General features: G+C 58.0%; 100 protein-coding genes, 1 tRNA gene, 4 pseudogenes and 1 riboswitch (2 of these 106 cut by a window edge). Of the genes and pseudogenes, 63 read left to right on the top strand and 42 right to left on the bottom strand.

The window, feature by feature from the left end; genetic code table 11:
* The 4 genes from AC4ANE_RS07270 to rpoE form a co-directional block, all read right to left on the bottom strand.
* Positions 1-1,128 carry the 5' portion of a DegQ family serine endoprotease gene (locus AC4ANE_RS07270; RefSeq protein WP_223216152.1) on the bottom strand. Its footprint begins 297 nt before the window's first position, so 1,128 of the gene's 1,425 nt are visible here — the first part of the coding sequence; it begins with the start codon at positions 1,126-1,128; its stop codon lies beyond the left edge, outside the window.
* Positions 1,129-1,426: 298 nt separating this feature from the next.
* Positions 1,427-2,386 carry a MucB/RseB C-terminal domain-containing protein gene (locus tag AC4ANE_RS07265; RefSeq protein ID WP_031594845.1) on the bottom strand — a complete coding sequence of 320 codons (960 nt, stop codon included), beginning with the start codon at positions 2,384-2,386 and terminating at the stop codon, positions 1,427-1,429.
* An 8-nt stretch (positions 2,387-2,394) separates the two neighbouring features.
* On the bottom strand, positions 2,395-2,985 hold the full coding sequence (locus AC4ANE_RS07260) for an anti sigma-E factor RseA C-terminal domain-containing protein (protein ID WP_002554911.1): 591 nt from the start codon (positions 2,983-2,985) through the stop codon (positions 2,395-2,397).
* A 33-nt stretch (positions 2,986-3,018) separates the two neighbouring features.
* A complete protein-coding gene (gene rpoE / locus AC4ANE_RS07255; RefSeq protein WP_002554912.1) occupies positions 3,019-3,600 on the bottom strand; it encodes an RNA polymerase sigma factor RpoE/AlgU in 582 nt (193 codons plus the stop codon).
* 497 nt (positions 3,601-4,097) lie between these two features.
* Here rpoE and nadB point away from each other — a divergent pair, with 497 nt between their 5' ends.
* Entirely contained in the window at positions 4,098-5,714 is a 1,617-nt protein-coding gene (gene nadB / locus AC4ANE_RS07250) for an L-aspartate oxidase (RefSeq protein ID WP_002554913.1), read from the top strand.
* Here nadB and AC4ANE_RS07245 read toward each other — a convergent pair.
* Together AC4ANE_RS07245 and AC4ANE_RS07240 are read right to left on the bottom strand one after the other, a co-directional pair.
* Positions 5,683-6,147: a protein YgfX gene (locus AC4ANE_RS07245; RefSeq protein WP_002554914.1), complete on the bottom strand. Its 465-nt coding sequence runs from the start codon at positions 6,145-6,147 to the stop codon at positions 5,683-5,685. The genes nadB and AC4ANE_RS07245 overlap by 32 nt on opposite strands.
* Positions 6,131-6,385 carry an FAD assembly factor SdhE gene (locus AC4ANE_RS07240; protein WP_003378499.1) on the bottom strand — a complete coding sequence of 85 codons (255 nt, stop codon included), beginning with the start codon at positions 6,383-6,385 and terminating at the stop codon, positions 6,131-6,133. The genes AC4ANE_RS07245 and AC4ANE_RS07240 overlap by 17 nt, the downstream gene beginning before the upstream one ends.
* Before the next feature lie 154 nt (positions 6,386-6,539).
* Between AC4ANE_RS07240 and ygfZ the strand changes: the two genes are divergently transcribed.
* Positions 6,540-7,481, top strand: coding sequence for a CAF17-like 4Fe-4S cluster assembly/insertion protein YgfZ (gene ygfZ, locus AC4ANE_RS07235; RefSeq protein ID WP_044320961.1), 942 nt, complete (start codon positions 6,540-6,542; stop codon positions 7,479-7,481).
* Between the two features lie 114 nt (positions 7,482-7,595).
* Positions 7,596-8,417, top strand: a complete 822-nt coding sequence (locus AC4ANE_RS07230) for an HDOD domain-containing protein (RefSeq protein ID WP_002554917.1) — start codon at positions 7,596-7,598, stop codon at positions 8,415-8,417.
* A 2-nt stretch (positions 8,418-8,419) separates the two neighbouring features.
* Here AC4ANE_RS07230 and AC4ANE_RS07225 read toward each other — a convergent pair whose 3' ends face one another.
* Both AC4ANE_RS07225 and AC4ANE_RS07220 read right to left on the bottom strand, forming a co-directional pair.
* A complete protein-coding gene (locus AC4ANE_RS07225; RefSeq protein ID WP_044320954.1) occupies positions 8,420-9,802 on the bottom strand; it encodes a sensor histidine kinase in 1,383 nt (460 codons plus the stop codon).
* The gene (locus tag AC4ANE_RS07220; RefSeq protein ID WP_002554918.1) at positions 9,795-10,466 is read right to left on the bottom strand and encodes a response regulator; all 672 of its coding nucleotides are present in this window, start codon (positions 10,464-10,466) and stop codon (positions 9,795-9,797) included. Before AC4ANE_RS07220 ends, AC4ANE_RS07225 begins: the two co-directional genes overlap by 8 nt.
* A 480-nt stretch (positions 10,467-10,946) precedes the next feature.
* On the opposite strand from AC4ANE_RS07220, the gene AC4ANE_RS07215 reads away from it, so the two are divergent.
* The 4 genes from AC4ANE_RS07215 (at position 10,947) to AC4ANE_RS07200 (ending at position 14,991) form a co-directional block, all read left to right on the top strand.
* Positions 10,947-11,927, top strand: coding sequence for a Bug family tripartite tricarboxylate transporter substrate binding protein (locus AC4ANE_RS07215; protein ID WP_002554919.1), 981 nt, complete (start codon positions 10,947-10,949; stop codon positions 11,925-11,927).
* Between the two features lie 62 nt (positions 11,928-11,989).
* Positions 11,990-12,448: a tripartite tricarboxylate transporter TctB family protein gene (locus AC4ANE_RS07210; protein ID WP_002554920.1), complete on the top strand. Its 459-nt coding sequence runs from the start codon at positions 11,990-11,992 to the stop codon at positions 12,446-12,448.
* 1 nt (position 12,449) lies between these two features.
* Positions 12,450-13,964, top strand: a complete 1,515-nt coding sequence (locus AC4ANE_RS07205) for a tripartite tricarboxylate transporter permease (protein ID WP_002554921.1) — start codon at positions 12,450-12,452, stop codon at positions 13,962-13,964.
* Positions 13,957-14,991, top strand: a complete 1,035-nt coding sequence (locus tag AC4ANE_RS07200) for an AbrB family transcriptional regulator (RefSeq protein ID WP_002554922.1) — start codon at positions 13,957-13,959, stop codon at positions 14,989-14,991. The genes AC4ANE_RS07205 and AC4ANE_RS07200 overlap by 8 nt, the downstream gene beginning before the upstream one ends.
* 21 nt (positions 14,992-15,012) lie before the next feature.
* Here AC4ANE_RS07200 and ung read toward each other — a convergent pair whose 3' ends face one another.
* The gene (ung, locus tag AC4ANE_RS07195) at positions 15,013-15,705 is read right to left on the bottom strand and encodes a uracil-DNA glycosylase (protein WP_002554923.1); all 693 of its coding nucleotides are present in this window, start codon (positions 15,703-15,705) and stop codon (positions 15,013-15,015) included.
* Between the two features lie 192 nt (positions 15,706-15,897).
* The gene (locus AC4ANE_RS07190) at positions 15,898-16,389 is read right to left on the bottom strand and encodes a hypothetical protein (protein ID WP_002554925.1); all 492 of its coding nucleotides are present in this window, start codon (positions 16,387-16,389) and stop codon (positions 15,898-15,900) included.
* A 396-nt stretch (positions 16,390-16,785) separates the two neighbouring features.
* Positions 16,786-16,888: riboswitch (guanidine-I (ykkC/yxkD leader) on the top strand.
* A 63-nt stretch (positions 16,889-16,951) separates the two neighbouring features.
* Here AC4ANE_RS07190 and AC4ANE_RS07185 point away from each other — a divergent pair.
* The 16 genes from AC4ANE_RS07185 to AC4ANE_RS07110 all read left to right on the top strand — a co-directional run bounded on the left by AC4ANE_RS07185 (position 16,952) and on the right by AC4ANE_RS07110 (position 36,249).
* Positions 16,952-18,019, top strand: coding sequence for a putative urea ABC transporter substrate-binding protein (locus AC4ANE_RS07185; RefSeq protein WP_460408765.1), 1,068 nt, complete (start codon positions 16,952-16,954; stop codon positions 18,017-18,019).
* A gap of 27 nt (positions 18,020-18,046) precedes the next feature.
* Positions 18,047-18,862 (top strand): ABC transporter permease, encoded by an 816-nt coding sequence (locus tag AC4ANE_RS07180; protein ID WP_031594840.1) that lies wholly within the window; start codon positions 18,047-18,049, stop codon positions 18,860-18,862.
* Positions 18,859-19,641, top strand: coding sequence for an ABC transporter ATP-binding protein (locus tag AC4ANE_RS07175; protein WP_002554926.1), 783 nt, complete (start codon positions 18,859-18,861; stop codon positions 19,639-19,641). The genes AC4ANE_RS07180 and AC4ANE_RS07175 overlap by 4 nt, the downstream gene beginning before the upstream one ends.
* Entirely contained in the window at positions 19,638-20,363 is a 726-nt protein-coding gene (locus AC4ANE_RS07170) for an urea amidolyase associated protein UAAP1 (RefSeq protein WP_002554927.1), read from the top strand. The genes AC4ANE_RS07175 and AC4ANE_RS07170 overlap by 4 nt, the downstream gene beginning before the upstream one ends.
* 11 nt (positions 20,364-20,374) lie before the next feature.
* On the top strand, positions 20,375-20,992 hold the full coding sequence (locus AC4ANE_RS07165) for an urea amidolyase associated protein UAAP2 (RefSeq protein ID WP_002554928.1): 618 nt from the start codon (positions 20,375-20,377) through the stop codon (positions 20,990-20,992).
* A gap of 109 nt (positions 20,993-21,101) precedes the next feature.
* Positions 21,102-24,884 (top strand): urea carboxylase, encoded by a 3,783-nt coding sequence (locus AC4ANE_RS07160; RefSeq protein ID WP_460408764.1) that lies wholly within the window; start codon positions 21,102-21,104, stop codon positions 24,882-24,884.
* 35 nt (positions 24,885-24,919) lie between these two features.
* Positions 24,920-26,734, top strand: coding sequence for an allophanate hydrolase (gene atzF / locus AC4ANE_RS07155; RefSeq protein ID WP_031594837.1), 1,815 nt, complete (start codon positions 24,920-24,922; stop codon positions 26,732-26,734).
* A gap of 142 nt (positions 26,735-26,876) precedes the next feature.
* Positions 26,877-30,182, top strand: coding sequence for a dermonecrotic toxin domain-containing protein (locus tag AC4ANE_RS07150; RefSeq protein WP_031594836.1), 3,306 nt, complete (start codon positions 26,877-26,879; stop codon positions 30,180-30,182).
* A gap of 56 nt (positions 30,183-30,238) precedes the next feature.
* A complete protein-coding gene (locus AC4ANE_RS07145; RefSeq protein ID WP_002554931.1) occupies positions 30,239-30,463 on the top strand; it encodes a cysteine-rich CWC family protein in 225 nt (74 codons plus the stop codon).
* Between the two features lie 35 nt (positions 30,464-30,498).
* On the top strand, positions 30,499-31,191 hold the full coding sequence (locus AC4ANE_RS07140; RefSeq protein WP_002554932.1) for a pseudouridine synthase: 693 nt from the start codon (positions 30,499-30,501) through the stop codon (positions 31,189-31,191).
* 297 nt (positions 31,192-31,488) lie between these two features.
* Positions 31,489-32,370 carry an alpha/beta fold hydrolase gene (locus tag AC4ANE_RS07135; protein WP_002554933.1) on the top strand — a complete coding sequence of 294 codons (882 nt, stop codon included), beginning with the start codon at positions 31,489-31,491 and terminating at the stop codon, positions 32,368-32,370.
* 147 nt (positions 32,371-32,517) lie between these two features.
* Positions 32,518-32,591, top strand: a tRNA-Gly gene (locus tag AC4ANE_RS07130).
* A 518-nt stretch (positions 32,592-33,109) separates the two neighbouring features.
* Positions 33,110-33,403, top strand: coding sequence for a metal-sensing transcriptional repressor (locus tag AC4ANE_RS07125; protein ID WP_005745585.1), 294 nt, complete (start codon positions 33,110-33,112; stop codon positions 33,401-33,403).
* An 8-nt stretch (positions 33,404-33,411) separates the two neighbouring features.
* Entirely contained in the window at positions 33,412-34,296 is an 885-nt protein-coding gene (locus AC4ANE_RS07120; protein WP_002554935.1) for a nickel/cobalt efflux protein RcnA, read from the top strand.
* Between the two features lie 9 nt (positions 34,297-34,305).
* Positions 34,306-34,746, top strand: a complete 441-nt coding sequence (locus AC4ANE_RS07115; protein ID WP_002554936.1) for a YqaA family protein — start codon at positions 34,306-34,308, stop codon at positions 34,744-34,746.
* A 150-nt stretch (positions 34,747-34,896) separates the two neighbouring features.
* Complete coding sequence (locus AC4ANE_RS07110) at positions 34,897-36,249, top strand: Fic family protein (protein ID WP_002554937.1); 1,353 nt, start codon at positions 34,897-34,899, stop codon at positions 36,247-36,249.
* On the opposite strand, the gene AC4ANE_RS07105 is transcribed toward AC4ANE_RS07110, so the two are convergent.
* From AC4ANE_RS07105 to AC4ANE_RS07090, 4 genes are all read right to left on the bottom strand, one after another.
* Complete coding sequence (locus tag AC4ANE_RS07105) at positions 36,241-37,488, bottom strand: polysaccharide lyase family 1 protein (RefSeq protein ID WP_002554938.1); 1,248 nt, start codon at positions 37,486-37,488, stop codon at positions 36,241-36,243. The genes AC4ANE_RS07110 and AC4ANE_RS07105 overlap by 9 nt on opposite strands.
* A 123-nt stretch (positions 37,489-37,611) precedes the next feature.
* Positions 37,612-38,058, bottom strand: a complete 447-nt coding sequence (locus tag AC4ANE_RS07100; RefSeq protein WP_002554939.1) for a GNAT family N-acetyltransferase — start codon at positions 38,056-38,058, stop codon at positions 37,612-37,614.
* Between the two features lie 24 nt (positions 38,059-38,082).
* Positions 38,083-39,231: an L-threonine dehydrogenase gene (gene yiaY / locus AC4ANE_RS07095; RefSeq protein ID WP_002554940.1), complete on the bottom strand. Its 1,149-nt coding sequence runs from the start codon at positions 39,229-39,231 to the stop codon at positions 38,083-38,085.
* Positions 39,232-39,381: 150 nt separating this feature from the next.
* Positions 39,382-40,602, bottom strand: a complete 1,221-nt coding sequence (locus AC4ANE_RS07090; protein WP_031594834.1) for a class I SAM-dependent methyltransferase — start codon at positions 40,600-40,602, stop codon at positions 39,382-39,384.
* 296 nt (positions 40,603-40,898) lie between these two features.
* Between AC4ANE_RS07090 and AC4ANE_RS07085 the strand changes: the two genes are divergently transcribed.
* Positions 40,899-42,119 (top strand): alpha-xenorhabdolysin family binary toxin subunit A, encoded by a 1,221-nt coding sequence (locus tag AC4ANE_RS07085; protein WP_002554942.1) that lies wholly within the window; start codon positions 40,899-40,901, stop codon positions 42,117-42,119.
* Positions 42,116-43,132 carry an alpha-xenorhabdolysin family binary toxin subunit B gene (locus tag AC4ANE_RS07080; protein WP_002554943.1) on the top strand — a complete coding sequence of 339 codons (1,017 nt, stop codon included), beginning with the start codon at positions 42,116-42,118 and terminating at the stop codon, positions 43,130-43,132. The genes AC4ANE_RS07085 and AC4ANE_RS07080 overlap by 4 nt, the downstream gene beginning before the upstream one ends.
* A gap of 57 nt (positions 43,133-43,189) precedes the next feature.
* On the opposite strand, the gene AC4ANE_RS07075 is transcribed toward AC4ANE_RS07080, so the two are convergent.
* Entirely contained in the window at positions 43,190-43,807 is a 618-nt protein-coding gene (locus tag AC4ANE_RS07075; protein ID WP_002554944.1) for a TPM domain-containing protein, read from the bottom strand.
* Between the two features lie 26 nt (positions 43,808-43,833).
* Positions 43,834-44,526: a TPM domain-containing protein gene (locus AC4ANE_RS07070; RefSeq protein ID WP_031594831.1), complete on the bottom strand. Its 693-nt coding sequence runs from the start codon at positions 44,524-44,526 to the stop codon at positions 43,834-43,836.
* Between the two features lie 321 nt (positions 44,527-44,847).
* Here AC4ANE_RS07070 and bglX point away from each other — a divergent pair, with 321 nt between their 5' ends.
* The 9 genes from bglX (at position 44,848) to AC4ANE_RS07025 (ending at position 59,395) form a co-directional block, all read left to right on the top strand.
* Entirely contained in the window at positions 44,848-47,145 is a 2,298-nt protein-coding gene (bglX, locus tag AC4ANE_RS07065; protein ID WP_002554946.1) for a beta-glucosidase BglX, read from the top strand.
* A gap of 69 nt (positions 47,146-47,214) precedes the next feature.
* Positions 47,215-48,972, top strand: a complete 1,758-nt coding sequence (locus AC4ANE_RS07060; RefSeq protein ID WP_002554947.1) for an ATP-binding protein — start codon at positions 47,215-47,217, stop codon at positions 48,970-48,972.
* Between the two features lie 7 nt (positions 48,973-48,979).
* Complete coding sequence (locus AC4ANE_RS07055; protein WP_044423595.1) at positions 48,980-50,314, top strand: sigma-54-dependent transcriptional regulator; 1,335 nt, start codon at positions 48,980-48,982, stop codon at positions 50,312-50,314.
* Positions 50,315-50,538: 224 nt separating this feature from the next.
* Positions 50,539-52,914 carry a PAS domain-containing protein gene (locus tag AC4ANE_RS07050; protein WP_460408762.1) on the top strand — a complete coding sequence of 792 codons (2,376 nt, stop codon included), beginning with the start codon at positions 50,539-50,541 and terminating at the stop codon, positions 52,912-52,914.
* Between the two features lie 131 nt (positions 52,915-53,045).
* The gene (locus AC4ANE_RS07045) at positions 53,046-54,740 is read left to right on the top strand and encodes a molecular chaperone HscC (RefSeq protein ID WP_005733487.1); all 1,695 of its coding nucleotides are present in this window, start codon (positions 53,046-53,048) and stop codon (positions 54,738-54,740) included.
* Positions 54,741-54,745: 5 nt separating this feature from the next.
* Positions 54,746-56,380 carry a J domain-containing protein gene (locus AC4ANE_RS07040; RefSeq protein WP_031594828.1) on the top strand — a complete coding sequence of 545 codons (1,635 nt, stop codon included), beginning with the start codon at positions 54,746-54,748 and terminating at the stop codon, positions 56,378-56,380.
* 183 nt (positions 56,381-56,563) lie between these two features.
* The gene (locus AC4ANE_RS07035) at positions 56,564-57,889 is read left to right on the top strand and encodes an MFS transporter (RefSeq protein WP_002554952.1); all 1,326 of its coding nucleotides are present in this window, start codon (positions 56,564-56,566) and stop codon (positions 57,887-57,889) included.
* 425 nt (positions 57,890-58,314) lie between these two features.
* A complete protein-coding gene (locus AC4ANE_RS07030; RefSeq protein ID WP_002554953.1) occupies positions 58,315-58,632 on the top strand; it encodes a hypothetical protein in 318 nt (105 codons plus the stop codon).
* A gap of 139 nt (positions 58,633-58,771) precedes the next feature.
* Complete coding sequence (locus AC4ANE_RS07025) at positions 58,772-59,395, top strand: flavin reductase family protein (protein WP_002554954.1); 624 nt, start codon at positions 58,772-58,774, stop codon at positions 59,393-59,395.
* Here AC4ANE_RS07025 and AC4ANE_RS07020 read toward each other — a convergent pair whose 3' ends face one another.
* Positions 59,396-59,635, bottom strand: coding sequence for a hypothetical protein (locus tag AC4ANE_RS07020; RefSeq protein ID WP_002554955.1), 240 nt, complete (start codon positions 59,633-59,635; stop codon positions 59,396-59,398).
* Between the two features lie 165 nt (positions 59,636-59,800).
* Here AC4ANE_RS07020 and AC4ANE_RS07015 point away from each other — a divergent pair, with 165 nt between their 5' ends.
* Both AC4ANE_RS07015 and AC4ANE_RS07010 read left to right on the top strand, forming a co-directional pair.
* Entirely contained in the window at positions 59,801-59,971 is a 171-nt protein-coding gene (locus AC4ANE_RS07015; protein ID WP_004664028.1) for a hypothetical protein, read from the top strand.
* Between the two features lie 127 nt (positions 59,972-60,098).
* Positions 60,099-61,595: an MDR family MFS transporter gene (locus tag AC4ANE_RS07010; RefSeq protein ID WP_002554956.1), complete on the top strand. Its 1,497-nt coding sequence runs from the start codon at positions 60,099-60,101 to the stop codon at positions 61,593-61,595.
* Between the two features lie 14 nt (positions 61,596-61,609).
* Here the strand turns inward: AC4ANE_RS07010 and AC4ANE_RS07005 are convergent, their stop codons facing one another.
* Positions 61,610-62,743 (bottom strand): DUF3396 domain-containing protein, encoded by a 1,134-nt coding sequence (locus AC4ANE_RS07005; RefSeq protein WP_002554957.1) that lies wholly within the window; start codon positions 62,741-62,743, stop codon positions 61,610-61,612.
* 480 nt (positions 62,744-63,223) lie between these two features.
* Complete coding sequence (gene pmeR / locus AC4ANE_RS07000) at positions 63,224-63,868, bottom strand: auxin-lysine conjugate-binding transcriptional regulator PmeR (RefSeq protein ID WP_002554958.1); 645 nt, start codon at positions 63,866-63,868, stop codon at positions 63,224-63,226.
* A 255-nt stretch (positions 63,869-64,123) separates the two neighbouring features.
* On the opposite strand from pmeR, the gene AC4ANE_RS06995 reads away from it, so the two are divergent.
* The 3 genes from AC4ANE_RS06995 to AC4ANE_RS06985 are packed head-to-tail and all read left to right on the top strand — an operon-like array spanning position 64,124 to position 69,879.
* Positions 64,124-65,284 carry an efflux RND transporter periplasmic adaptor subunit gene (locus AC4ANE_RS06995; protein ID WP_002554959.1) on the top strand — a complete coding sequence of 387 codons (1,161 nt, stop codon included), beginning with the start codon at positions 64,124-64,126 and terminating at the stop codon, positions 65,282-65,284.
* Between the two features lie 3 nt (positions 65,285-65,287).
* Positions 65,288-68,422, top strand: coding sequence for an efflux RND transporter permease subunit (locus tag AC4ANE_RS06990; RefSeq protein ID WP_002554960.1), 3,135 nt, complete (start codon positions 65,288-65,290; stop codon positions 68,420-68,422).
* Positions 68,419-69,879, top strand: coding sequence for an AdeC/AdeK/OprM family multidrug efflux complex outer membrane factor (locus AC4ANE_RS06985; protein WP_002554961.1), 1,461 nt, complete (start codon positions 68,419-68,421; stop codon positions 69,877-69,879). Before AC4ANE_RS06990 ends, AC4ANE_RS06985 begins: the two co-directional genes overlap by 4 nt.
* Before the next feature lie 66 nt (positions 69,880-69,945).
* On the opposite strand, the gene AC4ANE_RS06980 is transcribed toward AC4ANE_RS06985, so the two are convergent.
* The 5 genes from AC4ANE_RS06980 to pcaR form a co-directional block, all read right to left on the bottom strand.
* Complete coding sequence (locus AC4ANE_RS06980; protein WP_002554962.1) at positions 69,946-71,247, bottom strand: MFS family transporter; 1,302 nt, start codon at positions 71,245-71,247, stop codon at positions 69,946-69,948.
* A gap of 212 nt (positions 71,248-71,459) precedes the next feature.
* On the bottom strand, positions 71,460-72,662 hold the full coding sequence (pcaF, locus tag AC4ANE_RS06975; RefSeq protein ID WP_170947366.1) for a 3-oxoadipyl-CoA thiolase: 1,203 nt from the start codon (positions 72,660-72,662) through the stop codon (positions 71,460-71,462).
* Complete coding sequence (locus tag AC4ANE_RS06970; protein WP_170947368.1) at positions 72,659-73,441, bottom strand: CoA-transferase subunit beta; 783 nt, start codon at positions 73,439-73,441, stop codon at positions 72,659-72,661. The genes pcaF and AC4ANE_RS06970 overlap by 4 nt, the downstream gene beginning before the upstream one ends.
* Positions 73,438-74,295, bottom strand: a complete 858-nt coding sequence (locus AC4ANE_RS06965; RefSeq protein WP_002554965.1) for a CoA transferase subunit A — start codon at positions 74,293-74,295, stop codon at positions 73,438-73,440. The genes AC4ANE_RS06970 and AC4ANE_RS06965 overlap by 4 nt, the downstream gene beginning before the upstream one ends.
* A 200-nt stretch (positions 74,296-74,495) precedes the next feature.
* The gene (gene pcaR, locus AC4ANE_RS06960) at positions 74,496-75,338 is read right to left on the bottom strand and encodes a pca regulon transcriptional regulator PcaR (RefSeq protein ID WP_002554966.1); all 843 of its coding nucleotides are present in this window, start codon (positions 75,336-75,338) and stop codon (positions 74,496-74,498) included.
* A gap of 836 nt (positions 75,339-76,174) precedes the next feature.
* On the opposite strand from pcaR, the gene AC4ANE_RS06955 reads away from it, so the two are divergent.
* Both AC4ANE_RS06955 and AC4ANE_RS06950 read left to right on the top strand, forming a co-directional pair.
* Complete coding sequence (locus AC4ANE_RS06955; protein WP_002554967.1) at positions 76,175-76,372, top strand: hypothetical protein; 198 nt, start codon at positions 76,175-76,177, stop codon at positions 76,370-76,372.
* Between the two features lie 205 nt (positions 76,373-76,577).
* Positions 76,578-78,050 carry an inorganic phosphate transporter gene (locus AC4ANE_RS06950; protein ID WP_002554968.1) on the top strand — a complete coding sequence of 491 codons (1,473 nt, stop codon included), beginning with the start codon at positions 76,578-76,580 and terminating at the stop codon, positions 78,048-78,050.
* 49 nt (positions 78,051-78,099) lie between these two features.
* Here AC4ANE_RS06950 and AC4ANE_RS06945 read toward each other — a convergent pair whose 3' ends face one another.
* Complete coding sequence (locus AC4ANE_RS06945) at positions 78,100-78,300, bottom strand: hypothetical protein (RefSeq protein ID WP_002554969.1); 201 nt, start codon at positions 78,298-78,300, stop codon at positions 78,100-78,102.
* Between the two features lie 78 nt (positions 78,301-78,378).
* Complete coding sequence (gene purU / locus AC4ANE_RS06940) at positions 78,379-79,230, bottom strand: formyltetrahydrofolate deformylase (RefSeq protein WP_002554970.1); 852 nt, start codon at positions 79,228-79,230, stop codon at positions 78,379-78,381.
* Positions 79,231-79,587: 357 nt separating this feature from the next.
* Between purU and mvaT the strand changes: the two genes are divergently transcribed.
* On the top strand, positions 79,588-79,968 hold the full coding sequence (mvaT, locus tag AC4ANE_RS06935) for a histone-like nucleoid-structuring protein MvaT (protein WP_002554971.1): 381 nt from the start codon (positions 79,588-79,590) through the stop codon (positions 79,966-79,968).
* Positions 79,969-80,038: 70 nt separating this feature from the next.
* On the opposite strand, the gene sbcB is transcribed toward mvaT, so the two are convergent.
* Complete coding sequence (sbcB, locus tag AC4ANE_RS06930; RefSeq protein WP_031597607.1) at positions 80,039-81,469, bottom strand: exodeoxyribonuclease I; 1,431 nt, start codon at positions 81,467-81,469, stop codon at positions 80,039-80,041.
* A gap of 177 nt (positions 81,470-81,646) precedes the next feature.
* Here sbcB and AC4ANE_RS06925 point away from each other — a divergent pair, with 177 nt between their 5' ends.
* The 4 genes and pseudogenes from AC4ANE_RS06925 to AC4ANE_RS06910 all read left to right on the top strand — a co-directional run bounded on the left by AC4ANE_RS06925 (position 81,647) and on the right by AC4ANE_RS06910 (position 86,138).
* Entirely contained in the window at positions 81,647-82,372 is a 726-nt protein-coding gene (locus tag AC4ANE_RS06925; RefSeq protein WP_002554974.1) for an RDD family protein, read from the top strand.
* Positions 82,369-83,349, top strand: a complete 981-nt coding sequence (locus tag AC4ANE_RS06920) for a stage II sporulation protein M (RefSeq protein ID WP_031597608.1) — start codon at positions 82,369-82,371, stop codon at positions 83,347-83,349. The genes AC4ANE_RS06925 and AC4ANE_RS06920 overlap by 4 nt, the downstream gene beginning before the upstream one ends.
* Positions 83,336-84,924 (top strand): annotated as a pseudogene (locus AC4ANE_RS06915) (DUF4129 domain-containing protein). Before AC4ANE_RS06920 ends, AC4ANE_RS06915 begins: the two are co-directional and overlap by 14 nt.
* Positions 84,921-86,138: a DUF4350 domain-containing protein gene (locus tag AC4ANE_RS06910; protein WP_002554978.1), complete on the top strand. Its 1,218-nt coding sequence runs from the start codon at positions 84,921-84,923 to the stop codon at positions 86,136-86,138. The pseudogene AC4ANE_RS06915 and the gene AC4ANE_RS06910 overlap by 4 nt, the downstream one beginning before the upstream one ends.
* 120 nt (positions 86,139-86,258) lie before the next feature.
* Here AC4ANE_RS06910 and AC4ANE_RS06905 read toward each other — a convergent pair whose 3' ends face one another.
* From AC4ANE_RS06905 to AC4ANE_RS06895, 3 genes and pseudogenes are all read right to left on the bottom strand, one after another.
* A complete protein-coding gene (locus AC4ANE_RS06905) occupies positions 86,259-87,644 on the bottom strand; it encodes a GntP family permease (protein WP_002554979.1) in 1,386 nt (461 codons plus the stop codon).
* A gap of 531 nt (positions 87,645-88,175) precedes the next feature.
* A pseudogene (locus AC4ANE_RS06900) lies at positions 88,176-88,310 on the bottom strand (D-amino-acid oxidase); the annotation flags it as partial.
* A pseudogene (locus AC4ANE_RS06895) lies at positions 88,298-88,570 on the bottom strand (HAD family hydrolase); the annotation flags it as partial. The pseudogenes AC4ANE_RS06900 and AC4ANE_RS06895, both read right to left, overlap by 13 nt.
* Positions 88,571-88,863: 293 nt before the next feature.
* On the opposite strand from AC4ANE_RS06895, the gene AC4ANE_RS06890 reads away from it, so the two are divergent.
* A complete protein-coding gene (locus AC4ANE_RS06890; protein WP_044324659.1) occupies positions 88,864-89,967 on the top strand; it encodes an AAA family ATPase in 1,104 nt (367 codons plus the stop codon).
* Complete coding sequence (locus AC4ANE_RS06885) at positions 89,964-91,307, top strand: DUF58 domain-containing protein (protein ID WP_002554982.1); 1,344 nt, start codon at positions 89,964-89,966, stop codon at positions 91,305-91,307. Before AC4ANE_RS06890 ends, AC4ANE_RS06885 begins: the two co-directional genes overlap by 4 nt.
* Positions 91,308-91,335: 28 nt before the next feature.
* Here AC4ANE_RS06885 and AC4ANE_RS06880 read toward each other — a convergent pair whose 3' ends face one another.
* Complete coding sequence (locus tag AC4ANE_RS06880; protein ID WP_002554983.1) at positions 91,336-91,695, bottom strand: PilZ domain-containing protein; 360 nt, start codon at positions 91,693-91,695, stop codon at positions 91,336-91,338.
* 193 nt (positions 91,696-91,888) lie between these two features.
* Entirely contained in the window at positions 91,889-92,284 is a 396-nt protein-coding gene (locus AC4ANE_RS06875; RefSeq protein ID WP_002554984.1) for a tetratricopeptide repeat protein, read from the bottom strand.
* Between the two features lie 176 nt (positions 92,285-92,460).
* Here AC4ANE_RS06875 and pyk point away from each other — a divergent pair, with 176 nt between their 5' ends.
* A complete protein-coding gene (gene pyk, locus AC4ANE_RS06870; protein WP_002554985.1) occupies positions 92,461-93,912 on the top strand; it encodes a pyruvate kinase in 1,452 nt (483 codons plus the stop codon).
* Positions 93,913-94,032: 120 nt separating this feature from the next.
* Here the strand turns inward: pyk and AC4ANE_RS06865 are convergent, their stop codons facing one another.
* On the bottom strand, positions 94,033-94,971 hold the full coding sequence (locus tag AC4ANE_RS06865; RefSeq protein WP_002554986.1) for an iron-sulfur-binding ferredoxin reductase: 939 nt from the start codon (positions 94,969-94,971) through the stop codon (positions 94,033-94,035).
* 179 nt (positions 94,972-95,150) lie between these two features.
* Here AC4ANE_RS06865 and AC4ANE_RS06860 point away from each other — a divergent pair, with 179 nt between their 5' ends.
* The 6 genes from AC4ANE_RS06860 (at position 95,151) to AC4ANE_RS06835 (ending at position 99,793) form a co-directional block, all read left to right on the top strand.
* Positions 95,151-96,674: a fumarate hydratase gene (locus tag AC4ANE_RS06860; RefSeq protein ID WP_002554987.1), complete on the top strand. Its 1,524-nt coding sequence runs from the start codon at positions 95,151-95,153 to the stop codon at positions 96,672-96,674.
* A 359-nt stretch (positions 96,675-97,033) separates the two neighbouring features.
* Positions 97,034-97,522, top strand: coding sequence for an Hcp family type VI secretion system effector (locus AC4ANE_RS06855; RefSeq protein WP_002554988.1), 489 nt, complete (start codon positions 97,034-97,036; stop codon positions 97,520-97,522).
* 51 nt (positions 97,523-97,573) lie between these two features.
* Positions 97,574-98,074, top strand: coding sequence for a type VI secretion system amidase effector protein Tae4 (locus AC4ANE_RS06850; RefSeq protein WP_044423591.1), 501 nt, complete (start codon positions 97,574-97,576; stop codon positions 98,072-98,074).
* Positions 98,074-98,520 (top strand): type VI secretion system amidase immunity protein Tai4, encoded by a 447-nt coding sequence (locus AC4ANE_RS06845; RefSeq protein ID WP_122267632.1) that lies wholly within the window; start codon positions 98,074-98,076, stop codon positions 98,518-98,520. Before AC4ANE_RS06850 ends, AC4ANE_RS06845 begins: the two co-directional genes overlap by 1 nt.
* 28 nt (positions 98,521-98,548) lie before the next feature.
* Positions 98,549-98,989: a type VI secretion system amidase immunity protein Tai4 gene (locus AC4ANE_RS06840; protein WP_002554990.1), complete on the top strand. Its 441-nt coding sequence runs from the start codon at positions 98,549-98,551 to the stop codon at positions 98,987-98,989.
* Positions 98,990-99,559: 570 nt separating this feature from the next.
* Complete coding sequence (locus tag AC4ANE_RS06835) at positions 99,560-99,793, top strand: DUF6124 family protein (protein ID WP_002554991.1); 234 nt, start codon at positions 99,560-99,562, stop codon at positions 99,791-99,793.
* A 41-nt stretch (positions 99,794-99,834) separates the two neighbouring features.
* Here AC4ANE_RS06835 and AC4ANE_RS06830 read toward each other — a convergent pair whose 3' ends face one another.
* The 4 genes from AC4ANE_RS06830 to AC4ANE_RS06815 form a co-directional block, all read right to left on the bottom strand.
* Positions 99,835-100,992, bottom strand: a complete 1,158-nt coding sequence (locus AC4ANE_RS06830; RefSeq protein ID WP_002554992.1) for a phospholipase D-like domain-containing protein — start codon at positions 100,990-100,992, stop codon at positions 99,835-99,837.
* A gap of 1 nt (position 100,993) precedes the next feature.
* Complete coding sequence (locus tag AC4ANE_RS06825; RefSeq protein WP_002554993.1) at positions 100,994-101,575, bottom strand: YceI family protein; 582 nt, start codon at positions 101,573-101,575, stop codon at positions 100,994-100,996.
* 81 nt (positions 101,576-101,656) lie between these two features.
* Positions 101,657-101,995 carry a hypothetical protein gene (locus tag AC4ANE_RS06820; protein ID WP_002554994.1) on the bottom strand — a complete coding sequence of 113 codons (339 nt, stop codon included), beginning with the start codon at positions 101,993-101,995 and terminating at the stop codon, positions 101,657-101,659.
* Entirely contained in the window at positions 101,992-103,098 is a 1,107-nt protein-coding gene (locus tag AC4ANE_RS06815; RefSeq protein ID WP_002554995.1) for a serine hydrolase domain-containing protein, read from the bottom strand. The genes AC4ANE_RS06820 and AC4ANE_RS06815 overlap by 4 nt, the downstream gene beginning before the upstream one ends.
* Positions 103,099-103,411: 313 nt before the next feature.
* On the opposite strand from AC4ANE_RS06815, the gene olsB reads away from it, so the two are divergent.
* Entirely contained in the window at positions 103,412-104,167 is a 756-nt protein-coding gene (gene olsB, locus AC4ANE_RS06810; protein WP_002554996.1) for an L-ornithine N(alpha)-acyltransferase, read from the top strand.
* Positions 104,167-105,003 (top strand): lysophospholipid acyltransferase family protein, encoded by an 837-nt coding sequence (locus AC4ANE_RS06805; protein WP_002554997.1) that lies wholly within the window; start codon positions 104,167-104,169, stop codon positions 105,001-105,003. The genes olsB and AC4ANE_RS06805 overlap by 1 nt, the downstream gene beginning before the upstream one ends.
* Here the strand turns inward: AC4ANE_RS06805 and AC4ANE_RS06800 are convergent.
* Entirely contained in the window at positions 104,961-105,560 is a 600-nt protein-coding gene (locus tag AC4ANE_RS06800; RefSeq protein ID WP_002554998.1) for an acyl carrier protein phosphodiesterase, read from the bottom strand. The two genes, AC4ANE_RS06805 and AC4ANE_RS06800, sit on opposite strands and share 43 nt — an antisense overlap.
* Before the next feature lie 164 nt (positions 105,561-105,724).
* On the opposite strand from AC4ANE_RS06800, the gene AC4ANE_RS06795 reads away from it, so the two are divergent.
* From AC4ANE_RS06795 to AC4ANE_RS06785, 3 genes are read left to right on the top strand one after another with little or no spacing between them, the layout of a single operon-like run.
* Positions 105,725-106,039, top strand: a complete 315-nt coding sequence (locus AC4ANE_RS06795; RefSeq protein ID WP_002554999.1) for an ArsR/SmtB family transcription factor — start codon at positions 105,725-105,727, stop codon at positions 106,037-106,039.
* Between the two features lie 28 nt (positions 106,040-106,067).
* On the top strand, positions 106,068-107,234 hold the full coding sequence (locus AC4ANE_RS06790; RefSeq protein ID WP_002555000.1) for an MFS transporter: 1,167 nt from the start codon (positions 106,068-106,070) through the stop codon (positions 107,232-107,234).
* 21 nt (positions 107,235-107,255) lie between these two features.
* The gene (locus AC4ANE_RS06785) at positions 107,256-108,224 is read left to right on the top strand and encodes an alkene reductase (protein WP_031597538.1); all 969 of its coding nucleotides are present in this window, start codon (positions 107,256-107,258) and stop codon (positions 108,222-108,224) included.
* A gap of 71 nt (positions 108,225-108,295) precedes the next feature.
* Here AC4ANE_RS06785 and AC4ANE_RS06780 read toward each other — a convergent pair whose 3' ends face one another.
* The 4 genes from AC4ANE_RS06780 to AC4ANE_RS06765 form a co-directional block, all read right to left on the bottom strand.
* Positions 108,296-109,039, bottom strand: a complete 744-nt coding sequence (locus AC4ANE_RS06780; RefSeq protein WP_010205627.1) for a hypothetical protein — start codon at positions 109,037-109,039, stop codon at positions 108,296-108,298.
* Between the two features lie 166 nt (positions 109,040-109,205).
* Positions 109,206-110,057, bottom strand: coding sequence for a hypothetical protein (locus AC4ANE_RS06775; RefSeq protein WP_002555003.1), 852 nt, complete (start codon positions 110,055-110,057; stop codon positions 109,206-109,208).
* Between the two features lie 84 nt (positions 110,058-110,141).
* On the bottom strand, positions 110,142-111,134 hold the full coding sequence (locus AC4ANE_RS06770; protein WP_002555004.1) for an NAD-dependent epimerase/dehydratase family protein: 993 nt from the start codon (positions 111,132-111,134) through the stop codon (positions 110,142-110,144).
* Between the two features lie 74 nt (positions 111,135-111,208).
* On the bottom strand, positions 111,209-112,108 hold the full coding sequence (locus tag AC4ANE_RS06765) for a LysR family transcriptional regulator ArgP (protein ID WP_002555005.1): 900 nt from the start codon (positions 112,106-112,108) through the stop codon (positions 111,209-111,211).
* A 94-nt stretch (positions 112,109-112,202) separates the two neighbouring features.
* On the opposite strand from AC4ANE_RS06765, the gene AC4ANE_RS06760 reads away from it, so the two are divergent.
* The 3 genes and pseudogenes from AC4ANE_RS06760 to AC4ANE_RS06750 all read left to right on the top strand — a co-directional run.
* On the top strand, positions 112,203-112,805 hold the full coding sequence (locus AC4ANE_RS06760) for a LysE/ArgO family amino acid transporter (protein WP_031597534.1): 603 nt from the start codon (positions 112,203-112,205) through the stop codon (positions 112,803-112,805).
* A 192-nt stretch (positions 112,806-112,997) separates the two neighbouring features.
* A complete protein-coding gene (gene sodB, locus AC4ANE_RS06755) occupies positions 112,998-113,579 on the top strand; it encodes a superoxide dismutase [Fe] (protein ID WP_002555007.1) in 582 nt (193 codons plus the stop codon).
* 387 nt (positions 113,580-113,966) lie between these two features.
* Positions 113,967-114,755, top strand: a pseudogene (locus AC4ANE_RS06750) (putative bifunctional diguanylate cyclase/phosphodiesterase); it runs 1,264 nt beyond the window's last position.

Below are 114,755 nucleotides of genomic sequence, written 5' to 3'. Positions count from 1 at the left end.
GCCAGCAACATCGCCCATTTCCTGACCTTCGTCAGGCAGCGCGCCAACAGTGACCGTCAGCTTCTGACGCTTGCCGTCGCGAATCACTTCTAGTTCGGCTTTGCTACCGTCTTTGAGGTTGCCTATCAAGTGCGGCAGGTCAGCCGACATGATGATTGGCTGGCCGTTGGCACTCAGAATCACGTCACCGACCTGCAGGCCACCCTTGGCAGCCGGGCCATCTTCAAGCACCTGAGCAACCAGCGCACCGGCAGGCTTGTCCAGACCAAACGATTCGGCAAGGTCCTTGTTCACTTCCTGAATAACCACACCCAGCCAGCCACGGCTGACTTTGCCGCTGGCCTTGAGCTGGTTGGCCACATCCATGGCGACGTCAATCGGAATCGCGAACGACAACCCCATGAAACCACCGGAGCGGGTAAATATCTGCGAGTTGATCCCGACTACCTCACCCGCCATGTTGAACAGCGGGCCACCCGAATTACCCGGGTTGATGGCAACGTCCGTCTGAATGAACGGCACATATGTGTCGTTTGGCAGACTACGACCCTTGGCGCTGACAATGCCTTTGGTCACGGAGTGATCGAAGCCGAATGGCGAGCCGATCGCCAGCACCCACTCACCCACCTTGAGCGTGTTGGAGTTGCCCAGTTTCGCTGTAGGGAGGTCCTTGCCGTCAATTTTCAGAACCGCAACGTCGGTGCGCGAGTCGGTACCGATCAGCTTGGCTTTCAACTCGCTGCGATCAGAAAGGCGCACAAGAATCTCGTCGGCACCGTCGATCACATGATTATTGGTCAGAATGTAACCATCGGGGGAAATGATAAAGCCCGAGCCCAGTGACTGGGCTTCGCGCTGACGATCACCCTTGCCGGCTCCCGGCGGACGCGACCCTGGCGGCATGCTGCGCTCGAGAAATTCGCGCAGCATGGGCGGCAAGCCTTCCAGGTCAGGCATCTGCTGATTGGCTATGGCGCGATCAGGCAGTTTCTGGCGCGTACTGATATTCACCACTGCTGGCGAGGCCTGCTCGACCAGCCCGGTAAAATCCGGCAGGTTCTCGGCTTGAGCCGTAGCAACCTGGCCGAGCATGAGCACAGCGGCAATCAGTGAAAAGTAGGACTTCATGCGTGGTATCGACATATAGCTCCCGTTGGTAACGAGCAAAAAATTAAGCAGTACAAGCAACTGACTCAAAGACCTCAAGCAGCGATGCTCATCTCTGGATCAGCGACATGGCCTCTGGAAACGACAAAAGGCCAAAGCTGCGAGGCTTTGACCTATAGAAAAAAACCAGAGTTTTTGCAACGTGCAAACCTCACCAAACATTTCAGTACCTGCGCCCAGGCCAGGTTGAATGCGCCCTGGCGACTCTTGAAACCCAGGATGAAAATTTTTACATCCTGGAATTCGTGACTTCAAATGTTTATTTTTTGGCTGGAGATTCGTCGTTACGCATCGACAAGGCTATACGCTCGGCGGTGCCCATCGGTATTTCTCCGACGACCGTCACCATCATGTCGCCCTGCGGTGTTGTGAGACGACGCGAGACCGCCACTGTCGGGCCTAGCTGTGTGCGAATATCCGAAGATGCGCCGCCTTTCACTGCCTCGATGAACACTGAAAAACGCGCCAGACCGTCGCCATACATCAGATGGGTAACGGAGGATTGCGTGGAGGAGTCCTTGCGCACACCACTGCTGCTGACTTCGAAACCAGGCGGCAGCCAATCAGAATGCCATGCCACAGAACTTATGGACGGCTCAGGCTTGGCTTTCAACACAGACACGGGCTTGCAGTCGACGCTAGTGTTGAGCATTTGCTCGGACAGAACGCCGGCGGTATCGAGATCGGTAAACTGGAAACGTTCGAGCAGTTGCCCCTTCTCGCTCAACAGAAGCGACTTGAGCACAAGACCGGTTTCGTTATCCAGGTGAAGTTCAAGGCCGTATCGATGCTGGTCCTTGGGGGACAGCGCAACGATAGTTGCCTGACGACCGGCCACTCTGGATTTTCCGACAATTTTTATGTCGTACCAGGCGGAAAGTCTTTTGACATCGAATGCGCGGGCAGATGAGTCGGCCGGATTGGCCACACCCGCTTCAAGCGTGCCGCTGACGCACTGTGTAAGCCCGTCAACACGCAGAACTTCCTGAGCAGAGCCATCAAGCTGCAACAAACGCTCCTGAACATGCCCATCCGCTATGCGGTGCCAGATTCGATGGGTAGAAAAACTACCATTGCGTTCGTATACAAAGGTGCCTTGATAGCTCTGCTGCTGATCAACCTTGGCAAGACGATTGATTGCGTCTTGCGCATCATCAGCCTGTACCGGGAGGGCAAGCCATCCACCAAGCAGTAATGGCAGTAGAGGGACGGCTCGCATGATCCTCCTTAACGGTTTTCCAGACTCGCAGCACGTGCGTAAGGCAGCGCGCTTTCAGTACCTTTCAACGCTGCTTCCTGGGCGTGCTGACGCAGGTAGCCAGGCAGACGTTGATCACCTTGACCAGCACCCTGCAACACGCCGTTGGCCATAGGGCCAGGCGCCTGCTCGGTACTTTCAGTGTAGCCAGCCAGTACGGCAGGGCCTTTCACTTGTGGAACAGTCAGGTTGGCAGGCTGTTGGGTCTGCTGTGCCAGTTGTGCACCGGCGATATCGTCCTGGTTGTACAGGCGGACACCGGCCAGAACGGCTACGGTAACCGACGCTGCAACAGCCAGACGACCCAGCGTGCGCCAAGGTCCACGTGCTGCTTTGAGCGGGCTGACTTCATCGGCGATCGCGGCAGATACAGCAGCCGAAATATCCAGATGCGGGATCAGCAGCTCTTCGTGCATAGCTGCACGAGCAACTTGGTAACGCGACCAGGTAGCGCGAGTATCGGCATCGTCAATGGCATTCAATACCCGACGTAATTCCAGTTCGTCCGCTTCGTTATCCAGTACCGCGGACAGCGATTCCTGCAGGGCTTCACGACTCATGGCGGGTTCCTCTCTTGGGCTATCGCCGCTGTCTCAGGATTCCTGCAACAACGGCTGCAGGGCTTTATCGATGGCTTCCCGAGCGCGGAAGATCCGAGAGCGCACGGTACCAACAGGACACTGCATGACGCTCGCAATGTCTTCATAACTCAGACCATCGAATTCACGTAAAGTTAGCGCCGTACGTAAATCTTCCGGGAGAAGCTGGATGGTCCGATGGACGGTGCCCTCGATCTCATCTCTCAACAATGCACGTTCCGGCGACTCGATGTCCTTGAGGCCATGATCGCCGTCGTAGAACTCCGCGTCTTCAGACCTTACATCGCTATCCGGTGGACGCCGACCTCGCGACACCAAATAGTTTTTCGCCGTGTTAATGGCGATGCGATACAGCCAGGTATAAAAAGCACTGTCACCGCGAAAGTTTCCGAGAGCACGGTAAGCCTTGATAAAGGCTTCCTGTGCAACGTCCTGAGCCTCATGGGTGTCGTGCACGAATCGCACGATCAACCCTAGAATTTTGTGCTGATACTTCAGCACCAACAGATCAAATGCTCGCGTATCGCCACGCTGTACGCGCTCGACAAGCTGCTGATCCTCTTCCTGGGTTAGCATGAACACTCCTCGTTAAGCATGAAGGAGTGCTGCAACTGACATTGTTCAGGCTCGCAAACATAGACTCGGGCTTTTCGCAAAAGTTCTCCCCCTTCAAGCAAGTTTCCTGCGGGCCATCGTAAAGCCTGCACGAAAAACGCAGCGCGACACGGTCGGCTGCGTGAATAGTCTTGTCGCCGGTTTCGCAGCTGATGATCACTTATCTAACCCTGCGAAAACGACGCTGTTCCTGTGTAGGCAACCTGCTATTGAGCATGGATCCTGGCAAAAAGTTCCATTGGCACAATCACAGGCGTGAGCCGCAGACTGCACAAAGCTCTTTGAAATCAGTGCACTGGAGCATTTCCAGTAACAGATAACAGGGAAAACAATATGCATGACATCCGGGACTGGAGCACAATCCATACCCGCTGTGGTCTCACATTGCCATGTAGGCGTGGCTATTGTGCCGTTACCCCAATACTTATACTAGTGGTCGCCAAGGGCAGAATTCGTAGATGAGTCAACATTTTCAGCATGACGTACTGGTAATTGGCAGTGGCGCTGCCGGATTGAGCCTGGCACTGACGCTTCCCGGACACCTGAGCATCGCAGTGCTGAGCAAAGGCGATCTGGCCAATGGCTCGACATTCTGGGCCCAGGGCGGTGTGGCAGCAGTACTGGATGACACCGATACCGTGCAGTCTCATGTTGAAGACACGCTGAATGCCGGCGGCGGCCTTTGCAACGAAGAAGCAGTGCGTTTCACCGTCGAGCACAGCCGCGAGGCCATTCAGTGGCTGATCGATCAGGGCGTGCCTTTCACTCGGGGCGATGACGCAGATACCGACGAAAGCGGCTTTGAATTCCACCTGACACGCGAAGGCGGTCACAGCCACAGGCGGATCATCCACGCCGCCGATGCCACAGGCGCAGCGATCTTTCGTACCCTGCTTGAACAAGCCCGTAAACGGCCGAATATCGAACTGCTCGAACAGCGCGCCGCCATCGACCTGATCACCGAACGCCGTCTCGGGCTGGAAGGCCAGCGCTGCCTGGGCGCTTATGTACTCAATCGCAACAGCGGTGAAGTGGACACCTACGGCGCGCGCTTTACCATCCTCGCGTCAGGTGGCGCTGCCAAGGTTTATCTGTACACCAGCAACCCCGACGGTGCCTGCGGCGATGGCATCGCCATGGCCTGGCGTTCCGGTTGCCGGGTGGCGAATCTGGAATTCAACCAGTTTCACCCCACCTGCCTGTATCACCCCCAGGCCAAGAGTTTTCTGATCACCGAAGCACTTCGCGGTGAAGGCGCTTACCTCAAGTTGCCCAGCGGCGAACGTTTTATGCCACGGTTCGACGAACGGGCAGAACTGGCCCCTCGCGATATTGTTGCCCGTGCGATAGACCACGAAATGAAGCGACTGGGTATCGACTGCGTTTATCTGGACATCAGCCACAAACCGGAAGCCTTCATCAAGACCCACTTTCCAACCGTCTACGAGCGCTGCCTGGAATTCTCCATCGACATCACTCGTCAGCCGATTCCGGTGGTCCCGGCGGCGCATTACACCTGTGGTGGTGTCATGGTAGACAGCAAGGGCCACACCGACGTGCCTGGCCTGTACGCCATCGGCGAGACCAGCTTCACCGGCCTGCACGGTGCCAACCGCATGGCCAGCAACTCACTGCTGGAGTGCTTCGTGTATGCACGCTCGGCAGCGGCAGACATCGAGCAGCAACTGGCCGACGTACAGATGCCCACCGACCTTCCGGCGTGGGACGCCAGCCAGGTCACTGATTCGGACGAAGACGTGATCATCGCGCACAACTGGGATGAACTGAGACGATTCATGTGGGACTACGTCGGCATTGTGCGTACCAACAAGCGCCTGCAACGCGCTCAGCACCGTGTGCGTTTGTTGCTGGATGAGATCGACGAGTTCTACAGCAACTACAAGGTCAGCCGTGACCTGATCGAGTTACGCAACCTGGCGCAGGTGGCGGAACTGATGATCTGTTCGGCCATGCAGCGCAAGGAAAGCCGTGGCCTGCATTACACGCTGGACTATCCCGACATGTTGCCGGAGGCGCTGGACACTATTCTGGTACCGCCCACTTACGTCGGCTGAACTTCAGGCGCACACGCAGACGCCGGTGCGTGTCCGGCGTGAGCGCATCAAGCGGGATGCAGCAGCTTTTTATCGAGCGGCCCGGCCGGCCTGCGACAATCGGGCGAAAACGCAGAATCACGACCAACGGTAACGCGAGGCTGTCCGGACATAACTGCACGGGCTGCCAGCCGTCGCGTTGATTCCACAATCGCCAGCCTTGATGATCGCGCTTCAGCGCAGTGAAGGCTGCCGGATGACTGAGCAGGATCGAGCGCGGCAACGTCCAGGCAGCATGCATCAGACAGAACAGCACACCCAGTGCCAACGCCAACGAAGCGATGTTCAGCCAGGACAACGCGATCAGCGCCAGCAGCTGAACGGCGAGATACGCCGTCAATAGCAGGCGCGAGGCCTGCCAGTGACATTCAAATCGATCACTTGGGCTGGACACGATCCAGAATCATGCGAACCATACGTTGCAATTCAGCATCCTCGGACTCGGCGCGCTGCATGAACCAGCCGAACATGTCCTGATCTTCACAAGTGAGCAAACGGCGATACAGATCGCGGTCCACGTCATTCAAATGCGGATAGACCTCCCGGACAAACGGCACCAGCAGCACGTCCAGTTCAAGCATGCCACGGCGGCTGTGCCAGTAAAGGCGGTTGAGTTCGACGTCTTCGACCATGGAGCGCTCCTCAAAGTAGGCGGCAAGTATACAGCCGTGAGCCGGGCACGCGAATCTTGCAATGGTCGCAGCAGTTTTCACGTACCCCGGTATGCATAACCTCGACTCGGCACTATGATGTGCCCCCGGACTTTTTTCCCAATCTGCGATGACCATGACCCAAAAAGCTTTTTTCTGCACGCTATCCCATGAGGGCGTTCTCGCCGTTCGCGGCGTGGATGCCAGCAAGTTTCTTCAGGGTCAGCTGACGTGCAACCTCAATTATCTGAATGAAGACAAGTCCAGCCTCGGTGCCCGCTGCACGCAGAAGGGCCGGATGCAGTCGAGTTTTCGCATCGTTTTCGAAGGCGACGGTTGCCTGCTGGCGATGGCCAGCGAGCTGATCGAGCCGCAACTGCTGGACTTGCGTAAATACGCAGTGTTCTCCAAATCGAAACTGACTGACGAAAGCGCAGAATGGGTGCGCTTCGGCCTGCAGGATGGCGACAGTGCCCTGGTCGGCCTGGGCCTGGACCTGGCGCAGGAAACCGATGCGGTGGTACGAGCCAATGAGCTCATCGCAATCCGCGCCTCCCCGGGCCGCGCCGAACTCTGGGTACGCGCCGGGCAGGCAGACAGCGTCAAATCGCAGCTGGCTTCGCAGTTGAGCGAAGGTCCGCTCAATGACTGGTTGCTGGGTCAGATACGGGCCGGCATCGGCCAGGTATTCGGTAGCACCCGCGAGGAGTTCATCCCGCAGATGATCAACCTGCAGGCGGTCGGCGGCGTCAGCTTCAAGAAGGGCTGCTACACCGGCCAGGAAATCGTTGCGCGCATGCAATACCTGGGCAAACTCAAACGCAGGCTCTACCGCCTGACGCTGAGCAGCGAAGAAATCCCCGAGCCGGGTACGGCACTGTTTTCGCCGGTACACGCCAGCGCGGTGGGCAACGTGGTCATCGCCGCACAGTCCGGCCAAAATGTTGAACTGCTCGCCGTATTGCAGGGCGATGCGGCAGAAAATGGCCATATAAATCTTGGCTCGCCAGAAGGCGCAGCGCTGCAAATGAGTGATCTGCCCTACATACTGGACAGCAAACTCGAAACTCAGCGCTAAGCCAGACGAACACATTCAGGTTCCTAGTGTCTTTAGAGCGTTCCAGTGCACATGCTGGCGCTCTGCGGAGCGCGCGGAAAACTCTGGACACCCCCAACGGCTGCGAGATGCAACATGAGCAAGATGGCTGACGAGGTGCAGAGAAACTTGATCAAGGCCATCGACAGAGATGCCTTGTTTCTGCCTACCCTGCCGGAAGTAGCACTGAGAATTCGCCTTGCCGCCGAAGACACCGAAATCAGCATTTCGGCCCTGAGCAAGGTCATCGGTAGCGATACAGCCCTTTCCGCACGCCTGATAAAGGTCGCGAACAGCCCTCTGCTGCGCCCGAATTTTGAAGTCAGCGACGTCACCACCGCGGTTCGGCGCCTGGGCGTCAATTACACCTGTAACTTGGCTATCGGCCTGGTGGTCGAGCAGATGTTCCACGCGAAGTCTCCCGTCATCGAGCAGAAGATGCGCGATATCTGGAAGCAGAGCCTGCAGGTTGCCGGCATCAGTTACACACTGTGTCAGAACTACACGAATCTCAAACCCGACCAGGCCACACTCGCCGGGCTGATCCACTTGATCGGGATTCTGCCGATCCTGACGTATGCCGAAGACCATTACGAGCTGCTGGCCGATCCGATCAGCCTCAACCACGTGATCGACAGCATTCACCCGGTCATTGGCGAACGCCTGCTGCGCTCATGGGACTTTCCCGAGCCGCTGGCCTGCGTGCCGATTCAGTTCCAGAACTTCGCGCGCGTATCGAAAAGTCCGGACTACACAGATCTGGTGCAGATCGCCACAGTGCATATCCACAGGAACACCGACCACCCCTTCAGCCTCATCGAGATGGTCGACCTGCCTGCGTTCAGCCAACTGAGGCTTGCCAGGGCTGAAGGCATGCTGAGCGCCCAGATGGACGAAGCGAAGAGCATGCTTTACTAGGATCAGGGCGCACTGAAACTGACCCGAACCTTCAAACCCCGCTCGGCACCATCGTGCAAGGTGATTCTGGCCAGATGCGCACGGCATATCTCTCCCACAATAGCCAGACCGAGCCCGGCACCGCTGCCCTGCTGACTGCGACGGTAGAAACGCTCGAAAACCCGCTCCCGCTCATCTGCCGGAATGCCAGGGCCATCATCCTCGACCTCCAGAACACCCGGCGCATACACCCGCAACACCACGTTACCGCCCGGTGAAGTGTGAGCCAGCGCATTGTCGATCAGGTTGCTCAACAGTTCGTTCAGCAACGTCGGCTCGCCACGCAGCCAGACCGGCTCGTCAGCCTCCAGCGCCAGCGCGACGCCGCGTGAATGAGCCAACGGCGCCATGGCCATGCCCAGCTCTCTTGCCAGCTGGCTGAGGTCCAGTTGTTGCGCGACACCTTCGGCAATGGCCCGCGCGCCGTTTTCAATCCGCGCCAGTGACAGCAACTGATTGGCCAGATGCGTGAGCCGATCCGTGCCAAGTGCGGCTGATTCCAGCGTACTGCGCCAATGTTGCGGGTCGCGCTCACGCAGGCCCAGCTCAACCCGCGCCTTGAGCGCGGCCAGCGGCGTGCGCAGTTCATGGGCAGCATCGGCGATGAACTGCGCCTGGCGCTCGAACTGCAGGCGCAGCCGCTCGGTAAAGTGGTTCAGCGCCCCTACCAGCGGACGTAGTTCATGCTGCACCTCAACCATTGGCAATGAGCGCAGATCATCCGGCTGACGCTCTTCTACTGCGGTGCGCAAGCGCTCCAGCGGTCGCAGTGCCGCACTGACCGTGAACCAGACCAGCAGCAGTGCGCCCCCACCGAGCATGCCCAGACGCAGCAACGTGTCGGCCATCAGGCTGCGCGCCATGCCCTTGCGCGCCTCCTGGGTTTCGGCAACACGAATTTCAGCCGTGCCGTTCATGCCTGGATCAGTCACCGGCTTGAGCAGGCTGACCACACGCACATCCTGCCCTTGATAAATCCCGTTATAAAACTTCGCCAGCGCAGGGTAATCGTCGGTACGCAAAGTGCCCGGTGGCGGCGAAGGCAGATTTTCATAACCGGAAATCAGCTTCTGATGGATGTCATTGACCTGATAATAGATTCGTCCTTCGCTGTCGTAGGCAAAGGTATCCAGCGCCACATAGGGAATATCGGCGCTCAGCGTGCCATCACGCTGGGTCAGGCCGGCAGCGATGGTTCTTGCTGACGCCAGCAACGTGCGGTCGTAGGCGGTATCGGCCACTTCGCGGCCATTCCAGTAAGCGCTCATGCCGCTGGCCAGCATCAACACCACCAGCAGCAACGCCAGGTTCCACAATAACCGCCAGCGCAGGCTGTCGTTAATCATCGCGGCTTTCAAGCAGATACCCCAGACCCCGAAAGGTCACGATAGCCACAGAATGCCCGTCGAGCTTCTTGCGCAGGCGATGGACGTAGATTTCGATGGCGTCAGGGCTGGCCTCCTCGTCGAGGCCGAAAACCTGCGCGGCCAGTTGCTCCTTGCTCATCACCCGACCTGGCCGGGCGATAAGCGCTTCCAGCACCGCCTGTTCGCGAGACGTCAGGGCCAGCAGCTCCTCGCCGAGCGTGAAACGCCGGGTGTCCAGATCATAGGCCAGTACGCCGCAGCGCTGTTGCCGCTCGCCACCCAGCACGCTGCGACGCAGCAATGCCTTGACCCTGGCCTCCAGCTCGGACAGCTCGAAAGGCTTGGCCAGGTAGTCGTCGGCCCCCAGGTTCAGGCCATGAACGCGATCCTTGACGTCGCTGCGCGCGGTCAGCATCAACACCGGAAGGTTTTTGCTGCGCGCCCGCAGACGCGCCAGCACTTCAAAGCCGTCCATACGCGGCAAGCCGACGTCGAGAATGGCGACGGCGTATTCCTCGCTGCTCAACGCCAGGTCGGCGGCAACGCCATCATGCAGTACATCAACGGTCAAACCTGCGCTTTTGAGCGCCTGCGCGACACTTTCAGCCAATTGCAGATGATCTTCCACAAGAAGAACACGCATCGCCGTCTCCTGATTGTCACTGTTGTTATCGATCTGGGCATCGAGGCTTGTGGCGGTGGAGTTTACAGGCAGGCCGCCGCCTGTGAAGGACAGAAACGATTCGCGGCCCTTCAATTGCGACATGAAAGGTAGCTGAAAGGTTTGCGAAAGGTTCGTCATTTAGGATCGCCAGACGACCCGGCAAAAGGGTACGTACAAAACAGGCGCCCGGATGCGTCTGGACAATAAAAACAATAAATCGCTAAACGGAGTCACGTCATGTCTATGCCAGCCCAGGCTTGCCAGTCCATTGAGCACAGCCCGTCGCGGTTTTCCCCGCACCCGTCGCGCCCCTGCTCCACCTTCCTGCAAAACATCAGCGCCCACCGCTGTACCGATGGCACTTGCGTGTCAGCCAACAGGTCTCGTGGTGCGCGAGACAAAAGCATCTGCTGAACAGCTTCTCTCTTCCAAAAACAAAAATATCTCTGGAGACTGAACATGAAATCCCCTCTGCGTCAGATAGCCGCCACCGCCGCCTGCATGCTGGTTGCCAGCCAGTTGTTTGCTGCCGAGCCAAAGCGTCCGGAATGCATTGCACCCGCCTCACCAGGTGGCGGATTCGACTTGACCTGCAAGCTGGTGCAAAGCGCGCTGATCAACGAAAAGATTCTGACCTCGCCCATGCGCGTGACCTACATGCCTGGGGGCGTCGGCGCAGTGGCCTACAACGCAGTTGTAGCTCAGCGCCCCGCAGATGCTGGCACGCTGGTCGCGTGGTCCAGCGGCTCGCTGCTCAATCTGGCGCAGGGCAAATTCGGCCGTTTCGATGAAAACGCAGTACGCTGGCTCGCCGCCGTGGGCACAAGCTATGGCGCCATTGCAGTGAAGAGCGACTCGCCATACAAGAACCTCGACGATCTGGTCAAAGCGCTCAAGGCCGACCCGAGCAAGGTAGTCATCGGCTCAGGCGGCACCGTAGGCAGCCAGGACTGGATGCAGACCGCATTGATCGCCAAGGCTGCAGACATCAACCCGCGCGCCTTGCGTTATGTCGCGCTGGAGGGCGGTGGGGAAATCGCTACTGCCCTGCTTGGCGGCCACATTCAGGTGGGCAGTACCGACATCTCCGACTCCATGCCGCACATTTTGAGTGGCGACATGCGCCTGCTCGCCGTATTCGCCGAGAAGCGCATCGACGAACCCGAAATGAAAGACATCCCCACCGCCAAGGAGCAGGGCTACGACATCGTCTGGCCTGTGGTGCGTGGCTTCTACCTCGGGCCGAAGGTCAGCGACGAAGACTACAACTGGTGGAAAGCCTCGTTCGACAAGATCCTGGCCTCTGAAGACTTCGCCAAGCTGCGTGATCAGCGCGAGCTGTTCCCCTTCGCCATGACCGGCTCGGAGCTGGACACCTACGTAAAGAAGCAGGTTGCCGACTACAAACTGCTGGCCAAGGAGTTCGGCCTGATTCAGTAATTGAACTCAATTGACTGACGTTAAGTTGCGCCCGCACAGCGGGCGCGACTCAGGAGCTTCTCATGGTCATACAACGCATTTTTGCTGCCGTAATGCTACTGGCATGCGCAGGTCTGGCCCTTATGGCCTGGCCTTATCAAGCGCCGTTCTCCTATGAACCAGTCGGACCACGCGCTTTCCCGCTGCTGATGCTCGGGTTGATGGGTGCCGCCCTGCTGTACCTGCTGATTCGGCCCACACCCATTGTCCACACCGAGGAAGAACCGGCACTGGACCGTGAAACCCTGATCAAGATTGGCGCATGCATCATTCTGCTGCTGATATTCGCCGGGCTGTTCGAACCCCTGGGCTTCATCCTCAGCAGCATCCTGATCGGCATTCCCATGGCACGCCTGTATGGCGGACGCTGGCTGCCGAGCGTGGTGGTGGTGATTCTGATGAGCGTCGGCCTTTACCTGTTATTCGACAAGGCCATGGACGTTCCCTTGCCTTTAGGCCTGCTCAGCGTTCTGGAGAACTGATATGGATACTTTCAGCTACCTGGGCCAGGGGTTCGGCGTCGCCCTCACCCCTTACAACCTGATCACCGCACTGTCCGGCACATTGATTGGTACCGTCGTCGGCCTGCTGCCGGGGCTTGGGCCTATCAACGGGGTGGCGCTGCTGATCCCCATTGCCTTTGCGCTGGGCCTGCCGCCTGAATCGGCACTGATTCTGTTAGCGGCCGTGTACCTGGGCTGTGAATACGGCGGACGTATCAGTTCGATCCTGCTGAACATTCCGGGCGAAGCGTCCACCGTCATGACCACGCTGGACGGCTATCCAATGGCACGCCAGGGGCTGGCCGGCGTCGCTCTGTCGCTGTCAGCATGGAGTTCGTTCATCGGTGCATTCATCGCCACTTGCGGCATGGTGCTGTTCGCGCCGTTGCTCGCCAAGTGGGCGATTGCCTTCGGTCCGGCGGAATATTTCGTACTGATGGTGTTCGCCATCGTCTGCCTGGGCGGCATGGCCGGTGACAGGCCATTGAAGACATTCATTGCCGCGCTGATCGGGCTTTTCCTGTCTGCGGTAGGCATTGATGCCAACAGCGGGGTGTACCGTTTTACGGGCGACAACATTCATCTGACCGACGGCATTCAGTTCGTGGTGCTGGTCCTGGGTCTGTTTTCAATCAGTGAAATCCTGTTGCTGCTGGAAAAGACTCATCGCGGCCAAGAGGCGGTCAAGGCCACTGGGCGCATGATGTTCAACGTCAAGGAAGCCGCTGCCGTGTTCGTGGTGAACATTCGCTGTGGTCTGCTGGGCTTCATTCTTGGCGTACTGCCGGGTGCCGGTGCGACACTGGCCAGCGCAGTCGCTTACATGACGGAAAAACGTATCGCCGGCCCTGGCGGCAAGTTTGGCCAGGGCGACATGCGCGGTCTGGCAGCTCCCGAGACCGCCATCGGGGCAACCGCTTGCGGCGCATTGGTGCCGATGCTGACGCTGGGTGTTCCGGGCTCGGGCACCACGGCGGTGATGATCGGCGCGTTGTCGCTGTACAACATCACGCCCGGTCCGATGCTGTTCCAACAGCAACCGGACATCGTATGGGGCCTGATCGCTTCGTTGTTCATCGCCAACATCATGCTGGTGATCCTCAACATCCCGATGATCCGTATCTTCACGCGCATCCTCGCCGTGCCGAACTGGGCGCTGGTCCCGGTGATTGCGATCATCACCGGGATCGGCGTGTATGCAGTGCACGCTACCACCTTCGACCTGTTCCTGATGGTCGGCATCGGCATCTTCGGTTACATCCTGCGCAAGCTGGATTTCCCGCTGTCGCCGATTCTGCTCGGTTTCATCCTCGGTGGTCTGATGGAGCAGAACCTGCGACGCGCCCTGTCGATCTCCAACGGCGAACTGGGGATTCTCTGGGCCAGCCCGATCACCCTCGGGGTCTGGGTGGTGACCGTGTTCATGCTGCTGTTTCCGCTGATCCGTATCTGGCGCAAGCGCGCAAAACAGCAGGCTGCCGCAACGCATGGCTGATTCGTCACTGCGTCAATGGTGGGCAACGCCGCTGGTCGGCCTGCTCGGCAGCTACCTCGCCAGCCAGGTTGGCTGGCCGCTGCCGTGGATGGTTGGCTCGTTGCTGGCAATCATCCTGGTGCGCTGCCTGACACCCTGGCAACTGGCGCAGATTCCGGGTGGCCGTAAATGCGGGCAACTGATCATCGGTATCGGCATCGGTTTGCATTTCACGCCAGTGGTTATCGAGCAGGTGCTCGCGCATTTCGGGCTGATTTTCATCGGCGCGCTGGTCACCAGTCTGTCGTGTCTGGTTGGCGTCTGGCTGATGCTGCGCACCGGAGAAGATCGCCCTACGGCGTTCTTTTCGAGCATGCCGGGCGGTTCCGGGGAGATGGTCAACCTTGGCGCACGTAACGGTGCAACGCTAAGCAGCGTCGCAGCCGCGCAAAGTCTTCGGGTGCTGGCAGTAGTATTGTGCGTGCCGGCGATCTTCAAATACCTGCTGGGTGACGGTACGCCTTCACTGCATGCCACGGCGGTCGATTGGCGCTGGCTGGCATTCCTGCTGCCGGTCGGCGCAGCTCTGGCCTGGCTGTGGCAACGTCTCAAGCAACCCAACCCGTGGCTGTTCGGCCCTCTGTTGCTCAGTGCCGTAGTGAGCGTGGTCTGGGACCTGAAAATCGGCTTGCCCAACGGTGCCAGCCAGCTGGGTCAGCTACTGATCGGCAGCGGGCTGGGTTGTCATTTCAATCGGGCATTCTTTCGGCGTGCGCCATCGTTCCTCGCGCGCACGCTGTTGGGCACCGCGCTGACCATGTTGATTGCCGCACTGGCTGCGCTGGGGCTGAGCGCCCTCACCCACCTGGATCTGCGCTCACTGACGCTGGGCATGATGCCCGGTGGCATTGCCGAAATGAGCCTGACAGCAGAAGTGCTGCAACTGTCGGTCCCCCTGGTGACGGCCATGCAGGTCATGCGCCTGCTGTTCGTGCTGTTTCTTGCTGAGCCGCTGTACCGGCGCTGGGACAAGCGGTTCGCTGACTGAGCCCAATCAGAAGCACTTTGATCAGAGAACGGGCAAGCGCCAGTCGATTGGCTCGATGCCGTTTTGCTCAAGGTACTTGTTGGCACGCCCGAAATGCCCGTTACCCAGGAAGCCTTTGTAGGCTGACAACGGCGAAGGATGGACGGAGGTCAGCACCAGGTGCTTGGTCGCATCGACCAGTTTCTGCTTACTCTGCGCATGAGCGCCCCACAGCAGGAACACCAGATGCGGCTGATGCTCGCTGACCACTTGAATGATCCGGTCCGTGAAGTGCTGCCAGCCTTTTCCCGCATGCGAAGCTGCGTTGGCGCGCTCGACGGTAAGAGTCGTGTTAAGCAACAGCACGCCCTGATCAGCCCATGATTGCAGGCAGCCGTGATTGGGAATGTCGATATTCAGGTCGCGTTTGAGTTCTTTATAGATATTGACCAGTGACGGCGGCGTCGGCACGCCTGGCTGCACCGAGAAACACAGACCGTGAGCCTGATTCGGACCGTGATACGGGTCCTGACCGAGGATCACCACTTTCACATTGTTGAGCGGCGTCGAATTCAGCGCATTGAAAATCAGCGGCCCAGGCGGATAGATCTCTTTACCCGCGGCATGCTCCTGGCGCAGAAACTCGCGCAACTGCGCCATATAGGGCTGCTCGAATTCATCGCGCAGCGCTTCCTTCCAGCTGGGCTCAAGCTTGATGCGGTCGTCGCTAGTCATGGTTACATCCGGTAAAAACAATGCGCGGACACTAGGAAAGCCCGGCAGCAAAGTCAATGCCGGTTTCTACATGCGCCTTTACGATCGGACGCAGAGCGTCCAGAAAGAAGTGCCGACGCGGAGCGTCGGCACGATAGTCAGTTCGCAGCAGCCAGCTCACCGCTCTGGCATGGCAGTGAGCGCAGGTTTCAGCTACCGATGCCCGCCCCGACCATCACCGCGCCCGCCTCGTCCATGATCACGGCCATCGCGTCCGCCTCGACCGCCATGGTCCTCCCAGCCGCGGTTGCCTCGGTCGCCGCGGAAGCCGTCATTGCGTCCGAAACCACCATTGCCTCGAAAGCCGTCATTACGCCCAAAACCGCCATTGCCGCGAAAGCCGTCGTTTCTCCAGCCATAACCCGGTGGGCGTCCCGGCTGGTAGTAGCGTGGCACTGGCGGCGGCGCGTAATAACGCGGTGCCGGGGCGTAGTAGCGTGGTTGGGTGTAATAGCGTGGCTGAGGCGCTACATAGATGCGCTGCTCCTGATAGTAGGTGGAGCGGTAGCCATTGTCGTACGCGTAAGCGCCACCGACGACGGTTGTCGGCTGCGTGTACACATCGGATTCGTAGTAACCAGGGCCTGCGTAGCAACCGGCAAGGAAAAGGGTCAGCAACGTGATAAGCAAGGGTCTTCGATACATGGCGGCCTCCTGGACCGCGATTGGGCACGAATCAGCGACGCTGATCGGCGTCCGCCAAAGCAGTTGACGGACAGAAGTTCAGACACCGAAAAGGGAATCTAGTGCGTTGGCGCAGCGTGTAAACCCTAGTAAAGATGATGGCCATCCTTCACTCAAGGGCTCTAAAGCCGGGGCATGCAGGCATGTTTCGACTTCCTGCAAAGATGCTACAAAACATTTCAAAGCACCCATGCATCAACACAGTGCGGTTACGCACCAGCACAAGGCAGTTTCCCTCGGGGCTGACCTGCGATGGTCCGGGCAGGCCTTGAAAAACAAAGGCCTTGGCGAGTTGGCACAAGTCTCGCTTGATGAATGGCGTGCAGGAGTCAACACAGGTTCGCGGCACCACAATTTGCAATAGCCGACTAGGGTTCCGGCTTGCCGACAGGCAAGTGGCTGGTCCGAGAGTTGGCGACCTCCAGTAGAGGTTACACGGCGGGACAAAAGCCCGGGAGACAGGGACACCAGTGGTGTCACGTTGCTCCTGGCCGCCTTTTTTCACTACTGGAGATTTCTCAACATGCAAAAGTCTCGTCTCTTCGGTCTGCTCACGGCAGGCCTGCTTGCTGCGTTGAGCCTCTCGGCGAATGCCGCCCAAAAAGATCACTTCAATGTCTGCTGGACCATCTACGCAGGCTGGATGCCGTGGGAATACGCAGGTAGCCAGGGCATCGTCGACAAGTGGGCGAAAAAATACGGCATCAAGATCGATGTCACCCAGCTCAATGACTACGTCGAATCCATCAACCAGTACACCGCTGGCCAGTTCGATGGCTGCACCATGACCAACATGGACGCACTGACCATTCCGGCTGCGGGCGGTGTGGAAAGCACGGCACTGATCGTCAGCGATTTATCCAATGGCAACGACGGCATCGTGCTCAAGGGCGAGGGCAAAAAAGTCGCCGACCTGAAAGGCATGGACGTCAACCTGGTCGAACTGTCGGTGTCTCACTACCTGCTGGCCCGGGCGCTGGACAGCGTCAAGCTCAGCGAAAAAGACCTGAAGGTCGTCAACACCTCGGATGCCGATATCTCGGCTGCCTTCAATACCGATGATGTGCAGGCCGTTACCACCTGGAACCCGATGCTGTCGGACATTAAAGCCAAACCCGGCGTGACCGAAGTGTTCAACTCCAGCCAGATTCCTGGCGAGATCATGGACATGATGGTCGTCAACACTCAGACCCTGAAGGACAACCCGGCGCTGGGCAAAGCCCTGACCGGTGCCTGGTTTGAAGTGGTCGCGCTGATGAACGCCAAAAACGCCCAGAGCAAGGCAGCGCTGGAACACATGGCCAAGGCATCGGGCACCGATCTGGCCGGCTTCCAGGCGCAACTGGACACCACCAAGCTGTTTGCCACACCCAAGGAAGCGCTTGAGTTCGCGACCAGCAAACAGCTGCCGGACACCCAGCGCAAGGTGGCTGACTTCTCGTTCGCCCATGGTTTGCTCGGTGAAGGCGCACGCGATGCCAACGCGGTCGGCATGTCGTTCGCCAATGGCGTGATGCTCGGCGACAAGGGCAATCTCAAGCTGCACTTTGACCCCAGCTACGTGCAGATGGCCGTCGACGGCAAGCTGTAAATCACGTTCAGTAGAAAGGTCATTGCCATGCGTTTGATAAACCGCCATCCGGACCGTGCCGGTCGCCTGATTCTGGTGATCCTGCCGTTCGCCCTGTTGCTGTTCGCCTACTTCATGGGCTCGGCCACCCGGCTTGCGGAAAACCCCACCGACAAACTGCTGCCCAGCGCCGTACAGATGGCCGATGCGGTCAAACGCATGGCGTTCACCGCCGATACCCGCAGCGGCGACTACCTGCTGTGGCAGGACACGGCATCGAGTCTGCACCGTCTGGCCATCGGCCTTGGGATCAGCGCGCTGTTGGGACTGTGCCTGGGCATTGCGGCGGGCATCCTGCCGCTGTTCGGTGCGCCGCTGTCGCCCTTGCTGACGGTAATGTCGATGGTGCCGCCGCTGGCGATCCTGCCGATTCTGTTCATCGTCTTTGGTCTGGGCGAGCTGTCGAAAGTGATGCTGATCGTGATCGGCATCACGCCGATTCTGGCCCGGGATCTGGAACAGCGTGCCCGGGAAATTCCGGTCGAGCTGCTGATCAAGGCGCAGACCCTCGGCGCCTCGACCTGGACACTGATCCTGCGGGTGATCCTGCCGCAATTGCTGCCACGCCTGTTGATCGCCCTGCGCCTGGTGCTGGGTTCGGCATGGCTGTTCCTGATCGCCGCCGAGGCGATTGCCTCGACTGACGGTCTGGGCTACCGGATCTTCCTGGTGCGGCGCTATCTGGCGATGGACGTGATTCTGCCGTATGTGGTGTGGATCACCCTGCTTGCCTGGCTGATGGACTGGGGCCTCAAAGCCCTGACCCGACGCGCCTTTCCCTTGTACGAAGGGGCGCGGGCATGAGCTTTATCTGTGTGCGCAATGTCTGGCAACAATACGATGATCAGGTGGTGCTTGAAGGCCTGAATCTGGACGTGGCCGAAGGTGAGTTCTGCACGCTGGTCGGCGCATCGGGCTGCGGCAAGTCGACTTTTCTGCGCCTGCTGCTGGGTCAGGAAACTCCGAGCCGTGGACTGATCACGCTGGACGGCAAGGCCCTGCGCAATGAGCCAGACGCCTGCCGTGGCGTGGTGTTTCAGCGCTATTCAGTGTTCCCGCACCTGTCGGTGCTGGACAACGTGGCGCTGGGTCTGGAACTGCCCCGCTCGGCGTGGCTGGGCCGACTGTTCGGCCAGGCAAAAAGCGAGGCACGCGAGCACGCCGCGCAACTGCTTGGCAAGGTTGGCCTGGGGCATGCGCTGGATAAGTACCCCACGCAATTGTCCGGCGGCATGCAGCAGCGTCTGGCCATTGCTCAGGCGCTGATCATGAAACCCCGCGTGCTGCTGCTGGACGAGCCCTTCGGCGCGCTCGACCCCGGCATTCGCAAAGACATGCACCACTTGCTGCTGGACCTGTGGCGCGAAACGAAGCTGACCGTGTTCATGGTCACTCACGACCTGTCCGAAGGTTTCAACCTCGGCACCCGCCTGCTGGTGTTCGACAAGGTCCGCCACGACCCGCACGAACCCGGCGCGTATGGCGCGCGCATCACTTACGACATTCCCCTCAACAGCGAACGCCGCGCCGAACGCGCAGCCATCGATTCGCTGCTCAACGTTTCAGAGGAGCCCGTTCAATGACTGACTCAATCACGCTGTACCCGGTTTTCGCCGAAGAGATGCTGCCCGGTGGCGGCCATCGTTCGTTCATCCTCAAGCGCGGCGAACTGCTGCGCCTGACCGACCTGCACGGCAACGCCAACGTCAGCCTGACCCTGCTCAACGCTCACGAAAAAACCGAGCGGCTGAACCTGCCCGACAGCCTCAAATGCCAGCACACCGCCAGGTTAAGCAACGGCCATTGCCTGTATTCGGACATGGGCCGAGTGCTGGCGGCCATCGTCACTGACACCTGCGGCTGGAGCGACAGCATCGGCGGCGTGCTCAATGCGCAGGAAGTCGCTGAAAAATACGGCCAGGGCCGTTATCAGGAATTGCGCAACGGCTTCTTCCGCAATGGCGTCGACAACCTGCTGGTCGAGCTGGGCAAATGGGGGCTGGGGCTGTCCGACCTGTTGATGACCCTCAACCTGTTCAGCCGTGTCGATGTCGACGAGACAGGAACCCTGCACTTCGCGCCGAACAACTCCAAGGCCGGTGACTACATCGAACTCTACGCACCAATGGACACGCTGGTGGTACTGACCGCGCTGCAACACCCGATGGACCCCAACCCGGAATATGCCCCGCAACCGCTCAGACTCAGCTGGATGAAGGCCGACGCCAGCGTTGCCGAGCACTGCCGTACATCGCGCCCGGAAAACGAGCGCGGCTTCATCAACACCGACCGCCTGTTCGCCTGAGGAGCCCTGTCATGAATTCACACACTCACCTTTGCTGCGACGCAACCATACCGGCAGGCGAGCCGTTCCTGGCCGAAGTCAAGGCCGGGCAGACCGTGCGCATCCTCGATCTGCAAGGCAACCAGGCCGTCGACACGCTGTTTTTCAGCCTGAGCAACCCGCGTGAGCGCTACGATGTGCAGCGCACCCTGCGCCGCCAGAACAGCGTGTACCTGACCACCGGCAGCGTGCTGTTTTCCAACCTCGGCCAGCCGATGCTGACCATTGTCGATGACACCTGCGGTCGCCACGACACACTCGGTGGCGCGTGCGCGCAAGAGAGCAACACCGTGCGCTACGCCCTGGAAAAGCGCTACATGCACAGCTGCCGCGACAACTACCTGCGCGCCTGTGTGCATGACGGCCGCCTGAGCAAGGCCGACATCGGCCCCAACATCAATTTCTTCATGAACGTACCGGTGACAGCCGAAGGCGGCCTGACCTTCGAAGACGGTATTTCCGCGCCCGGCAAATACGTCGAGCTGCGCGCTGAAATGGACGTGATCGTGCTGATTTCCAACTGTCCGCAGCTCAACAACCCCTGCAATGGCTACAACCCTACGCCTGCGCAGCTGTTGATTCGCGACTGACCCGGCACCTGCCCTCAGCAACGGACGACCGTTGCGTAGATTGATCAATAGCGGGACGGCCCGCTTCCCATCACGAAACCGAGCGCGACTGGGTTTCCGGGGTTATGCCATGTTCGACAAACTGCTGATCGCCAACCGTGGCGCCATTGCCTGCCGCATCCTGCGGACCCTGCGTACCTTGCAGGTCAAGGGCGTGGCGGTGTATTCCGAAGCCGACGCTGCCAGCCTGCACCTGATGCAGGCCGACGAAGCCCACAGCCTGGGCGAAGGTGGCGCAGCCGGAACCTATCTGGCGGTGGACAAGATCCTCGCCATTGCCAAAGCCAGCGGCGCCAAAGCCATTCATCCCGGCTACGGGTTCCTCTCCGAAAACGCCGCGTTCGCTCAAGCCTGCGAAGACGCCGGTATCGCCTTCGTCGGGCCAACGCCCGAGCAACTGCGCGTATTCGGCCTCAAGCACACTGCTCGCGCACTGGCCGGACAGCATGGCGTGCCCATGCTCGAAGGCACCGAACTGCTCGACAGCCTGGAATCAGCCATCGCAGCGGCGCGTGATATCGGCTATCCGGTCATGCTCAAGAGCACTGCAGGCGGTGGCGGCATTGGCATGCGAGTGTGCCGCAGCGCTGAAGAGCTGGCACATTCGTTCGAGGCGGTAAAGCGCCTCGGCCAGAACAATTTCAGCGACGCGGGTGTGTTCATCGAGAAATACATTCAGCGTGCCCGCCATCTGGAAGTGCAGGTGTTTGGTGATGGTCAGGGCGAGGTGCTTGCGCTCGGCGTACGTGACTGCTCGGTGCAACGCCGCAACCAGAAAGTGCTGGAAGAAACCCCGGCCCCCAACCTGCCCGACGGCATGGCCGAGGAACTTTGCGCGGCAGCCATCAAACTCGCCAGAGCGGTCAATTACCGCAGCGCAGGCACCGTCGAATTCGTCTTCGACAGTGAGGATCAGCGCTTCTATTTTCTGGAAGTAAATACTCGTCTGCAGGTCGAACACGGCGTCACCGAGCAGGTGTGGGGGGTAGATCTGGTCAGCTGGATGGTACAACTGGCTGCCGGAGACCTGCCGCCACTGGAGCAATTGCAGGCCGGCCTGAAACCGTCCGGCCATGCCATTCAGGCACGGCTGTATGCTGAAGATCCGGGCCGTGACTTCCAGCCCTGCCCCGGCCTGCTGACGGCGGTGAATTTTCCGCCTGCCGATGGCCATGCAATGCGCATCGACACCTGGGTTGAAGCGGGCTGCGAGATACCGCCGTACTTTGACCCGATGATTGCCAAGCTGATCAGTTGGGCGCAGACCCGCGAGCAGGCCAGCACCGGGCTGATCGATGCGCTGAACGAAACGCGCCTGTACGGGGTCGAGACCAATCGCGACTACCTGCGCCAGATCATTGCCGACACGCCGTTCGCCAGCGGCCAGCCGTGGACCCGCTGCCTGGAAGGTCTGGTGTATCACGCTGACACCTTCGAAGTGTTGAGCGGCGGCACGCAGACCAGCGTTCAGGATTATCCGGGGCGGCTGGGTTACTGGGCGGTCGGTGTACCGCCATCCGGGCCGATGGACAGCCGCGCGTTGCGCCAGGGCAATGGCCTGCTGGGCAATGCCGAAGGATGCGCTGCGCTGGAAATCACCATGAGCGGGCCGTTGCTGCGCTTTAATACCGATGCCGTGATTGCCGTGACCGGTGCGCAGATCCCGATCACGCTCGATGGCGCCCCCCGCGCCATGAACGCCGCGCTGCTGGTGTGCGCAGGCTCGACCCTTGCGCTGGGCACCATTGCAGGTGCCGGCGTACGCAGCTACCTGTGCGTACGTGGCGGGCTGGACGTGCCGGATTATCTGGGCAGCAAAAGCACCTTTACCCTCGGCCAGTTCGGCGGGCATGGCGGGCGGGCGTTGCGGGCCGGTGATGTGTTGCACATTGCGCCATTGGTGGATCGTAGCGCGGGCCAGCGGATTGCCGATGACGCACTTGAGGCGCTGCCTGACATTCGCCGTATAAGGATCATTTACGGCCCCCATGCTGCGCCGGAATACTTTACCGAAGCGTACATAGAGACGTTTTTTGCAACCGACTGGGAAGTGCATTTCAACTCCAGCCGTACCGGCGTGCGCCTGATCGGCCCGAAACCCGAATGGGTGCGCGCTGACGGTGGCGAGGCAGGTCTGCACCCGTCCAATATTCACGATAACCCCTATGCGATCGGCGCGGTGGATTTCACCGGCGATATGCCCGTGATCCTAGGTCCGGACGGACCGAGCCTGGGTGGGTTCGTATGCCCGGTGACTATTATCGAAGCGGACTTGTGGCAGCTGGGGCAGTTGAAGGCTGGCGACAGGGTCCGATTCACTCCGGTAAGCGTCGAGGCGTGTCATGCAGAACGGTGTAGGAGCGAACTTGTTCGCGAAGGCTATATTCCAGACGCAGAAAATACATCGACTGTACCGCCCTCTTCGCGGACAAGTCCGCTCCCACAAGGCATCGCAAACTCCCGTGGGAGCGAGCTTGCTCGCGAAGGCTATATTCCAGACGCAGAAAATCCATCGACTGTACCGCCCTCTTCGCGGACAAGTCCGCTCCCACAAGGCATCGCAAACTCCCGTGGGAGCGAAGCTGTGCGCATAGAGGATTTGCCCTCCCCGGTCATTCTCGACATAGGTCAGGACGATAAACGCTTGGTCGCACGCCTGTCCGGCGATACCCACCTGCTGCTGGAAATCGGTGCGCCAGAGCTGGATCTGGTGCTGCGTCTGCGCGGCCATGCCTTGATGCTGGCGCTGGAGGCCAAGCAACTGGGGGGCGTGATTGACCTGACGCCAGGTATTCGCTCGCTGCAAGTCCATTACCGCCCCGAACAACTGCCCCTCCGACAACTGCTCGACATCGTCGCTGGAGAGTGGGACGCAGTGTGCGCAGCGAAAGACCTGCAAGTGGCGTCGCGCATCGTTCATCTGCCGTTGTCCTGGGATGATCCGGCCTGTCAGCTGGCCATCGAGAAGTACATGACCACCGTGCGCAAGGACGCACCGTGGTGCCCGAGCAATCTGGAATTTATCCGGCGCATCAACGACCTGCCCAATCTTGACGAGGTGCAGCGTACGGTGTACGACGCCAGTTATCTGGTCATGGGGCTGGGCGATGTGTACCTCGGCGCACCGGTCGCCACGCCTCTGGACCCGCGTCATCGATTAGTGACCACCAAGTACAACCCGGCGCGCACCTGGACCGCCGAGAATTCGGTCGGCATCGGCGGTGCCTACATGTGCGTGTACGGCATGGAAGGCCCCGGCGGCTATCAATTCGTCGGCCGCACGCTGCAGATGTGGAATCGCTACCGCAACGTTGCCGCCTTCGAAGGCAAGCCATGGCTGCTGCGCTTTTTCGACCAGATCCGCTTCTACCCGGTCAGCGCCAACGAATTGCTACGCATCCGTCGCGATTTCCCGCTGGGCCGCTTCGATCTGAACATCGAACACAGCACCTTGAACATGGCTGACTACCAGGCCTTCCTGACCCGCGAAGCCGAAGGCATCACGGCATTCCGTGCTCAGCAACAGTCCGCGTTCAACGCCGAACGCGAACGCTGGATCGCCAACGGCCAGGCCAACTTTCAGAGCGATGAAGGCGTCGCGCCAAACACCGAAGAGTTGCCACTGCAAACGGGCCAACAAGGCGTCGACAGCCACATCGCTGGCAATCTCTGGCAGGTCCAGGTGCAACCCGGCGAGCGTGTCGAAGCGGGTGATGTGCTGGTGATTCTGGAGTCCATGAAAATGGAAATCCCCCTGCTCGCGCCAGTCGCAGGTGTGGTGCAGGAAGTCAGGGTGCAACCCGGCTCGGCAGTACGCGCAGGGCAGCGGGTGGTGGTGCTGGCAGCAGACTGAACCGATCAACTTTTCACTTTCAATGGAATTGCGTCATGAACGACTCAGCACTGCCCAACGACCTGCGCCTGGATACCGTACGCACTGCTTACCTATCCGGCCAGATTTCCCCACGCCAGCTGATTCTGGCGCTACGGGAAAAAGCCGCAACGCTCAATGCGGATTACCACCTGTTCATTCACCTGCTCAGCCCGGCTGAACTGGAGCCCTATCTGGCCGCACTGGAAAATCGCGATATTCAAAGCCTGCCACTCTATGGCGTGCCCTTCGCGATCAAGGACAACATTGATCTGGCCGCCATTGCGACCACCGCTGCCTGCCCGGCGTACGCCTACACGCCAGCGCGCTCGGCGACCATCGTCGAGCAATTGATCGCGCTGGGGGCGGTGCCCATGGGCAAGACCAATCTGGACCAGTTCGCCACCGGCCTGAATGGCAGCCGCTCGCCCTATGGCGCCTGCCCCAACAGTGTCTTGAAAGAGTACCCGTCCGGCGGCTCAAGCTCAGGTTCGTCACTGGCCGTAGCGCTGGAGGTCAGTAGCTTCTCGCTGGGCACTGACACGGCGGGTTCGGGCCGTGTGCCCGCAGCGTTGAACAATCTGGTGGGGCTGAAAGCCAGCAAGGGGCTGATTTCCACCGCTGGTGTCGTACCCGCTTGCCGCACGCAGGATTGCGTGTCGATCTTTACTGCCACAGCAAGGGAAGCCAGCCAGTTGCTGGGGCTGGTTGCCACGCTTGATCCGCACGATGAATACAGCCGACGCAACCCGCAGTGGAATGACCTTTCGGCATTCGGCGCACCTCGACCGTTTCGCTTCGGCGTACCACGCGCTGAAGACCTGGAATTCTTTGGCTGTAACGAAGGACCGAGGCTGTTCAGCGCGGCCATCGCCCATCTCACTGCGCTGGGCGGCGAAGCTGTCACGGTAGACCTGTCACCGTTTCTCGAAGCGGCGCGGTTGTTGTACGAGGGGCCGTGGGTGGCCGAACGCTACAGCGTCGCCGGGCAGTTAATGGAAGAACACCCTGACGCGGTATTGCCGGTGATCCGCGACGTGCTGGCCAAGGCACCCCGGGTCAGCGGGGTCGATACGTTTCGGGCGCAATACCGTCTGCAGGCGCTCAAGGTGATTTGCGATCGGGCGCTTGAAGGGCTGGATTGTGTGGTAACGCCGAGCATCGGCCGCCCGGTAACTTCAGCAGAACTGGCTGCCGAGCCAGTGCTGCGCAATTCGGAGCTGGGCTATTACACGAACTTCGTCAACCTGCTCGACTACGCCGCCATCGCCGTACCCAGTGCCTTCATGAGCAACGGTCTGCCGTGGGGCATTACGTTGTTCGGACGGGCATTCACCGATCAGTACCTGCTCAGTCTGGCCGATGCTTTCCAGCGGCACACCGCCCTGCCTTTGATCGGCGGTGCAGCACCTCGATTGCCCGCGCCGAAGACCTTAGCAGGTAACGATATGGCCCGGCTGGTGGTCTGCGGCGCGCACCTGGACGGACTGGCGTTGAACTGGCAGCTCAAGCGACGCGGTGCCCGTTTGCTGGAGTGCACACACAGCTCAGCCGACTATAAATTGTTCGCGCTGGCCGGTGGCCCGCCTTTTCGTCCAGGCATGGTACGGGTGGCCGAAGACGGTGTGGCCATTGAGGTGGAAGTCTGGGAGTTGCCCAGTGTCGAGCTGGGTTCGTTTCTGACCGGCATTCCGGCACCGCTGGGCCTGGGGAAGGTGCAACTGGCCGATGGCCGCTGGGAGACCGGGTTTATCTGTGAAGCCTACGGCCTGACAGGTGCTCGCGACATCAGCCATCTCGGCGGCTGGCGTGCACACTTGCAACAGATGTAAGCGAAAAGGCGGCATGCTCTGACGTGCCGCCCTTTCTGAAACAGCTCTGTTACTCCAAAGGCTCTGCCACTACTACATAGTTATGTCATGTTCGGACGGTCTTGCCGACATAGTACGCATCCACTCACTTCGACCAGCCGTCATGAACCACATCTGGAGTCCGCTTCGCCAGGACACCCTCTTTCACGCCTCATCGTTTCTGCTGGAACAGCCAAGCGTTCTGCTGCCCGAGCACAGCAACAGCCGACACGATACGCTCAATGCCTGGGCGCCCTTGGCCCTGCCTGCGCTCCGGTTTCCACCCCGTGAACAACCACTGCCACCGCTGGCCGAAAAGCACGCTACGCAAGATAAGACCGCACGCATCGAACGCACGCTCGAAGCACTGCGCAAAAGCCCGGGTTTCCAGCTGATCGCCAACTCGGCGTTGCTCCTTGAAGCGTGCCAGCTGGATATGGACTTCCCGCCGACTCGAAAACACTATGTCCACCAACAACTCGTCATGCTGCTCGAACAAAAGACCGGCAAGACGCTGGACCCGGACACGCTGCGGATCACGTTCAGCACGCAGACCCTGCCCGCCCTGAACGACGAGGGGCATGAGCGTTACAGCATTGACATGTCGCTGACCAACGTAGCACTGGCGGTCTTCGATCCAGAACAGTTCGTGGCCCTGTATCGCAGTGAAATCATCGACACGCCCTTGTCCGAGGAAGCCCCGTCACTGAGCGCAAGGCAGGTGCTCAAGTGGCTCAGCGAGACACCGCTGGATCGCGACTACAGCATGGCTCTGGAGGCTTTCAGGACACGACACACAGTCACCTGCCGCACCTTGTCGCGGTTGGGTTTTCTGGATGGGCTGGCTCACCGGTTCTTCCACGGGCACATCAGCCGCGACGGCTATTTCCTGACGCTGGACGCTCTGGGGCTCAGTGATTTCCCTGCCGACGTAGCGACACTGGAACAGAGCGGCCGCGGTGAGAAATCCGAGGTTCGAATCTTGTCACTCAACGGCAAAACGGTGCCGGGAATTTTTCAGGTCAGGTCGAAAACCACCTCCCACTGTTTCATTCACATACTGAGTGCCAAGGGCAACGTCATCGAATACATCAGCGATGATCCGGACCAGATGACCAACAGGCTGCTGGCGGCCCTGAATGCCTCGAGGCTCTATGGCTACGCGTTGCATGCGCTTGATCAGGACGCAGGCATAGTTGCCAGCGCGCCGCTGCTCGCAGAAGACGTTTTTACCGAACTGACCCAGGCATCATTTGCCGAGACACAGCTCAACAGCCAGAACATCGACCTGCTCAAGACGGTATCGCGCAGCCTCAAGCTGGCCGGGGCGGTAGACCTCTGGCAGGCCAACCCTGCTCTTCTGGAACCCATCCCCTCGGCTTCCAGAATGGCTGCGCAGGTCATGGAGACTTATCTGCTGGAACATCACGGTCTGACGCTCAACCCTGACCACGTGTTCATCGCCTATCAATCCGGTAACTCTATCAGCCCGCTGGGCGGAGCCCGCAATCCACCCACGCATGTTCACACGCCCGATGAAAAACCGATCAGCCTGAGCGAAGCGCTGGTGATCAACTACCGGGTGGATGCTCCTCAGGGCTACATTGATCACGACGGTATTACAGATGTCTTTCTCGACACCACCGGCCAGGGCGTACGCGCTCAGGGCCAGAGTTTGGCGATCACGCCGCAGGCACTTGAAGACTATATCAAGGCATTCGATTTTCTGAACTGGATGACCAAACGTATTCAAGAATTCTGGGGGCAGCAAAAAGAAGCCATCGAACAGGCACTCAAATCAGCCTTCATCCATCAGGCGCTGATCAGCCTGAAGCGCGGCAGCCTCAAACGCAGCGGTTTCGATCAAGTCGTTGAAGCGCTCGCCCCTTCTGCGCCCAATCACTGGCTGGTACTTGGCTTCTTCGTTCAGGGCTCGCTGATCGACGGCATGGAACATCAATACACCGGGCTGTTGATACTTGAGCAACCCGGTAAACCGAAGATGCTCTATCAGCCTGGGTATCCCGAAGCCTTTATCGAGTTTACGGACGGCGATGCACTTGAACGCTATCTGAACCTGAAGACCGCCCAACCGGACTGGCGTGAAGCCGTGATGCGCTACATTCCCGTGCGCCATCACCAACGTCTGGACTACCTGTTCAAGCTATGGGGCGGCGTTCAGGCACCCGGTCCGCCCGTCTCCATCCTGCGCCCGTGGGCGGATGCGCTGTACAACCCTGACACTCGAAAAGCCCTGCACCACTCATTGTGTGAAAAAAAACTGGAGGGCTCGCCGTTCGGTTATCTGCATCAACTCCTGAAACAGAATTCGCTGGCTGATGCAGAAGAGCAGATCGTGACCTCCGCACAGGTTTCGCTGGCGTACTGGACAGACCGTCTACACCATTTACAGCGTTTGCTGGTGCCCATGTCTCTGTTGCTGACACCGGCGTTTTTAGCGTCGCTGGCAGCGGATGTCGGCCTTACTGCACTGAGCGTTGCCTCCGCGAATTTGCCGGGCAGTCGTTACGCAGAAAAGAATCAGGCGCTGCAGGCAACATTATCGCTGGGCTTGTTACAGCTTGGGCCGCAGACACCGAGACTACTGCGCACACTGACCAAAATCGTCAAACCTGCCGGTCATACAGCGGGGGCGTCTTTAGTGTTGTCCGGTGGCTCACGAGGCTCCAGTCATTTAGGCGCGCGGCCATTAAAACCGCGCCATACACGACTGGAAAAATTCTTTCATACCGACGCCCTGCTAAAACGCTGGACCATCACCAGCATAGTGTCGCCCGGTTTGGTGCCGGTGCATGCCTGGAAGCTGGTCCGCCGCTTCCTGCTCTGGACGTCGGACAGAGGTCAGGCGCGGACACTGGTGGTCAGCACCCACGGGTACTACACCCCGTGGACTGCGACGGTGAAGATCCCCAACGGCACGGAGATCCGCACCTATGCGCCGCATGGTTATGAATTGGTCGACCCCAAATTGCACCGTATCGTCAACAAGAATGCCCGGCCGTTTGCCATTTCCAATACAAAGGAAAATATCCTGATGTATCCAGTAGCCGCGCATGAGCCATTGCTGATGACGGACAAGATAATCGCGGGCACTTCACTGCCCGGCAGGCTGAAGAACTACAGCCTGTCCAAGTTCCAGACAGCCAGTTACGAAACCTATGACGATATTGCACGGGTGGTAGGCAACTCGAACGCATCGCCCCTCAAGGGCTGGTTACCGCCAACGCCAATGGATGTACTGACGGTACGCAACCGCTTCGGCAAGGCGCCCCCTTCGTTGAGCGACCTGTTCCACAGCCTGTCGACACAGGGCATTCATTACGACAGGGTGCTGCTGGTGCACTGCCGATGCGCAGCAATATCTGCACTGTTGCGCCGCGCACCGGTTTATCATCCCCCTGCAACATAGCCAATTGGCAGAAGCGCCTGAACCAACTGCCCCGATCATCGAGCAAGACAATCGCCATGAACGACACCCGCCTTTGCCCTCTGTGCGGTTTCAGCAACCAGTGCAGCCTGGCTGACCCGCTTACGGCAGATCAGGCCTGCTGGTGCTTTTCGGAAAGCATCGACCCGGCTTTGCTTGAAGCCCTGCCTGCGGACATCCGCGATAAGGCGTGTCTGTGTCCGCGTTGCGCCGGGATCCAGGAGGCCGCATCCGGCCAGTCTGCCGACCGGATCAACAAGTAAGATGCGCCCCCCATCCCCTATCAGCCGCTGTTGCTATGCGCCTTGATCGCTTCCTCAGTAACCTGCCAAGCCTCAATCGCAAAAGCGTGCGCCTGGCGCTGGCCAGCGGGCGGGTGCAGGTAGACGGGCAAACAACCAGCGACCCGCACCACGAAGTGCGCGAGTTCAGTCGCGTAGCGCTCGACGGGGAAATACTGCAAGCCGGCAAAGCTGCCCGCTATTTCATGCTGCACAAACCTGAAGGCTGCGTCAGCGCGACAGTTGATACACAGCACCCGACAGTCCTCGACTTGCTGGACGAGCCTGACAGACACGAGCTGCATATCGCCGGGCGGCTGGACTTCAACACCACTGGCCTGATGCTGATTACCAACGATGGTCAATGGTCACGACGCCTCACCCAGCCGCAGACCAAAATGCCCAAAGTGTATTACGTCGAGACCGAACAACCGATCGACGAACGCTACGCAGCCACATTCGCTGCCGGTATGTATTTTTCATTTGAGAACATCACCACGCAACCGGCGCAATTAACCCTGCTGGGGCCACGTAGCGCACGCCTGACTATTGTCGAAGGTCGTTATCACCAGGTGAAACGGATGTTCGGTCACTTCAATAACAAAGTGCTGCGCCTGCACCGGGAGAATATTGGCGCGCTGGCGCTGGACCCTGCCCTGGCACCCGGCGGCTACCGGGCGTTGCACGCTGCGGAAATCAGCCTGTTCTGAAAAGTCACAACCGTTTGGCGGATTACGCAAACAAGGTACGAATGACACTTGCGGGTTAACGGATCGACTGCTTGACTGGGATTGTCAATCCTTATGCGACTGATGAGTCAATCCATTATTCCAAGAAACACTTTGTCGTATCGAGCCGCTGGTTCGCGACACATTGCCCGCCAATAACAATACCTGTCGAACAGCTTATCGGATCGACATGGGCCTTTAATCGGCTATCGCCTGCCTGTCACGAAACTCGTGCAACGTCATGTGCACGTCTACCTGTTTACGCCAGGAGTTACACCTATGTCGCCAGAAAAAGCAGTGCTGGACATACAAGGACAGTTTCGGGTTTATACCGAGTTCTATCACACCGATGCCGCCGCAAAGACCATCATTCTGGTCAACGGCTCACTGGCCACCACCGCGTCATTTGCTCAGACCGTCCGCAACCTTTACCCCACCTTCAACGTGGTGCTGTATGACCAGCCTTACTCGGGCAGGTCCAAGCCACATAACGTGCACGGCGCACCGCTGACCCGGGAAGAGGAAGGTCAGCTGTTGCTGGAACTGATCGACCATTTCAACGCCGAGCACGTTCTGTCCTTCTCCTGGGGCGGCGCAGCTACGCTGGTTGCGCTGGCGCATCAACCAAGACGCATCGAAAGCGCAGTCATCAGCTCGTTCTCACCGGTCATCAACGGCCCAATGCGCGAGTACCTGGACAAAGGCCTCGACTACCTCGGCGCACATAGCCGTTACGACATGGGGCATTTGATCAACAACACTATCGGCAAGCACCTGCCGGCTCTGTTCAAGCGCGTCAACTATCGCCATGTCAGCAGCCTGGACGGTCATGAATATGACCAGATGCACCATCACTTCAGTCAGGTACTGGAGCTTGACCCGGACAACTACCTGACAGCAGGGCAGCGCATCAAGGTGCCGGTGCTTTTCATCAATGGTGCCTGGGACGAGTACACCTCCGCGAACGACGCCGCGCAGTTCTCCCGATACCTGCAGAACTGCAGCTTCAACACCATCGAAGCCACAGGCCACTTTCTGGACATGGAACACAAGGCCGCCTGCCGCGACTCGAAACAGGCGCTAATGAACTTCCTGCAACCGGCACAAGCGTCATCCAGCGTCTACAACCGGGTTCAGGGCCACCATGCTTTCGCCTTCTGAAACCCGTGAGCGCCTCTCCGTCAGCCCACACGCATGTGCAGCTGGCGGGGGGGGTGATCAGGAGGGAAATCGCTGCGCGGTGAAATTAGCGCTTCAAATCAAGGCAGGGTTCTGGTACAAAGTCAGCCGCTCAGAGCAGCTCCCAGAGCGGGTATAGTTTAGTGGTAAAACGAAAGCTTCCCAAGCTTTAGTTGAGGGTTCGATTCCCTCTACCCGCTCCATATTTTTCCTAACTCGTTAATTCTCCTCAAATCTCCGAATGGCACGTAGCGTGACAACCTCTACCGCTGTCCGAGCGGGATCTACGCTCCTTCGCATAGCTGCTCATGTTCGGTATCGCTTCTATCTTCAGTCAGACTGATATCCATACATCAACGCATTCCAGCCACCTGATCGCCGAAAAAGCGATAGTACGCAGCGTCAGGAATGACGACTTACCAAGCTTGGGTACATGCTAACGACTTGGCAGGAAGCACGTGCTCGTGCCAGCTGAAGCTTCAGAACCCTGGAAACTGAATTCAACTACTTGACTGTTTTTTGAAGATGGCCTGCGAAGGTTAACAGGCCACTATCCGTTGCCCCTAAGCCATCAAGTTCAGAGGGGCCTGAGAGTAACCAACATCCCGCCAGTCCCATCCTCAATCAACCAAATAGCACCGTCAGGCGCAACACCTTTGACCTTATCCCCCCGGGGAGGATAAGGTGTCAGCCTGGATCATTCACCCAACAGGCTCAAGCGATGAGTGAGCACGAACATCCGTATGACCATACGCACCAGTCACACGAGGCGATCATCAAACGTCTCAAGCGTGCAGACGGCCACTTGCGAAGCATCATCACCATGATCGAAGACGGCCGCGAATGCGTGGACATTGCTCAACAGCTTCATGCCGTCGAGAAAGCGATATGTCAGGCGAAACGCACGCTGATCCAGGATCATATCGATCACTGCCTTGAAAACACCATGGGGGCTCTTGCCAAAGGCGAGCGAGCGCCACTTGAAGCCTTCAAGCAAATCACTAAATACCTGTAAGGCCTCACATGCCCGACTTTGCCGATTTATTGCAGCGAGGCGGTGCCAACGCTTGGCTGTACTTCCCCAGCGCCGTCCTTTTAGGGGCATTGCACGGCTTGGAGCCGGGGCACTCCAAAACCATGATGGCGGCATTCATCGTGGCCATTCGGGGATCGGTGAAGCAGGCTGTCATGCTCGCGCTGGCGGCAACGCTATCCCATACTGCTGTTGTCTGGTTGGTCGCTATCGGCGGCATGTATCTGGGTCAGGGCCTGGATGCCGAAACGACCGAGCCCTACTTTCAGCTTGCGTCCTCAGCGCTGATCATCGCCATTGCGCTGTGGATGTTGTGGCGCACATGGCGCGGCGAGCAGCTGTTTAAATTCAAAGAAGAAAACGGTGGCCACAGCGATCACCACGACCACGAAATACACCATCACAGCCATGACCATGACCATGACCAGGAACACCACCACGGCCTTAGCCATGATCACAGCAATCCGCACAGATTCACGCTGGCTGCCGAGGGTTATCAGGATGCTCATGAGAAGGCCCATGCCGAAGACATTCGCAAGCGGTTCACCTATCGTGAGGTCAGCAACGGTCAGATCCTGATGTTCGGTTTGACCGGTGGGCTCATCCCTTGCCCAGCTGCAATCACTGTTTTGCTGTTGTGCCTGCAAGTGAAGCAAGTCACGCTAGGGGCCGCGATGGTGCTTTGTTTCAGCATTGGTTTGGCAATCACTTTGATGACTGTCGGAGCCGCTGCCGCTATCGGCGCTCGCAAAGCATCAAACCGTTTTCCCTGGCTCAATGCAGCTGCCCGACGAGCCCCGTATCTTTCCAGCGTATTGATCATTTGCGTCGGCGTGTACGTGGGTGTCCACGGCTGGAACGGATTGTATTCGTGAGATGACATCGTGTTCGAGCTGACCAGCTATCTGGGCCTCTTTGCCGTGGCATTTGGTGCCGCAACGCTTCTGCCGCTGCAATCTGAAGCGGTATTGGCTGGCATGCTCCTTTCGGAACATTACGTGACGGCACTTCTGTTGCTGACTGCAACTACGGGCAATGTTCTGGGGTCGGTCGTGAACTGGTATCTGGGGCGCTCGGTTGAACGCTTTCGGCACAAGCGCTGGTTCCCCATCAGCGAGCGACACCTCGACAAAGCTCAAATCATTTACAGACGCCATGGACGCTGGGCATTGTTGCTAAGTTGGGTGCCTATCATCGGTGACCCGATCACCATGATCGCCGGTGTCCTGCGTGAGCCGCTTTGGAGCTTTCTGCTGGTTGTCACTTTTGCAAAAGCTTTACGCTATTTGACGCTGACAGCGCTCACGCTGGGGTGGGCGGTATAGAGGAGATCGGCGGTGGTGACTCGAATAGTGGGTAGACACTCCAGATAGAGTGCCCGGTTTCGCTTTGATACTTATTTCAATTTTGCAAAAAATTGAAATAAACCCCCAACCTCCGTACTCTCCATCTCAAATTCCTGGAAATTTGAAATCATGGTCAAGTCGCCGCCTGCGCTCATCCAGAATCCGTTCGCCATGATTATCAGCGACCACGCCGATCAGGCAGACGCCTATCTTGAGCTTGCGCAGCCCTTCGATGCGCAGGGACGTTATCTGCATTTCGATAAACTGCGTTTCAGATTTCCGAAATCGCTGGATGCAGCTCTGGCCTGGTCGGTCGTCAGGCAAGCCAGAAATCGCCAGCTAGTCACGGCCATATCTCTGGGTGAACCATCTCGGCCCTGCGGCTTTCTCTATACGCCTGCAATGCAAATGGCTGTCTCTGCCGGTGACCAGAATACGACCACAGCGGCGCTGGAATGGATGTGCTCCAGAATTGGAGAGTCCAGGCAACTGACGTACCTGCTTAACGATCTGGTCGAAGACGAGGCGATCAGCAGCAGCCAGCTTGAGGGGGCTGCAACGACTACCAAAGCAGCAAAGGAGTTGCTGAAAAGAAAGCGTAGCGCCCGGACTCCCGACGAAAAGATGATCATCGGTAATTTCCGGATGATGCAACATGCGTGGGAATGCCGGGACCAGGAACTGTCGCTTGAGCTGATAACCGACCTGCATCAGGTGGGTGTCGAAGGGATAGAAGACGAGCGTTATTATCCAGGCGAATTACGGTCAGTGGATGACGTTGTTGTCGAGGATGGAAACGGAAACATTGTTCATCAGCCACCGCCCGCTCAAGGCATTCAGAAACGGCTTCTGTCGGTTATTGCGTGGGCGAATAGCGAGCACTCGGACCTGGACAGTCCAACCTACATTCATCCGTTGATAAAAGCGGTCATCCTCCATTTCGTGATTGGTTATGAGCACCCATTTCACGATGGCAACGGTCGAGTCGCCAGGTCGTTATTTTATTGGTACCTGTTCAAATGTGGTTTTGGCGGATTCAGGTATATCGCCATCAGCACGCTTCTGAAAATCGCTCCGATCAAGTATGGAAAAAGCTACCTGTACACCGAAACGGATGACATGGACCTGACGTACTTCATCGACTATCAATGCCAGGTCATTGCACGGGCCATCAAAGAGTTTACGAGAAATCACGAAGCGAACGTGGCTGCAATTGATCGCTTCAACGCGTTCCTTTACGAGTCGGGGCTGTACACGAAGCTGTCCGACAAACAACGAATCATCTTCAACGTGGCCAACTCATCAGACATAAAGTCTTTCACCGTGACCGATGTCAAAAACAAGCTGGGGTGTGCTTACAATACAGCGGCAACTGTACTGAATGGTTTGGTGGACCTGAAACTGTTTCACAAAATGAAGACCGGCAGTGAGTCGGTTTATTCGATGATCGATACGACTCAACTATTGAAATCATCATCGTAAACCAACACCTACCTTCCCCACGCCTGCGTCTTCCGGCACGCGCGCCCTGGCCTCTTGCGCCGAAACCGGCGCCACCAGAAACTGCCGATAATCCCTGAAAGCCTCCAGCACAGATGTGTCCTGAGGACGATAGTCATCGCCACTCATCTGCTGCTGATTCGCCACACATGCTCTTCCAATAACACTCATACATACATCGTTTGCGCCAGCTGAACCCGGCCCAAACAAAGCAAACGCGGTACCCGGCTGATCCGTATCGTTGAACAGTGGATGAGCTACGTTTTCAAAATCGTTTCCTTCCACCAGCAACTGTGAGGATGAAGTCCGCGACATGATTGCGCCCTGGTAGGTCATGCGCTGAAAAACGTTATTGACCAGTTGAGCGCGGACTTGCGCATTATTCATGCCTCCGGAGTGCGGCGCTCTTCCCGAGGCGTCGTGTATGTAGTTTTTTGACAGCGTCAGCGTGTCCTGACTGCCGAGGAACAGCCAGACCCAGTAATGATGGCCATCGCAGGTCGACGAGTAAGGCGTGCGACCATCGAACTCATTGCTGGAAATGGTGACGTGTGAAGCAGTGCCCCAGCCTGTCACGATCATTTGTCTGCCGATACGGGCGAAGGTGTTGTGGTCAATCCACACGCCATCGGCTTTGTTCAGAGTGAGCGCATCTCCGCCCCATACGACACTCGGGTTGATGTCTGAAAGCGTCAGGTTACGGACAATCACGTTATGCGCGCCGTCACCGATGAACAGTCCTGCACCTTGGATACCGGCCTTTTTGCCCACGCCTATCAGGGTCTTGTTCGATCCGACTTTCAGTGGCTTCAGCCCTGCATTGTCGTAGGTCACCATGACCGGTGGCCTGGATTGGCAGAAGTTGTTGGGACCATTGAGAGCAAGCTGCTCGCCGCCATGCGGACACTGCTTGACCATGCAGCCCGGTTCGGTGGTTTCGGCGCTGCCTTTGGCAACGAGACTCCCGCGAAAGTCGAACAGGTGCTCCAGCACAATGACCCGCGGGGTTTCATCGGTACAGGCACCGCGCGAGTCGTAAGACGCGCACAGTGCAGACCGAAGCTGGTCAAGCGTTGAAGGGTGTACTGCCGCGGCGGCTCCGCCACCCGTAACCCCTTTGGCAAAACCTTCCGGCAAGTCCGCTGCCTCCAGGTATTGCGCACCCGACAGCATCAGGAACAAAGCAGAAACGCATTGCAAAAGAGCACCCCAAAGCCTCATTTGTTGAACTTCCAGTCCTATTCGCGAAGGGTCGCGAAAACAGTCTGAATGCTAAACGCAGAGCGGCCTGCCTTACTCGTATTCTGTAGCCTTGGTCAGGCTCTGTTCAGCCGCGAGCATCCCTCACGAAAACGCGAGCTCCATTCTGATACTGTCGATTCCAGGACCATGCCCGTCCACTTCGACAGAGGTCACGACAAACCCCAGATTCAAGTAGAAGCCCTGAACGTGCTGGCTGGTATCGATGTGGGAACGTGTAACGCCCGGTAATGACCTTACGACATCAAGTCTCGCCTGGGTCAGAAACCTCCCCAGGCCGCTACCGTGTTGCTCACCGTGGACCATGCCCCATGTAAGCTCGGCCACTGACGGGTCTGACAGCACGAGGTATCCTCCGCAAGCCAGAACATCGCCATCACGCTCGACAACGAAGTACTGACCCAACGGTGCCATCAGGAAGCTGGCAAATTGCTTGCGCTCCGCAGGATCAAAGTAACGCGGTACGTTGCTGTCGAAAATATCCAGACAGATATTCCGGGCCGAAAGTGTGTAGGGTAAGAGCGTTGCCATTTTTAGCCTGTCTGTTGCGGTTAATCACATTGCCTGACGAAATATCTCCTTAATCTGCTCAAGATCGGCACGACGCGGATTGGTCAGACCGCACGCATCTTTCAGGGCATTGGTGGCCAGGATCGGGAAATCCTCTTCCTTGACGCCAAGCACCGCCAGCCCCGCCGGGATTTCCACGGCAGCCGACAGTGCGCGAATGGCCTCGATTGCCGCCTGAGCACCTTCTTGCGGAGAAAGACCACGAATATTGCAGCCCATCGCATGCGCAACATCAGTCAGGCGCGCAGCGCTGACGCTGGCGTTGAAACGCTGAACATGAGGCAACAATACGGCGTTGCACACACCGTGCGGCAAATCATAGAAGCCGCCCAGTTGATGCGCCATGGCGTGTACATAGCCCAATGATGCGTTGTTGAACGCCATGCCGGCCAGAAACTGTGCGTATGCCATGTTCTCGCGTGCAGTAATGTTCGCTCCATTGGTGAAGGCATCGCGCAGATTGTTGGCAATCAGTGCCATGGCCTGCAACGCGCAGGCATCCGTGATCGGATTGGCAGCCGTCGAGACATAGGCCTCTATCGCGTGAGTCAAGGCATCCATACCGGTGGCGGCGGTCAGTGACTTGGGCATGGCAATCATCATGTTCGGGTCGTTTACGGATAACAGTGGCGTTACGTTACGGTCAATGATGGCCATTTTTACGTGGCGCGCTTCGTCGGTAATGATGCAGAAGCGGGTCATTTCGCTGGCGGTTCCGGCGGTGGTGTTGATCGCGATCAGCGGCAACTGCGGTTTTGCCGAACGGTCGACGCCTTCATAGTCGCTGATATGCCCACCGTTACTGGCGCACAGGGCAATGCCCTTGGCGCAGTCGTGAGGTGAACCGCCGCCCAGAGAAATCACGAAATCGCACTGGCGTTCCCGCAGCAAGGCCAGACCGTTCTCGACGTTGGCGATGGTCGGGTTGGGTTTGGCACCGTCATATACCACCGAGTCGATGCCCTGCTCCACCAACAGCCCCGCGACCTGACTGGCCACACCGGCCTTGGCCAGCCCTGCGTCGGTCACGATCAGCGCCTTGAGAAATCCGTATTTGCGAATGGCGAGCATGGCTTCATCAATGCAGCCAGTGCCGATGATGTTCACTGCGGGGATGAAAAAGGTGCTGATCATGACGGACCCTCGTGGGTAGCTCGGATGCTTGGGTGATAGCCCAAGCATCCGCCGTGTGCGAGGCACAACCATTGACCTGGCGCAATGAAGCAGCCTGATAGCAGACCGTTGGTCGAAGACTCTTCGGTCTACGTGTGCAGGGTGGCTGTTTCAGCCGATGAAGCCGTCCGCCCTCAGCAGCGTTTCAAGGCACTGCTCGCTGATGCCGTAAAACGTCTTCAGCTCCTGGATACGCGCGATCAACAGGTCCGGGTTGACCGGTTCGGCGCACTTGACCGCCAGTATCATCTTGTTCTTGTTGGTGTGCTCCAGAGAGATGAACTCAAAGACCTTGGTTTCGTAACCGCACGCTTCCAGGAACAAGGCACGCAGGCTGTCCGTGACCATTTCTGCCTGCTGGCCCATATGCAGGCCGTATTGCAACATCGGTTTCAGCAAGGCCGGGCTCTGGATCTGCAGGCGAATCTGTTTGTGGCAGCACGGCGAGCACATGATGATCGAGGCGCCGGAACGAATGCCCATATGAATGGCGTAGTCGGTTGCGATGTCACAGGCATGCAGCGCGATCATCACATCCAGCGCGCTGGGCGCGACAGTACGCACATCGCCGTGCTGGAACGTCAGGCCGGGGTGTTCAAGACCCGCCGCAGCGTTGTTGCACAAGGTGACCATGTCCTCACGCAGCTCGACACCGGTCACCTGCCCTTGCGCCTGCAAGGTATTGCACAGGTAGTCATGGATCGCGAAGGTCAGGTAGCCCTTGCCTGAGCCGAAGTCTGCCACCTTGATCGGCTGATCTAGCTTGAGTGGCGATGAACTCAAGGCATGGGAAAACACTTCGATGAACTTGTTGATCTGCTTCCACTTGCGCGACATCGCAGGGATCAGTTCATGCTGCCGATTGGTGACACCCAAGTCGGCCAGGAACGGGCGGCTCAGCTCCAGATAGCGCTTTTTCTCACGATCATGCCCGGCCGAAGGAGCTTCACGCTCCTGCTGAGCCTTGCTTTTGAACAGCGTGCTCTTGCCCTTCTTGCTGAACTCCAGCTGCACCTCGTCGGTCAGCGACAGCAGGTGCGCGTTCTTGAACGATTCAGGTATCAGGCTGGCAATAGCGCCCACCGCTTCTGCAAGCGGAAAATTCTTGGTGATATCGCGGGTCTTGTAGCGATACACAAAGGTAAGGCATGGCTGTTCCTTGACGGTCAGCGGTTTAATGATGACCCGCTGTAATTCGGCCTCGCTGCCCACATATTTGGCCAGCACCAGCTTGATCAGCGAGTTTTGCGACAGGCTGGTGTCCAGCAGGCCGAGAAACTGCGCGCGGTGATCGGTCGCAGTGTTGGATGACGTGGGGGTAATGACTGACATTGAAAATGTGCCTCAAACGTCCCGGCCGGGACTCGAAAAATCAGACCGGCATTTTAGGCGCGTCGACGCGTCAAGGGCACCCCTATTTTTCAAAGACTACACACACTGTTTGCACGGCCCTACACACCAAAGAGAAACACACACAAACCGTAAAACAATCCCTGCCGAAAATCACGAGCCATTACTTGTAGCGCGCAAAAACACCTTTATAGTCGCCATCACTGATGACAGACGATCAGATCTCACTCCTGGAGCTTTTTGCTCTAACAGAATAACTTGTACAAGGAACGTGCAGTATGTTGAGTCAAGCAGCACTCTTGGAAAACGAAGATATCGCACGGGTTACTTTAAAACCCGTAGAGTACTTGAGCGTCATACTCGATGATGAAAAAAGCGGAGGCCGGAGCGCGGCACTTATTTTGACCAGGGAAGACATCCTCAGTCTTAAGCGTTACGAGCGTCACGCCCTGAACATTCCCACCTCGCTTAATCGTGTCGAACAGCAATTGGGTTTTACAAGAAGTTACATTCCCGGACTTGAGCCTAAAGATATGCTGGTGACTTACCAGGCCATCAATAATCATGGCAAGAGCTGGCTCAGTATCGAGGATGGCATCAAACGCAGCGGGTTCGCCATTGAATTGTTTGCCACCCAATTCTCGAGACAGGGCGAACAGATCATCAACTACATCGAAAAAATGGATTTTGCCAGACAACTGGACCTGACCGTTGCCGATTTAAACATTGAAGAGGTCCGTAACACTGCGCCGGTACCACTGGGTGAAACCGATCAGAGGGTGTGTATCACGCTGGCAGAGTTTCTGAAGAAAACGGCGTCACAAATAAAAAACCATCAGCACGCTGCGCAAACCCTGGCGGACCACATCGATACGTTCAGCACCGTCCTGAGCGTCCAGCTAATTCCCGGCATCAATGACAAGGTGAAACTGGCAAATTGTTCTGATCTGGACCAGCAGATCCAGGATCTGGAAAAAGATATCGAACAACTGACGACGGAAATCGAGCAGAAAAACAACGAGTATAAAACCGCCCTGTATAATATTGCCTGGGGTCTTTTCGGCGGGGCCATCGGGGTCGCTATCACGGGGGGCATTTTTGGCGCCCAAGCGGAGGAAATCCGAAAAGAAAAAAATCGAATGGTGGCTTCCAAGAACCAGAAAGTTCAAAAACTCAAAGAAAAATCTCCTTTGTCAGCCGCCGTGCGCAGCCTGCAAATACTGTTTGAAGACATGAATATTCGTATGATGGACGCTCACCAGAGCGCCACCCATTTGAAAGACCTCTGGACCATGCTGGCGGCGTATATCGACCGTTCTGCCAGTGAACTTTCAGCGATCACGACTGATCAGGCGCTGATGATTTTCGCTATGCAGTTTCAAGGGGTAGTCACACCTTGGCGGGAAATAAGAGGCATGGCAAATCAGTTACTCAAGATATTTGATAGTGCACTGGATCAGTTTCAACGCGAACAGCAATCCGGCAAGAGAGGACAATGATCATGAGCACTGAAACCCTGAGTGAGCCGTTGGTCCTCACCCCTCCTGACAATAAAGTCATGACAGCCGCCCGCCAGAATATTCTTGCGCAGGTGAGCACTTCGAAGCTGAACTTTCTGCCGGCCATGAAAGAAAAAATGCTGCCGCTTCAAGACGTATTGATTAGCGCAGACAAGGTCTATCGCCAGGAACTGGCCAATATCACCGTGCAGTTGAATACTGTAAACCTGAAACCGATCGATCAGAAACAACAACTGATTGAGGCCGACGCAACGCTCAGCGACAAACAGAAACAACAAGCGATCAACCTGCTGAACGGGCAGCGCATTCGCCAGGTATCGAATATCACAGCAGCGGTACGCCGCAGCGCGGCGGCCATTGCCGAGCACAGCGACAATGTGGCGCAGATAAACCTGACGCTGGAAAGCAATCGTTTGCTGGAAACACTCCAGCAACAGATCGACAGCATCACCCAACGATCAGCCACGTTAGAAAGCGCAATGGCTTTAATCGCTGAAGACCGACGCCTGCTTGACGCAACGATCAGTACGCTTGAAAAGTACAACATTGCCGACCTGTTCAAGGAACTACTGCCTACCCAGGAGGAGCTACAGCTCATCATCACACCATCGCCAGAACTTGCGCTGGTCTCCGCAGGGATTGCCAGACTCGAAAAACTACTCGACAAGATCAGCAGCGCCCTGACTTACCTTGATCTTACTCGAGAACGCGACAGGCTGAGGTCGCGCTATAACGCCCTGCTCGACGACTCCCGCATGTCTACCCAGGAAACAAAGGTAATCAAGGAAAAACTCGACGAGTTGACAGGGCTCGCTGGCGTCGCTCAGAGCAAAGCACTTTGGGTACAAGAAGCGAAAAAGGTTTATCAATCGCTCTATCATTTTCTTGATCAGATAACATCGCCAGGTGATGCTTCGGCGTTGATCAGCCAGCATGTCGAACAACTGAAGACCTACATAAAATCGTTTTATGACGTAAAACGTATCGTCTGACCCGGACGATTTTCAAGCAAGGCAGATGTCGATAAAATCGACATCTGCCTTTTGCCGTTACCCCAACACCACCAGCCGATTCGGCAGCTCATTCCTGCCGTACGTCACTGGAACGTGATCGGCAAGCAACTCGCCACAGGCATGGATACAGCCAAGAAACCCCTGCAAGGTCTGCCCGTCTCTGACCTGCTGGGTAAATACGTCGACCATCGCCTTCCAGGTATCGTCATGCAGACGACTGGCAATGCCATGGTCAACCAGAATTTCGACATACCGTTCGGCCTCACTGACAAAAACCAGAATGCCGGTTCCGTCATGGGTCTTGTGCAGGTTTTGTTCAAGAAACTGCCGACGTGCCAGATTTCCGGCTCTCCAGCGCCGAACCGAAAGCGGCACCAGCAAGGCCGACACGTTCGACACGCGGCAGACCAGCGCCACAACAATGAACGTACTCATTTGCGCCAGCATCAGTTCGTCCGCGCTCAACCACTGAACGCAGTAATTGACCGTGCCCGGCAGCAGCAGGCCGATCAACCCGGCCCAGATCAGCGGCATGTACGCGTAGTCGTCGGCACGAGCAGCCAGTACCGTAACCAGTTCGGCATCGGTGCGCTGCTCGACGCGATCAATCGCTTCGGCGACCTGCCGCTGTTCATCTCTGTTCAATAACGCCATGCTTCCCTCATTGACCAATCGATCCGCTACCAGTTGCCCGAAGCCCCGCCACCGCCAAAGCGACCGCCATTGCGGTCAGCGGCCCTGTCACGTGCAGGCCGGGCAACGGCCCCGCGTTTGATACTGATGATCACGATGCCCAGCACGATGAGGGTCAGAACAATCGCGATCAGCCAGACCTGATCGTCACTGGCCTGCTCTTCATATTCGGACATCTGTCTCGTCGGTTCGGGATAATCCGGTATCTGACCGCCCAAAGCCGCGATAACCGCCCGTGTACCGCGCTCGATGCCGACCGCAAAACGATTGTCGTCAAACTCGGGCGTCATCAACATATCGATGATCAAGGAGGCCTGGGCTTCATTGAAACGATCCTTCAGGGCAGCACCGACTTCCATGAATACCTTGCGCTTGTCACGGTAAACCACCAGCAGAACGCTGTCGTCTTCGCCGTGCGGCCCAAGGCTCCAGGCGTCACCGAGTCGGGCTCCGAACTCTTCGATGCTTGTACCTTGCAGATCGGCCAGGGTCACCACTACAACGCGCTCGCCGGTGGCTTGCTCGTGGGCACGCAGAAGTCTGGCCAGACGAACTGTGGTCTGACTGTCGAGCATTTGTGCAGCATCGACCACACTGCCGGTCATTGGCGGAAAAACCAGCGCGGTTGGCTCCGCCTCGGCACGCAACCCACCTCCCAATAGCATCACCACGTACAACATCCATTGTGAAACAGACTTCAAAATCAGACCTCCGGTGCTTTTTTTGAAACTATTGAAACGACACGCCTTAGCCAAAACACAAGTTCCCCGGCATAATCCATCGCCAACGCCTGATGCGGTCAATAATTGATCGAACAGGGTTTGTACAAAAATCAATCAAACCACCATTTTCGTACACACCTTGGGGGGACTTCGTACAGTGAAGCGGATGGCAACTATCCTTGCGCCCTGTACGAACCATAACGCCAAAGGTCCATAACCCAAAAACTGGCTGTCGGACATTAAACGCGAGTTGCTGACAAAAGCCTTGAGAAATCATTCATGAATAAGCTGTGTTTATTAGGTTTGCTGGTCGGGATGGCCAGTCAGTCGGTGATGGCCCAAAGCGCCGCCGCCACGGACAATACAACGCTTCAAGCCAAGAATGCCTTCATCGGCAAACTCATGAAACAAATGACCCTGGACGAAAAGATCGGCCAGTTGCGTTTGATCAGCATCAGCGCCGACATGCCACAGCCGCAAATTCTCAAGGAAATTGCTGCCGGAAGAATCGGCGGCACGTTCAACTCCGTTACCCGTTCGGAAAATCGTCCGCTGCAGGAAGCTGCTGTCGCCAAAAGCCGTCTGAAAATTCCGATGTTTTTTGCCTACGACGTGGTTCACGGTCATCGTACGATTTTCCCGATCAGCCTGGGCATGGCCGCCAGCTGGGACATGGACGCCGTCGCACTGATGGGCCGGGTTTCGGCTAAAGAGGCAAGTGCTGACAGTATCGACATGACATTCGCGCCCATGGTCGATATTTCCCGCGATCCACGCTGGGGCCGCAGCTCCGAAGGCTTTGGCGAGGACACCTACCTGGTGTCACGCATTTCCGATGTGATGGTCCGGTCTTTCCAGGGCAAGAACATCGCAGCCAATGACAGCATCATGGCTGCCGTCAAGCACTTCGCTCTGTATGGCGCGGTCGAAGGCGGACGCGACTACAACACCGTGGACATGAGCATGACGCGCATGTATCAGGACTACCTGCCGCCCTACAAGGCTGGCATCGATGCAGGAGCTGGCGGCGTGATGGTTGCGCTCAACTCGATCAATGGTGTCCCGTCGACCGCCAACAAATGGCTGATGCAGGATCTGCTGCGCAAGGACTGGGGCTTCAAGGGCGTGACCATCAGCGACCATGGCGCGATCAAGGAACTGATCGACCACGGCGTGGCCAAGGACTTTCGCGAGGCCGCCAAGCTGGCGATCAAGGCTGGTGTCGATCTGAGCATGAACGACGTGGCCTATGGCGAGCAGTTGCCCGGACTGGTCAAGGACGGCGAGGTTTCCATGAAGGAAATCGACAGCGCCGTGCGTGAAGTACTGGGGGCCAAGTACGACATGGGCCTGTTCGCCGCTCCTTACGGCCGAATCGGCGTCGCTGCCGATGACCCGGCAGACACCTATTCCGATGACCGCCTGCACCGTGCCGAGGCTCGCGATGTTGCGCGCAAGACACTGGTGCTGCTGAAGAACCAGAACGAAACGCTGCCGTTGAAGAAACAAGGCACCATCGCGGTTATTGGTGGATTGGCTCAAAGCCACCTCGACATGCTCGGCAGCTGGTCGGCAGCGGGCCGTGCCAATCAGTCGGTCACTGTGTATGAAGGACTGGCCAACGCGGTCGGCGACAAGGCCAAACTGGTTTACGCCCGTGGTGCCAACGTCAGTGACAACGAGCACATCCTCAACTATCTGAACTTCATCGAGAAGGAGGTCGAGGTCGACCCGCGTCCAGCGCAGGAAATGATCGACGAAGCGGTCAAGGTCGCCGAGCAGGCTGATGTGATTGTTGCCGTGGTAGGCGAGTCGCGCGGTATGTCCCATGAGTCGGCCAGCCGCAGCAGCCTGAACATTCCGGGCAAGCAGCGTGACCTGATCAAGGCACTCAAGGCCACGGGTAAACCACTGGTGCTGGTGTTGATGAATGGCCGTCCCCTGGTACTGGTCGACGAGCAGGAACAGGCCGATGCCATGCTCGAAACCTGGTTCCCGGGCACCGAAGGCGGCAACGCGGTGGCGGATGTACTGTTCGGCGACTACAACCCGTCGGGCAAGCTGGCCATGTCGTTCCCGCGCTCGATCGGTCAACTGCCGGTCTACTATGCACACTTGAATACCGGCCGTCCGTATCGTGAAGACAAGCCGGGCAACTATACCTCGCACTATTTCGAGGAGCCCAATGGCCCGCTGTTTCCGTTCGGTTACGGTCTGAGCTATACGCAGTTCGACGTCTCGGACATCAAGCTGTCTGACGCCAGCATGACGCGCAAAGGCAAGCTCACTGCCAGCGTAACCGTGAAAAACACCGGCAAGGTTGCAGGCGCGACCGTGGTGCAGTTGTATCTGCATGATGTGGCTGCGTCGATCAGTCGCCCGGTGAAAGAACTGAAGAACTTCGAAAAAGTGATGCTTGAGCCTGGCGAGGAAAAAGTCGTTAACTTCACGCTCAGTGAAAACGACCTCAAGTTCTACAATAGCGAGCTCAAGTACGCTGCGGAACCTGGTGAATTCAAGGTCATGATCGGCCTGGACTCGCAGACCGTGAAAGAAGCGACCTTCAATCTGTTGTAACGCTCGTCCATGGCGCGTTCGCAGGCATCGATCTGCAAACGCGCCAGCGGAGTCCGATCAGGCCGCAACATGACGCTCAAGCATCGTTACTGGCGCATTACCCTGTACATGCTGCTGATCATGGCCGGTGCGGTGCTGTGCGCCGGGCTTGCGATGCATCAGGCCCAGCGTCACGCGCTATCAGAAGATGCGGTGCGTGCCGAGGGGCAACTGGCACTGTATGCCAATACCCTGCATACCCTGATCGAACGTTATCGCGCCCTGCCCTCTGTTCTGGCACTGGACCCGGAGATACGTGCGGCGTTGAGCGGTCCGGTAGCCGCTGACGTGCAGAACGCGCTCAATCTCAAGCTGGAAAAAATCAACAATACGGCGCATTCATCGACGCTTGAATTGCTCGACCTGCACGGTCTGGCGATCAGCGCGAGCAATTGGCGCGCACCCAACAGCTATGTCGGCCACAACTACGGCTTTCGCCCCTACTTTCTGCAAACACGGGCTCAGGGTACCGGGCGCTTTTACGCGGTCGGTGTGACCACCGGAATCCCTGGGTACTTCTTGTCCAGTGCGGTGGTGAACGATACGGGTGCCTTCATCGGTGCGATGGTCGTGAAGCTGGAGTTTCCAGACCTTGAGCAGGAGTGGGGCCAAGGTGACGACCTGCTATTGGTCAGCGACGAAAAAGGCATCGTTTTCATTGCCAATCAATCGGGCTGGCGCTATCGGGAACTGCTGCCTATTTCTGTAGAGGACCGTGCCGACCTGCTGCGCACTCGCCAATACGACAAGAAGGTACTTTCCCCGCTGCGCAGTCGGGTCATGGACAGCTTCGGCAAAAACAGTCATTTGAGCCGTGTAGAAGGCCCGGATGGCACCACGGATTATCTCTGGCAGTCGCTGCCGCTGCCCGATGAAAACTGGACCTTGCACCTGTTGCGCAAGCCACCTACGTCCAGCGAGGACATTCGCAATGCGGGCATCGCCGCAGCGGGTATCTGGCTGGCACTGGTATTTCTGGCGCTGTTTCTCTATCAGCGCTGGCGACTGGCGCGATTACGGGAGCGCAACCGGGACGAACTGGAGCGTCTGGTGCAAGAGCGCACCCGTGATCTGCAAACCGCGCAGGACGGTCTGGTGCAGTCGGCCAAACTGGCGGCACTGGGGCAGATGTCGGCAGCGCTGGCCCACGAAATCAACCAGCCGCTGACTGCCCAGCGCATGCAACTGGCGACCGTGCGACTGCTGCTGGATCAGGGCCGAATCGATGAAGCCTGCAAAGCGCTGGTTCCAGTCGATCAACAACTGACACGTATGGCCGCCTTGACCAGCCACCTGAAGACCTTTGCCCGCAAGAGCCCCAGCGGTTTGCGCGAAAGACTGGACCTGGCCACGGTAGTCGATCAGGCCTTGCTGTTGCTCGACCCACGCCTGCGCGAGGAGCACATCGACTGCGTGCTGCATCTGTCACGTCCCGCCTGGGTGCGTGGCGATGCCATACGTCTGGAGCAGGTGCTGATAAACCTGCTGCGCAATGCACTGGACGCCATGCGCGAGCGCCCGTCCAGGCGCCTTGAAGTGCGTATCGACGCCATCGACAAGCAATGGCGGCTCAGCGTCAAAGACAACGGAACGGGGATCGCCGAAGAAAACCTGGCCAGTATTTTCGATCCGTTTTTCACCACCAAACCTGTGGGCGATGGTCTGGGCCTTGGCCTGGCCGTGTCGTACGCCATCATTCACGAACTGGGCGGGCAACTTACGGCGCAAAACCATGCCGAAGGTGCTGTGTTCTGGTTCAGCCTGCCCAATGACTTTCTGGAGGCCTGAACCCGGCATGTTGAACTCGGTCATCGTGGTAGACGACGAGGCACCCATTCGGCAAGCCGTCGAGCAATGGCTGACGCTGTCGGGGTTTGAGGTGCAAGTCTTCGCCCGTGCCGAGGAGTGCCTGGCACAGCTGCCGGAACATTTCCCCGGTGTGGTGCTGACCGACGTACGCATGCCGGGCATGAGCGGTCTGGAACTGCTGAGCCGACTGCAAGGCATGGACCCGGACCTGCCGGTCATCCTCCTCACCGGCCATGGTGATGTGCCGATGGCTGTAGAGGCGATGCGCGAAGGTGCCTATGATTTTCTGGAAAAGCCCTTCAGCCCTGAAACGCTGATCAGCAACCTGCGGCGCGCGCTGGAGAAACGCCAACTGGTGCTGGAAAACCGCCGTCTGCATGAACAGGCCGATGCCAGAACCCGACTGGACGCCACGCTGCTCGGCGTGTCGCCCAGCCTGCAGACCTTACGCCGTCAGGTGCTTGAGCTCGCGCAACTGCCGGTCAATGTAATCATTCGGGGGGAAACCGGCAGCGGTAAGGAACTGGTCGCTCGCTGCCTGCACGACTTCGGGCCGCGCGCCGGCAAACCTTTTGTTGCGCTTAATTGCGCGGCCATCCCGGAACATCTGTTCGAAGCCGAGTTGTTCGGGCACGAAAGCGGCGCGTTTACCGGTGCACAGGGTAAACGTATCGGCAGACTGGAGTATGCCGACGGCGGCACCGTGTTTCTTGACGAAATAGAGAGCATGCCCATGGCGCAACAGGTCAAGCTGCTACGCGTTCTGCAAGACAAGCGCCTTGAACGGTTGGGCTCGAATCAGAGTATTGATGTCAACTTGCGGATCATTGCTGCGACCAAACCGGACCTGCTTGAAGAGGCCCGCGCCGGGCGCTTCCGTGAAGATCTGGCCTATCGCCTGAACGTTGCCGAGCTGCGCCTGCCGCCGTTGCGCGAACGCCTTGAAGACATCGCGCAACTGTTCAGCCACTTCGCCCGAGCAGCCGCCGAGCGTATGGGCCGCGAATCGCCCGCCCTGAGCGCCGCACGCCTGAGTCAGTTGCTCAGCCATGACTGGCCTGGCAACGTACGCGAGCTGGCCAATTCGGCTGAGCGGCAGGCGCTGGGCCTGGAACTCACCTCGCCGCAGCCCGATACTCAATTGCAGGGACACTCTCTGGCAGCACGCCAGGAAGCCTTCGAAGCACAATGCCTGCGCGCTTCGCTGGCCCGTCACAAAGGTGATATCAAGGCTGTGCTCAACGAGCTGCAACTGCCGCGACGGACGCTGAACGAGAAAATGCAGCGCCATGCTCTGGTACGGGAAATGTTCCTGAACTGATGGCTGCGCATATCCTGTATGGCTTCTTCCGGCGATAACCGAACATTTCCCGCGCTGCCGGGTCTGCATACTGTCCCGGCTATGTAAGGCCGTGATGGCTGGATAGTTTAAAGGCATAATGACATCATTCCCGCCTGGCTATTCAAGCTCACATTGGCAGTCCGAAAGTTGGGGCATTTTCTACCGTGAATACTCCCCTCGACCTCCCACTGGGAGGCGGCGATATGGGCCGGCTTATCCGAGAGACAGACTGGTCGACGTCTGCGCTGGGACCGAAGCAAGCATGGCCTGCAGCGTTACTGTCATCAATGAACCTGATGCTCAGTTGCCCTGACAGCATGTACCTGCTTTGGGGGGCGGACTTTGTCCTGTTCTTCAATGACGCCTATTCCCAGGTTTTGCCCGTTGCAGCAGAGCAGGCACAAGGACAACCCATTGCCTCGGTGTGGGGTGATGCCTGGGAGGCCGTGCGCCCGCTGGCTGAGCAGGCGCTTGGTGGGCACAGCCGCCGGTCTGACGATATTCAGCGCACCATTGTGCGCAACGGCAGGCCCGAGCAAACCTGGTGGTCCCTTTCCTATTCGCCGCTCTACGGCGATAACGGCCTGATCGAGGGCGTGTTCTGCCGGGTCAATGAAACCACCTCCCAAGTCATTGCCCAGGTCCGGCAAAATGAAAACGAAGCGTTTACCGACCGTGTTCTGTCGAGCATCAATGATTGCATCAAGGTGCTGGACCTCGATTCGCGCCTGACCTTCATGAGCGAAGGCGGCCAGCAGATCATGGAAGTCAGCGATTTCAATGCGATTCGCGGCTGCCCCTGGCCCGATTTCTGGCAGGACCAAGGCAATCTGGACGCCATCGCGGCTGTCGAAGCGGCCCGCGCGGGTCAGAACGCCAGTTTCATGGGATCGGCGAAAACTCTGACGGGCACAGTCAAGTGGTGGCATGTGCAAGTCAGCCCGATTTTCGGCAAGGACGGCAAGCCGGAGAAAATCCTGTGTGTGTCCCGTGACATGACACAGCTCCGAGACGCTGAACAAGCGCTGATGTCTCTCAACGAAACGCTCGAGCAGCGCGTGATTGAGCGCACCCGTGCTCGTGATCGCATCTGGCGCCTGTCGACTGACCTGATGCTGGTGGCGCAGTTCGACGGCATTATCTCGGCAGTCAATCCGGCCTGGACTCAAGCTCTCGGCTGGTCGGCAGAACAACTGCTCGACAGCCAGTTCCTGGGGCTGGTGCACCCCGAAGACGTGGACAGTACGCTGGCCGCCATGAGCGGACTGGAAAATGGCCAGACCATTCCTCACTTCAAGAATCGCTATCGCCACCTGGATGGTTCGTACCGGACCATCTCGTGGACTGCCGTACCGGACAAACAATTCATCCATGCCGTCGGCCGTGACATTCAGGCCGAAGAAGAAGCCAATGAAGCGTTGCGGCTGTCCCAGGACGCCTTGCATCAAGCGCAGAAACTGGAGGCTATCGGCCAACTCACTGGCGGTGTGGCGCACGACTTCAATAACCTGTTGACGGTGATCCGCTCCTGCAGCGACCTGTTGAAGGCACCTAACCTTGAAGAGCATCGCCGTGTGAAGTACGTCGAGGCGATTTCCAGTACGGTAGACCGGGCGGCTCGCTTGACCGGTCAGTTGCTGGCCTTTGCCCGCCGTCAGGCCTTGCAGCCGGAAGTGTTCGATGTCTGCAAGAGCGTAGCGCGTATTGGCGAGATGATGGATACGCTCACCGGCGCACGCATTCAGGTGAACATCGACCTGCCTGCCGAGCCGTGCTTTATCTTCGCCGATGGCAGCCAGTTCGACACTGCGCTGGTCAACATGGTGGTTAACGCCCGCGATGCAATGTCGGGCGCAGGCCGACTCAGCATAAAAGTTGAATGCGCTGCCTGCCCCACTGCCGATCAGCCCGCCTCACTCAGCGATGGCGATTATGTGACGGTGTCGCTGACCGATACCGGCGCGGGTATCGCCAAAGAAAAACTGGGCCTGATCTTTGAACCGTTCTACACCACCAAAAGCGTGGGACAGGGTACAGGGCTGGGGTTGTCGCAGGTATTCGGCTTCGCCAAACAATCGGGCGGCGAAGTGCTGGTTGAAAGCGAACTGGGCAGAGGCAGCTGCTTCAGGCTGTGCCTGCCGAGTGCAAAAAATCACGAAGTCGTCGCGCAAGACAAGCATTACGCGCCCATCGCGTTGCCCGGTCTGTGCGTTTTGATGGTCGAGGACAATCAGGACATCGGCACTTTTACCCGACCGATGCTTGAGCAGCTTGGCTTTCAGGTGCTATGGGTCAAAAGTGCCGCCGAGGCGCTGCATGAATTGTCCGGTAACCCGGAAAACTTTCATGTGGTGTTCTCGGATATCGCGATGCCCGGCATGAGCGGGCTGGAACTGTCTGCCGAAATCGAGGCGCGTTACCCCTGGATGCCGGTCGTCCTCACCACCGGTTACAGCACTGAATTTGCGACGATCGCCAAGGACGAGGCACACCGCTTCGACCTGTTGCAAAAGCCCTATTCCAGAGAAGATCTGGCGGCGATCCTGCACAGGGCGGTGAGCCGTACCGGGGAACAATAATCCCGAAAAGGCATCCTGAGGCAGGACGCAACCAGGTATTCCCGACGCATAAAACGAAGACAACACCGGTTGCCTTGATTCAGAATCACGCAAAACATTGCAACAATCCTTGAGCAGGGAGCATTTTTGAGATGATCGTCGGTATTGACCTGGGCACCACCAACAGCCTGGTGGCTGTCTGGCGCGACGGCAGCAGCGAGCTGGTTACCAATGCGTTGGGAGAGACGCTGACTCCAAGCGTTGTCGGACTGGACGACGAAGGGCAGATTCTGGTCGGCAAGGCGGCGCGCGAACGTCTGCAAACTCACCCGGAAAAAACCACGGCGCTATTCAAACGTTATATGGGCAGCGCTCAGGAGATTCGCCTGGGATCTGCCACCTATCGTCCGGAAGAGTTGTCCTCGCTGGTACTCAAGAGTCTTAAAGCCGACGTCGAGCGCGCGTTTGGCGAGCCTGTCACCGAGGCGGTGATCAGCGTTCCGGCGTACTTCAGTGACGCTCAGCGTAAAGCGACGCGCATTGCCGGTGAGCTGGCCGGCCTCAAGGTCGAGAAGCTCATCAACGAGCCGACAGCAGCAGCCCTGGCCTATGGACTTCATCAGAAGGAAGGCGAAACCTCGTTTCTGGTCTTCGACCTGGGTGGCGGCACGTTCGACATCTCGATCCTCGAACTCTTCGACGGCGTGATGGAAGTGCGTGCCAGCGCGGGCGACAACTTTCTGGGGGGTGAAGATTTTGACCGCCTGCTGGTCGAGCACTTTCTGACCCTGCACCGAGATGAGCAGGACTTCCCCGGCAAGGAACTGGTAACGCCTTCGCTACGACGTGAAGCCGAGCGCGTGCGCAAGGCGCTGGGCCAGGAAAACAGTGTCGATTTCGTGCTGCGCCATGCCGACCGCGAATGGCGCAAGACAATCACGCAAGAGCAGATGAATGATCTGTTTGCGCCTCTGCTGGCCCGCCTGCGCGCGCCTATCGAGCGAGCCTTGCGCGATGCGAAAATTCGCGTCGCAGATCTGGACGAAATCCTGCTGGTGGGCGGCACTACACGTATGCCGCTGATCCGCAAACTGGCCGCGGGGATGTTCGGCCGTTTTCCGGCCATCACACTCAACCCGGATGAGGTTGTCGCGCAGGGTGCTGCAATTCAGGCAGCACTCAAGCAGCGCGATGCGGCGCTGGAAGAAGTCGTTTTGACCGACGTGTGCCCCTACACCCTGGGTATCGAAACCACACAATACGTGTTCAACGGCTATCAGTCCGGGCATTACCTTCCGATCATCGAACGCAACAGCGTGGTACCGGTCAGCCGGGTGCGTACCGTAAACACGGTTGCCGATAATCAGGAGCACGTTCTGCTGCGGATTTTTCAAGGTGAAAGCCGCCTGGTCAAAGACAACATCGCGCTGGGCGAGCTGAATATTCCCGTGCCGAAAGCCAAGGCTGGCGAGGTCGAACTGGACGTGCGTTTCACATACGACAACAACGGCCTGCTGGAGGCCGACGTGCGGATCCAGATGACCGGCGAAAATCACAAGCTGGTTATCGAGAACAACCCCGGAGTCATGACACCCGCCGAAATCCGTGAACGACTCAAGGTGCTGGAAGCACTCAAGGTTCATCCTCGCGAACAACAGGTCAACACTCACCTGACAGCACGTCTGGAACGGCTCTATCAGGAGTATCTGGGCGAGGCACGTGAAACCATCGGAGTCTGGGCTGCACAATTCCAGCGCGTGCTGGAAACCCAGGATGACCGGCAGATCAATGAACTGCGCAAACAGCTTGAACAGGAAGCAGACCGTTTCGAACGAGGTGAATGGTGACGGCAATGGATTGCTGGAGCGTACTGGATCTGGGCCATGATGCCGACGAGCGCAGCATCAAGCGCCAATACGCCAGGCTGTTGAAAACCACGCGTCCCGACGACGACCCGGCTGCCTTTCAGGCGCTGCGCGATGCTTACGAGCAGGCGCTGGACTGGGCAAGAAATCGTGCCGAAGACGATGGTGAGGGCAGTGACGTCTGGTCAAATGCTGGCCATCCCCTCGAATCGCTGCCCCTTGATGAGCCTGTATTGGTAGTCCGACCGGACCATCGACAGGTACACCCGGCATTCGACATGGCCGAGCCTCCTGCCCGACCGGCAGTAGAGTTGAGCTGGTATGAGCAAGCCAGTCAGACCACACCGGAAAACCTGCACTCACAACGTCAGATAGCCCAGGATCAAGGCTGCGATGAGCTCTTCCAGCAACATCTGGCCCGGCGTTGCCTGCTGGACCCGGAGGACAATCAGGCGCTGATCAAGGCCGCCGTCGAACAACTGCATTGGCTGACACCCTGGCAAAAAGTACAGCTCAGGACTCATCAGGCGCATCGGCTGACTCAGGCACTGCTGGACAGCTCGCTTGAGTCATTTCATGCCATGCTCGAAAACAACGAGGAACGTGCCTTTCTCGATACGCTCAAGGCACTCCGGCAGCAGCCATGGCTGACATCATTTGATCGCCAGGAGCAACTTGAACAGTGGACCATGACACTGCTGCTCAACAACCATGACTGGCCCCCTGCCCTGTTCGAACGCGTGAGCAGCCTTTTTGCCTGGGATCAGAAACATGACGTGTATGCAGGGCCGCTTTCCCTGTGGATGAATCTGGTCCAGCGTTGTGAAAAGAAGGCATTCGTCGCACGTCAGCAGAAACTGCTCGAAGCCTCACAAGACAGTCCCGAGACCATGGCTGCGCGTCTTCTTCTGCAACCACCACCCCTGGATGAAAGGCTGCGACTGGCAAGGCACGGTAATCAAGAGCTGTGGCAAGCCTGCGAAAAACTGGCGTCCGACCTCACTCACCGATTCCCGGATGCCATACAAGAATTCCCGGACGCCGACGTACAATCCTGGCGTAAATTGCCTGAGCAGGTGTCATCCAATTTCAATCTCAGGGCCTATTTTTTCGGCGTATTGACGATCTTCACGACGGCATCACTGGACCCTTCCGGCAGCAACGCCACTTGGTACGAAATAGCTGGCCTTGCGCTGACCGCGCCGATTTTCCTCTTGCTTGTCATCCATATATTCATGTCGTTCTGGCGCCCTTTCGCTGAGCGTATCAAGCCGGTGGATACGCGCTGGAGTGCGCGCTTGCTGCCCGATTACCTGAGCTGGCCCGGTTATCAGGCGCTGGCGCTGCGCCACGGTATTCCGATCGTCACGCTAGGCTATATCTGTGTACAGAAAGGGCCCGTACTGGCAGCGCTGTATGGCGCTGTCCTGCTGCTATGGATCGTGCTGTCGCCCTACCGGATTTCAGGTTTTCAGGACGCCATCTCCATCAGAACCGGAGGCTGGGATAGCGTAAAAGCCTTCTGCGTCAGAAATACCTTCAAGGCAATCATGATCGTTCTGGGTCTGATGCTCGCTTTCGTCGTGGGCGTGATTGTGTTCGGGCCGGCACGCGGTCACTAACCTCGCTTGAGCACCCATCGGCAAGAATCCGCTTATCTATTTTGTACAGATAAGCGGATTCTCGCTCATCAAAATCTCGCAACCGCTCTAGAACAGGCTCTCATGGTGTGGCACAGCTCCTGCTATGTCACAGGCAGGGCAGCCAATGCCTCCTTCCAAAAATAATGAAAAACAAGGAACACCATGGAAACTTCCAATCCCGCCTCCCGTGGGTCGGCTGCTACTGCTGCCGGCCAAAAAACCACTTCCAGCCGTTTAAAATCCATTTTCAGCGGCTCGGTCGGTAACATGGTCGAGTGGTACGACTGGTACGTCTACGCCGCTTTCTCGCTGTACTTCGCCAAAGCGTTCTTCCCCAAGGGCGACACCACCGCACAGTTACTCAACACGGCCGCGATTTTTGCCGTCGGCTTTCTGATGCGGCCTATCGGTGGCTGGCTGATGGGGCTTTACGCTGACTACAAGGGGCGCAAGGCTGCGCTGATGGCATCGGTGCTGCTGATGTGTTTCGGCTCGCTGATCATTGCCCTGACCCCGGGCTATGAGAGCATCGGCGTCGGTGCCCCGATCCTGCTGGTGTTCGCCCGACTACTGCAGGGCCTGTCTGTCGGGGGTGAATATGGCACCTCAGCTACCTACCTCAGCGAAATGGCCACCAAGGAACGTCGCGGCTTCTTTTCCAGCTTCCAGTACGTCACGCTGATTTCCGGCCAACTCATCGCGCTGGGCGTGTTGATCGTGCTGCAGCAGACGCTGACCACCGAGCAACTGTATGCCTGGGGCTGGCGTATCCCGTTTGTCATCGGTGCCCTGTGTGCAGTCGTCGCGCTGTTTCTGCGTCGTGGCATGGAAGAAACCGAGTCGTTCACCCGCAAGAAAAAGGAAAAGGCCAAGGAAAGCCTGATGCGCACATTGATGCGTCATCCCAAGGAACTGATGACCGTAGTCGGTCTGACGATGGGCGGGACCCTGGCTTTCTATACCTACACCACGTATATGCAGAAGTATCTGGTCAACACCGTCGGCATGAGCATCACCGACTCGACCTCGATATCAGCCGCGACGCTGTTTCTGTTCATGCTGTTGCAGCCGGTGATTGGCGCCCTGTCCGACAAGGTCGGGCGGCGTCCGATCCTGATTGCGTTTGGCGTACTGGGAACGCTGTGTACCGTACCGATCCTGACCACGCTGCATACCATTCAGACCTGGTGGGGCGCGTTCTTCCTGATCATGGCGGCGCTGATCATCGTCAGCGGTTACACATCGATCAACGCAGTGGTCAAGGCCGAGCTGTTTCCGACCGAGATCCGTGCGCTGGGTGTCGGCCTTCCATACGCACTGACGGTGTCGATTTTCGGTGGTACTGCGGAATACATCGCACTGTGGTTCAAGAGCATCGGCATGGAAACCGGCTACTACTGGTACGTAACCGCTTGCATCGCCTGTTCGCTGCTGGTGTATGTCTTCATGAAAGACACGCGCAAACATTCGCGGATCGAGACAGATTGATCACTCTTCATTAACCCGCTTGAGTGGCATGCCAACGCCTGAGTTGGCGTGCCGTTTCCACACCGGTGTGAGGAACATCAATATCGGTTACATCGATACAACTGCCATCAATGCCCCCTGGAGCGACATGAGCACTTGCTACAAAGTGTTTCAATACAGTGCACACTTTCGAGACCAATCAGCGATAAGACATTGAAAAGATTACACTTCCATTTTGTCAAGAGGCTTTATTACAAGATTTTTCAAAATATGCACCTCAATAATGCAATATCGCCCACAAAGCCCGAAATCAGAGCATTACAGCCAACTATCATTTTCAGCGATGGTCGCTAGCAATCCGATTAACTTCTTAATAATCCGCTGGCGCGTAGCATTGCCTCCATACCGGGATGACAACTCACCCGACACTCATTGGAGACATCATCATGAAAACCACTAAATTGATCTTCGGCCTGGCTTTCTCTGTTCTGGCTTCCAGCGCCTTTGCACTTCCAGTCACAACTGTTCAAAGCGATATGTCCCGCTCGACCATCGTTGCTGAAGGCGGCACCAAACACACTAACGTCGGTTCAATTCGCGTAGCTGCTGACGGCGCAGACCGTGTCGGTCCAAATCGTCAGGCTGCCGATGGTGCAGACCACGTCGGTGCCAACCGTCTGGCCTCTGATGGCGCGGACCGTGTCGGTGCAAACCGTCAGGCCGCTGATGGCGCAGACCACGTCGGCGCCAATCGTCTGGGCTGATAGTCCACGCAACACCCCAAGCCCGGCCGATGTCGGGCTTCTTCATGTCTGGCGCAGGCTAAAATACACGCTACTCTGGCATCCTCTGCAAATGCGCAGCACTATGTCCGCACCCTATAGAGCCCATCAGGAATCAAGCATGTCAGACGCTATTCACTCCTACGAGCCGTCCAAGGGTCACGGCCTGCCGCATGACCCGTTCAACGCGATTGTAGGCCCACGCCCGATCGGCTGGATTTCATCGCAGGATGCCAACGGCAAATTGAATCTGGCACCCTACAGTTTCTTCAATGCTTTCAACTACGTGCCCCCCATCATTGGGTTCTGTAGCGTTGGTCGCAAGGACAGTCTGAATAACATCGAGCAGACCGGTGAGTTTGTCTGGAATCTTGCGACCCGCTCGCTGGCCGAAGCCATGAACCAGAGCTGTGCCCCGGTAGCGCCGGATGTCAGCGAGTTCGAACTGGCCAACCTCACGCCGCTGGCCTCTCATATCGTCTCGGTCCCACGTGTGCTTGAGACGCCGGTGTCGTTTGAATGCAAAGTCACGCAGATCATTCAATTGCAACGCGCCGACCAGGAACTGGTGCCCAGCTGGCTGATTCTGGGCGAAGTGGTAGCCGTACACATCGAGAAATTCCTGCTCAAGGACGGTGTTTATGACACCGCAGCCGCCGAGCCGATCCTGCGTGGCGGCGGTCCTGCAGATTACTTCCAGCTTGGGCCGGAAGCGCTGTTCAAGATGTTTCGCCCAGGCGCCTGATCAGGAATCGCCCCATACAGGCTCGCCCTCGGCATCAATGTCGATCAGCCGCTGCAGCTCCTGTACAGCGGCCAGGTCGGCATCATCGGCGGTCTTGAATTTCTGATCCGGCAGCAGCGCATGAAAGCGCGGCGCTCCGCCTGCACCCAGCGCCTTGATGGCAATTGCCGCGTTGTACCCCTGCTCGGAAGGAATGACTGCCGACACCACTTCAAACCCGTTGTATTCCTTGCGTGCCATGCGTATGGACCCTGCTCATAAATCAAAGCGCGAATTCTAACGCGTCTTCCAGGGCATTCGTCACGCAGCAAACGCAGATGATGACTACCGACGCAAACTCCAACCTTGTCCTACACTTTAATCAGTTCTTTCAAACTGCTCTGTAGCCGAGGTAAGGAGTGCGTCATGAAAGTCAGAACAAGAAAATGCATGGTTGTCGTCGGTGCTCTAGCGGTCCTGGCGGTATACACCGCAGGGGCCTATCGTAACGAGCTGGCTCGTCAGGCCCCACAGGTCGCCAGTTGCACGTTTGGCCATTGCGTGCCGACCGACGCAACCTTCAGCGCCTTGCGATGACGCTTGTGTAGCGTGAATTGCGTCATCGTTCAGCAAAGGCAGCTATCGATTAGCAAGCTATCGGATTAGACTGGTCAGACTCTCCCGCCTCACTTGCGGCGGGTCAACACTGCCATCAGGTTTTGCCTTGACCAGTCTTACTCAAACGCCTCCGGCCATTCGCAGCATTCTGTTCGCGTTGATGATGGCGGTATTGCTCAGCGCTCTGGATCAGACCATCGTTGCTGTTTCGATGCCTGCCATTTCCGCCCAGTTCAGGGACATCGATCTGCTGGCGTGGGTCATTTCCGCGTATATGGTTTCACTGACCGTAGCAGTGCCGATCTACGGCAAGCTGGGCGATCTTTACGGACGGCGTAAACTGATGCTGTTCGGCTTGGGGCTTTTCACCCTCGCCTCGCTGTTCTGTGGCATGGCGCAGAGCATGGAACAACTGGTGCTGGCGCGCGTCCTTCAAGGCATCGGTGCAGGCGGTATGGTTTCGGTAAGCCAGGCAATCATCGCCGACATTGTTCCGCCTCGTGAGCGGGGCCGCTACCAAGGCTACTTCAGCAGCATGTACGCCGTGGCCAGCGTCGCAGGCCCGGTCTTGGGCGGCTTGATGACCGAATACCTGTCCTGGCGCTGGGTGTTCCTGATTAATCTGCCCTTGGGAGCAGCCGCGCTGATCGTCGCATATCGAACCCTGGTCGGCCTGCCAGTGCCGCAGCGCAAACCGATTATCGACTACCTGGGTACGGTGCTGATGATCATCGGCCTGACCGCGCTGCTGCTGGGAATTACCGAAATTGGGCAGGGGCATGGTCTGGGCGATTTCGAGGTTCAGTTGTTACTGGGCACCGCCCTGCTGACGCTGGGCATTTTCGTCTGGTACGAACGCCGTGCCGCCGAGCCCCTGTTGCCCATGCACCTGTTCACCAATAAAAGTGCCGTGCTTTGCTGGTGCACGGTGTTCTTTACCAGTTTTCAGGCTATTTCCCTGATTGTCCTGATGCCGTTGCGTTACCAGACCGTCACCGGTGGCGGTGCAGACAGTGCCGCCCTGCACCTGCTTCCGCTGGCGATCGGCATGCCGATGGGTGCCTATTTCGCCGGGCGACGCACCGCGCAAACCGGGCGCTACAAACCGCTTATTCTGACCGGGGCGTTGCTGATGCCCATCGCGATTCTGGGCATGGCCTTCACGCCTCCCCAATCGCTGATAGCGATGAGCCTGTTCATGGTCCTTACCGGCATCGCCACCGGCATGCAGTTCCCCACCTCATTGGTCGGCACCCAAAACTCGGTTCAGCCAAGGGATATGGGCGTGGCCACCAGCACAACCAATCTGTTCCGCTCGCTGGGGGGTGCAGTAGGCGTGGCATTGATGTCGGCGCTGCTACTGGCTATGTTGCAGCATACCGGTGTCGGCCTGCTCGGCTCGGGAGCACTGGGTGGCGAAGGCAGCTCCGGTAATGTCCTGCTCGACAGCCTTAATGCAGCAACCGGACCGGCACTGGAAACACTGCGAGCCGAACTGGCGCTGACCTTCAGAAACCTGCTGATCACCAGTGCGGCCATTTCGCTGCTCGGCCTTGCCGCAGCAGTAGCAATGCCCAATACGCTATTGCGAGGCCGGGATTAGCTCGACGCGCTGAATCAGGAAGGCATGCCGGCCCAAAACCACTGGGTTTTCTTGCTTTTTATATGGTTGAACGCCGGCATGAGTTCACCTTCGTCGAAATGTCGACGAGAGCCAAACTGTGCGCTGCTGAACCAGCAGCCTGATCGAGGGCATGCCTGCCCCGCATCAACTGGCGGCAGCGGTTTTTCATCAAATCGCGCATACCATTGCGCAGTGGTTTCCTCGGTAAAGCCGATACCGGGAGCAAGGTAGGGATGAAGGTTGCCGGTGTCCTGCAGGCGAACCGGTTTGATCATCCGGTTGACCGTCACATAGGGTTGCGGCGGTGGCAGGCCTCGACCACCCAATTCAGGCACCGCACCCGCCCGAATGATCAACCCGTTGCGATAGCTATGGAACACGATGTCGCTGTGCGCGCTCATCTCGCCCCGCAATCTGTCGCTCCCTCCCAGCTGCCTGACAAACCCTTCGCCCAGCACCGTGTACCAACTGACGCCCTTTATACGGTCCAGCAAACGCAGGCTTTCAATGTGCGGACCGGGATCGACCATCAACCCTATGTAGTCCTGAGCCAGTCGATACCCCCAGGGTAAATACTGATGACCATCGCAAGGCAGTACACAGGCGAGCCCGCCAAAGCCATGCTCGGCCTGCACTTCGCTGCTTAGATAGCGGATCCAGGCCTCGTAGTTCTTCAAACCGTCGGGCTCGGTCAGGCAGGACCAGGGCAATACCATTTTCAGACAAGAGCGATCGTTATCGGCCTGCCCCTGCGGGGTGTTCATGACAAACAGGCTGTACATGGCGACCTCGGCCTGGGTCGCACTGGCGATAGACCAGATGAACTGCTCGTCCGGGAGGCTTTCGACAACCTGACGCCGGGTCGATGCAAAACCCGATGCGCTCAAGCGACGCATACGCTTGAACAGCTGCCATTTGAGTTTCGGCTTGAACGCGTCATAGAAGCGCGAAAAGCAGGCTTCGACCCGACGCTTCATCTCCAGCGTGTGGCCATTGCGGAAATACAGCGTGGTGATCAACCCAAGTCGAATGACGGGCGTCCCCAATTCAGAATCCATGGCGACCCGTTCGGATTGCTGCGCGACTCCGGCCAGTAGCCTCACAGCATCAGTTGTAGTGTCCGACATGCTCCGCCCTCCCTTTGATCGAGAGACGCGGATTTACGCTAACGCCTGCATGCCCTTTGCATGTTTCGATCACGCCCGACACAGACCTGCGCTCATGCAAGTCACGGCCCTGTCCACGCTCGTACACTTCAGCGGATCTGGCGATGACTTCAAGGCACATAGGCGCAAGATTCGGCAAAAACATGCAACCTTCCTCTCTTCTGATCTTTCCGGAAGCGAAGAGTGAAGGGAGTTTTCCCGCGGGGCAATACTCGGAAATTACTTTGGGAAATCAGCTACATGTATCAGGAAATGTCCTACCTGCCTCCTACAATATTTTGTCGGATCAAGGTCTGATCGGCGGCAACCGGCGGGGGCAATCGATGAGGACGGGTAAACAGTCAGTAAACACACTGTATAAAAAGCAAGAATTGGAGTTAGGCTTTGTGGGAAAGACAACGGCCCGACCGAACCGGCAGGCGCTACGACCTGTCATCTCCGTCAGGAAGCCTTGCTGATTCTTAGCGTAGGGCTGAAGCGCAGCATGTCCAGACACACATCAACCAGTTGCTCGGCCTCTGCCGGCAATGAAAAGCTGTCTGGAACCAGCAGCCATTGATAAATGATGCCGTTTACGTAAGAAAACAGGGCGACTGCGGCACGGGCCGTGTCGAGATCTTTTGGAAGTTGCCCCTGACGTACGGCATTGTTCAGCCCCAGGGTGATCCGGTCGTGGCACTGTATGGCGTTGTCCTGGCGCTGACGACGAAAATCACACATCTCGTCAGTAAACTCGCATTTGTGAAACAGGATTTCATTGATGCGACGGGTTTTCGGGTCCAGTGCGAGCTCATGAAACAAATGAATCAAAAGATTTCTCATACAGCCCAGTGGGTCTTCTTCCTCTTCGCTCTGACTGGCCTGCGCCATTTCATCGAGTGGTTCCTGAAGACTGTCGAGCATTGCCTGGACCAGATCGGCCTTATTGTTGAAGTGCCAGTAAATGGCTCCTCGCGTCACACCAGCAAGGGTTGCGATGTCAGCCAGCGTGGTGCGGGCGACGCCTCGCTCATAAAAAGCCTGCTCGGCAGCCTCCAGAATCTGGCTGCGAGTGATCTGAGCTTCCTCTTTGGTGCGACGAACCATGGCAATAAAACCTCAAAAAATTTACCTCAGGCATACGTCTGGTGGCAGGCCTGGAGATATGACCGGGCGGCATTTGTCTCGCCTTGTCCCGAATTGGCTGTCGGCACTGTGAATAGTGGCCGAATGCGCACAGCGGGTGTTTACAAACAGCCGCGAATGTAAGTATATTCCTTAGCATGCTACTTATCTAGCCGAAATATTTTTTAACACTTCAACGTACTGTTGAGACAACAGGCTCCTGCCCCGAGGATCTTCATGCAATTCAAGCCAGCTGTTACCGTTCTGGTCACTGCCGTCGCCCTGGCAACCCTGCTCAGTGGCTGTAGCAAGAAGGAACAGGCGGCCCCGCCTGCGCAAACCCCTCAGGTCGGCGTCGTTACCCTCAAAGCACAGCCCTATACCCTGACCACCGAGCTGCCAGGCCGGACCACCGCATTCCGCGTCGCCGAGGTACGCCCTCAGGTCAACGGCATCATTCTCAAACGTCTGTTTACCGAAGGTGGCGACGTCAAAGCCGGTCAGCAGCTCTATCAGATCGACCCGGCTGTCTATGAGGCCAATGCCAACAGCGCCAAGGCGACCCTGCAGTCTGCCAAGTCGATGTCTGATCGCTACAAGCAACTGGTCAGCGAGCAAGCGGTAAGCCGTCAGGAATATGACACCGCCCAGGCATCGACGCAGGAAGCTCAGGCCGCCTTGCAGACCGCCCAGATCAACCTGCGCTACACCAAGGTGCTGGCACCTATTTCAGGTCGTATCGGCCGCTCCGCAGTGACCGAAGGCGCACTGGTCAGCAGCGCCCAGACCGAAGCAATGGCAACCATCCAGCAGCTCGACCCGATCTACGTGGATGTGGTTCAGTCGTCTGCCGACATGCTCAAGCTGCGCAATGACCTGGAAAGCGGCAAGCTGCAGAAAGCCGGCGACAACGCGGCCAAGGTCAAGCTGACGCTGGAAGACAACAGCGTCTATGGCCAGGAAGGCAAGCTGGAATTCTCCGAAGTATCGGTTGACCAGACCACAGGCTCGGTCACCTTGCGCGCCGTATTCCCGAACCCGGAACATCGCTTGTTGCCTGGCATGTTCGTCCACGCGCAATTGCAGGCTGGCGTCAGTGCGAAAGCCATTCTGGCACCGCAGCAAGGCGTGACCCGCGACCTGAAAGGCACGCCGACCGCCATGATCGTCAACCAGGACAACAAGGTTGAAATGCGTACGCTGGTGGCCAACCGCACCGTGGGCAGCGACTGGCTGATCGAAGACGGCCTGAAAGAAGGTGATCGGGTCATTACCGAAGGCTTGCAGTACGTCAAACCAGGCGCCGAAGTGAAAGTCGCCGAAGCGACCAACGTCAAAGGAGCAAACCCGGCACCTGCCCCGGCCACTGATAAAGCCGCAGGCAGCAAAGGGGAGTAACCCATGTCGAAATTCTTTATTGATCGACCCATTTTTGCCTGGGTTATTGCCCTCGTGATCATGCTGGTCGGTGCGCTGTCGATTTCCAGCCTGCCGATCAACCAGTACCCGAGCATCGCACCGCCAGCCATCGGTATCCAGGTCACCTATCCGGGCGCCTCCGCTCAGACGGTGCAGGACACTGTGGTGCAGGTGATCGAGCAACAGCTCAACGGTATCGACAACCTGCGTTATGTGAGCTCGGAAAGTAACTCCGACGGCAGCATGACCATTACCGCGACCTTCAATCAGGGTACCAACCCTGATACGGCGCAGGTTCAGGTGCAGAACAAGCTCAACCTCGCGACCCCGCTGTTGCCACAGGAAGTGCAGCAACAGGGTATCCGCGTGACCAAGGCAGTGAAGAACTTCCTGATGGTTATCGGCCTGGTGTCCGAAGACGGCAGCATGGGCAAGGAAGACCTGGCCAACTACATCGTGTCGAACATGCAGGACCCGATTTCCCGGACCTCCGGTGTGGGTGACTTCCAGGTGTTCGGTTCGCAGTACGCCATGCGTATCTGGCTGGACCCGGCAAAGCTGAACAACTTCCAGCTGACTCCGGTGGACGTGAAAAACGCGATCACCGCGCAGAACGTCCAGGTATCGTCCGGCCAGTTGGGTGGCCTGCCGTCCATCAGCGGCCAGCAGCTGAACGCCACGATCATCGGCAAGACGCGTCTGCAGACCGCCGAGCAGTTCGGCAACATCTTCCTCAAGGTCAACACCGACGGTTCGCAGGTTCGCCTCAAGGACGTCGCGACTGTCGGCCTGGGCGCAGAGAACTACAGCACCGACTCGCAGTTCGACGGTAAACCGGCATCGGGTCTGGCAATCAAACTCGCGACCGGTGCCAACGCACTGGACACCGCCAAGGCTATTCGCGCGACCGTTTCGTCGCTGGAGCCGTTCTTCCCGCCAGGCATGAAAGTCGTGTACCCGTATGACACCACGCCAGTGGTCAGCGAATCGATCAATGGTGTGGTGCACACCCTGATCGAAGCGATCGTGCTGGTGTTCCTGGTGATGTACCTGTTCCTGCAGAACTTCCGCGCCACGGTCATCACGACCATGACCGTACCGGTAGTATTGCTGGGTACGTTCGGCATCCTCGCGGCATTCGGCTTCACCATCAACACCCTGACCATGTTCGGTATGGTGCTGGCCATCGGCTTGCTGGTGGACGATGCGATTGTGGTGGTAGAAAACGTCGAGCGGGTCATGGAGGAGGAAAAGCTCTCCCCGCGCGACGCCACGATCAAATCCATGACCCAGATCCAGGGGGCGCTGGTCGGTATTGCGCTGGTGCTGTCGGCGGTTCTGCTGCCCATGGCGTTCTTCGGCGGCTCTACCGGGGTGATCTACAAACAGTTCTCGATCACCATCGTCTCGGCCATGGCCCTGTCGGTGGTTGTCGCCCTGATCTTCACCCCGGCGCTGTGCGCCACCATGCTCAAGCCTATCGACGAGAAGACCCACGGCCAGCCAAAACGTGGTTTCTTCGGCTGGTTCAACCGCACCTTTGACCGCAGCGTTCTGAGCTACGAACGTGGCGTCGGCAACATGCTCAAGCACAAATGGCCGGCGTATCTGGGCTATATCCTGATCTGCGCAGGCATGGTCTGGATGTTCATGCGTATCCCGGCCGCGTTCCTTCCGGAAGAAGATCAGGGCGTCATCTTTGCCCAGATCCAGACCCCGGCAGGCTCCTCTACCGAGCGTACGCAGGAAGTCATCGACAACATGCGTGAATACCTGCTGACCAAGGAAAGCGGTGCAGTGAAGTCGGTGTTCTCGGTAAACGGCTTCAACTTTGCGGGCCGCGGTCAAAGCTCGGCGATTGCGTTCGTCATGCTCAAGCCGTGGGAAGAACGTGATTCCAACAACAGCGTCTTCGAACTGGCCAAGCGCGCTCAGGGCTATTTCTTCAGCCTGCGCGACGCAATGGTGTTCGCGGTCGTTCCACCGTCTGTTCTCGAGCTGGGTAACGCCACAGGTTTCGACGTTTACCTGCAGGATCAGGGCGGCGTGGGTCACGACAAACTGATGGAGGCGCGTAACCAGTTCCTCGGCATGGCAGCGCAGAGCAAGATTCTCGCAGGCGTGCGTCCGAACGGGCTGAATGACGAACCGCAATACCAGTTGATCATCGACGACGAACGCGCCAGTGCGCTGGGCATTACCCTGTCGGACATCAACAACACACTGTCCATCGCGTTGGGCGGCAGCTACGTCAATGACTTCATCGACCGTGGCCGTGTGAAGAAGGTGTACATCCAGGGCGATGCGGGTGCCCGTATGACGCCTGAAGACCTCAAGAAGTGGTACGTGCGCAACAGCTCGGGTGAAATGGTGCCGTTCTCGGCCTTCGCCAGCGGCAAATGGACCTACGGCTCACCGAAACTGTCGCGCTACAACGGCGTGGCAGCAGAGGAAGTGCTCGGTACTCCTGCCCCGGGTTACAGCAGCGGCGAGGCGATGGCCGAGGTAGAAGCCCTGGCCAAGAAACTGCCGCAAGGTATCGGCATTTCGTGGACCGGTCTGTCCTACGAGGAACGTTTGTCCGGCTCGCAGGCCCCTGCCCTCTACGCGCTGTCGTTGCTGGTGGTGTTCCTGTGTCTGGCGGCGCTGTATGAAAGCTGGTCGATCCCGATCGCGGTCATCCTCGTGGTGCCGCTGGGGGTTATCGGTGCACTGATGGCAACCAGCCTGCGTGGCCTGTCCAACGACGTGTTCTTCCAAGTGGGCTTGCTGGTGACGGTGGGTCTGGCGGCGAAGAACGCCATTCTGATCGTCGAGTTCGCCAAAGAGCTGCACGAACAGGGCAAGAGCCTGGTCGACTCGGCAATCGAGGCGTGCCGCATGCGTCTGCGCCCGATTATCATGACGTCCATGGCGTTTATCCTCGGCGTTGTGCCGCTGGCAATCTCCACGGGCGCAGGTTCAGGTAGTCAACATTCGATCGGTACTGGTGTAATTGGCGGTATGATCACCGCCGTTATCCTGGCGATCTTCTGGGTGCCCCTGTTCTTTGTCTCGGTTTCAGGGCTCTTCAAGAGCAAGAAGAAACATATTTCACACGATGAGGCTGGCCAATGAGCAAGTCATTGATCTCTCTTGCAGTTACCGCGTTCATTCTCGGCGGCTGCTCTTTGATCCCCGAGTACAAGCAGCCGGAAGCACCGGTCGCCGCTCAATATCCGCAAGGGCCGGCGTACTCGCCGGTCGAAGGCGCCAAAATGGCTGCCGCGGAGCAAGGCTGGCGGCACTTCTTCAATGATCCGGCGCTGCAACAGCTGATTCAGACTGCACTGCTCAACAACCGCGACCTGCGGGTCGCGGCCCTGAACATTGACGCTTACCGTGCCCAGTACCGTATTCAGCGCTCGGACCTGTTCCCTGCTGTTTCGGCGACAGGTAGCGGTACTCGTCAACGCGTGCCAGCCGACCAGTCGCAAACCGGTCAAGCAGGCATCACCAGCAGCTATTCGGCAACGCTGGGTGTCAGCTCGTACGAGCTGGACCTCTTTGGCCGGGTGCGCAGCCTCAGCGAGCAGGCGCTGGAGACTTACTTCTCCAGCGAAGAAGCGCGTCGCAGCACCCAGATCAGTCTGGTGGCCAGCGTCGCCAATGCCTACATGACCTGGCAGGCCGACAAGGAACTGCTCAAGCTGACGCAGGACACCCTCAAGACCTACGAAGAAAGCTATCGCCTGACCTCGCGCAGCAATGAAGTCGGTGTTTCCTCGGCCCTGGACCTGAGCCAGTCACGCACCGCCGTCGAAAGCGCGCGTGCCAAACTGGCTCAGTACGAGCGTCTGGTTGCACAGGATCAGAACAGTCTGGTTCTGCTGCTCGGCACCAGCCTGCCTGACAACCTGCCGGCCAGCCACTTGCTGGATTCCGACATGCTGACCGAAATGCCGTCTGGCCTGCCGTCCGACCTGCTGCAGCGTCGTCCGGACATTCTGGAGGCCGAGCATACGCTCAAGGCAGCCAACGCCAACATTGGCGCAGCACGCGCAGCGTTCTTCCCCAGCATCAGCCTGACGGCCAGTGCCGGAACCAGCAGCAGCGAGCTGTCCGGCCTGTTCAAGGGCGGATCGGGTGCATGGCTGTTCCAGCCAAGCATCAACATCCCGATCTTCAACGCCGGCAACCTGCGCGCCAGCCTGGACTACTCGAAGATCCAGAAAGAAATCAGCGTCGCCAACTACGAGAAGGCGATTCAAACCGCCTTCCAGGAAGTGTCTGACGGCCTGGCTTCACGCAAGACCTACGACGAGCAGCTCCAGGCGCAACGTGACTTCGTCGCGGCCAACCAGGACTACTACCGTCTGGCCGAGCGTCGCTACCGGATCGGTATCGACAGCAACCTGACCTTCCTCGACGCCCAGCGCTCGTTGTTCAGCGCGCAACAAACGCTGATCACCGATCGTCTGTCGCAGCTGACCAGCGAGGTCAATCTGTACAAGGCCCTAGGCGGCGGCTGGTACGAAAGGACCGGGCAGACCGAAACCATCTCCAAAGAGAAGCCTTCGGTTCAGCTGTTCTGATTTAAAGCGGCACACAAAAAAACCACCTGATCAGGTGGTTTTTTTGTGGCCGAAACAAGCCTGCGATCAATGATCCTGATGCAGGTACTTGGGCTCTTTGGGCAGGCGCAGACTGAACAGAAAGGCCACAGCCATCATTACGGTCACGTACCAGTAGAAGCTGTTTTCCATCCCGGCACTTTTGAGTTTCAGTGCGACAAATTCGGCAGAACCGCCGAACACTGCGTTGGCAACCGCATAAGCCAGCCCGACACCCAGTGCGCGGACCTGAGGCGGAAACATCTCGGCTTTGACCAGCCCGCTTATCGAGGTGTAAAAGCTGACAATTGCCAACGCCAGGGTAATCAGCGCAAAGGCAATGAACGGGTTGGTGGTGGTTTTCAGGGTAATCAGAATCGGCACCGTGCACAGTGTACCCAGCGCGCCGAACCACAACATCGAATTACGACGACCGATGCGGTCCGCCAGCATGCCGAAAAACGGCTGCATGCACATGTACAGAAACAGCGCGCCGGTCATGATGTAGCTGGCGGTCTTGGCTTCCATGCCTCCGGTGTTGACCAGGTATTTCTGCATGTAGGTCGTGAAGGTGTAGAAAATCAGCGACCCCCCGGCGGTGTAGCCCAGCACGGTGATGAAGGCCGCTGCGTGATGCTTGAACAGTGCGGCAATACTGCCTGCGTCTTTGTCCTGACGGCTTTCGGCGGTAGTGGTTTCATTGAGTGTGCGACGCAGCAACAAGGCAATGACAGCGGCGGCCGCACCGATCACGAACGGGATACGCCAGCCGTAGTCACGCAGCTCTTCGGTGGTCAGAAACTGCTGGAGGATGACCACTGTCAATACGGCAAGCAACTGACCGCCGATCAGGGTGACGTACTGGAACGAGGCATAAAAACCGCGCTGCCCGCGCAAGGCCACTTCACTCATGTAAGTGGCCGTGGTGCCATATTCACCGCCCACCGACAGGCCTTGAAGCAAGCGCGCCATGAGCAGCAAGGCCGGTGCCCAGGCACCGATCGAAGCGTAGGTTGGCAAGCAAGCGATGATCAGCGATCCCGCGCACATCATGGTGACCGATATCAGCATGGAGTTCTTGCGGCCATGCTTGTCCGCCACACGGCCAAACAACCAGCCGCCAATCGGGCGCATCAGAAAACCAGCAGCAAACACGCCTGCGGTGTTGAGCAACTGTACCGTCGGATCATCGGAAGGAAAAAAGGCAGGTGCGAAATAGATCGCGCAGAAGGCGTAGATATAAAAGTCGAACCATTCGACCAGGTTGCCGGATGAAGCACCGACAATGGCGAAAATTCTTTTGCTTCGCTCCTCGCCGGTGTAATGCGGTGCTTTTGATGTTGTAGTCATTATTTTCCCCAAGCAGAACTGTCCATAAGAAACAATCTGTAACACCGTCTTTAATCGAGCACAATAAGTCAGAGCAATTCAGCCACCAGGAAAAATCGGCAGGGTTGAACATCCAGTGCCCGGACGAACAACAACCCGGATCATCGGCCCGCCTTTTCGTGGAGGCAGACAAACGATCCGGGTTGCTGGACAACAGGTTGAAACGGGAGCGCTTACCGCTCGATGGCCAGCGCAAGGCCCTGCCCTACGCCGACGCACATGGTTGCCAGGCCTTTGCGCCCCCCGGTTTTTTCCAGGTGGTGCAACGCCGTCAGCACCAGCCGCGCGCCGCTCATGCCCAGTGGATGGCCGAGCGCAATAGCCCCGCCGTTCGGGTTGACCTGCGGTGCGTCATCCGCCAGGCCCAGTTCGCGCAGAACTGCCAGACCCTGGCTGGCGAAGGCTTCGTTGAGCTCGATGACGTCGAAATCAGTCACCGCCAGACCCAGCCGCTCGACCAGCTTGCGTACCGCAGGCACCGGGCCGATGCCCATCACCCGAGGCGCAACCGCCGCGCTGGCCATGCCCAACACACGGGCGCGTGGCGTCAGGCCGTGCTTTTTAACAGCGTCGGCCGAAGCCAGAATCAATGCAGCAGCCCCGTCGTTGACCCCGGAGGCATTACCTGCGGTGACAGTTTTGTCCGCGCCGTTGACCGGCTTGAGTTTGCTCAGGGTTTCCAGGCTGGTATCGCTGCGCGGATGCTCATCCTTGTCGACGATGGTTTCGCCTTTTTTGTGCGCAACCCGTACCGGCACAATCTCTTCCTCGAAAAAGCCCGCAGCCTGGGCAACGGCAGTGCGCTGCTGGCTGCGCAGGGCGAAAGCGTCCTGATCGGCTCGAGAAATCCTGAAGTCGGTTGCAACGTTGTCGCCTGTCTCGGGCATTGAGTCCACGCCGTACTGTGCTTTCATCGCCGGATTGATGAAGCGCCAGCCAATGGTGGTGTCTTCCAACTTCATGTTGCGCGAGAACGCTGCATCAGCCTTGCCCATCACGAACGGTGCACGGGACATCGATTCGACGCCACCGGCAATCGCCAGCTCGATCTCGCCGGAAGCGATGGCACGGAACGCGGTGCCGATGGCGTCCATCCCGGAAGCACACAGGCGATTGAGAGTCACCCCCGGCACGCTCTCCGGCAGCCCCGCCAACAGCGCAGCCATGCGCGCAACGTTGCGGTTGTCCTCACCGGCCTGGTTGGCACAGCCGAAGAACACTTCGTCGATCTCTTCCCAGTTGACTGATGGGTTGCGCTCCATCAGTGCCTTGATCGGCACCGCGGCCAGGTCGTCGGCACGCACCGAAGACAGCCCCCCGCCAAAGCGACCGATGGGTGTGCGAATCGCATCGCAAATAAATACTTCACGCATCACGCTTCTCCTGCAACCTGACCATGAGCGGCGGCAGTCCGGGCTTCCAGATCACGCAGCGCCGTCAGCTCGACCTCGGTAGGCTCTTCGGAAACGACCACTGTGTCGGCAAAGCGGATCTCCCAGCCCGTGGCAGCAATCACCTGCTCGCGGGTCACGCCAGGGTGCAGCGTGGTCACAACGAACTCGTTGGTGTCAGCTTCCGGCTCCATGATGCACAGGTCGGTAATGATCCCCACCGGGCCGGCACCGGGCAGCCCCAGGCGCTTGCGAGAATCGCCGCCCTCGCCGTGGCCGACCGAGGTAATGAAGTCCAGCTTGTTGACGAACGAACGCGCCGACTGCTTGAGAATGATCAGCACTGACTTGGCCGAACCGGCGATTTCCGGCGCGCCACCGGCACCCGGCAAGCGCACTTTGGGATGATGATAATCACCGACAACGGTGGTGTTGATGTTGCCGAAACGGTCCACCTGCGCTGCGCCGAGAAAGCCGACGTCGACGCGCCCGCCCTGGAGCCAGTAACGAAAGATTTCGCTGGTGGATACCACCGTGTCGGCGGTTTCCGCCAACTCGCCATCGCCAATCGACAGCGGCAACACGGTAGGTTTGGCACCAATCGGGCCGGACTCGTAGATCAGCACCACGTCGGGCGCTGATGTCAGACGCGCCAGGTTCGCAGCCTTGGAGGGCAGACCGATGCCAACGAAGCACACCGAGCCATTACGCAGACGACGGGCTGCTGCAACGGTCATCATTTCACTGGTGGAGTAAGTCATTATTTGGCCTCCGAAGCGCGAGCCAGCTTGCTCTGGAATTCACTGAAATCTGCGGTGCCGTGGATATATTCGTCAATCCACGCGGTGAAGGTTTCACGGTCCCGGGCAATCGGGTCCCAGGCCTGGTAGAACGGGTTGTCACGCTCGTAATAGCCGTGCGCATAGGAGGGGTGAGCACCACCGGGCACCAGGCACACGGCGCTCAATGCCCAGGTCGGCAGTACACAGGAATTCATCGGCGCTTGCAGGTCATCGACAATTTCTTCCACCGTCACAATGCATCGCTTCGCAGCCAGCGCGGCCTCTTTCTGCGCGCCGAGAATCCCCCACAGCAGCACGTTGCCTTTGCGGTCGGCTTTCTGCGCATGGATAACAGTCACATCCGGGCGTACCGATGGCACAGCCGCCAGCACCTCACCGGTAAACGGGCAGGTTACCGTCTTGATCAGCGGGTTGACCTTGGGCAGGTCGGACCCGGCGTAGGCGCGCAGCACTGCGAACGGCAGGCCCGACGCACCAGCCACGTAGGCGTTGGCGAGGTCGGCATGGCTGTGCTCTTCGATTTCCATCGCGCGCGGCCATTGCTTTTCAACCGCATCACGCAGACGGTGTAGAGAACCGACGCCGGGGTTGCCGCCCCACGAAAAAATCAGACGCTTCGCACAACCGGCACCGATCAACTGGTCGTAGATCAGGTCAGGCGTCATGCGCACAAGGGTCAGGTCTTTTTTACCCTGACGGATAATTTCATGACCAGCGGCCGTGGGGATCAAATGCGTGAAGCCTTCCAACGCAACGATGTCGCCATCGTTGACCAGTTGCTTCACCGCATCGCGTAGAGAAAGAATGTCTGCCATGAGGTGCTCCGAACCCAACATCACGTTCAATGAACAGCGCGAAGACCTGCGCCGGAATGAAAATGAGGTTATGCCTGAGCAGACAGGCAGACAATCCGATAATCGACTAACCGTTCGGTAACCGAACAAATTCAGCTAACTAACAATCGCTCACGAGCTCGGATAACCAGGCCCGTTTAACCATACCCAGGCAAACAAGGTCAGGTAAACAGCTGCGTACTCAGGTCGCGACTGGCATCGAGCATGATCGGCAAAAAGCGCTGTTCCAGCTCGCTGCGTGCCACACGCCCGGCGCTGGTACTGACATTCAGCGCAGCCAGCACCTGGCCCGACGCATCATAGACCGGCACGGCAATCGAGCGCAGCCCCTGCTCCAGCTCCTGATCGACAATACACCAGCCTTGTTGACGAACCAGTTGCAGACGCTCGAGCAGCGCTTCCGGCGTGCGAATGGTACGACTGGTCTTGGGCTGCAGATCGACATGATCAAGGTATTCATGCAACGACACATCATCCAGCGCGGCCAGCAGAATTCGGCCCATGGACGTGCAATATGCCGGAAGGCGGCCGCCCACCGAGAGGTCGACCGAGATCAATCGCTGCGTGGTCGCCGAGCGCGCGATATAAAGGATGTCGTCACCTTCCAGCGTGGCCATGTTGCATGCCTCGTGCAACTGATCGCTCATACGGTCCAGATACGGCTGCGAAGAGGTCGCCAGAGGCGTCGATGACAGATAGGCGTGGCCCAGGGTCAGCACTTTGGGCAGCAGCGAGTACGTACGGCCATCGGTGGTCGCGTAACCCAGCTTGATCAACGTGTGCAGACAACGACGTACCGCAGCGCGGGGGATTTCCGTCCGGTGGCTGATCTGTGCAATGGTCAGGTGCCGCTTGCGCTCCTGAAAAGCATGAATAACGGCAAGCCCGCGCGCCAGCGAAGTCATGAAATCCGGGTCGCCGGTCAGCGCCTGAATGCGCTTTGCGGGTGACGCCACGATGGGCGGTGCCAATGAGGCAAAAGATTTACGCAGTTCATCGTTCATTGACACACCCTCTGTAACTCCCTTCAGCCCCTGTGGAGCGCAGGTTTCAGGTCTATTGGAAGCAGTGAAGACAGCCTCTGCCTGTGCGATTATCGAACAGGTGGCCGATAATCGCAATTGACCCGCCGTAAATATACTTATACCTTTACCTCTGCCACGAAGTGACTTCTTGGAAATTACTGGTCAGGTACCCACTGAGAAGTCCAAGGCAGCGGCCTTGCTCACCAAGCAAGGCCGTTTTCATTGCGGCAGCGCCTGCTGCGCATGAACACGCCCCGCCTGTCGAACCCCCGCATCACAACTCCAGATATCGTGCATATAAAACTCTCTGAATTCCATCGTCAGGGTTTTGTCACCAGGTGTGTAAAATTTGTTTTATAAAAGTTCCGTCATATAAATGGCTCACTAAAACTTCGGAACAATCGTACAAAAAAACCAGACCTGTGAACTTATTCAACCTCTGTTGTTGACGTAACAGAACTTCTTGGAGATAGTATCCATCAGTGGGTTGGCAACACCCTCGCAAACGATTGATCCGTTCACCCGATTTCTGCCTCGATTATCCCGTCGAAGCGCTGTCACGGTGCACCATCGCCGCGCGATCAAAGGGAAGCCTGCCAGCGCAAGCCTTGCGCTTGAAATCACACACATGTCGCTACGACAGCTGTTTCTCTGGTGTACGTAGCCGCAGGCAATAACAGGATGCTCCGCAACCTCTTCGGGTAATGGCCCGAGCAGGTCTCTGGCTGTATCTGGTATACAGTCCGAATGGCGTGAACATACTTGCATTGTTTTGCGTCATCACCAGAACTCAATCGACTCGATCAGGTATTACAGTGACTAAAGATGAACTGCGCGCGGAACTTGAGCGCCAGGAACAACGTTACAAGGATGTCTACGGCGGTGAAATCACCACCTACGCCGCGCAACCGGAACCGGAACGCAAGCCTTGGCGCAAAAGAGCCAGCCTGCTGGACCAGGCGTTCAAGCAAGAATTGCAAAAAATGGAAGAAGGCCTGAAAGAAGAGCCGTGACATCGTGGGTCTCATGATCCCCGACTGCTCATCTCTGCCTTCCTGCCCCTGGAATTACCCGCCTTACAGCCTCATTGAGTATTCAACGGGGCGGCGCTCATGCGTCTTTTTTTTGGTTTGAGGCGACACCTCGCAGTGACGACAAGTCGTTCGGTATTTTTTCTGTCATAATCGCGCCCCCTTCAGACCCGGTCAGAAAACCTACATGATCGATTTATTCAGCGGGCTTGATGCCTGGGTGCTTGTGAGCCTTTTGCTCGCCCTGGCTTTTGTCCTCACCTTCGAGTTCATCAACGGCTTTCATGACACCGCCAACGCGGTGGCGACAGTCATTTACACCAAAGCCATGCCGCCTCATCTGGCCGTGTTCTTCTCTGGTGTATTCAACTTCCTCGGCGTGCTGCTGGGCGGTGTGGGTGTTGCCTACGCAATCGTCCATCTGCTGCCGGTCGAACTGCTCATCAACGTCAACACCGGACATGGCCTGGCCATGGTGTTCTCGCTGCTGGCGGCGGCCATTACCTGGAACCTCGGTACCTGGTACTTCGGCATCCCGGCCTCCAGCTCGCACACCTTGATCGGTTCGATACTCGGTGTCGGTCTGGCCAATGCACTGATCAACGGCATCCCGTTGGCCGACGGCGTCAACTGGCAGAAAGCGATCGACATTGGCGCTTCGCTGGTGTTCTCGCCGCTGGCCGGCTTCATCGTTGCAGGCCTGGTGCTGGTTGCGCTGAAATGGTGGCGCCCGCAGTCGAAGATGCATAAAACCCCGGACCAGCGTCGCAAGCTGGACGACAAAAAGCACCCGCCATTCTGGAACCGCCTGGTGCTGGTCATTTCCGCAATGGCGGTCAGCTTCGTACATGGTTCGAACGACGGCCAGAAAGGCATCGGCCTGATCATGCTGGTGTTGATCGGCATCGTGCCCAGCCAGTTTGTACTGGACCTGACCAGCACGACCTACCAGATCGAACGTACCCGCGATGCGACCCAGCATCTGAGCCAGTTTTATCAACGCAACAGCAGCACGCTGGGCGAATATCTGGCCATGGGCAAAGCTGAAAAAGGCGACTTGCCGTCCAGCTCTGCCTGTAATCCGAAGCAGACCGAACCCACCATCGACGCGTTGCTCGACCGCCTCAAAGGCGTATCCGACTACCACTCGCTGGCCCCTGAAAGCCGTATCGAAGTGCGCCGCTATCTCTTGTGCCTGGACGACACGGCCCGCAAGGTCGGCAAACTTCCAGACCTGTCGGCGCGTGAAAAGTCCGATCTGGAGAAACTTCGCAAAGACCTGACCACCACCACAGAATACGCACCGTTCTGGGTAATTCTGGCGGTCGCACTGGCACTGGGCATCGGTACCATGGTTGGCTGGAAACGTGTGGTACTGACGATCGGCGAGAAGATCGGCAAACAGGGCATGACTTACGCACAGGGCATGTCGGCGCAAATCACCACCGCCTGCGCAATCGGCCTGGCTAACGTGTTCAGTCTGCCGGTTTCCACCACCCACATCCTGTCATCAGGCGTTGCCGGGACCATGGTCGCCAACAAGAGCGGCCTGCAAGGCGGAACGGTTCGCACCATCCTGCTGGCCTGGGTGCTGACCCTGCCTGCAACGGTCGCCTTGTCCGCAGCGCTGTTCTGGCTGGCCTCCAAGGCACTGTCCTGACTCAGAGCCCTTCAGGTGGTGCAGCCTTGCACTGCCTGAAGGGCTTGATTCACCCCTCTCCCTCCACACCTTTCTCGACAAGCCTTTCAGCGGGCATTTCCGATTGCTGCAACTCACGCCATAGCGCTGCTGCACCGTCGAAATCGGCACCGTTTTCCGGAGTCAGGGCGGCGGGGTCATAGCGGCTGAGACAGCCCTCGCCAAGCGTGGCGGGAGCGGTGGATGTGGCTTTTTCGAAAGGATCGGTCATTGGCTGTCACCCTGAGCGTTGCACCATTGCCGACGAGCCAGGTCGGGAGCGCGACAGGCGCACTCCCGAAAAGATAGATCAGTCGAAGACGACTGTCTTGTTGTCGTGTACCAGAACACGGTCTTCCAGATGAGCGCGCAGGCCGCGGGCCAATACCATCTTTTCCACGTCGCGACCGAAGCGCACCATGTTTTCGATGCTGTCGCGATGGCTGACGCGCACCACATCCTGCTCGATGATCGGGCCGGCATCGAGCTCTTCGGTCACATAGTGACAGGTCGCGCCAATCAGCTTGACGCCACGCAACGACGCCTGATGATAAGGCTTGGCGCCGACGAAGGATGGCAGGAAGCTGTGGTGAATGTTGATCACCTGATGGGCATATTCACGGCACAGCTGTGGCGGCAGAATTTGCATGTAACGCGCAAGGACCACAACGTCCGCCTGATGATGCCCGACCAGACGCGAGACTTCGGCAAATGCAGGCTCCTTGTCTTTCGGGTCCACCGGGACATGGTAATAAGGAATGTCATGCCACTCGACCATGCTGCGCAGGTCCTGATGGTTTGAAATCACACAGGCTATGTCACAGTCGAGTTCGTCGCTGTGCCAACGGTGCAGCAGATCGGCCAGACAGTGCGATTCGCGGCTTGCCATGAGCACGACGCGCTTCTTCTGCGCCGAGTCGGTGATGCGCCAGTCCATCGAAAACTCTTCCGCGATCAGCGTGAACGCTTCACGGAACCCGTCCAGGTCAAAAGGCAGGGTGTCGGCACGTATTTCGTGACGCATGAAAAACCAGCCGCTGAGATTGTCCGAATGATGACTCGCTTCGGTGATCCAGCCGTTATGGGACGCCAGAAAGTTACTGACTTTGGCAACGATGCCTACACGGTCCGGGCAAGCAATCACCAGACGAAAAGTGCGCATTGGGGGAAACTCCAGAACTTCGCAAAGCCGCTATTCTAGCGGCTGCGCAGCAAAACTGCAGTATCTTTGCTGCCTGAATGTGCAGGCAGAAAAGGACACCGCCCAGGCAAAAGATTGCACCGTGCCAGTATCGACTTTTACCACCCGCGACGCCTAACAAAACCTATATAAAGAAGGGCTTTATAGCGAGGATCTTTTGAAGGGGGCTCGGCGCTTGCCTAGTTCAGACGTCTGTAGGACGCGTGTATATTGCTAAATAATTCAAATAAAACTTTTATTTAATGTTTACTTGCTCATTTACAGTGACTATTATTGCCCCACTGTATCCCTGCAACCTACACAACATAAGGTCTCCTCATGTCCCTGATCAACGAATACCGCGCCACAGAAGAAGCCATCAAAGAACTGCAAGCCCGTTTGAAGAACCTGTCGCAAGACGACAAACTGCAAACCGAGCTGGAATTCGAAGGTAAACTGCGTACGCTGATGGGCGAATATCAAAAGTCGCTGCGTGACATCATTGCCCTGCTGGATCCGGATGCCAAGGTAAACAAAGCCCCCCGTGGCGGCGCTGTTAAACCTGCCGGTACCAAACGCGCCCGCAAGGTCAAGCAATACAAGAACCCGCACAACGGTGAAGTCATCGAAACCAAAGGTGGCAACCACAAGACATTGAAAGAGTGGAAAGCCAAGTGGGGCAGTGACGACGTCGAAAGCTGGGCCACTCTGCTGGGCTAAGCTTCAAACGGTCGCGCTTCATTGCGATTGCAAAAACGCCAGCCTGCTGGCGTTTTTTATTGTCCGTTATTTATACACCCAGACGTTTACTCAGCGCCTGCGCGTAATCCTGCCATTGGCGCAATACCTCCAACTGCTCTGGCGCGGCACTAAGAGAGCATTCAGCCAGCGCAGTCGCAAGGTCCTTCAGGGTATTGGGCGCCCCCCGTTCCGGGTCGCTCAGCCGCTGCTGACAGAAGTCCTGCCACCGCTGTTGCTCTTCACTGCTCAAGGTGTCAGGAAAGTTACGAGCGCGGTACCTGAATAACAATTCAGGCAAGCGGGCGTCATCAAACGGCCACGCGTCACGTGCCAGTTGTTCGGGCTCGGCTTGCCGAACTTGCTCGCACAGTCGACGATCACGGTCACCGATAAAACCGTCATATAACTGCTGTTCTGGATCCTCACTTGCAGCAAAATCTTCCTTGCCATAAAGGACGCTCAGTTTATCCTGCCAAACTTCCCGGCTTTCACTCAACTGCGTTGCGCGTGCCTGGTAGCCCGCCATGTCCAGTTGCAGCCGCTGCTGATCTTCGCTGCGTAGCACCCCCAGGGGGGCTATCACCGGGCAACGGTTTATATGCAGTAATTTGAGAGGCACCGGCAATTCGCCTTCCCCCAGCGCTTCATGCCGGGTATATAAACGCTGCTTGAGTATTTCAGCGTCGTCTTGCAACAACGGTGAAGGGTCAAGGTGCAGGTCACAGACGATCAGCGCGTTGCGGTTATGCGGGTGCCATGCCAGCGGAAGCACCACGCCAAGGTAATTGCGTGCCGCAGAAAAACGTCCCGATATATGCACCAGTGGCTGCATCAGACGAACCTGCTCCTGGACTTTCTGTTTACTGCGTAATGCGAACAGGTAGTCATAAAGCTTCGGCTGTTTTTCACGAATCAGGCGCGCCAGGGCAATAGTTGCACGCACGTCGGATAACGCATCATGCGCCTGTCCATGATCAATGCCGTTGGCAGCAGTCAGTCGTTCCAGCTTGAGTGTGACGCGACCGTCCTGTTCGGGCCAGACAATGCCGTCGGGGCGTAATGCATAGGCCGCGCGCACGACATCAATCAGATCCCAGCGGCTGTTACCACCCTGCCACTCGCGTGCATAAGGGTCGAAGAAGTTGCGATAAAAACTGTAACGCGTGACTTCATCGTCAAAACGCAAGGTGTTGTAACCCGCACCACATGTCCCTGGCGCAGATAGTTCGGCATGTACGCGGGTCATGAAATCCGCCTCGCACAAGCCTTTTTCCGCCAGCGTGGCCGGCGTTATTCCGGTAATCATACAGGCAACGGGATGGGGCAGAATGTCGTCACTTAGCTGGCAATGAAGATTGACCGGCGGCGCGATTTCATTGAGTTCGGTATCGGTGCGGATGCCGGCCATCTGCAGCGCACGGTCATTGCGCGGGTTGATGCCGGTGGTTTCGTAGTCGTACCAGAAAATGCTGGAAGTCACGGGCTGATCCTGAACAAAAGACCCGCGAAGTGTAGGGCGTGACAGGTGTCATTGCCTAATCGGGTAATATCCGGCGTACCGGGAAATGTTTTCTTACAGCCCGCGTCTTGAATGGTCGGTTGCTTAGCTCCGCTGCGATAGCTAGCATCAGTTTTCGTTTTCAGGCGCGCTCCGACAATGTCATCCCTTCCCGCTTCGCCAAGGAATGCAGCGCTGCCCACGCCACTGGACACCCGCATTGAAATCGAGACGCCGGAAGGCATCGATATGGTTCTTCGCCCTGCCGGACTGGTTTCCCGCGCATTGGCGTTCGGAATCGACTTCGCCATTCGCGCAGCCGTTATCGGCGTGTTCTTTTTACTCTTGCAGTGGTTTGACAAGCTCGGCATGGGCCTGGCCGCCATCGTGTTTTTTCTGGTCAACTGGTGGTACATGGTGCTGTTTGAAGTGCTGAGTCAGGGGCGCACTCCCGGAAAGCGGGTCCTCGGCCTGCGGGTGGTGCACGATGACGGCACGCCGATAGACTGGTCCGCGTCGTTGATACGCAACCTACTGCGTTTCGTCGACATGCTCCCGCTGGGCTACGGGCTAGGTGCAATCAGTTGTCTGAGCCATCCATTGTTCAAACGGCTGGGTGATCTCGCAGCCGGGACGCTGGTTATCTATAGCGACCAGCCTGTAACGCGCCCCACCCTGCCAGAGGCAGAACCGGTGATTGTGCCGTTCGCCCTGCATCTGGACGAACAACGGGCAGTGCTCGGTCTGGCGGAACGACAAGGTGAACTGTCCATTGCCCGCACCCGGGAGCTGGCCGCAATTCTTGCTGAACCCTTGCACATCCCCGCTGATCAGGCGGTCGCTCATGTAAACGGCATCGCCCGCAACCTGCTGGGGCCGAAATGAAGCAGAGCCTCTTTGAAACCCGCCATAAAGATGAGTGGCAACGTTTTGGTCAGCGCCTTGATGCGCTGGAAAACGGCAAGGCCGATGTCAATGCTTGCGAAACATTCCCCTGTGATTATCGACGCGTCTGCCACCACCTGGCGCTGGCACAGGAGCGTGGCTACAGCAGCCACCTGGTCGACCCCCTGCATCAACTGGCCATGCGTGGCCATCAACAACTTTACCGCCACCGCAGCGCGATGGGCGCTCGTCTGCTGGGCTTTGTACTCGGAGGTTTTCCGCGACTGGTGCGCGCCGAGTGGCGTTTCGTCCTGGTCGCCAGCCTGTTGTTCTTCGGCAGCCTGATCGGCATGGGGTTGTTGGTCTACGGTTTTCCGCAACTGATCTACAGCATCGTCAGTCCTGAGCAACTGGCCGACATGCAGAGCATGTATGACCCATCGGCCAGCCGGATCGGACAACCCGCCGAAAGAGCTTCCGACGCAGACTGGATGATGTTCGGCTACTACATCATGAACAATATCGGTATTGCCTTTCAAACCTACGCCAGCGGTTTGCTGTTCGGGCTCGGCAGCCTGTTTTTTCTGCTGTTCAATGGGTTGATGACAGGCGCAATTGCCGGTCATCTGACCGACATAGGCTTTGGGCAGACATTCTGGACATTCGTCATCGGTCACGGTGCTTTCGAGCTGACCGCCATCGCCATGGCCGGGGCGGCGGGTCTGAAGCTGGGATGGGCTTTGCTGGCCCCAGGAAGACTGACGCGCAGTACCGCGCTGCGCATTGCGGCCAGGACCAGTGTGCAACTGATCGGCGGGGTCATTCTGTTCCTGCTTATTGCGGCATTCATTGAGGCTTACTGGTCATCGATGACCTGGCCCGGACCGCTGCTCAAGTACCTTGCAGGTGCCGCCCTATGGTTGCTGGTCGCCGCGTATCTGACCCTGGCAGGACGTACCCCTCATGCGCCTGACTGAGTCAAACGTCGCCATACGTCCTCGATCCCCTTGGGAAGCCATAGACCTGGGCGTGCTGTTGGCGGGTCGGCACCGCGGTCTGCTGATGAGCAGTTGGGCAATCGTCACCCTGCCCGTTTTTTGCCTGCTCAGCGCACTGCTATGGGACTATCCCACGGCCGCCATTCTGCTGTTCTGGTGGCTCAAGCCTGCGTTCGAACGCTTGTCGCTGCTCTCCTGTCGCAGTCACTGTTCGGGACAACGCCTACGCTCGGGCAAGCCCTCAAGGCGTGGCCCGCCACTTTGAAAAGCCAGCTGTTGCCAAGCCTGTTGTGGCGAAGACTCAGCCTGAGTCGCAGCTTTCAGTTGCCGGTGCAGCAACTGGAGCATCTGGCAGGTACGGAGCGCGCCCTGCGCATCAGCCTGCTCAGCCAGAAAGACCTGCGCGCCGCACGGCTGCTTACCATCGTCGGCGCACACCTGGAATACTCATTGTGGATAGGCCTGCTGATTATGCTTTACGCGTTTATTCCGCAGCAGATCCAGATCGACTGGCACTGGATGAGTCTGCTCGAAGTTGAAAACCAGTGGCTATGGATCGACCACCTGACCAACCTCTTTTATGCCCTGGCGCTGGTACTCTGGGAACCCATCTATGTTGCGTGCGGCTTCACCCTGTATCTCAATCGCCGTACGGTCCTTGAGGCGTGGGATATAGAGCTGGTTTTCAGACGCCTGCGTCAGCGCCTGATCGGCAGTGCCTATGTGTTGTTGATCGGCGTCGGACTGGCGCTTTCGACAGCACCAGCAACGGTCTGGGCAGAACAACAGAGCTACAGCTGCCCGCTGCCCGATAGCAGCGCGACAGAACCGCCCGCCACCCTCGCAGCACCGGACACGCCGCGCCTGATCCGTCAGACACTGACCAGCGAAGCAGCCCGCAGCGAAATACACGGCATCCTGCAACAGCCGCCCTTCAAGAACCCCAAAACCGAGACAGGCTGGCACTTCCCTGAACAACAGAAAAGCCAGTCTGTGGTTCGGGACACTCACGACCAGGGCTGGCTGATTACCTGGCTCAATCGGCTTCTTCGGGCCGCAAGCGCCCTGGCCAGCCTGATTGAAGTGCTGCTCTGGGGCGTGGTTATCGGCCTGACCGGGCTGGTGCTTTGGTATTACAAAGACTGGTTCAAAACCTTTGCAAGCAGGGCGCCCGGCAGAACAAAAATCGCCCGCCCGGCTCCCCGGCAGCTACTGGGCCTGCAAGTGAATGCCGAAAGCCTCCCTGAAGATGTCGCCGGCCGGGCCGAACAGCTTTGGAGCAGCCAGCCCCGTGAAGCCCTGAGCCTGTTGTACCGCGCACTGCTCAGTCGCTTGCTGAACGACTATCGACTGCCGTTGAAAAGCGCCGATACCGAAGCTCAGGTATTGGCGCACATCGCTGCGCTGAACCAGCCGCTGCTCAGTGAATTCAGTCATGACCTGACCATGCACTGGCAGAACCTTGCCTACGGGCATCGACTGCCACCGGCCCATGCCCGGCAGCAACTCTGCGATGGCTGGCGTCGCCTGTTCAACCCGGCGGTGCAGGCATGAGCCGCCGTAGCGGAATACTGATCGGGCTACTGGCCCTTTTACTGCTGGCAGGCGCAGGGCTTTACCTGAGCCGTCACCTGGAGCGCTACGAGAAAACCGTGGATCAGGGCCCCTCGCCACAGGCAAAGGCCAATCCCTGGCTTGCGGCCGAATACTTCCTGCGTGGCCTCTCTATCCCGGTAAACACCACTGACACGCTGGCCCGACTTCCCGACCCGAGTCAAAGTACCCAGACGCTGCTATTGCTCAATGACCGGGAAGACATGACACCTGCACAAACCGAACGGCTGCTGAACTGGGCCGAAGCGGGCGGGCACCTGCTGGTAGTGGCCGAGCAACTCTGGAATGAGAAAAAAGGTCGCAGCGGCGATCTGTTGCTGGACAGGTTGCAGGTTCATCAATACCTCACTACGGACATCAATGCGCAGGAACAACAGCTGAACGACGCTCAGCCGCCACTGCCCATCCCGTTGATAACGCCCTCCGCCAAACGCAAAAAAGAGCCCTGGCCGGAATTGACCCGCCTGTATCTGGAAAACGAAAGTGCCCCGGCATACATGAGCTTCGATCCGGCGTTCCATCTGGAAGATCCGCAAGACCATGCACAGTCGTGGGCCAACAGCGCCGATGCCACACACCTGCTGCAAATAAACCGTGGTAACGGATTGATCACGATTGTGACTGACGCCAACCTGTGGAAAACCCGCTCGATCGGCAACTATGACAATGCCTGGCTGCTCTGGTATCTGACCCAGGGCAGTGAAGTGACCCTGGTGCTGCAAACCGAACACGACAACCTGCTGACCCTGCTGCTGCGCAACTACCCTCAGGCACTGCTGACGCTGGCGTTGCTGATTGGCCTGGGCCTCTGGCACATCGGCCTGCGCGAAGGCCCGATGCGACGGCCCGCCCCCCTTGCACGTCGCCAACTGACCGAGCACCTGCGTGCCAGCGCCGAGTTCCTGCGCAGACGCAGCGGGCAACAAACGCTGATAAAGAGCCTGCAACAAGACATCCTGCGCCGCGCCCGCCAGCTTCATCCAGGCTTCGAGCGGCTGGCTGTCGCAGAACAATGGCAGGTGCTTTCGCGCCTGACGCGGCAGCCCACCAGCGCCATCAGCGACGCTCTGCGCCCTCGCCCGCCGCAACGCGTCTCACACAGTGAATTCACCCGTCAGGTAGCCCACCTGCAAACGCTCAGGAATGCCCTATGATCCTGCACTGGCGAATCGTTGGATATCTGCGATATTGAAATCAAACCTTTAGAAGCTCACGGGTACGTAGTGTTGGATACCTCATTTGGGCAGGCTTCGGCGCTGCGAATGAATCCCGACTCAACTTACTGTAATAACCGCATTCAAGATCAACACCACAACCAATCCGACCACCGCCACAATGGATTGAACCACCGAGATAGTCTTCGTCGCCTCCCCCATTGTCATGCCAAAGGACTCCTTCACCATCCAGAAGCCTGCATGATTCGCATAGTTGAAAAACAGCGAACCGCAGCCGATTGACAATGCCAGCAAGGGCAAGTTGAGGGTGGGATCAGCACCCGCAAGCGGTGCCAAGAGGCCTGCAGCCCCTACGATACCCACAGTTGCGGAGCCAGTAGAGACCGAGAGTAACATCGCAATCAGCCAACCCAGGATTAACGGAGGGAAGGCAGACTGCTGGGTCAGGTGCACGATAGCATCGCCTACCTTGGCACTGGTTAGCATCTCCTGAAATGCCCCGCCTCCTGCGATGATCATGATGATGGAGGCAATAGGCTTGAGGCTTTTACCCAGTGAATCACGCACCTTTTCGGCGTCGCCACCGCGCGCCAGTACCAGGCTTGCGCCGGCGAAAAGCACGCCTAAGAGCATGGATATCAAAGGGTTGCCCACGAAACTGGCCATTTGCAGGATCGCATTGCCCTTTGGTAGCACCATCTCGGCGACGGCATTGATCAGCATCAGGATCGCCGGTAGCAAGGCTGCCAGTACGCCGAGCAAAACGCCGGGACGGGGTTGATTGTCGGTTTTTTCGGCCAGAGTGAACTGATCGAGTAATGCCTGATCAGGCCTGGTGCTCATGCGCTTCGAAATGAACGCGCCATAAAGTGGACCGCCCAAAATCATTGCTGGAATAGCGGCGAGAAAACCGTAGAGCATTGTGGGCCCCACTGAGGTTTTGAGTGCAGCGATGGCCGTCAACGGGCCAGGGTGCGGCGGTACCATGCCATGCATGGCGGCGAGCGCCGAAATCACTGGAACACCCACATACACATACGCCGAGCCTTTGAAGCGAGCCTGGCTTTCCAGCTTTCGCGCCACACTGAATATCAGCGGCAGCATAATTACCAAACCCACCTCGAAAAACATGGGTATGCCAACTACAAACGCAACCATCATCATTGCCCAAGGTATCAGGCGATCCGGGGTGCGCTTGAGGATGACCTCGGCCAGCTGCTCCGTGACGCCAGCATCAGCCAGGATTTTGCCTAGCATCGCGCCAAGCGCGATCACAATCCCAACTGCCCCTAGTGTCTTTCCGGCACCGGCGATCAAGTGAGCGACGATACTTTCTGGCTGCATTTGGGTAGCAAAGCCCACACCAACAGAAACTACCATCAGGGCCAAAAGCGGGTGCATCTTGAGGCGCGACACGATCAGTGCCACCAATACCACGACGCTGACAAGCGCGGTCATTAGAAGCTGTATATCTAAGGTAGTCATGAAAATATCTCAGTTGGGCTGGCGCTGAGGCTGCACTCAGCATTTGAAAAACCGGTTCGAGACGTAACGCTCGACGGAGCACGCAAAAAACCAGACAGCGTATGGGTGCCTTCACGTGCAACACCCGTTTCAGGAAAGGCAAACACTTCGCAACCTGCTGCCATGTCACTGCTGTCAGGTAGTTCAGTCAGGAGGTCAACATGGAAATGGGCATGAGAGCGACGCCACTCTAGCGGGATGTCGGCGTAGTCACGGGCCAGGGTGCCAGTGATTGGTTGCAATCTGCTGGGCCAACTGGTCATGAAGACGTTGATACAGCGGCAAACGGGCATCGTTGGACAGAGCATTCATTGACCTATTCGCCTTGTTATATAGTCATATATATGAATTGCAGCAAAGTATTTCCCCAATGACAAAAACTTGTCAAGACTGATCTTCTTTCATAAGCAAGATCAGGTCGTAACTGCAGACAGAGGGCAGATGCAAGCTGCGTTCAGGGACGCCAGCTAATCTGCGGAGCAATGCAGTCGATCAGAAGTCCGCCACTTTACTCCAGGCTGATTTCCGGAGTCGGCCCGGGTGAGACGGTCGCGGATCAACGATAGGGGGTGCGCAGCTGACAATATCGGCAATCAAGTGACCCGCGCCGGGGCTTAAAGACCGACCAATCCTGGCAATCCGCCAATGTCCGGGATCTGGTGGTAGCCGAAGGCGACATCCGCCGGCTGCTCATGGCCGCGGGCGACGAAGGCTTTGTGCTTGATTTTCATGTCATGGGCCGACATCAAGTCATAACGGAAGCTTGAAGATACGTGCAGCACATCTTCAGGTGCGCAGCCAAGGCTATCGAGCATGAACTCAGACGCTGCCAGGCGCGGTTTATAGGCTTGAGCCTGTTGAGCGGTGAACACTTTGTGGAACGGCGCTACTCCTGAATAAAGCCGGAGGGGCACTGCCTGTGAGTGCCCGATCCTGGTCGATTGCTGTCTTTACGTAACAGGCACGCAAACGCACCTGCCTTTCAGACAGAAAAGGCATCCTTGCGTAGATATCTATCTTTGGTGCAGACGGCAGCTATGTCAGCGCAATTGAATGGCATGCACCAATACGCCGCATGCCCTGAGCGGTTACCATGGAAATAATGCTCGGCAAGAGAAAAAACATTCAGTCGCTGCGCAAAAAAATTACGAAAAAGCCAAATCAGGTAAGTAATTGATTTATGGACGATAAATCTAATATAAAAGTTAGTGACGCTCCAGAAGTCGCGAGCGATCAAACGCCCGAAACATCAGGCAGCACCGGGCCCTTTATCGAGCCTGCCATCGAACCGGCCAGCCCGACGAGCGCCGCGAGCACTCAGTTGCAGCAGCGGCAACGCGCCAGCCAGCTGGCTCAGGCGTTGCGTAACGAGTTGCAAAAGGCTGTGATTGGCCAAAACGCAGTGATCGAGGACGTGCTGACCGCCCTGATCGGCGGCGGGCATGTGCTGCTGGAAGGCGTACCGGGGCTGGGTAAGACGTTGCTGGTCCGGGCGCTTGCCAGTTGCATAGGCTGTGAGTTCGCGCGCATTCAATTTACGCCGGACCTGATGCCCAGCGATGTCACCGGTCATGCCGTGTACGACATGCAGACCGAGCAGTTCAAGCTGCGCAAGGGGCCGCTGTTCACCAACCTGCTGCTGGCCGACGAAATAAACAGGGCACCGGCCAAGACGCAGGCCGCGCTGCTCGAAGCCATGCAGGAGCGACAAGTAACCCTCGAAGGTCGGGCGCTGCCCATCCCGCAGCCGTTCATGGTGCTGGCAACCCAGAACCCCATCGAACAGGAAGGCACTTACCCACTGCCGGAAGCCGAACTGGATCGTTTCATGCTCAAGCTGCGCATGGACTATCCCGAAGCGCTGGAAGAGCTGAACATGGTGCGCCAGGTCACCCGCTCGACCCGTGCCGACATGCTGGATGTGCGACCGCTGCGGGTCATCATGCAGGCTCGGGAGGTTCAGGCACTGCAACGCATTGCCAGCGAGCTGCCCATTGATGAACAGGTGCTGGACTACGCCGTGCGCGTGGCGCGCAGTACGCGCACCTGGCCAGGTCTTAGCCAGGGCGCAGGGCCGCGCGCTTCAATTGCACTGGTGCGTGGCGGGCGGGCCAGAGCATTGTTGCGCGGCGGTGAGTTCGTTACTCCGGACGACATCAAGGGCTGCGCGCTGGCTGTGTTGCGACACAGGGTCAGGCTGTCACCGGAACTGGACATCGAGGGCCTTTCGGTGGATCAGGTGCTTCGGCAGATCCTTGACCAGGTCTCGGCACCGCGCCTGTGAAACAGGTTCTGAAACCGTCGGTTCTGATGCTGCGCTGGCTCGGTGGGTTCATGTGCGTTGCGTTGCTGACAGGAACGCTCCATGCGCTGGGCATCGAGTATCCGGCAAAAATCGACGAGCTTTATCGGGCAGCGCTGCTGGCTTTCGCGGGTGTCAGCCTGCTCGATGCATTCTGGCTGCTCAGGCGTCCCTCGCCACGCGTGCAGCGTGAGCTTGCGGGCAGCCTGGCGCTGGATCGATGGAACGAGGCGCGGCTCGACCTCCAACACAACGGCACCAAGCCAGTCACCATGCAGGTGTTCGATCATGTGCCGCATGGCCTGGAACATGAAAACCTGCCGCAGTCCATCATCCTGCTGGCACGCGGCCAAGGCAGCATCGGTTACCGTCTGCACCCCTCGAGCCGGGGCCATTTTACCTTTGAGCAGTGCGAAATCAGCCTGCCGGGGCCTTTGGGTTTGTGGACGGCACGCCGCTATCTTCCGGTACACAGCACGACCCGCGTCTACCCGGACTTCGCCCGGCTTTACGGTGGGCAACTGCTGGCGGTGGACAACTGGCTGAGCCAACTGGGGGTGCGCCAGTTGCAACGTCGCGGGGCAGGAATGGAATTCAATCAGTTGCGCGAGTTTCGTGAAGGCGACAGCTTGCGCCAGATAGACTGGAAAGCTACCGCCCGCCAGCGCTCCCCCATTGCTCGCGAGTATCAGGACGAGCGGGATCAACAGATCGTTTTCATGCTCGATTGCGGACGTCGAATGCGCAGCCAGGACGGTGATTTGTCTCACTTCGATCACGCGCTGAATGCCTGCCTGCTATTGAGTTATGTCGCACTGCGTCAGGGTGACTCGGTTGGCCTTGCGACGTTTGCGGGTGAGCAGGACCGCTATCTGGCCCCCGTAAAAGGGCCGGGGCAGCTCAACCTGTTGCTCAACTCGGTCTATGACCTGCAGACCACCCGGCGACCCGCTGACTACAGCGCCGCCGTTCGCCAATTGATGGTGCGCCATAAAAGACGTTCACTGGTGGTACTGATCACCAACCTGCGCGATGAAGACGATGAGGAACTGGTGGCTGCTGCAAGACAGCTTGGCAAGCAGCACCGGGTGCTGATTGCCAGCCTCAGGGAGGAAGTGCTCGATAGTCTGCGTCAGGCCCCCGTACAAACCTATGATCAAGCGCTGGATTATTGCGGAACCCTGAATTTCCTCAACGCTCGCGCTTCGCTACACGACCGCTTGAGTGCTCAAGGCATTGCAATAATGGATGCTCGACCAAGGGAGCTGGGGCCGCAGCTGGTCAGCCGTTATCTGGGCTGGAAAAAGGCAGGTACGCTATAAGCGAAACCTTGCGAGTCAGCCAGCAGCCTCAGGCTGAGGCTTCATAAAAGGGGTAGAAACAGAAATACTCCCGCAAGAGCTGGACGAACGCCAGGTATTCTGTCGAGACCTGAGACAACTCGAAACCGGAGTCGTAGCTCCCTGGCGTCTCGTCTTCGTGGCTCCAGAGGCACTTGGCGCTAAGATCTATTGATTGCCCGATATTGCCATTCGGCATTTTCAGACACAGATCGAACCTGGCCCCTACCAGAACGGGCAGTTCGCTGATCAGCATCAGCCCTTCCCCGGACACATTCCCCAGACACCCCATCAGCCTGCCAGTATGACGATTGAAGACCTGCAGGTAATCCTGCAATTGGTGCCGTTCTATTTTCCGCTCTTTATACATGGCAGGCTGCCTTCCAAGACCACTGTTGCGATCACGTAACACCGTTCGCTGGCTGCGGACTTCAAAAACGAGGCACTGCGCGATAACCGCCTCGGTCTAGAGCTCTGCAGCTCATCCACTATGTGATCACAGCCTAGCTCAGAATTTTTCAAAATCCACCCGAACACGGCGCCTGCCATTCAAATGAGGGTAACTATTTTGATACGGGAGCGTTTCGAACAGGTGCAGGGATCGGTCTGGCAGGCTGAGCCTTGGGGTAGAGACCCGTTTGTGCGAGCGTATCGAGCCTGGCCCGTGCACGGAACGCGTATTCGCTCTCTGGATACTGAGTCATCAGGAATTGATAGGTCTGCGCAGCGTCGACATACAGTTTCTGCCGCTCCAGGCACTGGCCACGCAGCATCGACACTTCCGGCTGAACATAACGGCGCGAACGGCTTTGACGCTCGACCTTGGAAAGATCCAGCATGACCCGGTCACAATCACCTTCCTGATAGGCACGGTAAGCGTGATCGAGGTTGGAATTCATCGCCCAGCGGGTGCAACCGCTGAGCGCAGTCAGTAATACAACAATCGTTACAATACGCATGGGACTCTCCTGTTCTCTGCCCTGTATCGGCGTCACAGCCTGTTTCTTCAAGTAAATCGCACACCGACCGTCAGCCGATTGCCCTCCCTGACAGCAACACGGTAGTGCAAAGGAACAATGACTAAAGACCCAGACAGGAGTAGCCTCTCGCTGCGCTTCAATTAAGGAGTTTGTGCATGACCGTTCGCCGCACCAAAATCGTCGCCACACTTGGCCCTGCCAGCAACTCGCCGGAAGTCATCGAACAACTGATCCTTTCGGGTCTGGACGTTGCTCGTCTGAACTTCTCTCACGGTACTCCGGATGAGCACAAGGCACGCGCCAAACTGATCCGCGAAATCGCCGCCAGACACGGGCGCTTCGTCGCTCTGCTGGGCGACCTGCAGGGTCCTAAAATTCGTATCGCAAAGTTCACCGACAAGCGAATCGAGCTGAAGGTCGGTGACAAGTTCACCTTCTCCACCGCTCATCCGCTGACCAGTGGCAACCAGCAAATCGTGGGTATCGACTACCCGGATCTGGTCAAGGATTGCGGCGTAGGCGACGAGCTGCTGCTCGACGACGGTCGCGTAGTCATGCGCGTCGACACCCAGACGGCTGACGAACTGCATTGCACCGTGCTGATCGGCGGTCCGCTGTCCGATCACAAGGGCATCAACCGTCGCGGCGGTGGCCTGACGGCTCCGGCACTGACCGAGAAAGACAAGCAGGACATCAAGCTCGCTGCCGAAATGGACCTGGATTACCTGGCCGTTTCCTTCCCGCGCGATGCCGCCGACATGGAATACGCTCGCCAGTTGCGCGACGAATCCGGCGGTACAGCCTGGCTGGTGGCCAAGATCGAACGCGCCGAAGCCGTTGCCAACGACGAAGTGCTCGATGAGCTGATTCGCGCCAGTGACGCTGTCATGGTTGCGCGTGGCGACCTGGGCGTTGAAATCGGTGATGCCGAGCTGGTTGGCGTACAGAAACGCATCATTCTGCACGCACGTCGCCACAACAAGGCGGTGATCGTTGCCACGCAAATGATGGAGTCGATGATCTCAAGCCCCATGCCGACGCGTGCCGAAGTGTCCGACGTGGCCAACGCCGTGCTCGACTACACCGACGCCGTCATGCTGTCGGCGGAAAGTGCTGCAGGCTCCTACCCGATCGAAGCGGTTCAGGCGATGGCGCGTATCTGCATCGGCGCTGAAAAGCACCCGACCGGCAAGACTTCCAGCCACCGTATCGGCCACTCGTTCACCCGTTGTGACGAAAGCATCGCGCTGGCGGCCATGTACACCGCCAACCACTTCCCGGGTGTGAAGGCGATCATCGCACTGACCGAAAGCGGCTATACCCCGCTGATCATGTCGCGCATCCGCTCCTCGGTGCCGATCTACGCGTTCTCTCCGCACCGTGGTACTCAAGCGCGTGCAGCGATGTTCCGTGGCGTCTACACCGTGCCGTTCGACCCGGCAGCCCTGCCACCGGGTCAGGTCAGCCAGGCCGCAGTCGACGAACTGCTCAAGCGTGGTCTGGTCGAGCAAGGTGACTGGGTCATCCTCACCAAGGGCGACAGCTACCACACCATCGGTGGCACCAACGGCATGAAGATTCTGCACGTCGGCGACCCATTGGTCTGATAGCAGAACGCTGCAAGCCAAGGCCCCGTCTCGCAAGAGTCGGGGCCTTTTTGCATTGTGTATGCCTGACGAATCTTTGTGATTAATCGTGCCGAACGAGAGCTGTGACTAACATGCACCTTATTCCCGCGCCACAAACACATCCGCCAGCAATTGATTACGCGGCAGACCTGCCAGATACAGCCGCTTGGCAAATATCTCCACGCTCTCGGCACTGCCACACAACAACGCCATCGCATGCCGCGACAACAGGCGCAGCTCGGCCAGGGTCGTCTCCAGCGCCTGCACGGTAATCAGTTGAACAAGCAACTGTGGATAACGCTCAGCCAGGGCTTGCAGCTCATTGGCCAGATAGTGCTGCTGGCTGTCATGGGCCAGATGAATCAAGCGGATGGTGCCCTGATGCTCCTGACGCAACGCCTCACGCAATACGCCCCACAACGGGCCCAGCCCGGTACCGGCAGCCAGCAAGAGCAGAGGTTTTTCCTGCCAGTCAGGGTCATAGCGCAGTGCCCCTCCGCGCAGTTCGCCGAGCCTCAACGTGTCACCGACCCGCAGCTGTCGGGCGACATCGCGGAAGGCCCCGGGCTGGTGGCAGTCGATATGAAATTCCAGAAACGGGTCCTCGCCCGGAAGGCTCGCCAGCGAATAAGGCCGGGCGACACCGCTGTCAGTCCACAACACCTGGTGTTGCCCGGCGCTATAGCGCAGAGGTCGCGCAGGCTCCAGACGCAAACGCAGCACGGTCGGGCAGAGCCAGTCGCAGCCCACTACTGTCGCAGGCAGGCCGTCACGCTGCGGGTCAAACACCTCGACAGCCAGGTCACCGACCAGTCGGCACTGGCAGGCGAGCCGCCAACCCTGCTGGCGCTTTTCAGCGGGCAAGGCGTCGGGCAACGCGTCCTCAGGCTCACCTTTGACACAGCGCACCAGGCACGCATGGCAACTGCCGGCACGGCAGCTATAGGGAACCGGCACACCGGCATGGTTCAGGGCGTCGAGCAGATTGCTGGCCGATGCCACCGACCAGCTACGCTCACCAACATGCAATTGAGGCATTCAGGCGGCCTGTGCAGAAAATAACGGCGATTGTACAGACTGGCCTGTCGGGCGGGTTATACTGCCGCGCCTTTTTGCGCCCGCTACGGCTAACCTGACAGCTCTGGTTCAAGCCGCAGTTCCAGACTGCCGCCGATAGCGTAATTGAATGTTCCCGTCCTTACAGAGGAGCGCGCCGCATGACCGTGATCAAGCAAGACGACCTGATTCAGAGCGTTGCAGACGCACTGCAGTTCATTTCCTACTACCACCCCGTGGATTTCATCCAGGCCATGCACGAGGCGTATCTGCGTGAAGAGTCGCCTGCCGCTCGCGACTCCATCGCCCAGATCCTGATCAACTCGCGTATGTGCGCGACCGGTCATCGCCCGATCTGCCAGGACACCGGCATCGTCACCGTTTTCGTACGCGTGGGTATGGATGTTCGCTGGGATGGCGCCACCATGGGCCTGGACGACATGATCAACGAAGGCGTGCGTCGCGCTTACAACCTGCCTGAAAACGTGCTGCGTGCCTCGATCCTCGCCGACCCGGCAGGCGCTCGCAAAAACACCAAGGACAACACCCCGGCTGTTATCCACTACTCCATCGTCCCAGGTAATACCGTGGAAGTGGACGTCGCGGCGAAAGGCGGCGGTTCGGAAAACAAATCGAAGATGGCGATGCTCAACCCGTCCGATTCGATCGTCGACTGGGTCCTGAAAACCGTGCCGACCATGGGCGCAGGCTGGTGCCCACCGGGCATGCTCGGCATCGGCATCGGCGGCACCGCGGAAAAGGCAGCGGTCATGGCCAAGGAAGTGTTGATGGAGTCCATCGACATTCATGAGCTGAAGGCCCGTGGCCCGCAGAACCGCATCGAAGAGATGCGTCTGGAACTGTTCGAAAAGGTCAACCAGCTGGGCATAGGTGCTCAGGGCCTGGGTGGTCTGACCACCGTGCTCGACGTCAAGATCATGGATTACCCGACCCATGCTGCGTCGCTGCCGGTGTGCATGATCCCTAACTGCGCGGCCACCCGCCACGCGCACTTCGTACTCGACGGCAGCGGCCCTGCCTCGCTGGAAGCGCCGTCGCTGGACGCCTACCCGGAAATCGTCTGGGAAGCCGGCCCATCGGCCCGCCGCGTCAACCTCGACACCCTGACCCCGGAAGAAGTGCAAAGCTGGAAGCCGGGCGAAACCGTGCTGCTCAATGGCAAGATGCTTACCGGACGCGACGCCGCGCACAAGCGCATGGTCGAAATGCTCAACAAGGGCGAAAGCCTGCCGGTCGACCTCAAGGGTCGTTTCATCTACTACGTCGGCCCGGTTGATCCGGTACGCGAAGAAGTCGTTGGCCCGGCAGGCCCGACCACGGCCACGCGGATGGACAAGTTCACCCGTCAGATCCTCGACCAGACCGGCCTGCTGGGCATGATCGGCAAATCCGAACGCGGCCCGACCGCCATCGAAGCGATCCGTGACCACAAAGCCGTGTATCTGATGGCCGTCGGCGGCGCTGCATACCTCGTGGCTCAGGCGATCAAGAAATCCCGAGTCGTGGCTTTTGCCGAGCTGGGTATGGAAGCGATCTACGAGTTCGAGGTCAAGGACATGCCGGTTACCGTTGCCGTAGACAGCACCGGCGAATCCGTGCACATCACAGGCCCGCAGATCTGGCAGAAGAAGATCAGCGACAGTCTGGCGGTGGAAGTGCAGTAAATTCTGATCTGCAAGACAATAAAAACCCGGCGCAAGCCGGGTTTTTATGCGGATTAACTTACTGTCCCTGCGATCTTCCAGTGCGATCCGGAATAGACCGTTCAGCCTGTGGCCAATATAACAAGGCAACTTATCCCCGATAAACAATACGACTCACTGGTAATATACATCGCACCCTGCGATCAGTCCGTAATACATTTCAGACAATAAACCGAGACAGTTCGCTACTCCCCAGAGGTTCAATACCCCTTCCCCTCCCTGAAAGACAGATTATTCTTCTGCTGGCTGTAAACCATTGAGCGCATGAAAAATAAATGTACTTCTCAGGCATACCGCCTGATAAACAGGGAGATTTCAAAATGGCTTTTGACGCCTATATCAAGATAGAAGGCATTCCAGGCGAAGCGCTGGATGACCGCTACAAGGACTGTATCGAGATCACCGGGTATGGCTTCGGCATGCATCAAAGTACTTCCGCCACGGCGAGTTCTTCCGGTGGAGCATCGTCCGGAAGGACTTCCTTGAGTGATTTCTCGTTCACCAAATCACTGGACAAATCGAGCTGCAAGCTCATGGAAACCTTGTGCGCGGGCAGACACCTGAAAGAAGTTGTTTTGTCACTGCATCGTGCAGGCGGAGAAAAGGTCAAATACTTTGAAGTGCTGCTGGAAGAAGTCATCATTTCCAACTACACCCAGCATGCCAATGATGGCATACCCAGTGAAACGATCAGCTTGAATTACGGGAAAATAAAAACCACCTACACACAGCAAAAAAGATCGGATGGTGCGGGTGGAGGAAATGTCTCGGGTGGCTGGAACCGTATCAACAACAAGGTCTATTCCTGATTTTTTTGAACGCTCATGCATTGAACCTTACAGAACGATCAGGGAAAGACTATGGCACGGCCATTTTTTACTGCCGCGTGGGCGGCTTCGCAACATATTTATGATCCGGTGGCACCGAAAAAAAGAGTGGCGGAGGTGATTGGAGGGTTTGTGGCGCAGAATATAAATAATCCTGATGCGTTGGCAAGATGGAAAAATACCTGCGCCGTAAGAATGAGCTACATTCTAAATTACACAGGAGCAAAAATCCCAAAAACACCAGACCAGACAGTATCCGGAGAAGATCAAAATCAATATTTTTTCCGCATTAATGATCTTAAAAACTTCCTGATGAGAAACTGGGGAAAACCAGAAATCGTCAAATACCCGCCTTCTGATAGCGGACCATTGGCCAGCAAAAAAGGCATCATAGTATTTGAAATATCAGGCTGGTCGGACGCTCGAGGACATGCGACTTTGTTTGACGGCAGTATCTGCTACGACCATTGCTATTTCAACGAACCTGGCGTCAACTATCGGACAGACCAAGCAAATTTCTGGAGCCTCACGTAATGCAGTCGTTTCGTGCAGCCATCCTAATTTCTTTTACCCTCGCCACACCTAATATCTTTGCATCTGCCATGTCACCGTCACTGTCACTGTCACCAGAGGGAATGTATCGAACCCATGCACAAAACTACAAAGACCTTGTTCTTGCAACCTGCATTGCAAGCGCTTATAGATATAATGAAAACGTCGGAATAGATGCTGGCAGCAGTATAACCGCGCTACGCGACTGGGCCCATTATGACTGGGAAAAAAGCCCCGAAAAGCTTGGAGAACTCGTGGGCAAATATCTCGCCAGAGACTATACAAACCCACTGGTCGAGTCCGAGGTAAGAGGCGTGAGATTCGACTTCCTTAAGTGCCTTGACCTTTACCATAGCAAAAAGCTGGATGTACTGACAAAAAACGTGGTAATCGATCCTACGCACACCGACATACAAGACTATAAATAATACCAAGCAACACAAGGAGCAAAGTGCCATGAGGCTATTTCTTGCAGCCACGAAAATATTCGTCGTGCTAGCAACATCCAATTGTTTTGCCTATACACCAACATCATCGCCTGAAGGAATGTACAGAACCTTTGAAAAAAACTACAAGGACATGGCCCTCGCCACCTGCATAACCACCGCTTATAAATATGATGTGAACGTCGGCATTGACGCGGGCAGTAGTGTCAGCGCGATGCGTGACTGGACCTACTATAACATGGAAAAAAGCCCCCTTGCGGTCAAGGCATTGGTTGAAAAATACCTCGCCAGAGACTACACAAACCCTTTGGCCGAATCCCAGATAAAGGGAATAAAATTCGACCTGCTGAAATGCCTGGACATGTATCACAGCAAGGAACTGGACGCGTTGACGAAAAAGGTCGTGACTCACCCGAATCAGACCTACATGCAGAATATCAAAAAGCCTTAACTACTCCCTCCGCGCTTCAAGCCTGTCCAGCAAACGCTGCACAGGCTATTTTCATTGCAAGTACTCTACTCCGCACATTATCTGTAGGGCGGAGACACACCATGCTGACTCAATGTAATCCGATAGCTTTTTAACGTCTCCCCCTCGGTGATGTACTGCTTGCTGAGATACTGATAAACAGCGCCAGTCACTTCCCCGCCTATACGGCGAACATCCTCAGAAAACCTTTTTCGATAACTCTTGTAAGAATTAGCCGCAGGACACCTCCCTTCCATTTGAAGGAAATTTCCGAGAAAATCCCGGCCTCTTGCGCTTGGCTATTCAGGTCTCTAGCCTTCAACGGTCGCTGTCCAATCAGCGATCAGGTTTGGTAGACCTGAGTGACCTGTGCGCAATGCGCCACCTTCTACAGGGCGCATTCTTACGGCCTGCGTTTATGGTGGCCGTGCGCTTGGCGTTTTCGGACGCACCGGCTTGCCTGGTCACCGGTCTACCAACCTGCGTACGGCCGCCACCCTGATCGTTTGGTAGCGAACAGGGCGGCTCCTTCAATGATCAGGAGTTGCAAACATGCCCCATAAAATCGTCCCCGACCCGCCCACCGCCCTGTTCACCGTCAACGCATCCGTCAGCCAGGAAGAGGCGCTCAACTACGCTTCGGACTTGCTGCGCTGCATCATTACGACAGCGTATGAATCCGGCGACAGCACCCAAGGCACCAGCCGCGATCTGGCGTTTTCGGTATTGCACATGGCCGAGATGGCCAAAGCCATGGTTGACCGCTCACTGGAATGCATCGTTTGACCAGATGACAACCCGGGGCCACGCTCGGCCCCGCGTACACCTCAATTACGCTGATCCAGCAGGTTCACCACCAGCCGGTCGATCCAGCCCCACAAGCGCTGTTTGACGCGTCGCCACAGCGGTCTGGCCTTCCAGTCTGCCAGTGTGGTTTCGGCGCTCAGGGCGAAGTCTTTTTCGAAACTGGCGACCACATCGCGGGTCAGCCCTGGGTCCAGGGCTTCGAGGTTGGCTTCAAGGTTGAAGCGCAGGTTCCAGTGGTCGAAGTTACACGAACCGATGCTCACCCAGTCGTCGATCAGGACCATTTTCAAGTGCAGAAAACACGGCTGGTATTCGAAGACCTTGACCCCGGCCCGCAGCAAGCGCGGGTAGTAACGGTGACCGGCGTAGCGTACCGACGGGTGATCGGTGCGTGGCCCGGTCAGCAGCAAACGTACATCGACGCCGCGCGAGGCTGCCCTGCGCAAGGCGCGGCGAACTTTCCAGGTGGGCAGAAAGTAAGGGGTTGCCAGCCAGATGCGCTTTTGCCCGGTGTTCAGCGTGCGCACCAGCGATTGCAGAATGTCGCGGTGCTGGCGAGAGTCGGCGTACGCCACACGGCCAAGGCCTTCACCGGCTACCGGGGCGGTGGGCAGATGATCCAGACCGAAGTTTTCTTTCGGGCGCCAGGCGAAACGTCGGGCATTGGCGTGAAACTGCCGGTTGAACAACGCTTGCCAGTCAAGAACCAGCGGCCCGGTGATTTCCACCATCACTTCGTGCCATTGGCTGACATCCTTGTCTGGCTCCCAGAATTCATCGGTTACACCCGTACCGCCGACCACCGCCAGCGTCTTGTCGACCACCAGTAATTTGCGATGGTCGCGGTAGAAGTTGCGCACGCCGCGTCGCCAGTGAATAGGGTTGTAGAAACGCAGAATCACACCGGCATCGGTCAGTTGCTTGCGCAGGCCGGCGTCGAAGGCTTTTGAACCGAAGTCGTCGAACAGGCAGCGCACGATCACACCACGCCTGCCAGCCTCGACCAGCGCCCGCACGATGGCATCGGCGCAGCCCCCGGCTTCGACCAGGTACAGCTCCAGGTCAACCTGCTGCTCGGCCCGGTCAATGGCTGCAATCATGCGTGGGAAGAACGCAGGACCGTCGATCAGCAATTGAAAGCGGTTGTTTTCACGCCACGGAAAAATCGCACCGTTCATATCAGCGCGCCGTGAAGATCAGGACAGCCCCGACCGGGACTGACAGACTGACCGCCGACAAGCCTGCCGCGCTGCGCAGGGCATTGAAGTCCGAAACCATATCGAAGTCCTGAGCATGAATCACCAGCGGTTCGAGCGTCACAACCTGAAAGCGGCGCTCGTCTAGGCGCGTCGCCAGCAGTTCGGCGTTATAGCTGTGACTCTTGCCGCGCAGGCTGACGGTCAGTGGTAAACGCAATTCCAGTTGCGCGCCGGGGGCAAGGTTATTGATCGGGCGCATGTCGAGCTGGGCATTGATCTGCGCAGCGGGAAACTTGCGTACCTGAAACACCTGCTCCCGCAGGCGCTCGTCACGCAGGGGAATACCGGTGCTAATGGACTCCGTTTCGACTTCCACCTCAGCCAGCCCTTTGGGGTCGACCTTGCCATGCAGCACAAGGAAGCGATGCACCTCGGCAATATCGGCATTTTTGGTTGACGTGAACGAGAGCCGCGACGACTCATTATCCAGATACCAGTTCGCATGGGCAGGTAACGCCACTGCGGCCAGCATGACCAGCAGCAGGCGATTCATAGTGAGCATGCAGACTCCAGACGTGCAATTGAGGGCTACCTTATCCGCCTGTCTGACCTCTGGCAAACCACGACGTTCGGCAGCAATCCATCAAGGCTCGGACGGCAACAGTCGGCAGCCTTGCCGCTCACCCTGCCACGACGCACTGCTGGTTCGCCCAAGGCCGTTGGCAATGACCTTTTTCTGGCTGCTGTCGTCGATCAGCGTGCCAGGCACGTACTGTTTGACGTAGCCCAGGCAATACGCCTCGGGGTTGTTCATGACGTACCTGCACGAGCAGTATTCCTTGGCGGTGTAGGCACTGATGATGGTGGGGAATGCCTGCAGGTTAACGCGGTACTGCCAGGCAAGTACCGCGAGCGCAGCAAGGATCAGCAACAGCAGGCTGCTGAAGGGTCGACGCAGGATGAACATTCGACGACTGCTCATTGCCCGCCCTCCTTGCCAAAGGCTGCCTGTATGCGCTTGAGCATCTGATTGTGGTCGTAACTACCGTCGCGGTCATCGGCATAGCGCACGATCACCAGCTTCCGGTCAGGGATCACGTACAGCGCCTGCCCCCAATGGCCCAGTGCGGCAAAGGTATCAGGGGGCGCATCCGGCCACGGCCCCCTGCCGCCATCGGCAGTTCGATTGAGCCACCATTGGCCGCCAGGGACTTCGACATTGGCATCTATCTGCTCGCCTGCAAACGGCGTCAGCACGCAGTTCATCCATTCCTTGTTGAGCAACTGCCGAGCCTGCCATTGCCCGCCGCGCTGCATCAGCAAGCCGATGCGTGCCAGGTCGCGGGCGGTCATGTAGGCATAGGACGACCCTACAAATGTACCCACGCCATCGGTTTCCCAGACGGCACTGCGGATGCCAAGCGGGTCAAACAGTGCGGTCCACGGATAATCCGCATACGCCTGTGGCCCGACGATATTTTTCAACGCAGCAGCCAGAACCGTGCTGTCGCCGCTGGAATACAGGTACGCCTTGCCGGGGGATCTGGCTGCGTGGTGCTCGGCGGTGAAGCGCGCCATGTCGTCACGCCCACGGGTGTAGAGCATGGCGACTACGGAAGAGTTAAGCGGTGCATATTCGTAATCTTCCTGCCAATTCAGCCCCGAAGCCCAGTGCATCAGGTCTTTGATGGCGATATCGGGGTGCGCCTTGAACGGCGGGTAGAACTTCGCCACTGGATCATTGAGTTGAAAGCGCCCGTCGGTAAACGCCACGCCCAACACTGTCGCCATCACGCTCTTGCTGATCGACCAGGTCAGGTGCGGGGTTTGCGCTGTGGTCACACCGCCGTAGCGCTCATACACAACTTCGCCATCACGAATCACCAGCAGCGCATCGGTGCGAATGCCCTTGCGTGTGGCGTCGTCACGGGGCGGGAAGGCGTAGGCCTCGAGTTCTTCGATTGCCGCAGATCGCGGCGCAGGCTGAGATGACCATTGCTCTGTCGGCCATGTTTGAGCAACGACGCCCTGGGCACTGAAGCCCAGGATCAAAACCAGACACAGGCGGAAAAATCTACGCGGCATGACAGAGCCTCTACAGAGTAATCCGCATACCGTATCAGGGCTTCGTGACAGTCAGCCATCACCCCGGGACAGGACGCAGAGCGTCCAGAACGGCATACCCACGCGGAGCATGGGCACGATAGTGGTCCTTCGTACGCCGCTCGCTCCTCCCGCTCCACCAGCGTGGAAATGCCCACAGCGTTGCCCGTCACACAACCATCACCAAAGCTTCACAGGCATGACACGCCATCTCCCTAGCCTGCAAGTACGGCAAAGCGCCTGGACAAATCAGTCAACCAGCCAAACTCTGCATGGCTGGCTCATGGAGATTCGTATGACCCAGATCGCCCGCATTCGTGACAACACTTCTGAACGTCGTCTTCAGGCCGAGCGCCTGATTGGAGCGAGCGCCTTGCAGGAAGCACAGGCGTTGCGTTTCAGTGTGTTCAGCGAAGAATTCAACGCCCGTCTCAACGGTGCTGAACAAGGCCTGGATATCGACGATTACGATGTTCACTGCTCGCACATTGGTGTGCGTGACCTGAACACCGGGCGTCTGGTTGCCACTACCCGGCTGCTCGACCACAATGCCGCCAGCACGCTGGGGCGTTTCTACAGTGAAGAAGAATTCAGCCTGCACGGTCTGGTTCATCTGCAGGGTCCGATTCTTGAGCTGGGCCGTACCTGCGTAGACCCGGCCTACCGCAACGGTGGCACCATCGCGGTGTTGTGGAGCGAGCTGGCCGAGGTGCTGAACGAAGGCGGCTACAGCTACCTGATGGGCTGCGCGAGCATCCCGATGCACGACGGCGGCATTCAGGCGCACGCGATCATGCAACGCCTGCGCGAGCGCTACCTGTGCAACGAACACTTGCGCGCCGAGCCGAAAAACCCGCTGCCGACGCTCGATATCCCGAGCAATGTGATCTGCGAGATGCCGCCACTGCTCAAGGCTTACATGCGCCTGGGTGCCAAGATCTGTGGCGAACCTTGCTGGGACGAAGATTTCCAGGTCGCCGACGTCTTCATCCTGCTCAAGCGCGACGATCTGTGCCCGCGTTACGCCCGCCACTTCAAGGCGGCCGTGTGATGAGCCGGGCACGCGGCTATGCCCGCGTAGTCCGGGTGCTGCTGGTCGTGGCGCTCGGCTTGACGATTGCCGGAGCGTTCGCGGTTCTGGAACGCACCAGAATCGGTGGGTCGATGGAGCGCAGGCAGCGCTGGAGCCGTTGGTTCATGGCGCGCCTGACCAATGCCCTGCCGTTTCGCGTCACCGTGACAGGTCAGTTGCCAACCCAGCCCATGCTGTGGGTCAGTAACCATGTGTCGTGGACCGACATCGCCCTGCTGGGCATGCTGGCACCGCTGTCGTTTCTGTCGAAGGCCGAAGTCCGGACCTGGCCGGTAGCGGGCTGGCTGGCACTGAAGGCAGGTACGCTGTTCATTCGTCGCGGGTCGGGCGACAGCCGTCTGATTCAAAAGCAGATGTGCAATCACCTGCAACAAGGCAATGCACTGCTGATCTTCCCGGAAGGCACCACCGCCGATGGCAGAAGCCTGCGCACCTTCCACGGCCGTCTGCTGTCCAGTGCCATTGAAGCCGGCGTGCCGATCCAGCCAGTGGCCATCGGTTACTCGCGTGACGGTAAACCGGACCCGATTGCCCCGTTCATTGGCGACGACGATTTGCTGTCCCATTTGCGCCGGTTGTTCGCCAATGAGCAGAGCGATGTGCACATCCACCTGCTGACCCCGATTCCGACGGCGGATCAGGAGCGCGCTGCACTGGCGTTCAAGGCCCAGCAAGCCGTTCAGGTGGCGCTGTTCGGTGAACCTGTCACGGGGGAGTCAGTGATCGGTAAACAAGTATCCGGCGAGCCTGCTCAGCCGAGCGAAGTGGCTTCGCGCTCGGCCAGGGCAGCCTGAGCAAAATCCTCCAATAGCGGATAGAACTCGGCGAAATCCGCACTCAAGGGCTGGTAAAGCGCCTGCAGTTCCTGCATGCCGCCTGCCAGCCCTTCGGGCCGTGACAAGCGTCGCGATATCCCGCTCAGCACTTGCCCCAGCACGTCGAAATTCCGATACGAACCCAGCCAGTCCTGCGCGGCCATGCGCGGCGCGATCAATGCGAGCCGCTCGGGCAATTGCGGCTCGGCGGCCAGCGTGCCATAGACTTTGCCAGTGAATACGTCCAGCGGCAGATCGGCATAGCAATGCCAGTCGCGAGCCAGACAATGATCGAAAAAGACGTCGAGCATAATGCCTGCATAGCGTCGCCGCTGGGATGGAAAGCGGGCAATGGAAGCCTTGATCAGCGGGTGGCTGTCAGTGAAAGCGTCAATGCTGCGATGCAGCCGAATGGCCGCTTCAAGCTCTGCAGGAAAACGTCCCGACAGCGGACCTTTGACGAAGTCGCCATACAGGCTGCCAAGCAATTGAGCAGGCCGATGCCCGCCGAGATGAAGATGTGCCAGATAGTTCATGCCTGCAAGCCTACGCCGCTTTCAAGGCCGAGGTCTATATATCGATATAACCCGATATAGCGATTTTGCCAGTCCTAAGCACAAAATCATATTTGTATATCGCGAAATACAGATATAAGGTTCGCCCTATCGCGATATATCGCTACACCGCCTGTGAGAACGACATGCCTATCGACCTCGACGACATAATAAAAGCCCTGGCCCATCCGGTCCGCCGAGAAATCCTGACCTGGTTGAAGGACCCCCGCGCGAGCTTTCCTGCTCAGCAATACTCGATTGAACACGGCGTGTGCGCCGGACAGATCGATCAGCGTGCAGGATTGTCCCAATCCACTGTCTCGGCCCATCTGGCGACCTTGCAACGCGCTGGCCTGATCAGCAGCAAGAAGGTTGGCCAATGGCATTTCTTCAGACGCAACGAAGAAGTCATACAGGCATTCGTTCAGGCGCTGGTTGAAGAGCTGAACAACCCGACCTGATTTTCCAACGTTTACCAGGAGCTGCCCCGTGCCTCTTTCGCTACTTATTCTGGCCCTGAGCGCCTTTGCCATCGGCACCACCGAATTCGTCATCATGGGCCTGCTGCCCGATGTGGCGGCTGACCTTGGTGTATCCATCCCCGGCGCAGGCTGGCTGGTCACCGGCTATGCGCTGGGCGTGGCCGTCGGCGCTCCGTTCATGGCCATGGCCACGGCAAAACTGCCACGCAAGGCTGCGCTGGTCACGCTGATGGGCATTTTCATCATCGGCAACCTGCTCTGCGCACTGGCCAGTGACTACAACGTATTGATGTTCGCCCGCGTGGTTACAGCGCTGTGTCATGGTGCGTTCTTCGGCATCGGTTCAGTAGTTGCTGCTGGGCTGGTGCCTGCCAATCGCCGCGCTTCGGCAGTAGCGTTGATGTTCACCGGTCTGACCCTAGCCAACGTGCTGGGCGTGCCTTTGGGTACTGCATTGGGTCAATACGCAGGCTGGCGCTCGACCTTCTGGGCGGTAACAGTCATCGGCGTGATTGCGCTGATCGGCCTGATCCGCTTTCTGCCGACCAATCGCAATGAAGAAAAGCTCGACATGCGCGCCGAACTGGCCGCACCGAAAGGTGCCGGTATCTGGCTGTCGCTGACCATGACCGCGCTGTTTTCAGCGTCCATGTTCACCCTGTTCACCTACATTGCCCCGCTGCTCGGCGAAGTCACCGGCGTATCGCCCAAGGGCGTGACCTGGACCCTGCTGTTGATAGGCCTGGGCCTGACCGCAGGTAACGTGATTGGCGGCAAGATGGCCGACCGCCGTGTGTCATCCACGCTGATTGCCGTGTTCGTCTCGATGGCGGTGATCTCAACCGCTCTCAGCTGGACCAGCGCCGCGCTGATCCCGACTGAAATCACCCTGTTCCTCTGGGCGGTCGCTGCCTTTGCCGCCGTCCCGGCTCTGCAGATCAACGTGGTGACCTTCGGCAAAGCCGCGCCCAACCTGGTTTCAACCCTGAACATCGGCGCTTTCAACGTGGGCAACGCGCTTGGTGCCTGGGTCGGTGGCAGCGTCATCGCCCACGGCCTGGGCCTGACCAGCGTACCGCTGGCCGCTGCCATGCTGGCAGTGCTCGCGCTGCTGATCACACTGATTACTTTTCGTCAGACCGGCAACCCCGATCTGGCACCTGCTACACATTGATCAATCACGAGGATTCGACACATGACGACTATCTTTGACCCGATCACCATTGGCGATCTGCAACTGCCAAACCGCATCATCATGGCGCCACTGACGCGCTGCCGCGCCGACGAAGGTCGCGTGCCCAATGCATTGATGTCCGAGTATTACGTGCAGCGTGCTTCTGCAGGCCTGATCCTGACTGAAGCCACATCGGTCACGCCGATGGGTGTTGGTTACCCGGACACACCCGGCATCTGGTCCAACGACCAAGTACGCGGCTGGAGCAACATCACCAAGGCCGTGCATACCGCTGGTGGCCGGATTGTGCTGCAGCTGTGGCACGTTGGCCGCATCTCCCACCCGGCGTACCTGAACGGCGAAACTCCGGTGGCCCCTAGCGCTATCGCAGCTGAAGGCCACGTCAGCCTGATGCGCCCGATCACCCCGCTACCGACCCCGCGCGCGCTGGAACTGGCAGAAATCGGTGACATCGTCGAGGCCTATCGCGTCGGTGCGGAAAACGCCAAGGCTGCGGGCTTCGACGGCGTGGAAGTACACGGTGCCAACGGCTACCTGCTGGAAGTGACTGATGCGGTCATTGAGGTGTGGGGCGCTGGTCGCGTAGGCGTACACCTTTCGCCTCGCTTCGACATGCACGACATGAGCGATGCTAACCGCACTGAAACCTTCAGCTACGTGGCCAAAGAGCTTGGCAAGCGCGGTATCGCGTTCATCTGTGCCCGTGAGCGTGACGCCGAAGACAGCCTCGGCCCGCAGTTGAAGAAGGATTTCGGAGGCGTCTACATCGCCAATGAAAAATTCACCAAGGACACCGCAAATACCTGGCTGGCAGAAGGCAAGGCCGACGCTATCGCATTTGGTGTGCCTTATATTGCCAACCCGGACCTGCCTGAGCGTCTGGCCAGCGATGCGCCTCTGAATGAAGCGCATCCCGAAACGTTCTACGGCAAAGGGCCGGTCGGCTATATCGACTACCCACGCCTGTAACACGGCGCTGCAACAGCAAAAAACCCTGACTCGTAAGAGCCAGGGTTTTTTATCGTCCGTACTTATTACTGTTACAGTTTAGCCTCAGGCCCGACTGTACCTAGCACATTGCCTTCGGCATCAGTGATAGTCCCGTCCGGTAACTTCCAGCGACCGTCGGGGTAGTTGACAGAGCCATCTGCCATAACCCAGGTGCCGTCCTTGTGTTGAACATCGCCGCCGGGGTGCTCGACCGAACCGTCGGCATGCACGGTGGTGCCATCCAGGTGTTGAACAGTGCCATCCGTGTGCTTCAAGGACTGGCCATCTGCCGCCGCAACACTTCCATTCGGATAACTGACCGTACCATCGGGGTTGAAGACACTGTTTAGCGGGTGGACCAGTTGTAAAACACCGGTGACCGTGCTTGTGACTGCCAGCAGCTTGTCCAGGCGCGAAGGTGCCTCAGGGGCCGGCGGTAACTTTTGCGCAACGGGTGCTTTGATAACAGGTTTGACGGGCGGTTTTACAGGTGGCCTCACTGGCTTTTTCACCTTGACCGGGGGTTTCACGGGCGGTCTCACGGGCGGCTTCACCGGACCTGCCCCCTTGACCGGAGGTTTTACAGGCGGCTTTACAGGCGGTTTGACAGGTGGTTTTACAGGCGGTTTGACCTTCACCGGTGGCTTGACCTGCTGGCGTACCAAATCTTCCGGATAATCCGGTACGTCGGCGTAAGTGGGCAACGGCGTCCTGGAAACTTCGTCTACTCCCTGGTCTGAGTCTTCAGCCGGGATGTTATTTTCGGTCGTTTCTTGCGGGGCATCGGTGTACATCTCATTGATTCCATTCATTGTTGAAACTCCAATTTAGTTAACAGCCAAGCAAGCGTAAGCCTTCCTTCTATTGGCAAGTACATATCTATTTAACGAGTACAAAAAAAAATGTCAGGAAATTTGCCAGCGGCTATCTGCTATGGACAGCCGCCGGCAAGTCTTGCCTTCAACGACGCGCGTTGAGCTGTTGCGACAGATTCTGGATCTGGCTGGTGAGGGTATTGATATTGCGGGTGACCTGAGCACGAAACGCGTCGAACTCGGCTGTATTGGCCTCTGCTGAAGGGGCCGGTCGGTTTTCCTGTTCGCTTTTGAGGACCATCAGGTCCTGCTCCAGGCGCTCGACAGCAGCCGACGGGTTGCCCTGTTTCTTCAATGTCGCAACATCGGCTGCCACGCTTTTGATTTGCGCATCCAGCTTGCCCTGATCGACCTGTGCGGTTTTCAGATCGGGCAGCGCGGCTTTCAGCGTGGTCAGCTCAGCAACGACGCTTTTGAGCTGCTCCTGCAACTGCGCGCTTTCACTGTGCTGCTGGGCGGTTTGCGCGGCCATCTGCTCCAGGCGCTTGTCGAGACTGCCCTGCTGGCCTTCAACGCCCTCGCGCTGTTTGTCCTGATCTTCCAGTTGCGCTTCCAGCAGCTTGATGCGCTGCTTGAGCGCCTCGCCATCGCTGGACAGCGCCTCGGTCGCAACGACTTTGCCGGAAATATCCTGCAGGCGTCCCGCCGCTTCTTCGCTGATGCGCGCAAAGCTCTCCTGAGTGGCCACCAATTGCTGTTCCATGAGGGAGACCTGCTGAAAGCTCCACCAGCCCAGACCGCAAAAGGCAATGAACAGCGCGCCGACCAACGCCCATAGCGGTCCGGTGCTCGGGCCCTTTACCTTGACCACCGGTGTGGTACGCGAATAGACCGTGGTGCGTTCGCGTGCACCATTGCCCGGCGCGAAGTCGTCATCGTCGTCCTTGGCGCTCAGGCTGGGAACGTCATCGACGTCGTCGTATGGATCGTTGCGCATGAATAACCCTTCAGGAAGCTGTTAAACCAAAGTCGGGCAGTATAACAACAGCGCGTAACCAATCTCACTGTGCCACTACCGCATTCAGATTGCGTGCTGTGCCTGCCACCAGCCACAGAATTCATCCAGCGCTGTCCACAGGCTGACCTGAGGCTGATAATCCAGATAATGCCTGGCGCGGCTGATATCAAGCGTAAAATCCCTGTTCATGACCTGCATGCCCATTCTTGACAGGGTAGGTTCAGGTCGGCCCGGCCACAGCAGGCAGGCACCCTCGTTGATTGCTGCGGCACTGTAGGCCAGTCCGTATGAACGATAACGGGTGACTTGAGGCAGATGCATCTGGCGCATCACATAATTGATTGCGTCCCACAGCGGGACCGGCGTGCCGTTGCTGATGTTGTAGGCCTTGCCCAGCGCCGAGCCGGTTGCCAGCAAGCTGCTCAGCATGGCTTCGTTGAGGTTGTGCATGCTGGTGAAATCCATCACGTTCAAACCGTTGCCGACAATCGACAGACGCTTCTTGCGCTGCATGTGCAGCAAACGCGGGAAAATACTGTTGTCGCCCGCGCCAGTGACAAAGCGCGGCCGCAGGGCGATCACTTCCAGACCGAACTCTTCGGCACCAAAGACCTTTTGCTCGGCCAGGTATTTGGTCGCCGCATAGTGATTATGGAAACGCTTGGGCACCTGCTCTTCCTTGATGCCGCGGTGCGATTTTCCATCAAAGTAGATCGAGGGCGACGAAAGATGAACCAACCTTCGCACCCTTTGTTTCAGGCAGCCCTCGACGATGTTTTCGGTAAGCTGCACGTTGCCCTGCATGAAATCCTGGCGGCGTCCCCACAGGCCGACGGAGCCTGCGCAGTGCACCACCGCTTCCACGTCATCGCACAGCGCCCGCACCAGATAAGGGTCAGCGAGGTCGCCCTGGATGAACTCGGCGCCACGCCTGACCAGGTGCTCGACACCTTCGGCACGACGGCCATTGATCCGCACGCTCATGCCCTGCTCAAGGGCAAAACGCGCAAAGCGTCCGCCGATGAAGCCGCTCGCGCCGGTGACCAGAATCTTCATTTACCGCTCCGTTAACGCATCTGCAGAAAAGGGAAAACCCTGCCTGCATGGATTACACATGATCATGTTGACGATCATTCCTCGCTCAGCGGCACCAGCCAATCGGCCGAATGTTGCGCAAGATGTTCGGTAAGCTGCGTCAAGAGCTGCCCGCCATTGCGCCAATGGTGCCAGTACAACGGCACATCGATGCAGCGCTCCGGCAGCAATTCAAGCAGGGTGCCGCTGCGCAATTGGTCGCGCACCTGCAACTCGGGCGCCAGGCCCCAGCCCATCCCGGCCTCGATCATACGTATGAAACCTTCGGACGACGGGCACAAATGATGCTCGAAGCCGTCCTGAACGCCAAGAAGTGCCAGATAACGATGCTGCAAAAGGTCGTCCGGCCCGTACACCAGTGCTGCCGATCTGGCCAGATTTGCCGGGCTCACGCCGTGCGGAAAATGGCGGGCGATGAATGAAGGACTGGCCAGCGCCCGATAGCGCATGGCCCCCAGCAACTGGCTGCGCGCCCCGGCCACCGGACGCTCGCTGCCACACAGGCAGGCCGCGACCTCGCCTGCACGCATGCGCTTGAGCCCTACGTCCTGATCTTCGACAACCAGATCCAGCAACAGTCGGTGTTCCGTGCAAAACGCGCCGATGGCCGGTGCCCACCAGGTCGCCAGACTGTCGGCATTCAAGGCGATTCGCAGACGCTCGGGCATGCCCTCTTCATCCAGCGCCGGCACCTGACTCTGCAAGTCGCGCTCCAGCAAACGGACCTGCTGTACATGATTGAGCAGGCGGCGTCCGATGTCGGTCGGGCTCGGTGGCGTCGCGCGCACCAGCACCGGCAGACCAATGCGTGCCTCCAGCAATTTGATGCGCTGCGAAACCGCAGATTGAGACAGCCCCAGCACCTGAGCGGCACGCTCGAAACCGGCTTGCTCGATCACAGCCGCCAATGCAGATAACAATTTGTAGTCGAACATCAGTTTTCCTAATGAGCGATGAGTATTATTTGTTTTCCTTATAGCGCTCACCCTCTGAGAATGGCTACCTGAATCTGCTCAATGGAACATCCTCATGTGGCAAAGCTACCTCAATGGGCTGCTGATCGCGGCAGGCCTGATCATGGCTATCGGTACTCAAAATGCTTTTGTGCTGGCTCAGGGCCTGCGTCGTGAACATCATGTGGCCGTGGCGGTGCTGTGCATTGTCTGCGACGTCATTCTGGTGGCGGCAGGCGTCTTCGGACTGGCCAATGTGCTGGCGCAGAATCCGACGCTGCTGGCGGTGGCGCGCTGGGGCGGCGTGATATTCCTGAGCTGGTATGGCCTGCAGGCATTACGCCGCGCCTGCTCACGGCAGAGCCTGGAACACAGCGCAGCGGTTGGCAGAAAATCACTGCGCACCGTGTTGCTCAGCGCATTGGCCGTTACCTTGCTCAACCCGCATGTCTATCTGGACACCGTGCTGCTGATTGGCTCGCTCGGGGCACAACAGGACGTGCCGGGGGCGTACGTGGCCGGTGCTGCCAGCGCCTCGCTGCTGTGGTTCTCAAGCCTGGCACTAGGTGCGGCATGGCTCGCGCCCTGGCTGGCCCGCCCCGCCACATGGCGCATGCTGGACGTGATGATCGCCGTGATGATGTTCAGCGTGGCCTTTCAGTTGATCCGCTCAGCCTGACGGGTTTCATGACCTCGAGGTCAAACGCGTTGGAACCTCTATCCCACACAGTTGTTGCGTGGTTAAGCCGCAGACCCGGTGCTATGATCCGGGGTCTGCGCCGCAAAAGAGTAAAACTCCCGGTGCATGCTGTATCTGGCCGCCCGTGATCGGCCGTGCGACTACCGCAATTGACCTGAAAGGAGATAAACCATGGCTTTTGAATTGCCGCCACTGCCCTACGCCAAAGACGCTCTGGTGCCGCACATTTCTGCGGAGACTCTGGAATATCACCACGACAAGCACCACAACACCTACGTCGTGAACCTGAACAACCTGGTGCCAGGCACCGAGTTCGAAGGCAAGACCCTGGAAGAGATCATCAAGACCTCCTCGGGCGGTATCTTCAACAACGCCGCTCAGGTCTGGAACCACACGTTCTACTGGGAATGCCTGGCCCCTAACGCTGGCGGCGAGCCTACCGGCGCTCTGGCCGAGGCGATCAACACTGCATTCGGTTCCTTCGACAAGTTCAAGGAAGAGTTCAGCAAAACCTCCATCGGCACATTCGGCTCCGGCTGGGGCTGGCTGGTGAAGAAGGCTGACGGCTCTCTGGCTCTGGCCAGCACCATCGGTGCCGGCAACCCGCTGACCAGCGGCGACACCCCGCTGCTGACCTGCGATGTGTGGGAACACGCCTACTACATCGACTACCGCAATCTGCGTCCTAAGTACGTAGAAGCGTTCTGGAACCTGGTGAACTGGGACTTCGTGGCCAAGCAATTCGAAGCCTGATTCCAGCCTCATCGAAAAACCCGGCCTCGCGCCGGGTTTTTTATGCTCCAGGTTTACACCTGTAGTCTTTCCAGATTCGTGTTTAATAAACGGCGTCAGACTTCGACCTGCCAGTCAGGTGAACAGCAAATGTTTTTTCGCCTGCCGCTGTTACTTTGTGTATTGTCAGAAACGCTAGCTGACTCGCATCACGACGTAATTCTTTACAGTGTTCTGCTCAAGTTACCCACCTGGCCACCCGACACACGCAGGTGGCTTGGGCCAGTAGGTGCAAGGAACGCGAAGATCAGCCAGACGCACCGTTTCTGACCACGTCACGACGGGCGGATCTGGCTTTTCGAGGGTCATGGGGCGATATGTCCTCCGACACGAACTAAGGAACGGCCATTGAAGCTGGAACTCAAGAATAGCCTTTCGGTAAAGTTGCTGCGCGTCGTACTGCTTTCGGCGCTGCTGGTAGGCGTCGTACTAAGCTGTGCGCAAATCGTTTTCGACGCCTACAAGACGCGTCAGGCCGTGGCGAACGATGCCGAACGAATTCTCGGAATGTTCCGCGATCCCTCCACGCAGGCCGTTTACAGCCTGGACCGCGAAATGGGCATGCAGGTCATCGAAGGCCTGTTTTCAGGACGACGCGGTACGCATGGCATCGATAGGACACCCCAACGAAAGCCTGCTCGCAGAAAAAGACCGCCCGCTGAAAAGCTCTCCAACCCGCTGGCTGACAGACCTTATCCTCGGCCAGGAGCGCAGCTTCACCACGCAACTGGTCGGTCGCAGCCCCTACAGCGAGTATTACGGCGACCTGCGTATCACGCTGGACACTGCCAATTACGGCGAAAGCTTTCTGGTCAATGCCGCAATCATCTTCATCGCTGGTGTATTGCGTGCATTGGCAATGGGGCTGGTGTTGTACCTGGTCTATCACTGGTTGCTGACCAGGCCACTGTCGAAAATCATCGAACATCTGATCGCGATCAACCCCGACCGCCCCAGCGAACACCAATTGCCACTGCTCAAAGGCCACGAGAAAAACGAACTGGGGATTTGGGTCAATACCGCCAACCAGCTGCTGGCCTCCATCGAGCGCCACACTTATCTGCGCCACGAGGCGGAGAACAATCTGCAGCGCATGGCGCAATACGATTTCCTGACCGGCCTGCCCAACCGGCTTCA

Source organism: Pseudomonas sp. Pme6b, assembly GCF_058129925.1.
This window is presented reverse-complemented; position numbering and strand designations above follow the sequence as displayed.

Excerpts from the sequence above, each read along its gene's own strand:
- AC4ANE_RS07265 (WP_031594845.1), bottom strand. The coding sequence starts at position 2,386 with ATGCGAGCCGTCCCTCTACTGCCATTACTGCTTGGTGGATGGCTTGCC.
- AC4ANE_RS07260 (WP_002554911.1), bottom strand. The coding sequence starts at position 2,985 with ATGAGTCGTGAAGCCCTGCAGGAATCGCTGTCCGCGGTACTGGATAAC.
- rpoE (WP_002554912.1), bottom strand. The coding sequence starts at position 3,600 with ATGCTAACCCAGGAAGAGGATCAGCAGCTTGTCGAGCGCGTACAGCGT.
- nadB (WP_002554913.1), top strand. The coding sequence starts at position 4,098 with ATGAGTCAACATTTTCAGCATGACGTACTGGTAATTGGCAGTGGCGCT.
- AC4ANE_RS07240 (WP_003378499.1), bottom strand. The coding sequence starts at position 6,385 with ATGGTCGAAGACGTCGAACTCAACCGCCTTTACTGGCACAGCCGCCGT.
- ygfZ (WP_044320961.1), top strand. The coding sequence starts at position 6,540 with ATGACCCAAAAAGCTTTTTTCTGCACGCTATCCCATGAGGGCGTTCTC.
- AC4ANE_RS07230 (WP_002554917.1), top strand. The coding sequence starts at position 7,596 with ATGAGCAAGATGGCTGACGAGGTGCAGAGAAACTTGATCAAGGCCATC.
- AC4ANE_RS07225 (WP_044320954.1), bottom strand. The coding sequence starts at position 9,802 with ATGATTAACGACAGCCTGCGCTGGCGGTTATTGTGGAACCTGGCGTTG.
- AC4ANE_RS07220 (WP_002554918.1), bottom strand. The coding sequence starts at position 10,466 with ATGCGTGTTCTTCTTGTGGAAGATCATCTGCAATTGGCTGAAAGTGTC.
- AC4ANE_RS07215 (WP_002554919.1), top strand. The coding sequence starts at position 10,947 with ATGAAATCCCCTCTGCGTCAGATAGCCGCCACCGCCGCCTGCATGCTG.
- AC4ANE_RS07210 (WP_002554920.1), top strand. The coding sequence starts at position 11,990 with ATGGTCATACAACGCATTTTTGCTGCCGTAATGCTACTGGCATGCGCA.
- AC4ANE_RS07205 (WP_002554921.1), top strand. The coding sequence starts at position 12,450 with ATGGATACTTTCAGCTACCTGGGCCAGGGGTTCGGCGTCGCCCTCACC.
- AC4ANE_RS07200 (WP_002554922.1), top strand. The coding sequence starts at position 13,957 with ATGGCTGATTCGTCACTGCGTCAATGGTGGGCAACGCCGCTGGTCGGC.
- ung (WP_002554923.1), bottom strand. The coding sequence starts at position 15,705 with ATGACTAGCGACGACCGCATCAAGCTTGAGCCCAGCTGGAAGGAAGCG.
- AC4ANE_RS07190 (WP_002554925.1), bottom strand. The coding sequence starts at position 16,389 with ATGTATCGAAGACCCTTGCTTATCACGTTGCTGACCCTTTTCCTTGCC.
- AC4ANE_RS07185 (WP_460408765.1), top strand. The coding sequence starts at position 16,952 with ATGCAAAAGTCTCGTCTCTTCGGTCTGCTCACGGCAGGCCTGCTTGCT.
- AC4ANE_RS07180 (WP_031594840.1), top strand. The coding sequence starts at position 18,047 with ATGCGTTTGATAAACCGCCATCCGGACCGTGCCGGTCGCCTGATTCTG.
- AC4ANE_RS07175 (WP_002554926.1), top strand. The coding sequence starts at position 18,859 with ATGAGCTTTATCTGTGTGCGCAATGTCTGGCAACAATACGATGATCAG.
- AC4ANE_RS07170 (WP_002554927.1), top strand. The coding sequence starts at position 19,638 with ATGACTGACTCAATCACGCTGTACCCGGTTTTCGCCGAAGAGATGCTG.
- AC4ANE_RS07165 (WP_002554928.1), top strand. The coding sequence starts at position 20,375 with ATGAATTCACACACTCACCTTTGCTGCGACGCAACCATACCGGCAGGC.
- AC4ANE_RS07160 (WP_460408764.1), top strand. The coding sequence starts at position 21,102 with ATGTTCGACAAACTGCTGATCGCCAACCGTGGCGCCATTGCCTGCCGC.
- atzF (WP_031594837.1), top strand. The coding sequence starts at position 24,920 with ATGAACGACTCAGCACTGCCCAACGACCTGCGCCTGGATACCGTACGC.
- AC4ANE_RS07150 (WP_031594836.1), top strand. The coding sequence starts at position 26,877 with ATGAACCACATCTGGAGTCCGCTTCGCCAGGACACCCTCTTTCACGCC.
- AC4ANE_RS07145 (WP_002554931.1), top strand. The coding sequence starts at position 30,239 with ATGAACGACACCCGCCTTTGCCCTCTGTGCGGTTTCAGCAACCAGTGC.
- AC4ANE_RS07140 (WP_002554932.1), top strand. The coding sequence starts at position 30,499 with ATGCGCCTTGATCGCTTCCTCAGTAACCTGCCAAGCCTCAATCGCAAA.
- AC4ANE_RS07135 (WP_002554933.1), top strand. The coding sequence starts at position 31,489 with ATGTCGCCAGAAAAAGCAGTGCTGGACATACAAGGACAGTTTCGGGTT.
- AC4ANE_RS07125 (WP_005745585.1), top strand. The coding sequence starts at position 33,110 with ATGAGTGAGCACGAACATCCGTATGACCATACGCACCAGTCACACGAG.
- AC4ANE_RS07120 (WP_002554935.1), top strand. The coding sequence starts at position 33,412 with ATGCCCGACTTTGCCGATTTATTGCAGCGAGGCGGTGCCAACGCTTGG.
- AC4ANE_RS07110 (WP_002554937.1), top strand. The coding sequence starts at position 34,897 with ATGGTCAAGTCGCCGCCTGCGCTCATCCAGAATCCGTTCGCCATGATT.
- AC4ANE_RS07105 (WP_002554938.1), bottom strand. The coding sequence starts at position 37,488 with ATGAGGCTTTGGGGTGCTCTTTTGCAATGCGTTTCTGCTTTGTTCCTG.
- AC4ANE_RS07100 (WP_002554939.1), bottom strand. The coding sequence starts at position 38,058 with ATGGCAACGCTCTTACCCTACACACTTTCGGCCCGGAATATCTGTCTG.
- yiaY (WP_002554940.1), bottom strand. The coding sequence starts at position 39,231 with ATGATCAGCACCTTTTTCATCCCCGCAGTGAACATCATCGGCACTGGC.
- AC4ANE_RS07090 (WP_031594834.1), bottom strand. The coding sequence starts at position 40,602 with ATGTCAGTCATTACCCCCACGTCATCCAACACTGCGACCGATCACCGC.
- AC4ANE_RS07085 (WP_002554942.1), top strand. The coding sequence starts at position 40,899 with ATGTTGAGTCAAGCAGCACTCTTGGAAAACGAAGATATCGCACGGGTT.
- AC4ANE_RS07080 (WP_002554943.1), top strand. The coding sequence starts at position 42,116 with ATGATCATGAGCACTGAAACCCTGAGTGAGCCGTTGGTCCTCACCCCT.
- AC4ANE_RS07075 (WP_002554944.1), bottom strand. The coding sequence starts at position 43,807 with ATGGCGTTATTGAACAGAGATGAACAGCGGCAGGTCGCCGAAGCGATT.
- AC4ANE_RS07070 (WP_031594831.1), bottom strand. The coding sequence starts at position 44,526 with ATGTTGTACGTGGTGATGCTATTGGGAGGTGGGTTGCGTGCCGAGGCG.
- bglX (WP_002554946.1), top strand. The coding sequence starts at position 44,848 with ATGAATAAGCTGTGTTTATTAGGTTTGCTGGTCGGGATGGCCAGTCAG.
- AC4ANE_RS07060 (WP_002554947.1), top strand. The coding sequence starts at position 47,215 with ATGACGCTCAAGCATCGTTACTGGCGCATTACCCTGTACATGCTGCTG.
- AC4ANE_RS07055 (WP_044423595.1), top strand. The coding sequence starts at position 48,980 with ATGTTGAACTCGGTCATCGTGGTAGACGACGAGGCACCCATTCGGCAA.
- AC4ANE_RS07050 (WP_460408762.1), top strand. The coding sequence starts at position 50,539 with ATGGGCCGGCTTATCCGAGAGACAGACTGGTCGACGTCTGCGCTGGGA.
- AC4ANE_RS07045 (WP_005733487.1), top strand. The coding sequence starts at position 53,046 with ATGATCGTCGGTATTGACCTGGGCACCACCAACAGCCTGGTGGCTGTC.
- AC4ANE_RS07040 (WP_031594828.1), top strand. The coding sequence starts at position 54,746 with ATGGATTGCTGGAGCGTACTGGATCTGGGCCATGATGCCGACGAGCGC.
- AC4ANE_RS07035 (WP_002554952.1), top strand. The coding sequence starts at position 56,564 with ATGGAAACTTCCAATCCCGCCTCCCGTGGGTCGGCTGCTACTGCTGCC.
- AC4ANE_RS07030 (WP_002554953.1), top strand. The coding sequence starts at position 58,315 with ATGAAAACCACTAAATTGATCTTCGGCCTGGCTTTCTCTGTTCTGGCT.
- AC4ANE_RS07025 (WP_002554954.1), top strand. The coding sequence starts at position 58,772 with ATGTCAGACGCTATTCACTCCTACGAGCCGTCCAAGGGTCACGGCCTG.
- AC4ANE_RS07020 (WP_002554955.1), bottom strand. The coding sequence starts at position 59,635 with ATGGCACGCAAGGAATACAACGGGTTTGAAGTGGTGTCGGCAGTCATT.
- AC4ANE_RS07015 (WP_004664028.1), top strand. The coding sequence starts at position 59,801 with ATGAAAGTCAGAACAAGAAAATGCATGGTTGTCGTCGGTGCTCTAGCG.
- AC4ANE_RS07005 (WP_002554957.1), bottom strand. The coding sequence starts at position 62,743 with ATGTCGGACACTACAACTGATGCTGTGAGGCTACTGGCCGGAGTCGCG.
- pmeR (WP_002554958.1), bottom strand. The coding sequence starts at position 63,868 with ATGGTTCGTCGCACCAAAGAGGAAGCTCAGATCACTCGCAGCCAGATT.
- AC4ANE_RS06995 (WP_002554959.1), top strand. The coding sequence starts at position 64,124 with ATGCAATTCAAGCCAGCTGTTACCGTTCTGGTCACTGCCGTCGCCCTG.
- AC4ANE_RS06990 (WP_002554960.1), top strand. The coding sequence starts at position 65,288 with ATGTCGAAATTCTTTATTGATCGACCCATTTTTGCCTGGGTTATTGCC.
- AC4ANE_RS06985 (WP_002554961.1), top strand. The coding sequence starts at position 68,419 with ATGAGCAAGTCATTGATCTCTCTTGCAGTTACCGCGTTCATTCTCGGC.
- AC4ANE_RS06980 (WP_002554962.1), bottom strand. The coding sequence starts at position 71,247 with ATGACTACAACATCAAAAGCACCGCATTACACCGGCGAGGAGCGAAGC.
- AC4ANE_RS06965 (WP_002554965.1), bottom strand. The coding sequence starts at position 74,295 with ATGGCAGACATTCTTTCTCTACGCGATGCGGTGAAGCAACTGGTCAAC.
- pcaR (WP_002554966.1), bottom strand. The coding sequence starts at position 75,338 with ATGAACGATGAACTGCGTAAATCTTTTGCCTCATTGGCACCGCCCATC.
- AC4ANE_RS06950 (WP_002554968.1), top strand. The coding sequence starts at position 76,578 with ATGATCGATTTATTCAGCGGGCTTGATGCCTGGGTGCTTGTGAGCCTT.
- AC4ANE_RS06945 (WP_002554969.1), bottom strand. The coding sequence starts at position 78,300 with ATGACCGATCCTTTCGAAAAAGCCACATCCACCGCTCCCGCCACGCTT.
- purU (WP_002554970.1), bottom strand. The coding sequence starts at position 79,230 with ATGCGCACTTTTCGTCTGGTGATTGCTTGCCCGGACCGTGTAGGCATC.
- mvaT (WP_002554971.1), top strand. The coding sequence starts at position 79,588 with ATGTCCCTGATCAACGAATACCGCGCCACAGAAGAAGCCATCAAAGAA.
- AC4ANE_RS06925 (WP_002554974.1), top strand. The coding sequence starts at position 81,647 with ATGTCATCCCTTCCCGCTTCGCCAAGGAATGCAGCGCTGCCCACGCCA.
- AC4ANE_RS06920 (WP_031597608.1), top strand. The coding sequence starts at position 82,369 with ATGAAGCAGAGCCTCTTTGAAACCCGCCATAAAGATGAGTGGCAACGT.
- AC4ANE_RS06910 (WP_002554978.1), top strand. The coding sequence starts at position 84,921 with ATGAGCCGCCGTAGCGGAATACTGATCGGGCTACTGGCCCTTTTACTG.
- AC4ANE_RS06905 (WP_002554979.1), bottom strand. The coding sequence starts at position 87,644 with ATGACTACCTTAGATATACAGCTTCTAATGACCGCGCTTGTCAGCGTC.
- AC4ANE_RS06890 (WP_044324659.1), top strand. The coding sequence starts at position 88,864 with ATGGACGATAAATCTAATATAAAAGTTAGTGACGCTCCAGAAGTCGCG.
- AC4ANE_RS06880 (WP_002554983.1), bottom strand. The coding sequence starts at position 91,695 with ATGTATAAAGAGCGGAAAATAGAACGGCACCAATTGCAGGATTACCTG.
- AC4ANE_RS06875 (WP_002554984.1), bottom strand. The coding sequence starts at position 92,284 with ATGCGTATTGTAACGATTGTTGTATTACTGACTGCGCTCAGCGGTTGC.
- pyk (WP_002554985.1), top strand. The coding sequence starts at position 92,461 with ATGACCGTTCGCCGCACCAAAATCGTCGCCACACTTGGCCCTGCCAGC.
- AC4ANE_RS06865 (WP_002554986.1), bottom strand. The coding sequence starts at position 94,971 with ATGCCTCAATTGCATGTTGGTGAGCGTAGCTGGTCGGTGGCATCGGCC.
- AC4ANE_RS06860 (WP_002554987.1), top strand. The coding sequence starts at position 95,151 with ATGACCGTGATCAAGCAAGACGACCTGATTCAGAGCGTTGCAGACGCA.
- AC4ANE_RS06855 (WP_002554988.1), top strand. The coding sequence starts at position 97,034 with ATGGCTTTTGACGCCTATATCAAGATAGAAGGCATTCCAGGCGAAGCG.
- AC4ANE_RS06850 (WP_044423591.1), top strand. The coding sequence starts at position 97,574 with ATGGCACGGCCATTTTTTACTGCCGCGTGGGCGGCTTCGCAACATATT.
- AC4ANE_RS06845 (WP_122267632.1), top strand. The coding sequence starts at position 98,074 with ATGCAGTCGTTTCGTGCAGCCATCCTAATTTCTTTTACCCTCGCCACA.
- AC4ANE_RS06840 (WP_002554990.1), top strand. The coding sequence starts at position 98,549 with ATGAGGCTATTTCTTGCAGCCACGAAAATATTCGTCGTGCTAGCAACA.
- AC4ANE_RS06835 (WP_002554991.1), top strand. The coding sequence starts at position 99,560 with ATGCCCCATAAAATCGTCCCCGACCCGCCCACCGCCCTGTTCACCGTC.
- AC4ANE_RS06830 (WP_002554992.1), bottom strand. The coding sequence starts at position 100,992 with ATGAACGGTGCGATTTTTCCGTGGCGTGAAAACAACCGCTTTCAATTG.
- AC4ANE_RS06825 (WP_002554993.1), bottom strand. The coding sequence starts at position 101,575 with ATGCTCACTATGAATCGCCTGCTGCTGGTCATGCTGGCCGCAGTGGCG.
- AC4ANE_RS06820 (WP_002554994.1), bottom strand. The coding sequence starts at position 101,995 with ATGAGCAGTCGTCGAATGTTCATCCTGCGTCGACCCTTCAGCAGCCTG.
- AC4ANE_RS06815 (WP_002554995.1), bottom strand. The coding sequence starts at position 103,098 with ATGCCGCGTAGATTTTTCCGCCTGTGTCTGGTTTTGATCCTGGGCTTC.
- olsB (WP_002554996.1), top strand. The coding sequence starts at position 103,412 with ATGACCCAGATCGCCCGCATTCGTGACAACACTTCTGAACGTCGTCTT.
- AC4ANE_RS06805 (WP_002554997.1), top strand. The coding sequence starts at position 104,167 with ATGAGCCGGGCACGCGGCTATGCCCGCGTAGTCCGGGTGCTGCTGGTC.
- AC4ANE_RS06800 (WP_002554998.1), bottom strand. The coding sequence starts at position 105,560 with ATGAACTATCTGGCACATCTTCATCTCGGCGGGCATCGGCCTGCTCAA.
- AC4ANE_RS06795 (WP_002554999.1), top strand. The coding sequence starts at position 105,725 with ATGCCTATCGACCTCGACGACATAATAAAAGCCCTGGCCCATCCGGTC.
- AC4ANE_RS06785 (WP_031597538.1), top strand. The coding sequence starts at position 107,256 with ATGACGACTATCTTTGACCCGATCACCATTGGCGATCTGCAACTGCCA.
- AC4ANE_RS06780 (WP_010205627.1), bottom strand. The coding sequence starts at position 109,039 with ATGTACACCGATGCCCCGCAAGAAACGACCGAAAATAACATCCCGGCT.
- AC4ANE_RS06775 (WP_002555003.1), bottom strand. The coding sequence starts at position 110,057 with ATGCGCAACGATCCATACGACGACGTCGATGACGTTCCCAGCCTGAGC.
- AC4ANE_RS06770 (WP_002555004.1), bottom strand. The coding sequence starts at position 111,134 with ATGAAGATTCTGGTCACCGGCGCGAGCGGCTTCATCGGCGGACGCTTT.
- AC4ANE_RS06765 (WP_002555005.1), bottom strand. The coding sequence starts at position 112,108 with ATGTTCGACTACAAATTGTTATCTGCATTGGCGGCTGTGATCGAGCAA.
- AC4ANE_RS06760 (WP_031597534.1), top strand. The coding sequence starts at position 112,203 with ATGTGGCAAAGCTACCTCAATGGGCTGCTGATCGCGGCAGGCCTGATC.
- sodB (WP_002555007.1), top strand. The coding sequence starts at position 112,998 with ATGGCTTTTGAATTGCCGCCACTGCCCTACGCCAAAGACGCTCTGGTG.